Consider the following 115343-nt stretch of genomic DNA (forward strand, 5'->3'; position numbering starts at 1 on the left):
GTTTTCAACGTAATCTTTTCTTTAAAAAATAAATACGTGCCAATAAAGGCAAATATCGGTTGCATCGTTACTAGTACTGTTGAACTGGCAACGGACGTATAGTTCAATGATTCGAACCACAATATAAAGTGGAAAGCCAAAAATATACCGGCAATTGACGAAAATAACCAATCTCTCTTTGATAGCTCTTTCAATTCATGGCGATAGTACATTAAAAACCAAGGCATCATTATTAGCACTGAAAATAACATGCGATAAAATGCGATAACCCCTGAATCAGCATTTGCCAGTTTTACGAAAATCGCGGAAAGAGAAACTGAAATTACACCAATAAAGATTGGAATATATGGATGAATAGATGGTTTATCCAGTTCATTCCCCTACTTTCTATTAAATTATATTTTCCATAAGCACTTATTTTACTCCTTTCATTTTTAGAAAACTATAAAAAATAGAGGATTTTTCACTTGTGAGTTCGAATCTCGATATATACATAAAAGGAGATGGACTTCATGGGATGGTTAACCGGAGATCAATTTATACTAGATGTATTGTTAAAATTATTAATTGCGGCAACCCTTAGTTTAATTATAGGGATAGAAAGAGAATTAAAAAAGAAGCCGGTTGGGTTAAAAACGAGCATGGTTATCGCGACATTTAGTTGCTTATTAACGATTATTTCAATCGAAACTGCGTATTCAACACCCGCGCGTCCAGATATTAATATCACGATGGACCCTTTACGTTTAGCTGCACAAATTGTTAGCGGAATCGGATTTTTAGGTGCTGGTGTTATTTTGCGAAAAGGAAATGATAGTATTACAGGTCTTACTACTGCCGCGATGATTTGGGGGGCGGCTGCGATCGGTATAGCTGTCGGAGCTGGTTTTTACATTCAGGCTTTTATTACCGTTGTCATCGTAGTAATCGGAATCGAAGTAATAGCACCACTTCTAATGAGATTTGGTCCTAAACGATTGCGAATGCGCGAAGTGAAACTTGTTGTTATTATCAATCAAGCCGAGCATATTCAAGATTTAATTGACTATATGAAAATGCATGGAATGTTTATCGAAAATATTTGCATTCGCGATATACTTGCAACTGAAAAGCCTCTACATGAAATTGATATGCGCTTTTCAACAGTAGAAGCAAATCATACTCTTGCAATTTATAATAGGCTTCGTAAATTACCATTTATAAAAAACATCCACATAGAATACTTAGATTAACGGAGGCGGATTAGCCATGGGAGAACTATTTAGCTTATTAAAAGGTGGGAATCGACCTTCCTTATTAGCTGCATTTGTAAACACTTTTTTAGGTGTCATTAAGGGCGTGGCATTTTTCTTCACCGGAAATGTTGCAATGTTTGCAGAAATGATGCATTCATTCGGTGATGCAGCGAACCAGTTTTTCGTATTTATTGGTTCGGCTTTATCAAAAAAGGCACCGACACAGCGATTTCCAAACGGTTACGGACGGATTGTTAACCTAGTTTGTCTAGGGGCTGTATTAATCGTTGCGATACTTTCATACGAAACAATTAAAGAAGGATGGCATCACTTCCTACATCCAGCGACTGAATCATCAGGTATTTGGATTGCACTAGGGGTACTTGTTATTGGTACAACTTTAGAATTTACCGTTTTGCATAAAGCAGCAAAAGAAGTATTGCATGAGGTTGGCGTTGAAACAAAAGGTATCGCTATCATACAATCAGTAAAATATTTGAACCGTGCAAAACCTGCCACAAAACTTGTTTGGATGGAAGATTTAGTTGCAACATCAGGTAATATACTCGCATTTTTTGCAATCATTATTGCTTATTTCACAGAGTTCTATCGTATTGAAGGTTTAGTGTCAATGATTATCGGTCTGATGATGTTTTACGTGGTTGGTCGTGTGTTTTTAGACAATGCACGAGGCGCAATCGGAGAAACAGATGAGGAAATGCTTGTACACATCGGGAACTTGGTAATGGAAGATCCAAATATTAAAGATATCGCTCGCTTAGAAGTAATTAAAGAGGGTGAGTTTTTACACGTTGAGCTCATAGCCGAAACAGATCCAAAGTTATCCCTCGCCTATTTGGATGACGTACGAGATCATTTAACAGATTTACTATTAAATCAAAAAGGCGTAACAAAAGTGACAATGGCTTTTGACGAAGACGACGGTGAGCGCAGATGGCAACACACTGCAATGAAACTGAATAACAAAAAGGTATGATAGAAATTTGAAGGGAGCACTGTCCAAAAGCAAACACTTTTGGACAGTTTTTTTATAGAGACATTTCTAAAATTTTTCGTACGTCCTCTTCTTGAAGCTTGTTAAAATTACCAAATGAACCATTGACCATGCAGTGCTCAACAATTTCATTAAAGTATGTTGCATCAATTTTATAATCCGCTAAGCGATTTGGTGCACCAATTGAAGTCCAAAATGCGGATAATGCGTCGATTCCTTCAAATGCCGCTTCTTCATCTGTTTTACCAGTTGCGTCAATTCCAAATACATTCACCGCAATTTTTGCAAAGCGTGCTGGATTGACATGTACATTATGCTTCATCCAGTGCGGGAAAAGAATTGCTAAACCGCCTGCATGTGCAATGTCATAGTAAGCCGAAACTGCATGTTCGATATTATGCGTTGCCCAGTCCCCACGCGAACCTAATGATAAAAATCCATTTAAGCCGAGCGTACCCGCAAGCATTAACGTTTCACGGTAGTCATAGTTAGTAGGATCTTTTAACGCTTTTGGTGCAACCTCGATTAATGTACGTAAAATCCCTTCGCACATCTCATCCGTAATTGGCGTGTTTGATGCGTTGTTGAAGTATTGCTCGAAAATATGTGACATCGTGTCAACAACACCATTTACCGTTTGATCTTTAGGGACAGAAAATGTATAAGCAGGGTCTAAAATCGAAAATTTGGGGAAGCATGCCGGACTGCCCCAACTGAATTTTTCCTTCGTTTCTAAATTTGTAATAACCGATCCTGAGTTCATTTCAGACGCAGTTGCTGCTAGAGTTAATACAGTTGCAAGCGGTAATGCTTCTGTAGGCAAAACCTTTTTCAATACGATATCCCAAGCATCTTCCTCTACCTTGGCCCCTGCTACGATAAGTTTTGAACAGTCGATTACAGAACCACCACCAACAGCTAGTACAATATCAATATTATTTTCTTTACAAATGGCTATCCCTTTACGTGCCGTTTCAACTCGCGGATTTGGTTCAACGCCAGCCAGCTCAAATACATTCATATTCAAGTCACTTAAAATCTTCATGATGTCATCATACACACCGTTCGATTTAATGCTTCCTCCACCATATACGATTAAAATATTTTGACCATACTGCGGTAGCTCTTTACGTAAATCTTCAACACTGCCCCTACCAAAATGAATTTTTACTGGATTATGAAATGAAAATTTGTTCATGAAAATCCTCCTGTCGTTTATCCCGCATAAATAAAGCAAAGCATAAATAAAGCAAAGTGGACAATCCACTATCTCTATCTCAAAAGTCCGATTGGTAAAAATTAATGCTCGGCGGGGATGAGGACCCCCCCCCGAGCAAAATTTCACTTTATAAAAAGCCTCACCCCTACGAAAGAAGTGAGACTAGATTATTACCTATACCCAACCACGGAAGCGTGATGCTTCTGCTGTGCGGCGTACACCTACCATGTAAGCTGCTAAGCGCATGTTGATGTTACGGTTTTGAGCCGTTGTGTAAACATTGTCAAAAGCCGTTATCATTTTTGCATATAATTTTTCACGTACTTCTTCTTCTGTCCAGTAGTAGCCCATGTTATTTTGTACCCACTCGAAGTAAGATACTGTAACACCACCTGCTGATGCTAACACGTCTGGTACTAAAAGAATGCCACGCTCTGTTAAAATTTTTGTTGCTTCTGCCGTTGTCGGACCGTTTGCCGCTTCAACAACGATGTTTGCTTTAATGTTATGTGCATTTTCTGCCGTAATTTGGTTTTCAATTGCAGCTGGAACTAAAATATCACAGTCTAATTCTAATAGCTCTTTATTAGAAATCGTATTTTCAAATAATGTTGTCACCGTTCCGAATGAATCGCGACGATCTAATAGATAGTCAATATCTAAACCATTCGGATCATGTAGTGCACCGTGTGCATCTGAAATACCAATAATTTTTGCACCTAAATCGCTCATAAATTTAGCTAAGAAGCTACCCGCGTTACCGAAACCTTGAATAACAACACGCGCACCTTTAATTTCAATACCACGCTTTTTTGCAGCTTCTTCAATTACAATAGTAACACCTTCTGCAGTTGCACGATCGCGACCTTGTGAACCACCAAGTACAATTGGCTTACCAGTAATAAAACCTGGTGAGTTAAACTCGTCCATGCGGCTATATTCATCCATCATCCACGCCATAATTTGTGCATTTGTATATACGTCTGGTGCTGGAATGTCTTTTGTTGGCCCTACTACTTGGCTAATTGCACGTACATAACCACGGCTTAAACGCTCAATTTCGCCCATGGACATTTCACGTGGGTCACAAATTACCCCACCTTTACCACCACCATAAGGAAGGTCAACAATACCGCACTTTAATGTCATCCACATAGAAAGCGCTTTCACTTCCTCTTCACTAACCATCGGATGGAAGCGTACCCCACCTTTTGTAGGACCTACTGCATCATTGTGCTGTGCGCGGTAACCAGTAAAAACTTTTGTTGTACCGTCGTCCATTTTCACTGGAATGCGTACTGTTAACATACGAAGTGGTTCTTTTAATAATTCGTACATTCCTTCATCATAACCTAGTTTATTTAATGCCTCATGAATTACTTCTTGAGTTGATGTAAACAAGTTTAAATTTTCAGCCATTGTTTTTCGCCTCTTTAAAATTTAATGTAATAGTGTCTTTCCGCCAACATTGTAACATACTTCAATATAAGTTTGTTAAATAATTTGTCACACTTCGAATAATTTTCTGAATTCTGTCGTGATTTAATGAAAAAAATACTTTTTCGATAAGTTAATATACAATATTGCTAGTTTTTATTACAAAAAAGAAAATTGAAGTGGTTGGTATATAACTCGATTTTTTTGAAAAATGCGAAAAAGAATATTAATATTTCACCTAATCAAATTGTAGCTCGCTCGTAAGCCAAAAAAGTGTTAGACCGATTGTATCTTGGTCAATCATTTTCTTTTTTGTCCCTGCCTCTTGCTCTACTATGCAAAAAAAGATGTCCAAGAATTACTTCTCGGACATCTTCTAATTGTCATTACTGACCTGATTGCTCAATCCAATCTTTTAGTTTGTCTTTTAAAATTTTAAAGCCGTCTGCATCGACTTCATCCACACGATCTTGTAATGAACGTCTTGGATGCGACTCTTTTTTTCGATAATAGGGTACTTCTTGTAACTCACGAATCGATAAACTAATTTTCTTTTGTTCTTGGTCTACTTCAAGCACCTTAACTTCAATGTCTTCCCCTACCGATAGAAAGTCATTCACATCTTTTACAAATCCGTAAGTAATTTCTGATATATGGACAAGACCTTGTGTCTGTTCATCTAAAGCAACAAAAGCTCCGTATGGTTGAATCCCTGTTACTTTACCGATTAGTACGTCACCTACTTCAATTTTTTTTACCATACTTTGTTCCTACCTTCTTTTTTCATCAATACGTATATGTCATGTTAAATTATAACATATGATACTATGCGTAACAAAGAATCGACTTAATATAGTATTTCCTGTATATAGAGTACAAAATTAACGTCTTAAGACAAAAAGATTGATCTATTCCCCTTTTAAAACTATTGCATTTCACAAAATATTTTGCTTTAAACTAGAAATAATATTTTGTAAAATGAGTACTTGCATATTAATAAGGAGGGGTTTCTTTTGTCATCTAGAGATCAATTCACATCTAAGATTGGTTTTATCTTGGCTGCTGCAGGTAGTGCTATCGGTTTGGGAGCGATTTGGAAGTTTCCATACATGGCAGGCACAAATAGTGGTAGTGTTTTTATTTTATTATTTGTTTTATGTACAGTTATTATAGGTTTACCTATATTAATAGCCGAATTTATGATTGGGCGTCGAGGTCAAAAGGATCCGATTACTTCATTAAAAGAACAAGCACCGGGTAAACCTTGGTATATGATTGGTTGGATTGGCCTTGTCGCATGTGGATTAATTTTATCATTCTATAGTGTAGTAGGCGGCTGGATTTTAAGCTATATGGGTCGCGCATTGACATTTTCATTAACAAATAATGCTGTTGATTTTGGTGCACTGTTTTCAGATATTATCGCTAATCCTTGGGAAGTGTTACTCGCACAAGCGGCGTTTATGCTTCTAACTTTATTAATCGTACAAGCAGGTATTAAAAAGGGCATTGAAACGGCTAGTAAGTGGATGATGCCGCTGTTATTTATTTTCTTTATTTTATTATTTGTTCGTTCAATTACATTAGACGGCGCGATTGAAGGTGTGAAATTCATGTTCATTCCTAATTGGTCGTATTTAAATGGAGAAACGTTAATTTTGGCATTAGGTCAAGCGTTCTTCTCATTAAGTATTGGCGTTGCGGCGATGATTACGTATTCTTCGTATTTATCTCGTAAAGAAAAAATCGTTACCTCTGCAGTAAATGTTGCGACAATGAATATCGCCATTTCGTTACTTGCAGGTTTAGTTATTTTCCCGGCTGTATTTGCACTTGGCTTCTCGCCTACAGAAGGACCTGGTTTAGTATTCATCATGATTCCAGCCGTATTCGAGCAATTACCTTTTGGTAGTGGGTTATTATTAGTGTTCTTCATATTATTATTATTCGCAACTGTAACGTCTGCGATTGCTATGCTTGAAGTTGTTGTATCAATTGGAATTCGCGAAAAAACACATTCTCGCAAAAAAGCAACTTGGATTTTTGCAGCAATCATTTTCATCGTAGGAATTCCTAGTGCCTTATCATTTGGACTTCTATCAGATATTTCAATTTTAAACCGTTCGATTTTCGATTTCGTAGATTATGTTACAAGTGCTATTTTAATGCCGATTGGTGCATTATTAACGTCGATTTTCGCGGGTTATCATTATTCGAAGAAAATTTCGCGTGAAGAAATGCAAACTTTACCGGTTGTCTATAATATTTGGTACTTTATTGTTCGTTATTTAGCACCGTTATCCATCATTGCAATTTTCGTAAATAAAGTGTTCTTTAGTTAAGTAAGAAAAGCGGTAAAGCGCCCTTCCAGCCCCGAGTGGGCAAAACGCCACGTCCATGTGGCATGCCCCCAATGACTCACATCGTGTGAGCCTCAGACTTTGGAGAGCCCTCCTGCAAAAGTAAACGCTCCACCACTTTTGCAGGAGGGCTCGAGATGGCCGAGGGGCTGGCGCTTTAGCCTAGACATCGTTACAACGGAAATATTTATACTTTCTTATAAGAATCAAAAGGATTATCCAAAAATTATTTATCGGATAATCCTTTAATAATTTTCATTTTTCTACATAGTATTGGATTTCATTAATCTTCCTGCATATTATAATTTGAATAATCGAATTTCAGGAAGGATGTGAACCACATGAAGCTTTCACTTCATGAACAATTAAAACTTTTACGTATGGAGAAAAAATTAACAATTGAAGAGCTTTCAATGAAAACGCAGCTAGGTATCGAAAAATTAACTGCCTACGAAACAGGTGAACAAATCCCTTCAAAGCAATCATTATTCGTGTTATCTACAATATTAGATGTACCCGTTTCGAATTTAGTCGACGGATTAAAATAAAAAAACGAGCAGCCCATTGGTTTGGGTTGCTCGTTTTTGTTAGATAATACATTTTGCTATAAATTTTTCTGCGATAAGTTTATATGAAATCGCGACACAGTCTTCAAATGGGATCCATTGTTCGTAAGAGTATTCATAAACAGTTTGAATCACTTTTGCTAGTTCAGATGGGTCGTCAATTCCTTGCAAGGCAGCTACAACATCAGCAGTTTCAGTTTCATAGCTTTCTGAGCCTAAATTAAACGGATCCCAGTCCAGTAATAGTTGTACACACTTCTGGTTCATCTCTGTATTTTCCATTTTATTCACCTAACTACTCTCTTTCTATTAGTTAGTATGATAACATAGGTTCGAACATATCAAAAAGAAAAGAGGATTATTAAATGTCATTTTTTAATGAAATTCATGAACGCCGAAATTCTAGCTCCATTAAATGGGATAAAATGTGCGAGGTTTATAACTTAGAAAATACATCGGAGCTTCTACCAATGTGGATAGCTGACATGGATTTTCCTGCACCAATAGTAGTAAGTGAAGCCATAACTGAACGTTTAAAACATCCCATTTTTGGTTATACGTACGAAAACTGTGAGGTCAAAGATGCCATGATGCAATGGTATCAAACACGTCACAACTGGACAATCGATCCAGATACAATCCTATTCCAATCAGGGGTTGTACCTGCAATTGCTACTATTGTTGAGACATTTACGAAAAAAGGTGACAAAATCGGAATGGCGACACCGGCCTATCCTCCATTTTTCAATATTCCAAATGCACAACAACGAGAAATCATTACATGTGAGCTAACGGAACAAGATGGACAATATTTTTTAGACTTTGAAAAACTCGAACAAATCTTCCAATCTGATATCAAGATGTACATTTTATGTAATCCGCACAATCCAATCGGTATTGTATGGAGTCGTGAACAATTAGAGGAGCTTGTTGCACTTTGCATTAAATATGATGTGTATTTATTGGCAGACGAAATTCACGCAGATATTTTAATTAAGAAAAGTTATACACCGACACTAACTGTTAAAAATGCAGATAAAGCAAAAATTATTTCATGTATCGCGCCGACAAAAACATTTAACATCGCGGGTATTCATGCAGCGATGATGATTGCACCAAACAAAGAATTATTCGAAGCATTAAAATCTCATACAGAAGCTCATGGACAAATGGGCTTAAATGTTTTTGCATGTACAACAGTTAAGGCCGTTTATACAAAAGGTGCACCTTGGTTAGATGAGCTACTTCCCTATTTAAAAAATAATATGGACTATGTTGTTTCTGAACTAAATGCAATTCCAGGTATTCGTGTTTCAATTCCTGATGCAACATACTTAATGTGGATTGATTACCGTGGAACTGGTCTTGAAGAAAATGAAATAATGCATCTCCTTCTACATAAAGGCTTAGTTGCTCTTGACCCAGGAACAAAATATGGTAAAGCAGGACAAGGTTTTTTACGTATGAATGTCGCATGCCCATTTGATTTAGTGAAGCAAGGTGTGGAAGGTATTAAAAAAGCTTTACAATAGCAATGAAAAAAGCGTCCCAATTTAGCTTTGGGACGCTTTTTGAATATTGCTTTTGCAGTTATTTTCTTGCATTTTCTTTCGCCATGCGCTCATCACGCTCTTGTAACGCGCGCATTTCTAGATGTTGTGCCTTTTCAGCTTGACGAGCAGAAATTCGACGGAATAAATAAAATGTTGCAAAAACAATAATAATTAAAATCAAAAATTCAATTGCAGCTGGTAAATAAAGTGATTTATCTTCCGGGAAATATAAGAAGCCACCAGAGAAATTAATTAAAAATTGATTCACCCGCGAAACACATCCTTTAAAAATTAGTCAATTACTGTGATTGACTCAATTTTAACATCTTCTTTTGGTTTATCGTGCATATTTCGGTCAACGTTCGTAATTTTGTCAACAACTTCCATACCTTCAACTACTTGACCGAATACAGTGTGCTTACCATCTAACCATGGTGTACCACCGTTTTTCTTATAAAATTCTACTTCTTCTTTAGACCAGCCACGAACTTCCATTTGCTTTAACATTGAAACTTCAACTTGTGGAGCTTGTACAATAAAGAATTGAGAACCGTTTGTGCCAGGACCAGCGTTTGCCATAGATAGTGCACCACGGATGTTTAATAACTCTGGAACACACTCGTCTTCGAAAGTACCACCCCAAATTGATTCGCCGCCCATACCTGTACCAGTTGGGTCACCACCTTGGATCATGAATTTAGGAATAACACGGTGGAAAATAATGCCGTTATAGTAACCCGATTTTGCATGACCTAAAAAGTTTTCAACTGTTTTTGGTGCTTGCTCTGGGAATAATTTAATTTTGATTGAACCCATAGTTGTGTTCATTTCTACCATTACTTCACCAGGATTTAATTCTTTTGATAATTGTGGAAACATATTTGTCTCTCCTTTAAATAAATTATGAATGCTTGGGTATAGATAAATTAGGAATGTTTACATGAAAAATCAATGACAGTACATCCATTTAAATTCTCCCATTGCTACCAAGTTTCAGTTTACCACAAGTTATGCAATTTCTGCTATTAACTTGCGAAGCACTTTCTTCGGAACTCGAAATAAGTTATACTGAAATTTATTTAATAAATTTACGGAAGAATGTGATTTATTTGCAAAATATGAAACATAATTTCATCATCATTTTAATTGCCAATTTTATCGTAGCAGCTTCAGCTACAATGATTATGCCCTTTTTATCACTATATATTGATACGTTAGGTAATTTTTCTGATAGCTATGTACAAACTTGGGCAGGTTTAATTTTTGCAGCAACCTTTATTAGCGCACTGTTAATGTCACCCATTTGGGGAAGAATCGCCGATAAATATGGCTACAAGCCGATTATGATAATTAACTGCTTCGGCATTGCTGCAAGTATTTTCTTAATGGGTTACGTACAAAACGTCGAACAATTTTTCATCTTGAGGCTCGCAATGGGGATCGTAACAGGCTTTATTCCTACTTCAATGGCGTTTATTAGTAAGCACACACGTAAAGAAGTCGCTGGTAAAACTCTTGGAACACTACAGATGGGAAGTGTTGGTGGGACATTATTTGGTCCTGTCATTGGTGGTATAATGGCCGATTCATTTGGTTTTAAATATACATTTATTATTACTGCAATCTCAATTACGATTGCTGCAATCATTATTATCATTGGTATTCATGAACCTACGATTATTCGTAAAATGAAAAATTCCATCTATTCACGCAAAAATGTCATTTGGGCGATTTTTCATCACCGCCTCATTTTAAATGTCATGCTCGTTACAACACTTATTCAAATCGGGAACTTTAGTATTCAGCCTCTGCTTTCGCTTTATGTCTCTGAACTTTCTCGCACACAGGAAGTTGCGATGCTTGCAGGCGTTACATTTAGCGCTGCAGGGCTTGGGAATATATTATTTGCACGCTTTTGGGGAAAACTGAGCGACCATCATGGATACGAAAAAGTATTGTCTTTTTTACTTATCCTTGCAGTTGTATTTATTATTCCACAGGCGTTCGTTACAGAGCTTTGGCAGCTTATTTTATTACGCTTCATGTTTGGTATTGTGTCTGGTGGGCTAATTCCAATTACAACCGCGCTCATTCGTCGTGAAGCACCTATTGAAGTGCAGGGTGAAATTATGGGTTATAACCAAAGTTTCCGTTTCCTTGGCAATATTTTAGGACCAGTACTTGGTGGGATTGTTGCAAGCTTTGGTGGTATACATTCGGTATTTTACACAACAGGCTTATTATTTTTAATTGCTTTTACAGTCATGTATTTCTTACGAAAACTTCCAAAACAATATATGGACGAACTTTTAAAAAACCACACTTAAATGTATGTCCCTTTTATGGTACTCTTTTGTAGATACATTTAACTTGCTTCAGCAATTCTTTTTGTATCGAAAGTGAACGGCAGGTACAGAAGAATGCTAAATATGCAATTCTATTCAGTGGGGGTTCAAACCCCGGCAGAATCAAGTTAATGTCCCGGCGGATGTCACAGATTTTTTAGGGGAGTTTTTCGAGCTCGCTCGAAAAAAATCTGGACGCAATTACGCCGGGGCGTAATTGATTAGGGGGCTAATTTATGAAACAAGTTTTTGGCTACATGCTTATCTTATGTAGCATCCCTTTACTACTTTTACTCGGAAGCGAAGTATGGAAAGAACTCGCAAAAGCACAACAGCACGAACAACTTATCGAAAAATCGATGGAGCTTCCTGAAAATACTGTTCCGACATTACCAATCACATTGTACGATGAGAACAATGAAATTTTTAGTGAAGAATATACAGAATGGTCTCAGCCACTAAAGCTTGATGATATTCCTGAAGTGGTGAAGGATATTTTTATTTTAAGTGAAGATGAAAGCTTTTATGATCATATCGGCTTTGATGTCAGCGCGATTGCACGTGCATTTATTGCCAATAGCAATGAGCAGTCGATTCAGCAAGGTGGGTCTACCATTACACAACAGCTCGTCCGTATGCGGTATTTATCAGTCGACAAAACATATGAACGTAAACTAATGGAGCTATTTTACTCGTATGAGCTTGAAAAAGTTTATTCAAAAGAAGAAATTTTAGAAATGTACTTAAATGAAATGTATTTTAGCAATCAGGTGTATGGTATTGGAGCAGCGGCAACCTATTATTTTGACCGCCCGCTCGAAAAACTAACGATAGCGGAAATGGCGTTTATTGCCGCGATTCCGAATAACCCATCCTTGTACGATCCAATACAAAACTTTGACAATACGAAAGCCCGTCAAGAACGCTTACTTGATAAATTAACTGAACATCAAATATTAACCTTACAAGAAGCAGCTATGCATAAGCAACAGCCAATTGAACTCACTGTTAAAACAAAAATTCAACATTATCCAAGTTATAGCACTTATGTTTTACAAGAGTTGAAATGGCTCATCGGAGAGCAAACAGGCTATAATAAACAAATTGCTTCTACAACAGACAAAATGGAAAAAGAATTTTTACAGCTAGAGCTGCAAAAGAAAATTGACACTCTATTACAGCAAGGTATCCACATCTATACTGCGCTTCAGCCAGATAAACAGAAGCAAGATGAAGCAGCAATTAACGATATTTTATCTCACTCAGAACTACAAGCGAGTGCGACAGTTATCAATAATGAAACGCGTGAAATCGTCAGCATTTTCGGTGGCAAGAATTATCAAAAGTATGATTTACATCGGGCATTCCAATCCCCTCGTCAACCAGGTTCTGCCTTTAAACCAATTAGCGTGTTTGCTCCGTATTTCGAATCAACAACCGCTACAAAAAATTCCATTGTTAGTGGCGCACCATATTGTGTAGGTGATTTCTGTCCTGAAAACTACGGAGGGATTTGGTATGGCAATGTAACTATTGCGAAGGCATTCCAAGACAGTATTAATACAGCAGCATTAAGGCTTTACAATACAATTGGTGTGGATACCGCCTTCTCATATATCGATCGTTTCCAATTCCGCTCGATTATCGATAAGGATCGTACATATGCGTCAGCTTTAGGAGGGTTAACTTACGGTGTTACCTCACTTGAGTTAGCCGATGCGTATTCCAGCTTTATTGACGGCTTTTATGTACCTGCACACAGTATTCGTAAAGTAACGAATTTACAGGGGGAAACAATCTATAGTTGGCCAAGTGAACGTGAGGAAGTTTGGTCGGCAAGCACTGTCAATACGATGCGGGATTTATTACAAAAAGTAGTCACAAACGGTACGGGAAAAGGATTATACAGCTATTCAGGCTATCTCGGTGCAAAAACAGGTACAACTAATCAGTTTAAAGATTATTGGGTTGCAGGCTTAACAAATGATTATACGACAGCCGTTTGGATCGGTTATGATACACCACGCTCGATGGAAGCAATTGAAAAGCAAAAGATTCATTTCTCAATTTTTAATGCCATAACCAATTAGAACATTTTATGTTTCCCTATCCACATAAAAAAGCTTGTTTGTCTTGAATAAACTTAAGACAAACAAGCTTTTTACATTATACAAACGGGAAACTAGCTAGTATACCATTATACAATTTCACAATCGCGTAAACAATTAACGCTAATAATAAACACCACGATAACACTTCAAAGAATATAAGCCCAATTACACCAACAAACGACATGTATTGGCTCATTTTATAGACGTAATAAATGAAATAACAGAACGTCGTCGTTAAAAATATAGCAATTAATAGTATCCAAGATTGAGTTCCAATAACCGATGCAAACGCACCGAAAAAGAAAATCACATAGCCACCGCGTGCTGCATGAATAGTTTGACCTTCTTTATCCTTCGAAAAAAATAACATGCCAAGTTCATGAATTGTTTCACCGATCAACTTTAATGCCGAAAAAACCATAAAAAATAGTAATGCAAATACAATTAATAACACAAAACGTAACTCTAAATCCGATAAAAACTCACGCATCCCATTGTATACACCGATAGATTGAAATAACTGAAGCGATTCAGATACTCCAAAAATACCAAATGTAAAACTAAATAAAATGATTGTGAATAGTGGTAAGTAACCATATAAATATGGATTTTTCATAAATTAATTCCCTCAAAGCTCGTAATATTTCTTTATTTATCATAGCTAACAATGGTGGAGTGAGCAAGAATGTTCTTATGTTATACGTATGGCCTTACCAATTACGGTGTCTGCGATATGGTGGATAAGGTTGGTACGGTTGATACGGATACGGATATGGATACGGCGGATAGTAATAGTATGGTGGCTGGTAACGGTTAAATGAACCTCCTAAAAAACTCCCTAAAAATCCTCCTAGAAATGGTGCGCCAAATGGGAAAAATCCGCCGCCGAAGCCACCATATGGATAACGATTCACCAATTGTATTGCCTCCTCTCCTTCCTACTAACATATTCCACCGTATTTCTTGCTATTAGTTACTCGCCTATAATTCGTTCCATTTGGGTCAGAGTTTCATATAATAACGTTGAATTGACCGGGCATAATTTAACACAAAAAACTTTTTGTTAGCAACATTATTTTTCTTTTCAAAAGAACCGTTGTTTAGAGTGCAAATGTTGTTGCTATTGGAAGTACATGCTTAAAATATTTTTTTCTAAATACTTTTGTATTAATACAACTTAAATTTTATATGTACCTAAACGACACTTGGGGACTATTATCAACATTACAATTTACTATTATAGGAATTTATTGATATATTTATAAAAAACATTATTTAAACGAGGATCACTATGGGGCAATTAACATTTGATGAGCTACAAAACTACCTAGCATTAAAATACAAAGAAGGACGCACTTCTTCTGCATTATTTATGAAATTAGTAGAAGAAATTGGTGAAGTTGCAGAAGTACTAAACCAGTTAGAAGGTCGAAAGAAAATCGACTTAGATGCTTCTTTAGAAAAAGAGTTAGTTGATGTTATACATTACGCAATAGCTATTGCAAGTGTAAATAATATTGATTTAACAAAGGCAATTATCGAAAAAGATAGGGAAGCTGCAATTAAATATAATCAATCTCCGAATTTGGAGGAGTTTTTAGTATCACAAAAGTAAAATAACCGCGCCATCTTAAATAATCACCTATACATACCATTTACACTAAACATTCCTAAATGAAAGTTTCGGGCAATAGAAGAGCCAGTAAACATTGTTTTATCAGCGTTTACTGGCTTTTTCAATTTCAGTTTCAATCTATACTATTTGATATAGCCTTGTAATAGGAAATATTATTCGTTATCGCGTAACTCTACTAACGTAGCAAGTGTACGAACCATAACGCCCGTACCTCCTTTAGGACCTAATACATGTGGTGCATCAGCATCTGATGTCCCCGCAATATCTAAGTGAATCCATGGTGTATTTTCTGCAAATTCACCAACGAAGCCACCACCGAAAATCATATGTCCATCGCGCCCTGGGGAGTTATTTAAGTCGGCTACATCCGATTTACGAATACGTTTTTTGTCGCTTTCAGTTAAAGGTAAGCGCCATACGAATTCCCCTGTTTCAATGGCAGCACCCATAAACTCTTCGAAAAATTCTTCATCATTTGTTAGTGCACCTGTTTTATCTTTACCTAGCGCAACAATTACCCCACCTGTTAATGTAGCGACATCAATTAAATAGTCCGCGCCTTGTTGTTTTGCATAAGTTGTAGCATCGGCTAATACTAAACGACCTTCAGCATCTGTGTTTAATACTTCTACTGTTTTACCATTGTACATTGTAATGACATCATCTGGTTTAAACGCTTCACCTGAAACCATATTGTCCGTTGAACCAATGACTGCGACAACGTTTTGTTTTGGACGTGTTTCACCGATAATACGCATTGCTCCTAGTACAGCGGCAGCGCCACCCATGTCACCCTTCATACCAACCATACCTTCGCGCGGTTTTAATGAGTAGCCACCTGTATCATACGTTACTCCTTTACCAACAAAGCCAATTACATCTTCCCATTTTTGTTTCCCTTGGTATTTGATCGTAATTAAGCGTGGCTCTTCAACCGAACCTTTATTAACTGCTAAAATACCGCCCATACCAAGCTCTTCAATTTGTGCTTTATTTAACACTTCGATTTCTAAATCATATTGGTTAGCAAGCTCTGTTGCGTAATTTGCTAAATCCGTTGCAGTTAGTAAGTTTGGTGGTAAGTTAATTAGTGTACGTGCTTCATTTACCGCATCGGCATAAATTTTACCAACTTCAAAGTTTGCGACCACATCGTCCATCGCCGCTTCTGTTACGAATTGGATTTGGTCGAAGTATACATCTACTTCGTTTGAAGATGTTTTATAGTTTTGTACAGAATAGAAGCCTAAATTTAGACCTTCACCTGCTAAATAAGCAACTTCTGCTTCTTCTAGTGAATCAGTTGTAAATGACTCTACCCAAAGTGCTACATTACCAATTTTCGCTGCTTTTAACTCTTTCCCAACTGCAGCAAAGACTTCACGTAATTCATTTGCTGTTAGGTTTTTGCGCTCGCCTAAACCAACGAAGTATATACGCTTTAATGAAGCCTGTGAACCTGCATAAGGTAGCTTCGTAATTTTTTTAGCATCGGTAATAATTTCACCGGCACGTAACCAAGCATCGACTGTTTCACCGTAAAATTCACTAAATGCTGGCCAATTTTTCATTTGCTCGCGGTGTTTTTGTACTCCGATAATTAATGTTTCAGAAGTAAGGGTATCTAATGTTTGTGCTGTAGTTTCAATATTCATAACAAAACGCCTCCTAATGTATAGCTCCATTATATACAAAAAAGTTAATTCGGGGAACGAAATAACTTAAGTTTTCAGATTTTTAATGGGTCGGAAAGTATATATTTTTCAGTGTAATCCGCATAATAAAACACAATACACGCTATTTTCACTCGAGTTATCTTTTTCAAAGGAAAACTAAATCTATATTTTTCACCGATTCAATGCTCTGACACAAATATTCGTATGTAAAGAAATGTTACCTTTAATGCTATAATATTAGCAATTACAAGAAAGTGGGTGGGAATAATGGAGCTGTTACAAAATACGCCATTATGGCTAGGTGTCTGCGCGATTCTTTTTGCACAAATATTAAAAATTCCCATTAACTTTATTATGACAAAGAAAATAGATTGGAGCTTACTTACTTCTACAGGGGGGATGCCAAGTTCACATTCTGCAGCTGTAACAAGCATCGCATCTGCCATAGGAATTGAAACAGGCTTTGGCTCCCCTACATTTGCGGTAGCGGCGATGCTTGCTGGTATTGTTATGTACGATGCTAGTCACGTACGCTTTCAAGCAGGTCAACATGCTGCTGTTCTAAATGAATTGCGCCACGACTTACAATTATTTTTCAGAGAGATCAAACGTTGGCCAGAAATGAATGAACAGGAAAAAATTCAAGACTTAAAAACATTATTAGGCCACAAAAAAAGCGAGGTACTTATCGGTGGACTTTCGGGAATAGTACTGTCATTTACATGGTATGCACTTATGATGTAAAGTAAAAAACACGCCTACACTATAATTGTAAGCGTGTTTTTTCATCTAAATTCAATTACGCCTTGGCTTAATTGTGTCTGGATTCGGCTTTGCGCTCGCGGAAAGTCGAATCCATGACATCCACCGGAGGCTTTTACTTCTTACAGCGGGTGTTTGAACACCTGCTGTAAGAGGTTAAAACATTCGATAGCCAGCTTTTCGAAGCGCAATCATGACAAAGCCCGCTACAATCGCACCACCAAAACCACCAGTTAAAATTAATATATCTACTAAATGCAACGCTTGAGCTTTATCGACTAAAGCTGGAAAAGCTGTTCCCGGCTTGAAAATATAATCTAAAAAGCTCACCTCATCAATAATAAATACAACAACAATCGGATAAAGTACGGCCATTAACCACGTCATGCGTAATAACATGTTTAATAAAAATCCAATTCCGAAAAACATGACAAAAAATAACACAACCGAAATAATTAATTGTACTAACGAAACGTCATTCATGTTATGTATACCCCCAATAATCTCTCATAATTTTACATGATTGGGGTTATGCTTTCAATTGTACATCCAAAATAATGAAATTAAGAACGAAATTGTCAAAATTCATTCATATTGTACGTGATTTTTATCATTTTGTAAGGGTTATTTCTTGAAATATAAATGATATTCATTATAGCCAAAATCATCGCCTGGGTTAATGTCCTCTATAATGGGGTGCATATGGCGCGCAACATGCTCCTGTGCCATTTCTTTTAACATCACTGACGATAATTCATGCATGACAATATCACTTGGTGACATCCAGCAGGCTTCTTGAATTTCTCGCTCTTGTAATATAAATGGTGCCAATTCATCGACCAGTCGACAATAAAAAATCGCCATATTATCACTAATATCATTTAATATCACACCTGAGCGAAAACCAACTAAACCAACAACTTTACACATAACACCTGTTTCTTCTAATACTTCACGCATCGCTGCTTTCGTTACCGTTTCAGCTCCTTGAACAAAACCCGCTGGCAATGACCAAATCCCCTTAAGTCCCCCATAAGTCTTTTTTACAAGCAGCCACTCACCGTTTGCATTTTCAACAATGGATGCTACCCCTAACCAAACTTTCCCACGATCCTTTTTTACCATTATTAATCCCCCGTATATGATAAAACATGCAAAGCGTTACCTTCACATATCTTTTTCCAATAATTTTCGCTACATCAATTTACAATATTATGCTCATATAAATAATCATAAGCAATATCAATGAATAAGAATTCTCCGTTTGCTAGTGCCATTGAATAGGTGCGCGTTAATTCACCTGTTTCAATATCACTATAAACAGACGACAAATCACCTTTATGGTCCTTCGCCAATTTAATAATATTTAATAGAAAATACGGTCGCCAACTCCAATTTTTCCCTTGTGCTGCTTCTTGAATTTCCCACTTGCCTTCCTTCCAGCGAATATTCGGGCTCGTCTGGAATCCATTATTATCACAAATATAAATTCGGAATGCACAATTTTGGAGAGCATTTGCTAGTTGTATCAGCTTATTTTGTTGCGAGCCTGATGGGTTCACTTGCTCAACGATAGTACAAATCATTTTTTCTAAACGCTTCATTTCCTCATATTTATGAAGGAGTTGTTTTTTTTCCGTTGAAATAAACTGCTCACATTCGCTACGGAAACGTTCTTTTAGCGAATCACGTGAGTTAAATTGTTTGTCTGGTAATTGTAAATAAGGACCTTTAAAAAAACGTGCACCATTTTTCCACCCGTGCTGTAATTGGTACACCGTTTCGATATGTTCGATGAGTAACAATGTGCCCATTTTCACCGCAAGTGCGCGGATTGTCGCAAATGCATGGTTTTGTGAGCCCCATAAATTATAATTCAACTGCCCGACATTTATTTTTAGGACAGCCGGTTCTACCATTAGTAAGTTTTCTAACTGTGTTTGTGAGCCGACATCTGAAAGTGCAATTTTCACACCATATGTTTTGATATAACGAATTAAATGGTGTAACTGATCAATTTCACCTGTATATTTATGCTCAGTCATAACAAGCGTAATTTGAGGTAAGTTTTGCTCATCTATAAGCTCCTTCAACATCGTAAAATAGCTTTCACCGTAATCTAACACTAATAAATTCGGATTACATGGAATATAAAGCCCGACATCTGAAATCAAGTGTGCAACGGATTGAAGGGACTTACGTACAAATAACTGTTCAATTTCGGCACGTATATCTGCTGGCACGTCTTGTTCGTATGTAATTTGCTCAATATTAATTATGCCACTTTCACTATCTACTTGCCCGATAACCTCATACGCAACGACGCGATGACCATCAGCACTATATATTGGTTCATATAAGATTTCAATTTGATCAAGCTTATCTAACATTTCTAAAACACTCAATGTAAAAGCCTCCTTCACTCGTAAGGTGTACCACTATCATAATTCAAAAATTTAGATAATACAAAGAGATACGTTAAATTATAGTAATATACTAAGGAAAGTTTGAAATATTCGTACAAAAAAGCCTTTTGCAATTTTTTTGCAATGCTAAAGGCTTTCATTTATTTATGATGGATTGTAAATCACAGAGTGGATTGTGCATATTGCTGATTCAATTGTACCCAGACCAACTTAATGAAGTGCTATTGCCATATTATACTTACGAAAGACTTCTCTGAATCCTTAAACAAGAATTAGAACATTTATCATCCTTGAAAGAAGCATCCTAAGATAGGGAGGATTATGACGTGAATATTACAAAGGAAAAGATAGAGAATCATCAAATTTGGATTTATGTTTTTTCATTAATTTTCGGAGGAATAATAGGTCTATCAGATGAAACTTTAGGAACTAGCTTAGATTGGACTATTTCACCTTTCATAGCTATTCTCATGTATGGAATGTTTGCTCAAATTCCATTTTTAAAACTACGTGAGGCAATTTCAAATCTCAAATTTATGGGTGCATTACTATTGGGGAATTTTATTGCAGTCCCCATTATCGTTTGGTTCTTAATAACAATATTTCCTCAACCTTCACCAATATTATTAGGAGTTTGTTTGGTCTTACTAACTCCATGTATTGACTACGTAATAGTCTTTACTCAGCTTGGGAAGGGAAACGAGAAATTAATGTTAGCTTCGACACCTATTTTGTTTGTAGTACAAATGATATTACTTCCATTCTATCTATGGCTATTTATAGGTGAAGAGATGGTAGAAGTTGTTCATTTAGAGCCATTCTTAGAGGCTTTTTTATTACTAATAGTCGCACCTCTAATATTGGCTGTCATTACTCAATTATGGGCTAAAAAGAAAACAATAGGTGAGAAGGTACTAGATATTACTACGTGGCTGCCCGTTCCGTTTATGGCTTTAGTATTAATTGTAGTAGTGGCTTCGCAAATTGGTAAGGTATACAGTGATTTCGAGATAATCGTGCGTGTAATTCCGATTTATATCTTGTTTTTAATCATTACACCATTTGTATCTCATTTTATTGCGCATGCGTTCAATTTAGATAAAGGGGCAGGAAGAGCATTAATCTTTAGTACAGGAACAAGGAACTCCCTAGTAGTTCTACCTTTAGCATTAGCTTTACCTGAGCCTATGGCAACGTTAGCGTCAGCTGTAATCGTTACACAAACCATTGTGGAATTATTAGGGGAATTAATCTATATCAAGGTAATTCCTAAACTAATACTTAAGGATTCTGATAATTAAAGAAAAGGACTTGCATTTATGATAGAATCCCATATTTGCAAGTTTTTTCGTTATAGGTACTACAGGCTCGTTAAACGCGTCTAAAAAGTGCTAAGTTTGTTGTTATAAGATTATTCAAAGTAGGAACTGATTAGACACACTCACCTATCCCTTTGGTAACAGTCAACCCCACCGCCCCTAGCTTGCTCAAATTTATTCTATAGCTACTCCTTGTCCATCGCCATTTTTCCGATAGCTGTTCGTTTTTTCTTTAAACCATACAAAAAAGCCTCCTTGACTCGTTTTGCTTTCGCAACATACAAATCAAAAAGGCTCGGTATCTACACCCCAAAATACATATAATTGGGATTGTGTACGCATCCATTCTTACCGTTATTTAAAAACCTCGGTTAACATTTACCAAAAACTGAATCACTCACAACTTTGCGGTTCAGCTGGACGTGCAGCGGCTTTAAAGCTCGTGCCACAGCCACATGAAGCTAATGCGTTCGGATTATCGATGGTAAATCCACCGCCCATAAGTGATTGTTTAAAATCAATTTTTGTACCTTGTAAAATGCCGGCATCATCCTTAGAAACTAAAATGCGAATGCCGAACTGATTATCTGTAAAATCATCTTCGTTTACATCATTATCAAAAGCCATCCCATATGATAAACCACTACAACCGCCGCCTTTTACTGCGACACGTAAGCTTGCATGTTCCTCTTCGTTATGAGCCATCATTTCTTTGACTTGAAATGAGGCTGCTTCTGTTAAAATTACTACCTGTTTTTCAATCGCCATTCCAGTCACCTTCCTTTATACAGTTATCATATCAATTGTATTTCCCTTCTGACAACAAAACTGCCTGTTAGAAAAACATATTTTTCGCAATTAGCAGGAAATGATGTGTTTTCTATGAGGATTATCTTGAAAAATTATTACGTTTTCATCCTCAAAAAGAAAATAAGACTATATAAAACAAGCAATTAAAGGGAACATTGTACTAATATCTTCATAATATTTCTAATAATTAGTTACTACTTTAATGAAATTATTGATATAATATACTTAATATTTTAGCAGAGAGGTATGATCACATGGAAATTTCTCCATTTTATGAAAAAAGTATAGAATGTATGCACTGCAAAAAAAGCTTCACGTCATTAAAAGTTCGTACAAAATCAATAAAAATTGAACATACCGAATCCGACTTTCAACCTATCTATGCAGATCAGCATGTAAACGCTTTATACTATAATGTATTTGTATGCCAACACTGTGGGTTTTCATTTACCGAAGATTTCAATAAATATTTTGCACCTGGTGTAAAAGAGCATTTAAATACGCAAATTTGCGAGAAATGGATTCCTCATAGCTTCAAAACTGAGCGTACGGTATTTGATGCAATTCAAGCTTTCAAACTAGCTTTTTTATGTGCAACGATTAAAAAAGAAAAATATGTTATTACCTCGGGCTTAGCACTGCGGTTAGCATGGCTGTACCGTTCATTAAATAATTATAACCAAGAGATACGTTTCTTAAAAATTGCGCGTGACCACTATATGGAAAGCTTTTCTAATGGTGACTATTCAAGTACGCAAATGTCTGATGTACGCGTAATGTATATGGTTGCGGAATTATCACGACGTTTAGAAGACTATGAAAACGCAACACGCTTCTTCTCACGCGTTATTGAGAACCAACGTGTTGGTGGTGAGGCCAAATTAGTAGATATGGCAAAAGAACAATGGGAACTTGTGCGCGCTGCCCGTGAACAAGTTGCACATTAAAAGGCAGGAGAGCTATTCTCCTGCCTTTCCCCGTTATATTAGAATACTTGCTCTACTTCAATAATGCCTGGCACTTCTTCTAATAAAGCACGTTCGATACCAGCTTTTAACGTGATTGTAGAACTTGGACAGCTACCGCATGCACCTAGTAAACGTAATTTTACGATACCATCTTCAATGTCTACTAATTCACAGTCACCGCCATCACGTAATAGGAATGGACGTAATTTATCTAAAACTTCTTGTACTTGTTGATATTGTTCTGTTTCTGTCATTTTGCTCGACTCCCTTCACTAAAGTTATTATAATGTGAAGAAGTAAAAAAATCCATTAATGAATAACGAAAGGTTTGAAAATCTATGTCTACTAAAAAACCAATTATTGAAATTTACGGTGCAGATATTATGTGCGCAAGCTGCGTCAATGCACCATCATCTAAGGATACATACGAATGGCTACAAGCCGCAATAACGCGCAAATATCCAAACCAAGTATTTTCAATCCGCTATATCGATATCGAAGGTGTAATTGAGAATGAACGCGATCAAGATTACGCCAATCGTATTCAAGAAGATGAATTTTTCTACCCACTTGTTTTGATTAATGATGAAGTTGTTGGTGAAGGCTACGTACAAATTAAGCCAGTATTCACTGCACTTGAAAACGCAGGCTTTGTTCCTGTAGAAGAATAAAAAAATGTCCAGCGCAAGAAATCCTTGGCTGGACATTTTTTTAATTTTCGTTTTGTCTTTTATAGTACCAAAGTAAACCAGATTTCATAAGGCGTGCAATACGACCTGTTACGGTTGTATCTGCTAAGTGGACGAAACCTTGTTTTTTACCTAAAGAACCCATGAAGCCCTTCATTTTGATTTCAGATAGTTTTTCAGGTAATTCTTCACCTTTCCAACGCATTTTTAGCACTTTTGCAATACGCTCTGCTTGCTCTTCTGCTAATTGTGCTGTTGGAGGTAAGTGTGAAGAAGCCGAATCCCCTACTACATAAACATCTTCGTCACCAATGACATGATAATGATCTGTGATAATTGGACGGTTAAATTTATCTTTTTCTACATCTAATTCACGAACGATTTTTACCGGTTGAACTCCAGCAGTCCATACTATAACATCTGCTTCGATAATTTCTTCATGATTGTGTAAACGACCTTCTTCAACACATGTAATATTCGAATTTGCGATTACTTCCACGTTGTTTTTCTCGAACCAACTTTTAATGTACTCACTTAACTTCTCTGGGAAGTCACGTAAAATACGTTGAGAACGGTCAAATAATTTAATTTTTAAATCCGCGCGACTTTCACGTAATTCACTCGCAAGTTCAATACCCGAAAGACCTGCACCGATAATGGCTACCGTTGCACCTGGTGCTAAACCACATACTTTTTCGAATGTAGAACGAGCCTTTGCAATCGTTTGAATGCTGTATGTGAATTCATCTGCACCTGGAACACCGTGATATTTATCAACACAGCCTAAACCTATTACAAGTTGATCGTAATCTACTTCTTGCCCATCTTCTAAGTAAACTTTTTTGTCTTCTCGATCGATTCGAACAATTTCACCATAAACGCGTTTTAATCGATCATGTTCAGGAAAATCAACACGAATTTCTTTATCTGTTGATGTACCTGCTGCAAGTGCGTAGAATTCCGTTTTTAAGCTGTGGAATGGTGTACGGTCTACTAGTATAATTTCTACATCTGCCGGTAAGCTCGGTAATAGACGTAGTAAAATACGCATATTCCCATAACCGCCACCTAATAAAACTAATTTTTGCATAGCATTTTCCCTCATATCTCTAATTAATCAATTGAACTTCCTATGTTTCGAAGAGGTCCTACCTTCACTTAGTAATATGTTCACTATTTACAAAATGAAGAGCTCCATTGTTCACAAACTTTCCATATTCATTATAACCGTTTGTGATAACATTCACAATATATTATAATAGGTTTTGTGAAAAAATTCACATAAAGAAATCTGATTAATTTTATAGTAACCTATGCAAGTACGTAGCATTTGACGCCAATAAAAAAACAAAGTAGCATGTGAAAGTAGCGGGGTGACAAGATGTTTAACATGGTTGAGTTTTGTATTACGAATTTAGCAAACGGTGCACAAAAAACATATGAGGAGCTTGAAAAAGATCCTGAAATTGATGTGCTTGAATACGGCTGCATGAGCTATTGTACAAAATGTGCGCGAGGCTTTTATGCGGTAGTAAATGGTGAAGTGGTGGAAGCAGATACGCCAGAAGAATTGACAAAGGCGATTTATCAATATATTGAAGAAAATCCGATGTGGTAAACTTCCACATCGGATTTTTTATTTAATCAGTTCTAATAAATTTTCAACGCAATACGTTGGCAATTGTGCTTGTTGTTTGACGATAGCTGTTGGTGTTACACCTGTATTCACATGAATTGTATCACAGCCAAAATTAATGCCACATAAAATGTCCGTGTCATAATTATCACCAACCATGACCATCTGACACTTATCAAAGCCGTGATCATCCGCCATAATTTGTAACATCAAAGGTGAGGGCTTACCAACAAAAATCGGTGTCACCCCAGCAACATTCGCAATTAATTGAACAAACGAACCATTGCCTGGTACAAAACTATCTTCATTTGGAAATTTAATATCGCCATTTGTTCCGACTAATACCGCACCATTTTGCACATATACACTTGCCTTAGCAAGCTTTTCATACGTCATTTGGCGGTCAATTCCCATTACTAAAATTTCCGCTTGCTCTTCAGTAATGATGAGCCCTTCTTGAAGAAGTGCTGTACGAATCCCCTGCTCTCCAATAACATTGACACGCTTATCCTTACTCATTTTTGCTACATACTTTGCTGTAGCAAGCGAGCTCGAATAAATATGCTCAAGCGGTGCAGTAATGCCTATTCCATGTAGCATTTGCTGTAAGGTTTCACGTGTTTTTGATGAGTTATTCGTTAAATAAAACGGCTCAATTCCTTGCGCTTGTAATTGATGTACAAACTGAATAGCCGAATCAATCCCAGCTTTACCGCGATAAATCGTGCCATCTAAATCAAAACAATACGCTTTATAGTGCATATTATTTATCCTCTGGTAAAAATGCAGATACTGGTCCTAACTCATTTGTTAAATAATCTTGTACTTTGCCTGAGTATTGTTTCATTGTCGGTAGGTTTTTTGTTAATACAGCTAAAATTTCGTCATTATCTACTGCAATAAATTCGCGCACGATCATTTTACGTAAGCCAACGATTTCTTTTAACGGTGCATCCATTTCTGTTGTGATGACTTTTTCATCGACGAAAATATCAATAATATCTTCATAGCTACCAGGGTCACGCATAATGAAGCCATCGATTACTAAGTTCCCTACATCCATCATTGCTTCCATAACGTTATGACCAATACGTTGTAAGGCTAATTTATGAATATCGTCGGCTAACCAGTTGTCTGTGCCTTCAAAAATGGCAATCAATTCGTCTAAATGTGCTAAGTTGTTAGTAATTTTATTTCTATCTACGAAATACATAGATAAAGCCTCCATTCAATTAATAAAAGTTGATAGTGTTTTCTAATATATAGTACCATATTCTTTAGATATGGAAGGGGTACAAAACAAAATGGAACGATTTTTCTTATATGATGATGTAGAAGATACAAAAACGCGCTTTGTGAGTTTCGCAGGAAAAACACAGCGCTACGATTTAGCTATTTTACAAAGTAGCCGATTCTTTGGCAAAGTACTTGTACTAGACATTCAATTTGGCCGCTTTGCTATTATCGGCGCAGATGATGTCGAAGAACCAGGATACTTAGAACACGCCTACAACCGTACTGAAGTAGAAACAGAGGATTTACGTGATTACTTAAGAGAGTTATTAAGCTGAACAAAAGCGCTAAATCGCCTGTTTAGCCCTGAGAGTCATTGGAGGATCCGACGCAAAAGTAAACGCTCCACCACTTTTGCAGGAGGGATCTAATGATGCGAGGGACTTGCGCTTTAGCCTAGACGGAAGGCGAATTTTTGTAAAAGCTATCCACAATGCAATAAATTATAGTAACAAAGAAAAAACGAGGAGGCATATTGCATGCTTCCTCGTTTTTATGTTATTGGATATGTTATTCAACCGTTGTTTCTTCTACTGGCGCTTCCTCTGTAGCTTCCACTGCTACAATTTCTGGTGCGCGACCTGTTTTTTGTACGATAAAATACGCACAGCCAAAATTACAATACTCATATAAATAATCTTGCACCGTGCTAATTTTCGTATCAAATGTAGATTTTTGATTTTTGTCGTCAAAAAATCCTTTTAAACGTAGCTGACCATAACCCCAGTCCCCTACGATATAATCGTACTTCGATAAAATATCAGAATACCGTGCTGTAAACGCTTCTTCTTGGAAGCCCTCTCGCACATCTTCAATAATTTCATACGTATAACCTTCTACAATAATCAAATTAGACACCACCTATCATACGTTCCATGTTATATAACATTTCAGCTGAAAGCAATATCGACCGTTAAATTTCTAGTTGATGTTTTGTAGCAGCATTTACTTGTTCATCAGCATGGTAGCTACTACGTACGAGTGGTCCAGCTTCACAATGACTAAAACCTTTTTCCATCGCAATTTTACGAAGCTTGCCAAATTCTAACGGTGAATAATATTTCTTCACTGGTAAATGCTTTTTCGTTGGCTGTAAGTATTGGCCAATTGTCATAATGTCGACGTTATTTGCACGTAAGTCGTCCATTACTTCATAAATTTCTTCCAGTGTTTCACCTAAACCAATCATCAATGAAGATTTCGTTGGGATTGATGGTTCCATTTCCTTCGCACGTCGTAAAAACTCTAGTGAACGATCATATGTCGCTTTTGCACGTACACGCGGTGTCAAGCTACGTACCGTTTCAATATTGTGGTTTAAAATATCAGGCTTTGCATCCATTAACATGCGTAAATTTTCTTCACGCCCCCCTAAGTCAGACGGTAAAACTTCAATAGATGTTAATGGGCTTTTACGACGAATCGCGCGCACTGTTTCAGCAAGTACTTCTGCGCCACCATCTTTTAGGTCATCACGGGCTACCATTGTAATTACAACATGCTTTAAGTTCATTAATTGTACTGAATCTGCTACACGTTCTGGCTCTGCTAGATCAAGCTCATTCGGAAGGCCCGTTTTTACCGCACAAAAGCGACATGCACGTGTACATACCGAACCTAAAATCATCATCGTTGCGGTACGGCGTTCTCCCCAGCATTCGTGAATATTGGGACAGCGAGCTTCTTCACAGACAGTGTGTAAATTTTTTTCACGCATTAGCTTCTTTAACGCTTTATACTCATCATTTGTATTTAGCTTAATTTTTAGCCACTCGGGTTTGCGTAAACGCTCCTCTGTTGGACTAGTTGGTTTACAAGATGTCATTGTTTTCTTCCTTTCACTCAACTACTACTAAGATACTGCTGTTGTCAATGTACCATAGATAGCGTTTGCCAACAACTAACTATTGTTATTATTTTGACTAGTTAAAATCGAGCTTAATCATACGGAATTGGTACTTCGATTGATGGTTGAGTACCTTCTCCTGCACTGTAAATATGTGGAACAGTACCTTGGACTAAGCCAATTGCTATTGGGATTTTTTGTTCAACCGAAGCAGAATGACTCGCAAATGGAATAATAATTTTCACGTTTACTTCAATCAATAAATTTACTTCGACAATTGCGTTGTTAATACCAAACTCCCTTATACTTGATTGAACATCGCTATGTACATTACCAATAATATGAAAACGAATCGGGATTTTTGGACCGAGGTTACCGATGATAGGAATATTTAGTGCCTGACCAAGTGGCACAAAAAATACGATACCATCACCTGCCTCCATTTTTCCGACATCGTATTCGACATTTTCTAAATTTGGCAAATGTGATAAATCCCCACTTTCTGCCTGCTCTAAATATTCTTTTACTAATGTTTGTGTTTCCGCGCGCACTTGATTAATAATCTCGGTATTAAATTTTGTCGTAATCATATCCTGTGATTGCGTAGGTAAATTGACAATAATCTCATTGACATCCAGCACACTAGAGGTACGTGAGTTAATCGCCTTACTCACAACATATGAAGCCACTTTATTCGTTTGTACTTCAGCATACTCTTTATAGATTGGCATCAAACGCCCATTAATAGTATAAATACTGATTACAACCGAGAGCACTAAACTAACTAAAATAAGCGTTATTATATTTTTACTATTGCGCTTTTTTGTCCTAAAACGCATCCCTGTTCTTTTACGAAAACGCAAAAAAATCCTCCTTCTCACAAAATATGAGAAAGAGGAATAGGTTATTCGACTGGGACAACATAGTCCACTTCGATTTTTTCAATATGTAATACTGGATGGTCACTCAGACAAATTTCGTATGTAGCATCTAATAGCTTATCGTCTTCTTCAAAAATACGTACCCATGGACGTGTTACATCGACTATATTTTGTTTCGAAATAATGCCTCGTCGTCCATCACTTAATAACACAATTGAACCATTTGCATAATGAACTACGCTACGTAAAAAGGCATCTACTACGCGTGCATCAAACAACTTCGCTCGCCCTTCCATAATGATGGCAATCGCATCTATCGGTAGCATTTTTTTACGGTATACACGGTTTGATGTTAAAGCATCAAATACATCTGCAACTGCAATCACCTTTGCAAAAGGATGAATTTCAAAATCAACTATACCTCGTGGATAACCACTACCATCAATTCGCTCATGATGCTGGAACGCACAATGCGCAACAAGTAATGACACTGAATGCAAATTGCGTAATATGTCAAAGCCAAAACGTGCATGTTGCTTCATTTCTTCATATTCTTCATCCGTTAATTTACCGGGCTTCATTAATATTTCAGATGGAATTAAGAGCTTCCCAACATCATGTAACAATGCACCAATACCGATTAGCCGAACATCTTCATAAGAATAGCCTAACTCTTTGGCAATCGCTATGGAATACATCGTTACTTGAAACGAGTGCTGGTAAATATATTCATCATATAAATACGCATCTGTTAAAACCATTAATACTTCGCTACTATTCATGATCGAATTCAATATATCATCCACAATTAAGCCTAGTACTTTTGACTGTTGATCTAATACATAAGAAGCTTGGGATGCTTTTGCTCGTTTCACTTCCGTAAAAGCTTTTGTCATATTCTTTACTGCTTCGATTCTTTTGGTAGGAGACACCGTTTCTTCGATTTCTATCCCTGTCGAAATCATATCATCAATATATAAATATTGAATTCTCAACTCACGTAATCGCTCAACAATTCGGTTAGTTACGATAACGTCTTTATGTAATAGTGGGTGTCCCGCCTCATTCCAGATAGTTCTACCGACTACCATACCTTCCTTCAAAACATTGATCGAGATTAATCGCATTTCTTATTTGTTCTCCATTCTAAAATTACGTATATTATATAATTATAAATATTCGGTGAAAAGGTATATTTATTATTCAGGCAAATTCCTTCACACAATATTCTATAAATATATCACGTAAAAATTGCGGTAAAAAATACTCTTTCTTTGCATACTTAAAACTTGGGAAGAAGAAACCAAATGTAAATAAATCCAATGTTGCTAAACGGTATTCTTGCTCTGCTTTAACAGGTACACCATTAATGAATAGTTCGCGTTCATGATTCATCGTTATTCCGTAATTCAGCATTTTACCGAAAATAACACCTCTAAAACCAAGTCCCTTCAGTTCAAGTCGTGGCCAATCCTTATTTTCTGATTGAACAAAAATTTCCTTTAACTCCGCACCTGTAATATGCACTACACATACATTTATCGGATGAGGTAAAATTTTGTGAATATCATATTTGGAAACATAGCCCTTTTTTAATGATTCAACGAATATACCTGCATTAAACATGACACAATCTGCATTTGTATATTCATACATACACTCAGCAAATAAATCCGATAACTGCGAACGATGGAACCATTCTTTATTATAGAATTTTGCTGCATAAAATACAGGTTGCTCTAACATTTGCTTGGCCTGCTGCTGTATATCTAGTAACCATTCCGTTTCATCTGATGCTTCGGGTAATAATGCATTTTCATAGAGATGATCTGATTTTTCCTCTAATTTTTTTGTCACATGATTAAATTCCAATTCTAAATGACCCGTAAATTGCCCAAATTTCCCGCCACCTGTTAGCAGTACACCGTTTTCAATACGTCCATTCTCAAATACATGATGTGTATGCGAACCAAATATAACATCAATAATAGGACATTCTTGCGCAAGTAGCTCGTCTTCCGTAATGCCTAAATGTGATAGGCAAATAATCATATCTACCTCATTTTTTAAAGCGTATGCCCATTTAATTATTTCAGCTCGAGGCGTAGTCACTTCCCAGCCAAGTTCCTTATAAAATACTTCAAACGGTGCTGTCGCAGCTAAAACCGCGATTTTCGTTCCATATTGTGTTGTCAAAATCGTATATGGCTTCATCCACTGTGGATTATTCTGTTGAGCTGAAAACAAATTGCCAATAACAACCTCAAATTGGGCATCGTCATAAAGATGATACAGCTCATCATGTGCCAACGTTATGCCTTCATTATTGCCTAATGTTACGACATCATAGTGGGCATCATTCAACATTTTTATGTTGCCTTGCCCAAGAGTGGCCTCTGTATACAAATTCGAGCGATCTAGATGATCTCCTAAATCGACTAAAAAGCTCGTCTCTCCTTGTTCTGCGAGCATTTTTCGTGTTGCTTCAATAAAATACTGACTACGTTTCCAATACGTAAAATGACTATGTAAATCATTTGTATGGAAAAAATGAATTTTTTCTCGCAAAACTGCCACCTCATTCGATTTTTTATTTACAACAAAAGATGTTTAATCACCAAATAAGCCTAGCTGTTTTGGCGCTAAATTTTCAAATTCGAGTTGCAAAATTTGTTGCATCCGTTTGGCATTTTTCGCAGCATGACCACCAGAATTGTTATTAAACAGTACAAACACTTGCTTTGCCTGCTTATTTAAAAAGTGTACTTGTTCACTTAGTTGCTGTAGTTCTTGTTCATTATAATCATATAAAAAACGCACTTTACGCCAGTTTTCTCCATGTCCAATATTACGCCAACCATGTACATTGCGTCCATGAATCCGAACAAGTACTTTTTCATGCGTAGCAATTGGCACAAAAGGTACTGAACCAGTACCAGATTGTGGTTCATCACAAACGCAATGTATATAATCATTGTTCTTTAGAAAAGCCAATGTTTTGTCTTTCATTTGTTCGCTATACCAAGTTTGGTTACGAAATTCAATTGCCACTGGGTAACTGGCTAACTGCTGCTTGATATATTGAATATAATTAACATTTTTTGTCTGGCAATCAAACCACGGCGGAAATTGTACGAGTACCATCGCGAGCTTTCCATGCTTTTGGAAAGTATCTGCACACATACGAAACGCATTGAACATATCATTACGTGTTTCAAATGGCAATTCATCTCGTAAATGCCCCGTCATACCTTGATATGCCTTTACTACGAACTGAAATGTATCCGGTGTATCTTTACACCACTTCTCTACATTTTCAACAGAGGGAATCGCATAAAACGATGTATCCAATTCCACTACCGGAAAATGTCCGCTATAATCAAATAATTTATCTTTTGCAGCTGTCACTGAACTATAAACGTCGGGGTGATCGCCCCAACCTGTTAATCCGATTGCAATCATCCCGTTCACCTCTTATCTTGATTGTACTACAACTTTTATTCTCTTTACGAATTCATTGCAAAACATATAAATTCCAATCATACTAGTAGATAAAAGGAGAATGATTTTATGCATATTTTACAAACATTAAGCGAATTTGAACAATTTAAAGTTGGTGCAAAGCCGGTTATTTTCGAGTTTACAGCAAATTGGTGTCCGGATTGCCGATTTATCGATCCATTTATGCCCGAAGTGGTAGAAAAATATTCAGACTTTCATTTTGTCAAAGTAGACCGCGATCAATTTATTGACCTTTGCATTGAGCTAAATGTCATTGGGATTCCAAGCTTCGTTGCTTATGAAAATGATACAGAGCTTGGTCGCTTCGTAAGCAAAGACCGTAAATCACAAGAAGAAATTGAAAGTTTTATCACAGGGTTAAAGTAAAAAACATTACTCACGCTTAAATGGTACGAGTCGATGTCCTTACTTATAGGGGTTACATTACTTTCCTATCAAAAAAATGCTTCAAACGCTTAATGTGCGTTTGAAGCATTTTTCATTATTTAATGATACCCTCATGCTCTTCGTTTTTCGAAAGTTTGCCGCTCTTCTTTTGTCCTAATGCCCAAAAGATAATTACAACCGCTACTACTAATACAGCAGCTGGTACGCCTAATGTTATTGGCCAAAATAAATTTTCCACAAAAAACCGCTCCTTTTATGTACTTAATATATACTATCCATTATTCCATCTAATTCAGATATTGTAAATGATTCCCTTTGATTTATTGTTACTTTTCCTTTTTTTCATCGTCATTTCTTCACGATTTCAACATAATTGTTCTCGAACTTATAAAAAAACACTTGCTGCATAAAACAGCAAGTGTTTGAAAAATTGAATTATCCGATAGAACCTTCCATTTCGAACTTGATCAGACGGTTCATTTCTACTGCATATTCCATTGGTAATTCTTTCGTGAATGGCTCGATGAAGCCCATTACAATCATTTCTGTCGCTTCTTCTTCAGAAATACCACGAGACATTAAGTAGAATAATTGCTCTTCAGATACTTTTGAAACTTTTGCTTCGTGCTCTAAAGATACATTATCGTTTAAAATTTCGTTATATGGAATTGTGTCTGAAGTAGACTGGTTATCCATAATTAAAGTGTCACATTCGATGTTTGCACGTGCACCTGTTGCGTTTTTACCGAATTTCACTTGACCTAAGTAAGTTACTTTACCGCCTTGTTTCGCAATCGACTTCGAAACGATTGTAGAAGATGTATTCGGTGCTAAGTGAATCATTTTCGCACCCGCATGTTGATGTTGACCTTTACCAGCTAAAGCGATTGATAAAGTCATACCACGTGCGCCTTCTCCTTTAAGAATACAAGCTGGGTATTTCATTGTTAATTTAGAACCGATGTTGCCGTCGATCCATTCCATTGTACCGTTTTCTTCAACTACAGTACGCTTTGTAACTAGGTTGTACACGTTGTTTGCCCAGTTTTGGATTGTTGTGTAACGGCAATATGCATTTTTCTTAACAATGATTTCTACTACAGCTGAGTGTAGAGAGTTTGTTGTGTAAACTGGTGCTGTACAGCCTTCTACGTAGTGTACAGAAGCATCTTCGTCTACGATAATAAGCGTACGCTCGAATTGCCCCATGTTTTCCGAGTTAATACGGAAGTATGCTTGCAACGGCGTATCTAATTTAACACCTTTTGGCATGTAGATGAATGAACCACCAGACCAAACCGCTGAGTTTAATGCTGCGAATTTGTTGTCAGTGTATGGGATTACTGTACCCCAGTGCTTTTTGAAGATTTCTTCGTTTTCTTTTAACGCTGAGTCAGTATCTTTAAATACAATCCCCATATCTTCTAAATCTTGCTTCATGTTGTGGTAAACTACTTCAGATTCGTACTGAGCAGATACACCTGCAAGATATTTTTGCTCTGCTTCAGGAATACCTAATTTATCAAAAGTTGTTTTGATTTCTTCAGGTACTTCATCCCAAGAACGTTGTGTTGCTTCAGATGGCTTTACGTAGTACGTAATTTCATCGAAGTTTAAAGCTGAAAGGTCGCCACCCCATTGAGGCATTGGCATTTCATAGAATTTGTTTAGAGCTTTTAAGCGGTAGTCAAGCATCCACTGTGGCTCTTCTTTCATATTGGAAATTTCACGAACGATTTCTTCTGTTAATCCACGCTCAGAACGGAAAATCGATACGTCCTTGTCATGGAAGCCATATTTGTAATCGCCGATTTCAGGCATTTTTTTAGCCATGTTGTCTCCTCCGTTCATCAATTGAGAAGTGGGGCTGTCCAAAAATTACTTTTCGGGCATTCCCCTTCACATACATTATTTCATTTCGTTGTTTACGCCTTTTTCCATTGCTTTCCAAGCCAATGTTGCGCATTTAATACGAGCTGGAAATTTCGCAACACCTTGCAGTGCCTCTACATCACCAAGATCGTATTTTTCGTCGTCAAAGTCTTCACCTAACATCATTTTCGAAAAAATCTCCGCTAGTTCTAAAGCTTCGTCTAGTTTTTTACCTTTAACGATTTGTGTCATCATAGATGCAGAAGACATTGAAATCGAACAGCCTTCACCGTCAAATTTCGCGTCTTCTACGATGCCATCGTTTAGCTTTAATGTTAAATGGATACGGTCACCACAAGTCGGGTTGTTCATATCAATTGTTACTGTATTTTCATCTAAAGACCCTTTATTACGAGGGTTTTTATAGTGATCCATAATTACGGAACGGTATAGTTGATCTAAGTTATTAAAAGACATCGCCAAAATACTCCTTCGCTGAGCGCAATCCAGCTACTAATGCGTCAATATCTGCTTCGTCATTATACATGTAGAAGCTTGCGCGCGCAGTTGCTGTTACTTGAAGCCATTTCATTAATGGTTGAGCACAGTGGTGTCCGGCACGAACAGCAATTCCACTCATATCTAAAACCGTTGCGACATCATGTGGATGCACATCGTCTAAATTGAATGTTACAAGTCCGCAACGTTGCATCGGGTCACGTGGTCCGAAAATCGTTAAGCCTTCAATCGATGACAAGTTGTCCATCGCATAGCCCGCTAAATGGTGCTCATGTGCTGCGATATTGTCTAAGCCGATTTCTTCTAAAAAGTCGATAGCTGCACCTAAACCAATTGCACCTGCAATGATTGGTGTACCGCCTTCAAACTTCCACGGTAACTCTTTCCATGTTGATTCTTGTAAACCTACAAAATCAATCATTTCTCCACCGAATTCTACCGGTTCCATGTTTTCAAGAAGCGCTTTTTTACCATATAGTACACCAATTCCAGTAGGAGCACACATTTTATGCCCAGAAAGAGCCGCAAAATCTACATCTAAATCTTGAACATCGATTTTCATGTGTGGTGCTGCTTGTGCGCAGTCCGCTACCATGATTGCACCATTTTCATGGGCAATTTTTGCGATTTCTTTGATTGGATTTATTGTACCTAATACGTTTGAAACATACATCACAGATACGATTTTCGTTTTTGGCGTAATTGTCGCACGTACCTTTTCTAATGAAAGTGTACCATCTGCTTCAAGATCAATGTATTTCAGTACAGCGCCTTTTTCCTTTGCAAGCTGTTGCCATGGAATAATGTTCGAGTGATGTTCCATGTACGTAATGACAATTTCATCACCTTCCACAATATTTTGACGGCCATAGCCTGAAGCTACTGTATTTAATGCAGTTGTTGTACCACGCGTAAAAATGATTTCTTGCGTAGAGCTAGCATTAATAAACTTACGAACTTTTTCACGTGCACCTTCATAGGAATCTGTTGCACGGTTCCCAAGTGTATGCACACCACGGTGAACATTGGAATTATCTAGATTATAGTAATTTGATAACGCTTCAATTACTTGAATTGGCTTTTGAGATGTTGCTGCACTATCTAAATAAACTAACGGATGTCCATTGATTTCCTGATTTAGAATCGGAAAATAGCTTTTAATCTCTTTTGGTATCATTATCGAACTTTCCTTTCGATAACCTCCGTCAGCTGTTTTTTAACACCTTCGATTGGAAGGTTCGTAACAACTGGCGCAAGGAATCCATGAATTACAAGGCGCTCTGCTTCTGCTTTTGAGATACCACGGCTCATTAAATAGTACAGTTGAGTTGGGTCAACACGTCCAACAGATGCTGCGTGTCCTGCTGTTACATCGTCTTCATCAATTAAAAGAATTGGGTTGGCGTCACCACGCGCTTGTTCAGAAAGCATTAATACACGAGACTCTTGCTCTGCATTTGCTTTTGTACCGCCATGCATGATATGACCAATACCATTAAAGATAGATTGTGCGGCGTCTTTCATAACACCGTGTTTTAATATTTGACCGTCTGAATTTTTACCCCATTGACGGATTAATGTTGTAAAGTTTAATTTTTGATTGCCGCTACCTACTGTTACCATCTTGAAGTCTGAAGTAGAGTTATCGCCAATTAAGTTTGTTGTATTTTCATAAATTGTATCTGAGTTTGTCATTAAGCCTAATGCCCAGTCAATTTTTGCATCGCGAAGCGCGTGACCACGACGATTAACGTATGCAGTAAAGCCTTGAGCTAAGTTATCTACTGCACCGAATGTAACTTGCGCATTATCTTTTGCAATTACTTCCGTTACAACATTCACTTGACCCTTTGCTTCTTCAAATGTAGAAATATATGTTTCTACATAAGTTACTGCTGAAGATTCTTCTGCTACCACTAATACGTGGTTGAATAAAGAAGCTTCTGGGTTGTCGTTTAAGAAAACAACTTGTAGTGGTGCTTCAATTACTACGTTACGAGGAACATACACGAAAATACCACCGTTTACTAATGCTGCATGATAAGCCGTTAATTTATGCTCGTCCACTTTTACAGCAGTTGTCATGAAATACTTTTCTACTAAATCGGCATGATCGCGAATAGCAGTTTGAATATCCGTGAAAATAACACCTTTATTCGTAAGTTCTTCTGAAACTTTTATAAATGCTGGTGTATTGTTGCGTTGAATATATAAGTTTTCTTGCGTATCAGCATCAATGATTGCTTTTACTTCTGCAGGCACTTCGTCTAAAGAGGCGAATGGTGTGCTTTCTACAGTGTGTGCAGGGCAATCAATGAAGTTCCACTTTGAAATATTTGTTCTGTCTGGCTTTGGTAATTCAAGTGAAGCCGCTTTTTCAATAGCAGCCACACGGAAATCAGCAAATGCTGCTGGCTCATTATTTGTTGTTGAGAACGAGCGTACTTCTTCTGCTGATAACGCTAATTTTGTTACAACCGTCATCTTCGTCGTCCTCCTTAATTATACTTCTTCTGTTACCGCGTCCGTATTTTCGATACCTAGCTCTTGTTTAATCCATTCGTAACCTTCTGCTTCTAAACGTTGAGCTAATTCAGCGCCACCAGATTTCACAACTTTACCTTGCATCATTACGTGAACATGGTCTGGTGTGATGTAGTTAAGTAGACGTTGATAGTGCGTGATCATTAAGCAGCCGAAACCTTCGCCGCGCATTTCGTTAATCCCTTTAGATACTACTTTTAATGCGTCGATATCTAAACCAGAGTCGATTTCATCTAAAATACCAAACATTGGTTTAATCATCATCATTTGTAAAATTTCGTTACGTTTTTTCTCACCACCAGAGAAGCCTTCGTTTAAGTAACGTTGAGCCATTTCTTCTGGCATTTCTAAGAATTCCATTGTTTTGTCTAATTCACGGATGAATTTCATTAATGAAATTTCATCACCTTCTTCACGACGTGCGTTAATAGCAGAACGTAAGAAGTCAGCGTTTGTAACACCAGCGATTTCAGATGGGTATTGCATCGCTAAGAATAAACCAGCTTTTGCACGCTCATCTACTTCCATTTCTAATACGTTTTCGCCATCGATTAAAACTTCACCTTGCGTTACTTCATATTTAGGGTGACCCATAATTGCTGAAGCTAACGTTGATTTACCAGTACCGTTAGGACCCATGATCGCGTGTACTTCATTTGTGTTAATTGTTAGGTTTAAACCTTTTAAAATCTCTTTTCCGTCGATTTCAACGTGAAGATCTTTAATTTCTAAAGTTGTCATTAAATTACCTCCAAATGTTCATTTGCATGACACATGCATGCTAAATTAATTTCATAGACAATCTTACCCGAAATGAATGTTGGTTGCAAATAGTTTAGAATGATTTTAATTAAAAAATCTTTATTTCTTTTTATCAACACTTTTATTTAAGTTGTTTCTACTATTAAAATAGTAGTACTTTAAAAATTTTCATTTTCAATAGTGAACTTATAATTGAGAATCAATTTCACTTATTTAATTGAATTCATTAAATTGTCATTGACTGCAATAACTAAATGATCATGTCCGAAAGGCTAGAAACAACCTTTTCATAAATTAGCAAATAGTCTTTCCTAGTTGTAGTAATGTTTTTGAAATTATTGATTAAATATTTATGCTATTACTTAAACATTGGGAAGAAGTATTAAACGAGGGTTTATGAATGTTAAAGGATATTAACAATGATTGCAGAATTAATAATAAGGTCGATAACTTGGTGAAGGTCTAATTAATAACTAAGTAACAGGGGGAATACTAATGAATTTCGGAAATGAGTATTTGAAAGTTGTCCTAGATAGATTTAAAAGTGTTAAAGAGCTTGGAGATAAGACAATAAATCAATTGTCAGAAAACAATATCCATTGGTACTTAAATGAAGAATCGAATAGTATAGCAGTTATTATAAAACATTTAAGTGGAAATATGATATCTAGGTGGTCTGATTTTTTAACTTCAGATGGAGAAAAACCTTATAGGAATAGGGATCAAGAATTTGAGAACACTATATTATCAAAGCAAGAATTAATTGTAATTTGGGAAAAAGGTTGGAATATACTTTTTAAAACATTAAGTGATCTAGGAGAACAGGATTTATTAAAGAATATTTACATTCGTAGCGAAAGCCATACGGTAATTGATGCAATAGAAAGACAAATGGCTCATTACGCTTATCATGTAGGGCAGATTGTATATATTGGAAAGCAATTAAAGGATAAGGATTGGAAAAGTCTTAGTATCCCAAAAGGTCAATCAGAAGAATTCTTAGAATATATGCAGAATAAACATAAGGAATAATAGTCTTATTTCTAAACCGAGCAAAATAGGGGTACTCCATATAAAAGAGTCCCCTTTTAAATATAAATTTTTTTACTCTACACTAAAATTAATATTTCTTCGCTTGCTCTTGCAAATAATAATGAACGCTCGCTGCAACGGCGCGACCTTCTTTAATCGCCCAGACAACTAAGCTTTGACCACGACGTGCATCGCCTGCTGCAAATACACTGGGTACACTCGTCTCGTAATCTTTAATAGAAGCGCGAATTCGGTTGTTTGTTAATTCCACTCCAAAATGCTTAGGCGTTTCTTTCTCAGCGCCTTCAAAACCAATGGCTACGAATACATGCTGTGCCGGCCATACTTTTTCTGTGCCCGGTAACTCTTTGAAGTAATGAAAACCATCTTCACCTAAGATTTTTTCCATTTGAATTGTGTGGAGCTCTTTAACGTTGCCATGCGCATCCTTTACAATTTTAGTCGTTTGAATGCAGTACTCGCGTGGATCGCGACCGAATTTTGCATTAGCCTCAGCATATGCGTAATCTAATGTGTAAATATTCGGGTCTTTTGGCCACATTGTATCCTCTGTACGTGTTGTGGCTTGTTGCGGATGTTTACCAAACTGGTACACCGAACGGCAATTTTGACGAAGTGCTGTTGCTACGCAGTCTGCACCCGTATCTCCACCACCAATGACAATCACATCTTTGCCTTCCACATTTAAAGCTTTTTTATCTTCAAAATTAGAATCTAGTAAACTTTTTGTCACATCAGTTAAATATTCCATTGCTAAATGAATATTACCCGCGTCGCTACCTTCCATATGCAGTGTACGTTGCTTTTGTGCACCGGTACATAAAATAACCGCGTCATACTGTTGTTGTAATTGTTCTTTTGTAATATCGTTACCGACTTCTGTATTAGCGATGAATTGAATACCTTCTAATGATAATAAATTCACCCGGCGTTCAACGGCTTCTTTTTCAAGCTTCATGTTGGGAATCCCATACATTAATAAGCCACCAAAGCGGTCTGAACGTTCGAAAACTGTAACAGAATGCCCCATTTGGTTTAACTGATCTGCCGCCGCCAAACCTGCTGGACCCGAACCAACAACCGCTATTTTGTAACCTGAGCGAATTTGTGGTATGCGTGGTGTTACCCATCCATTTTCAAATCCTTTGTCAATAATCGTACGTTCAATGGATTTAATCGCAACAGCTGGGTCAGTAATCGCTAGCGTACAAGAACCTTCACATGGCGCTGGACATACGCGCCCTGTAAATTCTGGAAAGTTATTCGTCATATGCAGACGCTTCAATGCTTCTTTCCATTGCCCTTTGTATACTAAATCATTCCACTCTGGGATGACGTTGTTAATCGGACAACCTGCTGCCGTACCACGAATTTCAATCCCCATATGGCAAAATGGAGTGCCACAATCCATGCAGCGTGCACCTTGTGTTTTTAATTTTTCGTCTGTAAGCTTGCTCGTATATTCATTCCAGCTCGAAATACGCTCTAGTGGTACGTTTTCCTGAACCTTCTCACGCTTAAATTCCATAAATCCTGTTGATTTCCCCATGCTAGAACCCCTCCTATAATTTCGAACTCACAAGCTTTTTCTGACTTCCTGTTACCTCCACAAACGCTTGCATTGCCGCATTATCATCTGTTAACCCATTTAATTTATGACGCTCAATTTTTTCGATGATTGCCTTATAGTCTGTCGGTACTACCTTGACAAACTTCGGTACAAATTCTGTCCACTTCGCTAAAACATCAAGTGCATATGAGCTTTCTGTTTCTTCTAAGTGTTTAATAATTAACTGGCGTACTTGCTCAATTTCATGTGCTTCTTTTAACTTTTCAAATTGAATCATTTCCATATTGCATTGCGCTTTAAATTGGGCTTCGTCGCTCGGTAAAATGTAGCCAATACCACCTGACATCCCAGCACCGAAGTTTTGACCAACATCGCCTAGTACAACGATTTTTCCGCCTGTCATATATTCACAGCCATGGTCGCCAATACCCTCTACAACAATCTTTGCACCAGAGTTACGAACACCAAAGCGATGCCCTGCTCGACCATTAATAAACGCTTGCCCGCTCGTTGCACCATATAAGCAAACATTCCCTGCAATGACGTTTTTCTCAAAATCCCCTTTGATCGGTGCAATCGCAACAACTTTACCACCCGATAAGCCTTTACCGAAGTAGTCATTGACGTCACCAATAACACGCATTGCCATACCTCGTGGAGTAAAGGCCCCAAAGCTCTGTCCTGCATGCCCTGTAAACGTAAGTTGAATTGTATTATCCGGTAAACCAACTTCACCGTATTTACGTGAAATTTCACTACCTACAATTGTACCCATTACACGATCTGTATTTTTAATTGGATAGTTTAGCTGTACTACCTCTTTATTTGCAATCGCCTGCTCAACTTTTGGCAATAGCTCACGCACATCAAAGCTTTCTGAGATTTGATGATCTTGCTCTTGCTGCTTCGTACGTGTACCTTGCATTTGGTGTAGCAGTGCCGATAAATCAAGCTGACTTGCTTTCCAATGCTGTTTTGTACGCGCTGAAATCTGTAAGACATCTGTACGGCCCACCATTTCTTCCACTGTACGGAACCCTAAAATACTCATGTATTCACGCATTTCTTCTGCCACAAAACGCATATAACTAACTACATGATCCGCATTGCCCATAAATTTCGCTCGTAGCGCAGGGTTTTGTGTGGCTACCCCTACTGGACACGTATCTAAATGACACGCACGCATCATCACACAACCTAAAACAATTAGTGGCGCTGTTGCAAAACCGAATTCCTCTGCTCCTAGTAACGCTGCCATTACCACATCTTTACCCGTCATTAACTTACCGTCTGTTTCTAATACAACGCGATCACGTAAGCCGTTTAACATTAACGTTTGATGTGCCTCTGCTAAACCAAGCTCCCATGGTAAACCTGTATGTTTAATGGACGTTTTCGGAGATGCACCTGTACCACCGTCATAACCTGAAATCACGATAACGTCTGCTGCACCTTTTGCAACGCCCGCCGCGATTGTCCCAACTCCCGCTTTAGCTACAAGTTTTACTGAAATACGTGCATAGCGATTGGCATTTTTTAAGTCATGGATTAGTTCTGCCATATCTTCAATTGAATAAATATCATGGTGTGGTGGCGGTGAAATTAAGCCGACACCTGGTGTTGAGCCACGAACCTCAGCAACCCATGGATATACTTTATTGCCCGGTAATTGACCACCTTCACCTGGTTTTGCTCCCTGTGCCATTTTGATTTGTAATTCATCTGCATTTACTAAATAATGAGATTTTACACCGAAACGACCTGACGCAATTTGTTTTATACTTGAACGACGGTTATCGCCATTAGAATCTAGTTCATAACGTGCCGGATCTTCTCCGCCTTCTCCTGAATTTGAGCGTGCTCCTAATTTATTCATTGCGATGGCTAATGTTTCATGCGCCTCTTTTGACAACGAACCGAACGACATCGCACCTGATTTAAAGCGTTTAACGATTGAGTCTACAGATTCTACTTCTTCCATCGATAAACGACGTTCTGCCTTTTTGAAATCAAATAAATTGCGTAAAAAACCGATGCGCTCCTCATTTGCCATTTCCGCAAACATACGGTATAGACCGTAATCATTTTTACGTGTTGCCCATTGTAATGTGTGAATTGTTTTTGGATTGAATGCATGGTGCTCACCATCAGCACGCCACTGGAATTCTGAACCTGACTGTAATTCGGCAGTCATTGAATTTAACGCTGCCTCGTGGCGACGTTTTGCCTCTTCTCCGATTGTTTGTAAATCGATACCATCAATTTGAGAAGCAGTTCCTGTAAAGTATTCGTCGATTACCGCATTTGAAATACCCACCGCTTCGAACACTTGCGCTCCACGGTATGACTGTACTGTTGAAATACCCATTTTTGACATGACTTTTACGACGCCTTCAGCAGCACCTTTACGATATTTTTGAACTGCTTTTTCAAAAGGTAATGCTAAATGCTTTTCTTCAATCGCCTGCGCAATCGTTGCATAGGCCAAATAAGGGTGAATTGCATCGACACCAAAGCCAATTAGTGCGGCGAAGTGATGTACTTCACGAACTTCCGCGCTATTAACGACTAAACTTGCTTTCGTACGCAATCCGATACGCACTAAATATTGGTGTATCGTACTTGCTGCAAGTAGTACCGGAATTGTTAATTGCTTTGCATCCTCTACAAAATCGTTTAAAACGATGATTGTTCTTCCGCCAAAAATTGCTGCTTCTGCTTCTACTTTAATACGGTTCAATTCATTCTCTAAAGATTCTGTATATTTTATTGAGATTTCAGCTACTTCAAAGTCACTATCACCATTGTTCATTAACTTTTCGTACTCAGCCGTTGTTAATACCGGCGTTTCTAATATAATACGTCGTGCGTTTTGTGCTGTTGGATGAAGTAAATCGCCTTCCGCACCTAGCATTGTCATAGTAGATGTAACAACATGCTCCCGAATGGAATCGATTGGTGGGTTTGTTACTTGTGCGAATAATTGCTTAAAGTAATTAAATAAAGACTGCGGGCGTTCTGATAATACCGCAAGTGGCGAGTCATTCCCCATTGAGCCGAGTGGATCCTTACCATCCTTTGCAAGTGGTACGATATATTTTTGCACATCTTCATATGTGTAGCCTTGAATTTTTTGACGTAATGTAATGTCGTTTACTTGAACTTGTTTCTCTTCTGTCACTTCAAGCTTTAACATATTATCTTGTAACCACTGTGCGTAAGGCCCTGCTGTTGCCATTTCTACTTTCAGCTCTTCATCCGAAATAATTTTCCCTTGCTCTAAATCGATTAACAGCATGCGGCCTGGACTTAAACGATCTTTATATAAAATATCTTCCTCTGCATAATCTACAACGCCTGTTTCAGAAGAAAAAATAACGTGATCATCTTTTGTAACGTAAAGTCTACCTGGACGTAAGCCGTTACGATCTAAAATCGCACCAATTTGCTTACCATCTGTGAAGCAAATTGCTGTTGGACCATCCCATGGCTCCATTAAACTTGCATGATATTGATAAAATGCTTTACGGTCTTTCTCAATACGTGGATTTTCTGTCCAAGGCTCTGGAATCATCATCATCGCCGTCTCTGCTGGTGTACGACCTGCTAATACGAAAAATTCAAATGCGTTATCAAGCATCGATGAATCTGAACCTGTTGTATCAATGATTGGTAGTAGCTTTTCTAAATCATCCCCAAACGCTTCCGAAACAAATTGTTGTTCACGGGCACGCATCCAGTTAATGTTCCCACGCAATGTGTTAATCTCCCCGTTATGAATAATGTAGCGGTTTGGGTGTGCACGTTTCCAAGATGGGAATGTGTTCGTTGAATACCGTGAGTGTACTAGTGCTAATGCCGATACGAAGCTTTCATCTTGTAAATCGATGTAGAAGTCACTTACTTCCTCTGGAGCTAGTAAACCTTTAAATACCATCGTCTGGCTTGAAAGACTTGGTACATACAATTCAAATTCTTGCTTGTCAGCCCAGTGCTCTAACTGCTTACGGATTAAATACAGCTTACGCTCAAAGCTTTTTGCATCACTTGTTTTGGATCGAATAAAAACTTGACGAATAATTGGTGCACTTGATTTTGCAATCTCACTTAAATTTTCTTTATTTGTTGGAACTGTTCGCCAGCCAATTAAGTCCTGCCCTTCTTGTACGATTAGTTCATTCATTTTTTGCTCAATTTGTTGGCGTTCGCTGTCATTTTCCGTGAAGAAAACTTGCCCAACGCCGTACTCACCTTTCTCAGGTAAATTTAGTTCCGGACAGTTGATTTTGAAGAAAGCATCTGGTATTTGAACCATTAGACCTGCACCATCGCCTGTTTTACCGTCTCCCCCACGTCCAGCACGGTGTTCTAAGCGACATAACATTTCTAAACCATTTTTCACGATTTGATGTGAAGGTTTTCCCTTCATATTTGCGTACATCCCGATGCCACATGCGTCATGTTCAAACTGTGGATTATATAAACCTTGTGCTTGTGGTAACTGGTGAAAACTCATATTTAATTCCCCCTCATTCTTTCAATAACGTATTTACATTTTAAAGTTTTCGAAATAATATAAACAATATATAGTTTGGATAGAAACAATCTACTTTTTAGATGAATGGAGTGGGATTTATGGAATTACGACAATTACGTTACTTTGTCGAGGTAGCAGAACGTGAACATATATCCGAAGCTGCTGAGTATTTACACGTTGCACAGTCTGCAATTAGCCGACAAATTGCCAATTTAGAAGAAGAGCTCGGAGCACCACTTTTTGAACGTGTCGGACGTAACGTCAAACTGACACCGATTGGTAAAACTTTTTTAGAGCACAGCATTACCGCCCTGAAGGCAATTGATTTTGCTGCCAAGCAAGTTGAAGAGTATTTAGACCCAGCAAAAGGGACAATTAAAGTTGGCTTTCCTACAAGTTTAGCTAGCTATGTTTTACCAACCATCATTTCTGCATTTAAGAAAGAGTACCCAGATATTTCATTCCATTTACGCCAAGGTTCCTATAAATATTTGATTGAAGCCGTAAAAAATCGCGAACTTAATTTAGCATTACTTGGTCCATTACCGCCAAAAGATGAGGCGATTAATACAACCGTTCTTTTTAGTGAAAGCATTCACGCTTTAATACCCGCGACACATCCATTAGCAAAACAAGACTCAATTCATTTAATTGATTTAAAAAATGACAACTTTGTATTGTTCCCAGAAGGATATATTTTACAAAAAGTTGCCGTTGACGCTTGTCGTTCAGCTGGCTTCGTTCCAAAGATTACATCTGAGGGTGAAGATATGGATGCATTGAAAGGTTTAGTTGCTGCAGGAATCGGTGTGACACTACTACCGGAAAGCTCACTTTACGATTCGACACCGCGTATGACGGTGAAGATGCCAATTGCAAGTCCTACAATCCGTAGAACGGTCGGCATCATCGCGCCAACAACACGGGACCTCGCTCCATCAGAACAAGTATTTGTGGATTTTGTATCTAAATTCTATTCACGTCTGTCGAGGTTTCAATAATGAAAAAAACCATTCTCCAGAACAAACTGGAAAATGGTTTTTTTAAATACAATTATTTTGTTACTTCCCGTCAACTGGAACTACTGAGCCGCCCCATTCTTCTACGATGAAGTCTTGAATTTCTTTAGAGTGTAATGCTTCAACTAATGCTTTAATTTCTTTTGAATCTTCGTCACCAGATTGAACAGCAATGATGTTCACGTATGGTGAATCACCAGACTCGATGGCGATTGCGTCTTCTAATGGGTTAATACCGTTGTCGATTGCGAAGTTTGAGTTAATTAATACCGCGTCACCTTCTTCGTTATCGTACATTTGGAATAACATTTCTGGAGCTGTATCATAATCAAATACTAAATTTTTTGGGTTTTCTACAACGTCTTTAAGCTCTGCTTTAGTTTTATCGATACCATCAGCTAACTTGATTAAACCTTGTGCTTCAAGTAATGAAAGCATACGGCCATGGTCAGCTACAGAGTTTGATAATAGAATTGTTGCGCCTTCAGGAAGCTCTTCTAAAGATGCATATTTTTTAGAGTAAATACCGATTGGCTCAATGTGAATACCACCAGCATTTGCGAAGTCATAGTTAAATTCTGCTTTTTGACCTTCAAAATACGGAATATGTTGGAAGTAGTTGGCATCTAAATCACCAGATTCTAAGTCTTGGTTTGGTAATACATAATCTTGATAAGGTTCGATTTGTAATTCGATACCTTGTTTTTCTAAAATTGGTTGAACTTGTTCTAAAATTGCGGCGTGAGGTGTGTTTGAAGCACCTACCACTAATGTTGTTGGCTCTGCTGTTGTATCGCTGCCTGTTGTTGATTTTTCGTCTGTCCCACATGCTGCTAGAGCAAGGATTGAAGCACCTAATGCTACTGAAGATAATAATTTTTTCATCATTTTTTCCTCTATTCTATATTTTTCTCACCTAAACTTTTCGAACATTTTTTATATTCTGGATATTCACTATACAGAGGCACCTCTTAATCATTTACGCCTCGGCGTAGATGCGTCCAGATTTTTTCGAGTTTGCTCGAAAAATTCCTCTAAAAATCTGTGACATCCGCCGGGGGCTTAACTTGAGTCATCAAGTTAAGAGATGCTTGTTCGATAAGTATTGGCTATATAATTACGGCGTAATTGCCACTAACTATCGTTTATCAATTTTTGTTGTAATGCTATCACCAATAATTTGAATAATAAATACAATGATTAAAATAATAATGGTCGCCATAAATGTAACGTCTGTACGATTACGAGAGAAACCATCAAGGAAGGCTAAGTTTCCAAGACCACCTGCACCGATAATACCAGCCATCGCTGTATACCCTACAAGTGCTACCGCTGTTACTGTAATCCCAGAAATAAGCGCCGGTAAGCTTTCTGGAATTAATACTTTCCAAATGATTGTTGACGTTTTCGCACCCATTGAACGAGCCGCTTCGATAACACCTTTATCAATTTCACGTAGCGCAATTAATACCATGCGCGCATAAAACGGTGCGGCCCCAATAATTAAAGCCGGTAATGCTGCATTAGCACCACGAATTGTTCCAAGTAAAAACTTCGTGAAAGGAATTAATAAAATGATTAGCACGATAAACGGTATCGAACGGAAAATATTAACGATAGATCCCGTTAAAAAGTGGACGATTTTATTAGCCCATAGTTGATTGTCGCTTGTTAAAAATAAAACAATCCCGATTAAAATACCCAATACGAATGTCACTGCCGTTGCGACTGTTGTCATATACAATGTTTCGTATGTGGCTTCGAGCATTTTGTCCCAATTCACATTTGGAAATAATTGATTAATCATGCTCAATCACCTCCATTTGTATTTCATGCTGTTTTAAAAATTGGAGTGCCTTTTGTATTTGCTGCTTGTCGCCATCAATGTGGACAAACAATGTACCAAGTGAACCGCCCGTTGTCGTTGAAATTTTGCCATGCACAATATTAATGACAACATCGAATTGCTTAATAATTTGGGAGATGACCGGTTGCTCTGTTGTAGCTCCAGCAAATGTCAATTTCACAATTTTTCCTGATGGATAGTTCGTTAAAATTTGCTCTAGCGATGCTTGTGTTTCTTGCGTTTCACCAGCAGCCTTCGATACGAAGTTTTTCGTAATCGGTGCTTGAGGAAGTTGGAACACTTGTAATACATCCCCTTGTTCTACAACTTTACCAGCTTCCATAACTGCGACACGGTTACAAATTTTACGGATAACGTGCATTTCGTGCGTAATCAGAACAATTGTTAGCCCGATTTGTTTGTTAATGTCTAGCAGTAATTGTAAAATCGAATCCGTTGTTTCTGGGTCTAGTGCAGAAGTTGCTTCATCACAAAGTAATACTTCTGGATTGTTTGCTAATGCGCGGGCAATGCCGACACGCTGCTTTTGACCACCCGATAATTGTGACGGATACGCTTTACCGCGCCCCTTTAAACCAACTAGTTCGATTAATTCCTCTACGCGCTGTGCACGCTTGGCATTCGGTACACCTGCAATTTCAAGTGGGAACGCAATGTTTTCCTCAACCGTACGTGACCAAAGTAAATTAAAGTGTTGGAAAATCATGCTGATCTTTTGGCGAGCTGAACGTAACTCATTACCTGACGCTTTCGCAATATCTTGTCCATTGACAATAACCGAGCCAGTTGTTGGCTTTTCTAAACCGTTTAATAAGCGAATCATCGTACTTTTACCGGCCCCACTATATCCAATAATTCCGAAAATTTCACCTTTATTAATCGACAAGTTTACATCATTGACGGCGGTTAGATCGCCGTTTTTTGTTTTATAAACTTTCGTTATGTTTTGTATATCAATCATCGCTTGAACTCCTTTAACTTGAAATAACCTGTTCGTTATGTTCAATAATCGCTTTTTTACTTATTCGCCTCTTAGAACAAACAAAAAACCTTTCTACCACGACAAGTAGAAAGGTTTCGCAAATTTATACGTTGAACCGTTCTCTCATCTTTCAAAGATAATCTTTGTGTGACTTGGCACCTTTGCAATAATTGCTGGTTGCCGGGCTTCATAGGGCACTTCCCTCCACCTCTCTTTATAAGAGTAACGCTATTAAGTTTGTTTTGTATGAATGTTACTTTATCATGCTAATAATTGTTCGTCAATTACTTTTTTAATATTTCATACAAAAATGGTACGGATTGAAAAGCATAAATTTTTTCCTGTAATTGTCCATTATTAGAAACAAGTAAGCAAGGAACACTTTCAATTTTCAGATCTTGTGCGAGGTTCTCTAAATAATTGATATTTGCCATTCCAATCGGTAAATCTGGTAGTAATTCCTCAATTACATTTAAAATTCTTTTGGCCACATCACATGTCCCACACATAGGGGTATAGATAAAAAGTGCACTTTTTTCATGTTGTTGTACACTTTGCTCCCATTGGCTTCTTGTCCATTGTTCCATCGTAATGTCATTCCTATCTTACTAAAAATTTTGCCTGTTGTAATAAATCGCGTAATATAACGGTTGGTGTTTTTTCAACTTCATTATACTGTTGCGGAATAATAAATTGTTGCGCTTCTGGATACACCCGATTCATGAGCTTTCGTAATTTTTCTCCATTTTTATCTGCGTCAAAAAATGTCACAATATCATCTTGCTCGTAAGCTTCTAATAAATCAATTAAATCGACTTCACTGATTGTGCCATTCGTACAAAGAATTGTCACATTCTCTGCTAAAATTGGCTCGATTCTCAACTTATCTGCACGTCCTTCTACTATGATACATTTTCCCATGAAAGCACCTCCCATAGTTTAATAACCAAAAAACGCCAAAACCTAAACATACTAGGTTTCGACGTTAAATATTATTGCTCGATTAATTCAGCGTATGCATCTGCATCCATTAATTCTTCAACTTCAGCTTCATTAGAAAGCTCAACTGTAATCATCCAAGCTGTACCGTATGGAGATTCGTTAACGAATTCTGGGTTATCTGATAATTCTTCATTTACTGCAACAACTGTACCTGACACTGGTGCGTAAAGTTCAGAAACTGTTTTTACTGATTCCACACTACCGAATGGTTGATCTTTAGCAATTTCGTCTCCTACTTCTGGTAGCTCAACGAATACGATGTCGCCTAATTCAGATTGTGCGAAGTCTGTAATACCGATTGTTGCTTTGTTTCCTTCAACTTTAATCCACTCGTGCTCTTTTGTATAACTTAATTCTTTTGGTGTGCTCATGAGAAAACCTCCAAGTAATATGTAGTATATTCAAGTTCATTTTGCCATATTTCGTTCGGAAATTCAATGATATTCAACGGTTATTTCCAAGTTTCCAAGAAGTCAGACTCCTTAAATCCTAATGTTAATTTTTTTCCATCTGTTACGAGTGGACGTTTAATTAACATGCCATCTGATGCTAATAGTGCTAATTGCTCGTCTTCAGACATTGTTGGTAATTTGTCTTTCAACTCTAACTCACGGTACTTCATGCCTGATGTGTTAAAAAATTTCTTTAAGGGAAGACCACTTGCTTCATAATATGCCTTTAACTGTTCTTTAGAAGGCGTTTGTTCAACGATGTGAATATTTTCATAGGCAATACCGTTTTCATCTAACCATTTTTGTGCTTTTTTACAGGTTGTACATTTTGGATAGTTAATAAATTGAATTGTCATTTTTCCGCTCCCTTAGTATAGTTCAATTTTTTCTATTGTAATCGAAATATAATAACAAATCGAGCGAAATCCGATTAATAGTAAGATTACTTTTATTCGAACTTGAAGCAAACCTACTCCTTAAAAATGGATTTTAGTCATTAAATGTGGTTGGTTTTTCTAATAAGCTTCTGTATAACTTTGGTGAGCTATCGCATGTCTGCGATAAAGCCATGTGATACGTTTAAGTGCTTAAAAGGCTATGCCAGTAAACACGAAGATAAAACAGAATTTTCTAAAAATGTAAAATGAGTCATTTTTTGAATCATACTTTAGTTTTTACAAAAATTTGAAAACAATTAACATTCTATTAACTATCCAACCTTAAACTAGACAAAACTAGAAAAGGCGGTAGGAAAATGAGTAAATACTTTACATCAAAAACAATGTTCGCTTTAGCGTTGGCTGGAACATTGATTGCGGCACCGAGCTTAACAACGGAAGCAGCTGTACAAAATTATCAATTATCAGTCGATGCTCATTATGATTCAGGCGTTCAAAATCCTGATGGTGGGACGACTGAAATTATTGCCTATAACAAACACAATCATTCGATGTATTTAATTAACGGTGATACAAAATTAGTAGAAAAAATCTCTCTGAATTATTCTTCAGCAAATGCAATGAACTTAGTACCCGATTTTTCTGTAGACATTGCTGAATTAATTAAAACTATCGATCCTGATTTCGTTTACGGGGGGCTACCGAGTATTGCCATTTCCCCTAATGAAAACGTTGTAGTTGCTGCAGTCCAATCCGATGATTATACAAAAGATGGTTATGCCGTATTTTTAACTGGTGAAGGAGAGCTATTAAGTATCGTAAAAATAGGGGTACAACCTGATAACATTACATTCTCACCAGATGGAAAAAAAGTATTAACTGCTAACGAAGGGGAACCTCGTAACGGTTATGGAAAAGGAATTGAAGACCCACAAGGTACCGTATCTGTAATTGATGTATCAAATGGTTTTACGGGTTTGACAACTAAAAATATTACATTTGAAGCATTTGATCGTGCTGAAAAACGTGCCGAGTTAGTAAAAGACCAAGTAATTATAAAGAAAGATGCCAAACCATCTGAAGATTTAGAGCCTGAATATGTAGTCGTAAGTGAAGATAGCAAATATGCTTACGTTTCACTCCAAGAAAACAATGCCATCGCAAAAATAGACTTAACAACAAACGAAGTAATTTCAGTAAATGGGTTAGGATTTAAAGACCATCAAGAAAAAGGAAATGAATTGGATCTACTTAAAAATAAGGACGTAAAACTTCAGAATGAGAATGTCTTTGGCATTTATATGCCAGATGGGATTTCAACGTATAGCGCGAACGGTAAAAATTATATTGTCACTGCGAATGAGGGAGACAGTCGTGAATGGGGAGAAGAAGACACACCTTCATTCCATTTAAATGAAAACGAAAAAGAAGTAGATGGCAACGAAATCGTATATTATGATACGACGCAATATGACGGCTTTGATGATGGAAAAGACTATATTTTTGGTGGACGCTCTTTCTCAATCATTGATGCCGATACAATGGAAATCGTATTTGATAGCGGAAGTGATTTTGAAAAAATAACGGCCGAGCTTTACCCTAAATACTTCAATACGACGAATGATGAAGTAAAGATTGATAACCGTAGCGGTAAAAAAGGGCCTGAGCCTGAAGATGTTAAAGTTGGTAAAATCGGTGACGAAGTATTCGCATTCATTGGTTTAGAGCGTATCGGTGGGATTATGATGTACAACATTACAGATCCAACAAAGGTTAAATTTGTCGACTATATGAATACGCGTGACTTTAGCGAAGCTATAAAAGGTGACGTTTCTCCAGAGGGATTAGCATTTGTGACGAGTGAAAAACCTCAATTATTAGTTGGGCATGAGGTTAGCGGAACTGTAACAGTGTTAGATATCCTGGCAAAAGATAAAAATCTAAAATTCAACGACATTGAAAATCATATTGCAAAAAATGAAATTATCGAAGTAACACAAGCCGGATTATTAACTGGGGTTAACGAAACGACATTCGCACCTAACAAACCATTCACAAAAACTCAAGCTGCAACTGTATTAAATCGATTAGCTGGAAATACAAATACGAATGGGATTGAATGGGCAATTGAAAACAATTTAATTCCAGGTGTAACGGATCAAATATTTGCTTCAAACAAAGAAATTACTCGAGAAGAATTTGCCTATGCAGTTTATAACTATCTTGTTTTATCTGGTGAAACATTCGAGGAGGTAACAGCAGAAAAATATAATGACGATGCCAAGCTTAGCACAGAGGCAAAACAAGCAATCTATGCACTTCAATCAAAGGGAATCATGATTGGCTCAGATAAAAACTTCAATCCAAACAAAACTTTAACTCGTGCACAAGCCGCAATCGTCTTCAGCCGAATGTTAAACTAATCGATTTTTTATCACTTTCGTAAAGTAGAAAAATAGCCTTCCATTTGAATTTTATCTATAGTAAAACGAGATGCGGCGTCCCACATCTCGTTTTTATTTGATTTTACCGATTAAACGACAAACTTTTCAGCTTCGATTAACTTCACTGAAGCTTGGCGTTTTTTCAGAATTAAGTTGTATGGGTTGTTACGTGTTAACTTACGTAGCGCTGAAAGGATCATACGTGCATTGTCACCTTCAACTGATGCGATTAATGTTTCTTTTGCTTCTTTTTCGATTTCTGCAAATGCTTCTTGGCAGAAAATTTGTGTGTAGAGAATTTTTTGTGCTGCTTTTTCTTCACCGTCACGTGCAATTGCTTTTTGCGTACGAATAACAGCTGATTCCATTGCGTATAGTTGATTTGCAATGTTAGCGATGTTTACAAGAACTTCTTGCTCTGCATCTAATTTTGCTCCGAAGCGCTGAGCTGCTGCACCTGCTGCAAGTACCGCAATTTTTTTCGCGTTTTTCACTAAATATTTTTCTTGCTCTAATGCTTCATTGCCGATTTCTTCAGGCATTAACATTAATAGCTCGTTTTGTAGCTCTTGTGCTACTTGTAATAACGGTAACTCACCTTTTAATGCTTTTTTCATGAATGTACCTGGCACGATCATACGGTTGATTTCGTTTGTACCTTCGAAAATACGGTTGATACGAGAGTCGCGGTAAATGCGCTCTACTTCGTACTCTGCCATGAAGCCGTAGCCACCGTGTAATTGCACTGCCTCGTCTGCTACATAATCTAATGTTTCAGAGCCGAATACTTTTGCGATTGAACATTCGATTGCATATTCTGCGATAGCACCTGCGATTGCTTTACCGTCTTTTTGCTCTGCTTCAGATAACTGACTTAAACGGTCCTCGAAGTAACCAACTGTGCGATAGTTTAATGACTCAGACGCATAAATTTGAGATGCCATCGTTGCGAGTTTTTCTTTCGTTAAGTTGAAATCTGATAATTTTGTTTTGAATTGTTGACGTTGGTTTGTGTACGCTACTGCAAGTTCAAATGCACGTTTTGAAGCTCCTACTGTACCTACTCCTAATTTATAACGTCCGATATTTAAGATGTTGAATGCGATTACGTGACCACGACCGATTTCACCTAATACGTTTTCTACTGGCACCACAGCATCTTCTAAAATTAATGTACGTGTAGAAGATGATTTAATACCCATTTTCTTCTCTTCTGGACCAACAGAAACCCCTTGGTATGTGCGTTCTACGATAAAAGCAGTAAATTTATCGCCATCGATTTTTGCGTATACTACAAATACGTCTGCAAAGCCTGCATTTGTAATCCATTGTTTTTCACCATTTAAAATGTAGTGAGTGCCTGCTTCATTTAACTTTGCCGTCGTTTTCGCACCTAATGCGTCTGAGCCTGAACCTGGCTCTGTTAACGCGTAAGCAGCGATTAACTCACCTGATGCCAACTTCGGTAAGTATTGTGTTTTTTGCTCATGGTTACCGAATAATACGATTGGTAAAGAACCAATACCAACATGTGCACCGTGCGTAATAGAGAAACCACCCGCTGGCGACATTTTTTCACCAATTAATGCTGAAGAAATTTTGTCTAAGCCTAAACCTTCGTACTCTTCAGGTATATCAGCAGCTAATAAACCTAAATCTCCTGCCTTTTTTAATAAACGTACAGAGTGCTCAAACTCGTGATGCTCCAAGTTTTCAATTACTGGCACAATTTCATTTTGCACATACTCTTGTGTTGTTTGTGCAATCATTTTTTGCTCGTCAGTGAAGTCCTCTGGTGTAATTACACGCTCGATTTCTACGTCTTCGATTAAGAAGCCGCCACCTTTAATAATGTTTGTTGTTTGTTCCATTATGAATTCCTCCTTATTTCCCACTGTGAAATTTTTTTCCGTTCCATATTCCACTTACAGTACTTCAAATACGCCCGCTGCGCCCATACCTCCGCCGATACACATTGTTACGACACCGTATTTACCACCGCGGCGTTTTAGTTCGTTAATTAGCTTGATTGAAAGTATAGCACCTGTAGCCCCTAGTGGATGCCCAAGAGCAATCGCGCCACCGTTTACGTTTACTTTATCAATATCGATGCCTAGCTCACGCACAACTTGAATTGACTGTGAGGCGAATGCTTCGTTAATTTCCCATAAATCAACCTGATCTTGTGTAATACCCGCGATTTCTAACGCTTTTGGTACTGCTACAATTGGACCAATTCCCATTACTTCCGGTGGCACCCCTCCAACCGCAAAACCTAAGAATTTCGCAAGCGGCTTCATGCCTTGCTTTTCTGCTTCTTCACGGTCCATGACAAGTACTGCTGCCGCGCCGTCAGATGTTTGCGAAGCATTACCAGCTGTTACCGAACCTTTGACGTTGAAAGCTGGGCGTAACTTAGCTAAGCCTTCAATTGATGTTCCTGGACGAACGCCCTCATCTGTATCGAAAACGATTTTCTTTTCTTTTAATTGATTATTTTCATCAACAAAGTATTCAACAACTTCTACTGGTACGATTTCATCTCTGAATTTACCTTCTTTTATTGCCTTTTCGGCTAACTCATGAGAGCGTACCGCGAAAGCATCTTGATCTGCACGACTAACGTTATAACGATTTGCTACTTCTTCTGCTGTGTGGCCCATGCCAATATAATACTGTGGTGCTTCTTCAGCTAATTTCGGATTTAAACGCACTGTGTTACCTGTCATTGGAATCATACTCATTGATTCTGTACCACCTGCAACGATCGCTTTTGCGTGGCCAAGCATAATGCGCTCTGCTGCGTAAGCAATTGTTTGTAAGCCCGATGAACAGAAGCGGTTTACTGTTAGTGCTGGTGTTGTATCTGGAAGGCCAGCTAGCGCACCAACTAAGCGTGCTACATTCATACCTTGCTCTGCTTCTGGCATCGCACATCCCATAATTAAATCATCAACCGGACCTTCATAACCCGCACGTTTTAACGTTTCTTTTACTACTACTGCACCAAAATCATCTGGACGAGTGTTCGCAAGTGTTCCTTTTTTTGCTCGACCGATTGGTGTTCGTGCACCTGCAACGATAACGGCTTCACGCATAATGATGTTTCCCCCTTGTAATGGGCTAGCAAGGATTCACTTGCTAGCAAAGTATTTTCATGAACGTTCAATTAGTTACGTAACGGCTTTCCTTTTACTAACATGTGCTGCATACGCATTTGTGATTTTTGGTCTGCTACTAGCTCTAGGAACGCTTGCTTTTCTAAGTTTAATAGGTAATCTTCAGACACTTCTGTTCCGTATGGTACTTTACCGCCCGCGATTACGTATGCAAGCTTTTTCGCGATTTTTAAGTCGTGCTCTGTAATGTAGCCTGAATCGAACATGCCTTGTGCCCCTAATAATAATGTCGCATAGCCCGGTGCACCCACTACTTTTACAGTGCTTTTCACTGGTGGTGTGTAGCCTGCATCTGCAAGTGCTAATGCTGCTTGTTTTGCGTCATAAATTAAGTGATCCGGATTCACTGAAATTCCGTCTGCGAAGTTTAAGAAGTTATTTTCACGTGCCTCTTCACCAGATGTTGAAACTTTCGCCAGCGCAATTGTTTCAAATACTTTATTGGCAATATTTTGATAGTCTACTTCTACACCATTTGGTAAGCCTTTAATGAATTTTTCATAAAGTCCAATATTACCGCCACCACCTGGGATTAAACCTACACCAACTTCAACCAGCCCCATATACGTTTCAGCAGATGCTTGAATATGTGTAGCCGGTAAACATACTTCCGCTCCACCACCTAAGGCCATTTGGAAAGGTGCTGCAACTACTGGTTTTGTCGAATATTTAATACGACGCATTGCTTGCTGGAATGACTTAATCACGAAATCAAGCTCGAAAATATTATCGTCTTGTGCTTCCATTAAAATCATTGCAAGATTGGCTCCTACACAGAAATTTTTGCCTTGGTTTCCGATGACAAGCCCTTTGAAGTTTTTCTCAACTTCATCAATCGCAAAGTTAATCATTTGTACGATATCTAAGCCAATTGCATTTGATTTTGAGTGAAATTCAAGTAAGGCAATACCGTCACCTAAGTCGATTAAACTTGCACCTGAATTTGACTTGATGACACCATGCTTTTTCTTATAGCGTTTTAAGTCGATTGCTTTTTCGTTTACTGGTACTTTTACGTATTCAGTACCGTTATAGTAAGCTAAATCGCCGTCGATTTCTGAATAGAATGTTGTGAAGCCTTTATCAAGTAACCCTGTAACAAATGCTGGAATCTCACTACCTTCTTCTTTCATTTTTTCGACTGATTTTTCTACGCCTATTGCATCCCACATCTCGAATGGACCTTGTGCCCAGCCGAAGCCCCATTTCATTGCGTTATCAATTGCTACGATGTCGTCTGCAATTTCACCTGTAAGCTGTGCTGAATAAAGTAATGTTGGTGCGAATGAGTTCCATAATAATTCGCCTACACGGTCATTTGCGTAAATTAACGTTTTTAATTTGCCGCCTGGACCTTTTGCTTGCTTCGCCATTTCAAGTGATGGTGCAACGAGCTTTTTCGTTGGCTCATATTCAAATGTTGATAAATTTAGCTCCAAAATAGTTTTGCCCTCTTTTTTGAAGAAACCTTGACCTGACTTTGCACCTAACCAACCGTTTGTAATCATTTTGTTTAAGATTAGTGACTCTTCAAATACTTGCTGTTCCGCGCCAGTTGTGTGGTCATATACGTTTTTCGCAACGTGAGCGAATGTATCAAGACCGACAACATCTAGCGTACGGAATGTTGCCGATTTTGGACGGCCAATAATTGGACCTGTTACCGAATCTACCTCGCCCACTGAGTAGTTACGTGCAATCATTTCATTCATTGTGACGATTAAACCGTAAGTACCGATACGGTTAGCGATAAAGTTTGGTGTGTCTTTAGCAATTACGACCCCTTTACCAAGTACGTCTTCTCCAAATGCTTGCATGAACGACACTACTTCTGGCTTTGTCGTTTTTGATGGAATGACTTCTAGTAGTTTTAAATAGCGTGGCGGGTTGAAGAAATGTGTGCCAAGAAAATGTGCTTGGAAATCCTCTGAACGCCCTTCCGCCATCGCGTTTATGCTTACCCCTGATGTATTTGATGAAATGATTGTGCCTTGTTTACGAACTGCATCAATCTTTTCGAATAACCCTTTTTTAATGTCTAATTTTTCTACGATAACTTCGATAATCCAATCGACATCTTTTAATTTATCTAAATCATCGTCAAAGTTACCTGGTGTAATTAAGGCTAGATTTTTTTTCGTAGAAAGTGGCGCTGGCTTTTGCTTTAGTAATTTTTGCATAGCCGAATTAACGAAACGATTTTTTACTGCTTTCGAATCAAGCGTTAAACCCTTAGCCTCTTCTTCTTTCGTAAGCCCGTTTGGCGCGATATCTAATAATAATGTAGGAATACCGATGTTTGCTAAATGTGCTGCAATACCTGAACCCATAACCCCTGAACCTAAAACCGCTACTTTTTGAATGTTGTAAGACACGAGCACTTCCCCCTTCTCCCTTGAATGAACAGTCATTCATTTTGAAATGAAAAAAAAACTTCAAACAGCTTTTCTGTTCTTAGTGTAGATTATTTTGACAATTTGCGCAATAATTTTCTTGAAATTTTTAGAAAAATCTATTTCGCTCAAAATAGATTCGAATAATATTTTTCTATTTAAAATATCGTCGAATTGCAATTTACGATTAAACCAATAATTTGAAAAATTACAGTTCTATTTTTATTCATTGTTAAAGTTTAATTACTTTTCGTAATCGTCTTATTTCGTGTACAATGAGCTTAAAGGAGCGTGAAACAAATGCAAGAAATTACAACAATTGAACAATTCACAGAACTAACAGGGACAGACAAAGCCATCATCATTAAGTTCTTCGCTGGCTGGTGCCCAGACTGTACGCGTATGGATATGTTTATCGATCCAATTATTGAAGAATACAACCAATATGACTGGTACTCAATTAACCGTGATAACTTCCCAGATTTAGCTGAGAAATATCAAGTCATGGGGATTCCATCATTATTAATCTTCAAAAACGGTGAAAAATTAGCTCACTTACATAGCGCTAATGCAAAGTCACCTGCACAAGTTGAAGAGTTCTTAAACGCACAAGCGTAATTTGAAACGGACGAAGCATCTATTGGCTTCGTTCGTTTTTACTTCCTAATAGTATTTGTGTTCATTCAAATTCCATATTACAATGGTCTACATGCAAATTTGTAAGATGAAAGGAACAACAATGACTTCAGATCAACGAAAAAAATTAGCGCTTCTTATGCTCAATATGTTTATTGCAGTAGGAAGCTTTGGGATAATTATTCCGATTATCCCTGCCTATTTAAAAGAACTTGGCCAAGGTGGGACGGCTGCAGGGCTAATTATTGCGATTTTTGCATTCGCTCAGTTTTTAGTATCACCTATTGGTGGGAAATGGACCGACAAATATGGTCGCCGCCCGCTCATTAATATCGGACTTTTAACATTAGCAATCTCGATGTTTATCTTTTATTTTGCTGATTCAGTTGCGTTACTGTATGTATCACGCGCGATTGGTGGGATTGGCTGTGCGTTTTTAATTCCGGCAATTTATGCATATGTAGCCGATATTACAACAATGGACCAGCGTGCAAAGGGAAATAGCTTTATTTCTGCTGCGATGTCTTTGGGTATTGTGATTGGTCCAGGGATCGGTGGTTTTTTAGCTGATTATGGACTGAAAACTCCTTTATTAGTTTCGGCAATTGTAGGACTTTTAGCGTTTGTCGTCTCTTTCTTTACATTAAAGGAAAGCCAATTAGAAAAAGTGGATATCGTGGCGCAACCAGATTCATCTATGGTAAAAGACATTCTTTTGTCTGTGAAAAAACCATTCTTTATTCCATTGATTATTACATTAATTATGAGCTTCGGGTTAATGGCTTATGAAACCGTGCTCGGACTATATGTGGATGACCAATTTGGTGCAACACCTCAGGAAATTGCGTTTATGGTGACGGCTACTGGCTTAGTAGGTGTCATTATGCAGCTGTTTGTTGTCGATTGGATTGTCAAAGTAATGGGCGAATTAAATGTCTTGAAACTATTTTTAATCGTCACAGCAATTGGCTTCTCACTATCGATTATCGCCAATAGCTACAATTTATTTTTTGCGATTTCATTATTAATCTTCTTAGCAACGTCCATTTTACGTCCGGTTTTAACAACTTTGATTTCAAAATTAGCGGGCAATGAACAAGGCTTTGCGATGGGCATGAACAATGCATATATGAGTATTGGTAACATTTTAGGTCCACTGCTTGCAGGTGCATTATATGATATTCAAATTTTGTATCCATTTATTGCAGGGCTTATAATCTTAATAGGAACGATTATTTTCACGTTTATGTGGAAAAAGGTACAAACACCTACAGTTTCTTAAACATGCTTGAATAGCAAATTGTAAATAAACGAAACCTACCCCGAATTTCGAGGTAGGTTTCGTTTTTATTTGGAGTTGTCGATTTCGGGTATATCCTCAAAAGCAATAGGTATTGTATATTCAATGCCTTTTTCATCCTGCAAAATGCGCGGTGCGGTGCGTGTTAGTGTCCAGCTAAAACCGTCGTCTCCTGTAATGAAATATTGATTGCCCTTTGTTTCGACTTGGATATTTGTGTACGTTTTTTCAACTAATTCGCTTGTAGCCGTTTTACCTCTGTAATAAATCGTATCCTCATTAAAGATATAAATTAGTTGATCATTATAGCGATTCATTAAAAACATATCTTTAAAATGCTCTGGCTTTGCTTCTAGCATATCTCGCAATCTTAAATCCTCATAGAGATTCATCGACTTTAGTTCGAAATACTGAGATGTTTGCCGCAAATCCTCTGTATATTTCACGAGTAATACCGTACCATAGCTTTCCGTACTATAAAATTCAAGTGGCTGTACAAATTCAGCATTCGCAAAAATATTAGCATAAATAAGCTCACCATTTTGAATCGTCATTATTTTTGGCTGTGTACCACCCGTTACTACAAACGGTGCGTCATGGAAATCAGTTTGATATAGCGTGTTGCTTTGCTCACCAAGATCACCTGTTATCATTTGATAATTACCTTGCTGATTCAAGTAAATATATGTCAGCTGATTCGTTAAGCTATCTATGATAAAAAATTGATTGCTTTCTCCCGAATTAAAATAAGAAATCCCTTCACTAGCAATCCCTAAATCAAAGCGCTCACCAGAAAACGATTCAAAAACTCGTTGCATGCCTGCTTTTGTTTCAATTTGATATAAGGTGTTGCCATTGATTGTTTGTTGTTCGGCCTTTTCAAGCTTCCTCGGTGTAGTTTTCATAGGTGTCGCAATAGGTGCATCTTGATATGTTAGGGAGATTGATTTTGGGAGCACAATTTCTTCCTCGTAATATAGAAATGCATAAGCATCATTTATAATGAATTTTTGGCTTTCCTTATCTAATACGAGCTTTTCTAAATACGAAGACGTAGTATCTTGTAATTTATCTTGTAATTTTATATAAAGTATTAACTCTTTTTCGTCATCAATTGTTTTGATCACTTCTATGTGATTTGTTAAGTCAAACCCCTTATAACGATTGATGACTTCTTCGTTGCTCATTGTTGCCACTTTTGCCAGCGCTTTTTCATCCTTCATAGCAATGGCAGTATAATAGTTTTCTACTAGCTTGGCTTGTGCATCAGTTAAACTAAACTCTTTAATTTCTATTGCAGAATGCTCTATTTGTGAAGGACTAAAATAAAGTACCGTACCAATCACTAGCATCATTACTACTACAAGTGCTGGTTGTAAAAAAGGAATTGTTTTTTTCGAACGTTTTTTATCGTTCAGTACTTTTTGTACAAAGTTCTCGTTCATCATCGGTCCGTTACTAATTGCTTCATCAATGGCCTGTTTCATTTGAGATTTCGTCATCCCACGCACCTCCTTCTAGCGTTTGCTTTAGTTTTTCTCGTCCGCGCCTTAGCCTCGTTTTCACCGTATTGTCTGAACACGATAACATCTCGGCAATTTCATCGATTTTAAGTTCTTTGTAATAATATAAGACGATGATTTCACGATATTTAAGCGGTAAACCGAGTACCGCCTCACCTAATACCCGGTTTTCTGTTAAAACAAGTACTTCCTGCTCCGCTGATTTCGTGCCTTTAAAAATTTGTTGGATTTTTTCAGTGAGAATGGTATTTTTATGGCTCCAACTGCGTAAATAATCATAGCTACGGTTTATTGTCATGCGATATAAATACGTACGGTAACTTGCTTCCCCACGAAATTGTCCCTGCTGCTCAAAAGCTTTTAGTAAGACGTCTTGTACAATATCCTCAGCTGTTTCTTTATTTTTCACATATGTATAAGCAAGGCGTAATAATTCCTCACCATGCGCTCGGATCAACTGCTCTAGCTGCATTTTGTCACCACCTTACAAAAGAATTTACCGTTAGACGGCACACTACTTGAAATAGTTTCAAAAGGGCCAAATATATTTTATTTAGGTATATTATTACTTTATAAAAACTGGGAGGTTGTAGCATGAAAATCCTACTAAATATCACAGGAAAATCACAATATAGTGCAGATATTCGAACTGAATTCCAAAACTCTGCATGCGGACCAACTACAGCACACGTGATTTTAAATTATTTATGTCAAAATGACGAAAAGGTGCTACCACATGATATTAATGAATTGTATAAACTACTTGGCGGTACAAAAATCGGATTATTTAAGTGGCGTCTAATCCGCAATTTGCGCAAGCTGCTTGGTGATGATTGGTGTGTAGAGGAGTGTACAATAACGCAAGCAATTGAGCAGTTACGTGAAGGCAATCCTGTAGCGATGCGCTTTGATGTTTATTTTTCGTGGAAGTTTTTACCAAAAAATAAGCCACTTTATAAATACCATTGGGTACCACTCATTGGCTACGAAATTAAAAATGGTGAATTGTTCTTATCAATCCATGATAATGGTGGTCGCAATCGCGATAGCCAAGTGCGCTCCTTTAAATATGATGATAATCGTAAAGTATTAAACTTTGTTAAAATTGAACCTATAAAGCGTTAGCCCGAGCTAGCGCTTTTTATATTTTCCAAAATAAATATTATTCCCTCCGATTAAATATAATCCCACTGATTGAAATTTCACTTTATAAGAAATATAGTATCTGATACTAATATCCTTAAAATTGTATAACCACTCTATTTTTGGCAATACTTTGTACTAGGAAGAGAGTGCTTATCTTAAGTTAAGGTAAGTACATGTTCTTTTCCACCTAATAATCATTCAATAGAGAAAAAGTGCGAGGAATTTTCTATGAAATCTAAAGGTAAAATTAGTATTCTTCATATTGTTTTTTTATCGATGACGGTGATTGGCTTGAAAAATCACGTAACAATCATTCCCTCTTTATTAAGTGGAGCTGAGCGCGATTCATGGATGTCAATCATTTTATCAGCTCTTATCACCGTTCCCTGGCTTTATGTATTTTTTCTACTTCAAAAACAGCTACATTCGGATTCCGTTCGTACTCGTTTGCTTACAAATTACCCTAAATTCGGAAACGTAGTGATTTATGTAATTGTTTTTTATTTATTGGTAATGGCTGCATTTACAATGCGTGAAACTTTACAATGGGTGTCGACAACCTTCTTAATTGAAACACCTGTTCTCCTACTATTTTTCCTTTTTTCAGTTGTTTGCCTTTTATTAGCCACGTCGTCCGTGTTAAGTATTACGATGGCGAATATTATCGTCCTATTTGGTGTCGTTGTATTGGGCTTTTTCGTTGCGTTTGTCAACTTACAAGTAAAAGACCATTCATTACTGCGTCCATTTTTCGAGCATGGCTATTCCCCCATCATAAAAACGGTCGTATATCCTGCTTCCGGCTTTTTTGAAATTCTTTTGCTTTTGTTTATTCAACAGCATTTTACGAAAAAATTAAAATTTACGCACCTACTCATTATTCTTTTCATTCTCGTTGGCTTAACGCTTGGTCCACTAATAGGTGCAATTACAGAATTCGGTCCTACAGAAGCTGCTAGACAACGTTATCCTGCCTTTGAAGAATGGAGAATTGCTAAAATTGGTAACTATGTATCGCATTTAGACTTCTTCTCTATTTATCAATGGTTAACAGGTACGTTTATACGCGTCGGCTTTTTATTATATATCGCCATTGAGCTATTAGGGATGACAGGGAAGAAAAAAAAAATTTGGGAAATCGTTGCACCAGCATTTATTTTTTTAACATTGCCGCTATTTTTGATAAATGACAGTATATTTATCGAGATTAAAGGGAAGTATTTTTTAATAAGTACAGCTTTGTTCTTTTTCATATTAGCGTTTTTATTGCTGTTTCTTTTACGAAAGAGAACAAACAGTAAGGTGGAAAGCGATGCATCAAATTGATACGATTTCGTTAAAAGAGCACTTTAAACATTGTGAGGATGTTCATTTTCAAACGTATTCCTTTCAAACAAGCAAAGTAACACTTATTACATGCGATGCGATGATTGACAAATATTCACTAAATGAAATTATTGTACCTAGACTTCAGTCGATTTGTAGTGACTCCGATAAACCGTTAACTGAAAATATGCTTTCCCAAAATTTATACCTTCCTGATTTACAACAAATCACAGATTTAAACGATGCCACAACGAATGTATTTGGTGGCTTTGTCCTTATTTATGTGGAAAAGCTTCAAATACTATTATCAAGTAATATTGAAAAAAAGCCTAATCGAAGTCCAGAAGAAACGAAATTAGAGGTACAAATAAAAGGGCCTCGAGACAATTTTATTGAAGATTTATCAATTAATATTGCACTGATTCGCAAGCGACTACCTACTGATTCTCTTGCCGTTGAAAAGCTATCCATTGGGGAACGCTCGAAAACGAAGCTTGCCGTTCTTTATTTTCACGATATAGCAGATTTAACGATACTAAAAGAACTAAAGCAGGATTTGGAGTCTGTTTGTACTGATATTCTTATAAGCAGTGAATCACTTATGGAACGTTTTAATAAACGGTCCTATTTTTTACCGCTAAACCATACGACTGGTCGACCGGATTTTGCTGTAATGGCATTATCAGCAGGACGCTTTGTTATTCTCGTTGATGGCATTTCATATGCGGTAATTACTCCCGTCAATTTGTTTTTGCTATTAAAATCAGGTGAAGATTTTGATCACCCAGCGGTTACAAGCTCAATAGAGCGAATTTTACGAATTTTTAGTATTATTATCGCATTATTTTTACCTGCATTTTGGCTTGCTTTAACGACATTTCATCAAGAACAATTACCATTCCCGTTACTTGCGACAATCGTTCAAGCAAATACTGGGTTACCGCTTCCAACGGCGTTGGAAATGCTCGGTATGTTATTCATGTTTGAGCTATTTCGAGAAGCCGGATTACGTTTGCCAAGTACCCTCGGTGGGACAATTAGCGTCGTTGGAGGACTTATTATCGGAGATGCTGCAATACGTTCAGGAATAACAAGCCCTGCAATGATTGTCGTTATTGCCATTTCAACAATTGCAGGATTTACTCTTGTAAATCAATCGCTCGTTACTACGGTAAGTATTATGCGCATTTTGAATATTCTTATGACCTCTGTATTTGGCTTATTTGGCTTATTTTTATCGCTTTATTTGTTCGTGCTTTATTTAGCCAACTTGCGCGTGTATGGCGTTCCTTACCTTTACTTTACAGCTGATCTTTCTTGGTCGAATTTGAAAGTAACGCTATTCCGTCCTCCTATGTCATCCTATAAAAAAAGGACAGCAACAAAAAATCTTCAAGATAAAACGAGGGAGAAAGAGTGATGAAAAAGCTTCTATTTCTCCCACTCCTTCTTTTACTTGCAGGCTGCTGGGATACAAATCAACCGGAGCGAATGTATTATCTTTTCGGTCTCGGAATTGATTTTAAAGATGATGAATATATCATGTATGCCCAAATTATTGATTTTACGAATATCGCCAAATCAGATCAACCAAATCCTGACGCGAGTCAAGCAGAAGTCGGTGTAGCAAGAGGGCGAAATTTTAATGAGGTTTTTTTCAACTTATATAAGACTATGGATGAAAGACTTTTTTTAGGACAACTTGAATATATTGTATTTTCCGAGGAAGCTTTAAAACAAGAAAAAGGAAAGGCAACTGTTAATGCCTTTGTTCGCTATAGGGAATTGCGCTATACGACCTGGACATATGTTACGGATGCCCCTCTAGAAGAAATTATGTTAACAACACCGATTATTAATAAAGCCATTACATTATCAAAGGTAGGAGATCCAACCAACTCGCTGTCACAATCATCGTTTATTCAACCGATAAATTTCCGTGAACTTTTGATTAATACTGATGAACCGAGCCATTCGGCGATTATTCCTTTCATCGAACTAAGTGACAGCTGGTCAACAGATAAAGGTCAAGATAGCGTATACTCTATTAAATCTGTTGCCTTAATTACCTATAAGGACGGTTATATGGGGCAATTAAAAGGCGACGATGTAAAAGGACTCCAATGGATGAACGAAAAAACCACGCGTGGTCAAGTAACAATTAAAATAGATGGTTTTTCAGAACCTTATATAACAAATGTCATAGAATCCGTTAAACCAACTATTCGTCCAATCATCAACGAAGATTCGATACACTTTGAATTGGAGGTAAAATGTGTTGTTAAAGCGATAGAATCTGAGAATCAGGAAATAATGGATCAAGTAAAAGATAAAATTGAAGAGACGATAAAAAAAGAAATTGAAGCGACCTATAAAGCAGCGTTAGAAATGGGCGTGGATGTTTTTCGTCTATCCGAAGTAGTGTATCGAAAACACAATAAGTCTTGGAAAAAATTCCATGTAGATGGGACTGTACCGTTAAATGAAAATTCCATTCGCTCGATTGACGTTGAAGTTGTAAAAATGAATGGTGAACGTATCATTTCAAATGAAAAGTAAAACGCCTACGGGGTTAGGATAAGAATAATAATGAACGTAAAAACATACACCGTTTCTTCGCAAAGAGACGGTGTATGTTTTTTTGTATCACTATTTATTTTATCGACCGCGCATGTTTTGCAATTAAACGATAGCCCTTTTGTTCTACAGAATTAAATAGCGATGGTGTGTATGCATCTAAACGTAACTCATCAAGCTCTGCATCAATTGGCGCTGCGCAGTTAATTGTTGCTAATTGGTGTGATAAGCGAAGCATGTCTTCATTTTCACTAATTTTAATTCGTTGCCCCGGCTTTAATGTCGATAATGCTGCTAATACCCCGTCAATGGAGCCGTGGTTTTGAATCAATTGTAAAGCGGTTTTCGGACCAATACCTTTAACACCTGGGTATCCGTCACTTGTATCACCCATAAATGCTTTTACGTCGGCAAATTGCTTTGGTGCAATGCCATATTCATCAACAAAGCGTGCCTCCGTGTAGACATCATATTCTGTGTAGCCCTTTTTCGTGAACGCAATTGTAGTAGTTGGATTTAACAGCTGCAATAAATCACGGTCACCACTAATAACAGTAATTTGTGCAGCATCCTTCCATTTTTCTATCATAGACCCAATTAAATCATCGGCTTCTAAACCCTTTGTTCCGAAATTTTTCCAGCCAATCATTTGTGATACATCCTTTGCCATATCAAATTGTGGCAGCATTTCTTCTGGAGGAGCTGGGCGATTTGCTTTGTAGCCATCGAACAATTCATTGCGAAATGTGTGGGCGCCCATATCCCAACAAACTGCTAAATGCGTTGGTTTCATTATATTTTGTGCTGTTAATACATGGCGTGCAAAGCCCTGTACGCCGTTCGACGGTGTGCCATCATCTAAACGAATAAATTGATTCATCGCAGCTGACGCGAAAAACGAACGGAATAGAAGTGCCATACCATCAACGATTAATAAATGTGGTTTTGTCATAAATATTCTTCCTCTCAAACTTCTAGACATTTATTATAGCAAAACCACAAGATCAATTGCACCTTTACGCAACTGCGTCGAGATTTCTAACACCTACTTAATAAGGTAAAACGCTGATAGACACACTTACCTTGATGGCAATAAGAATTCGATAATACGATTGACATCATGACTGAAAATTCGGTCTTCGGTCATACTTGGAGCAAGTTCTCGAATTTGCTCCCACTTTTCGCGTAGCTTTGGTGACATCTGCTCCACCCCACGATATTCTACAGCTTGAGCAGCACAAAATGCTTCAATCGCCAATACATTGCGGACATTTCCGATAATCATACGCGCATGTCGTGAACCCGTAGTCCCCATACTAACATGATCCTCCTGATTTGCTGAAGATGGAATCGAATCAACCGATGCTGGATGTGCAAGTGTTTTATTTTCTGATACTAAGCTTGCCGCGCTATATTGTAATATCATCGCCCCTGATTCTAAACCAGGTTTGGCACTTAAAAATGCTGGTAATCCTTCGTTTAACTGTGGATTCACTAAACGTTCAATGCGACGCTCCGAAACATTTGCAAGTTCGGCAACTCCAATTTTTAAAAAATCCATCGCAAAGGCTATCGGTTGTCCGTGGAAGTTCCCACCTGAAATAATGAGTTCGCCATCCTCAAAAATCAATGGATTATCCGTTGCTGCGTTCATTTCAAGCTCTAGCTTTTCTTTGACATAATTTAATACTTGCCAGCTCGCTCCATGAATTTGAGGAATGCAGCGCAGTGAATATGGATCTTGTACACGTTTTTCCCCTTGATGTGTAATAAGTTCACTGCCTTCGAGCCAGTCACGCATACGCGCTGCAACGTCCATCTGCTCATGCATTCCACGTGCCTCGTGAACAGCTGGGTGGAAGGCATCAATAATACCGTACAATGCTTCCATCGTCATCGCTGCAATCCATTCACTTGCGTACGCTAATTTTTCGGCTTCAATATAGTTAACAATCCCTTGTGCAGTCATTGCTTGTGTTCCATTAATGAGCGCTAAGCCTTCCTTTGCTTGTAGCTCGATTTTCGGAAGATTTAGCTGGTCAAATAATTCACTCGATGGTCGACGTTCCCCTTGAACAAACACTTCACCCTCGCTAATTAATGCCAATACTAAATGCGAAAGCGGTGCTAAATCACCCGATGCTCCAAGCGAACCTTGCTGTGGAATGACAGGAATAATATCTTCATTAATCATATAGCATAGTCGCTCAAGCACCTCTAAACGAATACCTGAAAATCCTTTTAACAACGCATTCAAACGTAACACCATCATTGCTTTTGCAACTAAAATCGGGAACGGCTCGCCGAAACCACAAGCGTGTGAACGAATTAAATTCACCTGCAATTTACTGACTTCTTGTTCGGCGATTTTTACATCGCTAAATTTCCCAAACCCTGTATTAATGCCATACACCGTTTTATCTTGCTGTACAATTCGTTCAACTGCTTCACGGCTTTTTGCTACTTTATGTTTTGCATCATCTGCAATCGCTACTTTTTGTTTACTATATAAAATACTTGCCATTTGTTCCATCGACAAATTCTGGCCGTTTAATTGAATCATATTACCCCACCCTTTGTGAATTTTCTAAATCAATAGTTTCCTTGAATTTATTATTCTACAAAAAATAGTTTATTTCCACTTATTTTTTAACAAAAATCAAATTTTCTCTCTAAAAATCATTTTTTACGTGGTTTATTACGGTATTTTCAATTTAACCTGTTTATATGCTAATAAACTATTTCACTAGTAATTTAGTATTCTATTATAGTAAAGTGTTTTATACCACACAAAAAAAGAGACCCTAAATCGAATCTCTTAAAAATTTTTTATTTTGTTCGTTTCATATCTCGAATTGCTTGGATTGATAAGCGTACGAGTAATATTGCACATAAAAATAAACCTAGGTAAGCAGCCGTATTTAGATAAACAGCATAGGCGGTATGAATAAACTGCGAAATTGCTAGCAATGCTACCGAGATAATGCCAAATGTAATGCCAACGAGCAACAACACGAAACGTGAAAATAGCTGTGTAACAAACATCGCATTCGTTTTATCCGAGAAAATATCATGATGCAAAATGATTTTGCCGCTTTCTGCTTTTTTTATCATTTGATCAATACGACGAGGAATTTTTCGTAAATTGGGTAAAAGTAGCGCCAGCTCTTCTTCGATAAATTGCTTCGTTTCTTTTGGTTGCTTAAATGGTTTTGCCAAACTCGCTTTTAAATAGTTATTTGAAAAATCTTTAATTTCTCTAAAAATTTCAAAGCGTGGGTCAATAGTTGATAATGTCCCGTCTAGTGTGACAATTGCGCGTAAAGCTATACTAACTGCCGGATAGAAATGTAGACCAAAATCACGTGCGACCGAGAAAATAGAATATATCAGTTCGTCCGTTTCAACGCGTGACACATAACTAATTCTAAGTAAAATTTGGCTAATGGCCTGTTCCATTTCTTGACGATTCACCGATTCACCATTTTCTACTAGTAGGTTGATACCGTCAACAACAAGCGCTGCATCCGCCTGGTGAATTCCAACTAAAAAATACTTAAGGCCATCTTGTTGCTGTATTGCTAAGCGACCCACCGCACCGTAATCCAACATTGCCACCCGACCCGTATCTTCTTCAATATAAATATTGCCTGGATGTGGATCGGCATGAAATATACCAGAAACAAGTGCCTGTTCTAAAAAGGCATATAGAAGCGTTTGAGCAAAATCATGGCGATTTACACAGTTATCATTAAATAATGCATTTGCCACAGTAACGGATTGCCCTTTAATATACTCCATTACAAGCACATTTTTTTTGCTATAGCGCGTAAAAACTTGGGGCACTTTTACGTTGATTTCACCTTTTTGCACAATGAGCGCCATTTGCTCCATATTGCGCGCCTCAATATTAAAATCGATTTCCTCACTAAGCGCTAAACTAAACCCTTTTGCTAAATCATAGAAACCTAAGTTTTCAGCCCACCCGGATTTACTCGAAATCCAACTTGCAAATTCCATTAAAATCGATAAATCCTCATGCATAATATGCTTTACTTCAGGACGTAGCAATTTAACGACAACCGGCTCATTTGCTTCTTTCAAAACCGCCTTATGCACTTGTCCAATAGAGGCTGAAGCTAATGGCGTTTTGCTAAAGTAGGAAAATACTTGGTCTACATCTTGACCGTAATTTTCTTGTAAAATTTGTTCAACTTGCTGTTCAGTTAATGGCTTTACATGCTGCTGAAGCTTTTCTAATTCTTCTATAAAAATAGGTGATAGAAGCTCTTTTCTTGTAGATAGTACTTGACCAAATTTGATAAATACCCCACCACATTGTTCAAGTGTGTCACGCAAAGCCTTCGCTAACTCACGCTCATCTTCACGAGAACGCGCATATTTTACCGTACGCGTTACACCATTTTTCACAGCTATACCGACTACTTCGCGTAAACGTTTTTGACGCTTCCAATATATTAACAGTGTTTTGAAATAAGAACGTCTACCAACAGGTGTACCATTTTCATTTAACTCGATCGGGTCAAATAATTCGAAAAACAAGTACAACAGCATCGAAATAAGCAACATACTACCAAGCCACAGCAGCGTCGCACTATTTACTACATTCTCCACAATGCCGTAATCAAAATAATCCGTGCCACGCAAATACGTATACCAAAATACAAATGTTGTAAAAACAACACTTATAACGACTGATAGTACACGTTTTACTAAACTAACTTGCGAGCCGATTAATCGTCCACTGATAAAAAAGATTACAAAGCTAGCGCCTACTAATTGAATGACCGCTGAAATAATATTCAACAAGCTCGCCCCCTTAGTTCATCGTAATATGTACTTGAATGTCTACATTCCCTTTTAACGCCTTACTAATCATACAAGTTTCTTCTGCTTTATATGCATAGCGCTCTGCTAGTTTTCGTACACGCTCTGATTGGTCATTTAGCGTTATCGTGACATAATGATGAATTTCTTGATAGGTAAAGACACCGTTTGTCACATCAACTATTCCTTCTGATCTTAATGCCAATTCTGCATCAATTTGACCACGTTCATACATAGCCGCTAACGTGATGATATAGCACGTTGCTGCCGCGCCGAGCAACATTTCATCAGGGTTTGTACCGATTCCTGGACCATCCATTTCTGGTGGAATTGAAATCTGCGTTTGTAGGCGGTTTGCTGATAAGCTACCTACTGAATTTCTTCCCTGTGGCCAATCAATTTGTAAAGTAAATATATGCTTTGTCATTATAAGTTCACTCATTTCATTTTTCTTTTACTATAACATTTTTTAATAAATGAATGCTTTCAATGACTATAAACAAAGAAAAAACGCAAAATCCCTATTACTAGAAATTGCGTTTTGTTTAATTTACCAAACATTCTCTTTATATTTTTTGTAATAATTCACCTGACGCATGAACATATAGAACTTGCGCTTTAGGTGCTTGTCTTGCTTGTAGAATAAAGGGTTCACCATTTTATTTTCTTTTAATAAACGGGCGATATCCGCTTGAACAGCTGGATCAGCTACGAATTTCTTCAGTACGATTTTTGGCACGACCGAAAATAATACATCGCCTTTTAAATACGTGCACGGCTTCTCTTTATTGTAAATTAAATCATCAACAAAATAACGCGCCATATTATGTCCCATTGCCGTTACATAATAACTCGAACGCCCTTGACGGATATTTACTTCAAATACTTTGAACTTACCGTCGCGCTCATCATATTTTAAATCGAAGTTTCCAAAGCCGCGGTAATTCAATGCTTCTAAAAAGCCGCTTAGCTTCGTCATTAGATTTTCATTGTAGCGAGAAATCAGTGCTGTATAATTCCCAATGGCTGTTTTTGTATGCTCTTGTAGTACAACTTGCGCAAATGATACTAGCTGAGTTTCGCCTTTTGAGCTTACATAAACAACTGAATCCCACATCGCTGTATCTTCACCAGGAATGTAATCTTGAATGATTAATGTGTCAGCATAACCACTGTTTTTAATCATTTTCACAACATTGTTTAGCTCCGTGATGTTTTCAACTTTAAAAACTTTTTCTTGTCCTTCAAACGGATGTCGGCTATATTCAATCCCATTACTTGGCTTAATAATTACCGGATAGAGCATATCTTTTGTGAACTCATCGTCTGTTTTACAATTATAAAAAACAGTCGTCGGAAAATCGAGGCCGTGCTGCTCACATAGTTTATAAAAGTTTTCTTTAAATTGAACTTCATTCATTAACTCTTCATCAATGTAGTTAAATACAAAGTAATCTTTTAAAATATTGCGATTTTCAATAATGAGTCGTACATATAAGTCGTTTGTCCCGATTAAAATTAATTTTTCAGCTGCTTCTTCATATTTTTTGGCAACACTTATTAAAATTTTTGCAAATTGTGTTGGGTCACCTAGTTTTTTATCGTACTCTATGGCACGAGGTATCGTACTTAAATTTGTGAATGGCAGTACACCCTTTCCTACTAACACGGGCTGGATTTTATATTCTTCATGGAATGATATCGCCATGTTGTATGCATTAATATCTGTACCTACGATAATCGGTAAAAATGGTTGTTGGCTCATAACGTTTAGTTCCTCTCAACATTGTTCATGTAAGGTTATATTTTTCACTTATTTATCATACACCACTCGTTCCAATTATGCTGTATTTTGCAAACTTAATTTTGAGCATTCCTATCGTTTTTTTTGTGAAACTTTCATTAATTAAATACGTACAAATAAATAAGAGGTGATAGTGATGAACGAGCAACTACAATTATTTTTCTACAATGTCGAAAAAATCCGCCTTTATTTTGGTTCGGAAGCTGCTCCATTTGAAAAAGAATTAGCGCTTAAATTAACTGTGCGTAATATTCCTTTTTACTATGAAGACTATGAAAAGGTTGTACAGCAAATTAAGGCCAATACGAAATGGTATAGTAGTGCACGGGCTGGCCAAAAAATCTATCATAATTACTATGTACATTTCGCTAAAGCTCCTGAACAAGTCGTACACACATTACATATGTATAAACAGTTAACAAAGCAATTTAAACGAAATGAGCAAACGTACTTAGCAGCAATGTACATGAAGCATGACGCCGACATTCAAAAATTACAAACTCTCACTAACGAATTAGCACGGCAGCCCAGTTTAACCTATTCCGCACTTAAGCTTTCGACAACAGCTTTGCTTTCGACACGTGAAAATAATGTTGCAACTCTCGTACAAACATATGAACTCTATTACAAGGCTCTCATTTCATTAGGTTATGAGCATAAAGATACTACGAAAAATAGTGCAGTGCTATTAACTTTAGGGACGGGCATATTTTGTGATGAAACAAGTCAACACTTACAGCAAATTTCTCATTTTATTCGCAAATCCGATGTAAAGATTGAACGTTGTCATTACAATACAATTGCGCTATTGGCGTTAGCAAAATTTAAAGTAGTTCAATTCCCTGCTCTCTATGCAATTCACGACGAAATTTGCCGTGAGTTAAACATTAAAAAATACGACTGTAACTCGTTACTCTTAGCCGCGCAAATTTATACGTCCAATGAAGCCATCGGTGACTTACCAGAATCGGCACTCGATTTTAATGACATGCTGCACATTGATCCTGTAGTTGCAGGAGAATGTGGCTCTGACAACGGCGGTGGTGGAGATTAACGTTAGAATAACTGATACTTTCCTATTCCATATATCAAAATTAAAGGCATGCCAGTAATCCTAGCATGCCCCATTTTACTTAATCATAAAATTCTTCGATTCACATTGCTCAAACTTACCAATTGTACTTTCCGTCCTACCTTTTGAGCGTTGCCATATAAGTCGAGCTTAAATAGATAGTTATGTTTAACTTTGCTTAAATTTTGTAATAAATTTTGTATCGCGCATTACTTGCCGTAAATCATCTAAAATTGACATATTGTCCCCTCCAAAATCGACTAACTGGAAATCTCCCTTTCTATATATAACAGTCATTTTCGAACAATTTGTACTTTATTTCCCAAGAAATAATGCCATTCGACAAATAATTAGCGGAAATTTCGATAAAAAAATTCACACTGCTTATTAGGGCAATGTGAATTTTCATATAACTTATTTATTTTTACGCTCGTTTGCGTATTCTGCTGCTGCCGTAAATACAATATCCGAAGAAGAGTTTAGTGCTGTTTCACAAGAATCTTGGATTACACCGATAATAAAGCCAATCGCAACCACTTGCATGGCGATATCATCTGAAATACCTAATATGCTACATGCTAATGGGATTAATAGCAATGAACCGCCAGCTACGCCAGAAGCACCTGCTGCCGAAACAGCGGATAATACCATTAAAACAACAGCCGTAAAGAAATCTATTTCAGTCCCTAATGTATGGGCTGCTGCCATCGTTAAAATTGAAATTGTGATTGCTGCGCCAGCCATATTTATCGTTGCCCCTAGAGGAATCGATACTGCATACGTGTCTTTATTAAGCTTCAATTTTTCAGCCAATGCCATATTTACTGGAATATTTGCTGCCGAGCTTCGCGTGAAAAATGCAGTAATACCACTCTCTTTTAATGAAGTTAACACTAATGGATAAGGATTCCGACGTGCCACGACAAATACGATGAGCGGGTTCACGACTAATGCTACAAAAAACATTGTAGCAACTAATATTACAATTAAACGACCATATTCTGCTAATGCAGAAATACCCGTTGTTGAAATTGCTTCAAATACAACACCCATGATACCAATTGGTGCTAAACTAATTACCCATTGAACAATTTTCGTTATAGCATCGGATAGGTTTGTAATCATCGCTTTCGTGGAGTCATTTGCTCCTTTTAAAGCAATACCTAATACAACGGCCCAGGCTAAAATGCCAAGATAATTCGCATTTAACAATGCACTAACCGGGTTCGTAACGATGTTAAATAGTAACGTTTCTAACACTTCTAAAATGCCGCTTGGTGGTGTGACATCTTGTGCAGCCGTTTTTAATGTTAATGTTGTCGGGAAAATATAGCTTACAACTACCGCCACAAAGCCTGCCAAGAACGTTGCTACTGCATATAGAAGTAAAACCGTTTTCATATTGGTAGCCTTGCCTTTTACATGTGAAGCAATCGCATTAATAACTAACACAAATACAAGTACGGGTGCTACTGCCTTTAAAGCTGAAATAAACAAAGTACCAAGAATCGTAATGCCGCTTACGGTTTCTGGAATTGTTAATGCTAAAACAACACCGATGACAATACCGATAATAATGCGGTTTACTAAATTAATACTATTCCATTTGTTGAACAAATTCATCATGATTTCCTCCGCAATTCTAAGTTGTTACAAGCTTCTAGTCTGAAGCGAAGCAGTTGAAACTTAATATTAGAATGAAAACAAGTTTCATACCGATTTGAAGTTTCACGTTTATTACACTTCTGTTTTCTATTTTTGCTATATAACAATAATAGCTTGTGTTCTCTATTAACACAACTGTATTTTCAAGGAGGACAAAAATATCAATAACAACACTCTCTTTAAATCCCCTCAAAATAAGGGTTTTACGCAACCAACTACCTCTAAATACGAATAAAAATTTATTTAATTCGTCCTAAATTCCTCAATACACGTACAATAAAACATTCGAACGATGTTATGTTCGTGTTACTTTAAAGAAAATGGATGCTAACACTTGTTGGAATAACATCCCAAAAACAACTGGCATCGCTACTTTAGAGGGAAAATATGTCGTTGCAATAACAACGCCTACCGCAATATTACGCATCCCACCATTAAAAATAAATGTCGCTTGATCAGCCTTTGATTTTAAAAACAGCTTTCCAAGTGCTAGTGCCAGAATATAACCTGACACCGCAACGAATAACACAGTCCCAATAACAAGTGCTAGCTCAGCATTTATATTTTTTACATATGGTGCAATGGCGCTACTATTAATCATAATAATGCCAAACAAACATAGTTTTGAAATCAATGCAAACGGCTGATTATAACGCTTTTGCAGCTCCCCTTTGGTCCATTCATTGATAAACATTCCGACAAACGACGGCAGAACAATCATCAAAATTAAATCAATAATGAGCGCTGCTGTCTCTATATGAATTGTCTCACCAACAACGATGTGTAAAAGTAACGGCATTAATATTGGAGCTAGTAACGTATCTATTAAGATAATCGCCAAACATAAGGGTAAATTTCCCTTACTAATTGTTACCCAAATTACACTTGTAACACCTGTTGGAACTGCTACTGATAATATAAAACCAATCGTTAATAAATAATCATCGAAAATAAGCTCAGCTATTGTGTACGCCCATAATGGCATTAAAATATGTAAAAATGCTATGACAAATAAAATCGTTTTTGGGTACATTTTAAATACTTTAATGTCACGAAATTTCAAACTCAAACTACTAATAAACGTCATAACTGCAAATAATATTGGAACTAAAAATAAAAAATTACTACCTATTTGTTCAAGTATCACGCCAATCACTAAACTTAGAGGCGTTAATATCGGCATATAGCGTTGAATAAATTGATTAAGTTGTTGAACCATGACTTTTCCCTCGTTTCTTACCACTTTCGTCTCCATGTCATTTCAAGGACATCGAATACAATATTATCTTACCTCCACTTAAAAATATCACTTTTTCATTATCTATTTTAGATTTATTTATACTAGAAAGAGGCAGTCCCTACTCTTTTCTCTTCATCCTTCCTTGAGAATCCAACTTTATTACTACCCAAAAAACGTCTATCCCCTCACTAACCCCGATTATAACTCAACCAATAAACTAATATTTTTCCAATTTAATTACTTTCATTTTATTTTTTAACTCAATTTTAACCTTCTTCTTTTACCTTAATAACTAATAGGAAAATAAATAGGAGTGTGTTAAAATGCAACAAAATACTACCATGCCAATGGATTTTAGCTCGTCTATTCTAAATTGATTACATTTCATGTCAACTCTCTACAAGATTTGTTCAGTAAATTTTCCGATTTTTTAATCAATAATGATGAACAGCACATGCGTCGCTATTATGAAAATTTGAAGCAGCACTATCATCAAAATGAATGGTTTAGTCATATCTATTTACCAGTTTTTCATGCATTTCGTGTAATGGATAACTATGAAATGGTTCCCCACCCCTATTACCAACTAAATGAAATACAATTAGCGTCATTGATGTCACAATATTTATGTAAGACACACGGAAAACCTCAACTAATCACTGACTTACAACGATTTAATAAAACAGGAGCATTATTTTCAACTCAATAAAGGAGCTGTTGCCAATGATTACCGAAACGAACTTATTACATCCACTACTGCTACGAAAATACGTTGAACATTTCGAACGCACAATGTTAGTACAGCCGATAGAGCATATTTTATCTGAACAACAGGCACTAGAATTACTTGTGCAGCTTCAACAAAAAACAAAAAATAATCCATGGCTTTTTCAGCCAGTTGGTATTACAAATTTTCAACAGCAGTATGCGATTGTTTATGAAGACTTTTTGGGACAATCATTACAACAGTATCAACAGCAGCACCAGCTATCATTACATGAAATTATTCAAATTGCACTGGAGCTGACAAACGCATGTATTAGCTTTCATCAACAAGGTGAAACGATTGAGTATTTTTCACCTCGTTTGATTGCGATTCAGCCTAAACGCCATAAAATTAAATTAGTTGCACCAATGACTGCAAAACGAGCTGTTACTAATATGCACGCTCACAATATACAAGAAGCCGTTTATAATGCACCAGAACAAACGGGTCGAGTTGTTGCAGAAATCGACGAACGTACAGACCTTTACATTTTAGGTACGATACTTTTTGAGCTCATTACAAAAAAGCCACTATTTCAAGCAGACAATATTGGCGATGCGCTCTTTTTTGTATTAACGAAAACCCCCGACGAACATTTACTTGAAGAGCATTGTCAGCTAAAAATATTACAAGACATCACGTTAAAGCTATTGCGAAAAGATAAAGTAGAGCGTTACCAATCGGCAATAGGCCTACGTCATGATTTACATAAGGCAATGGATTTACTAATACAGCATCAATTCAATGCATATTTTGCTCTTGGCGAACAAGATTTGCCTCTACTACCGATGTTTTCATCAAAATTATATGGCCGAGAAAGCGAGCAAATCGTTTTACAACAGGCCTATAACAAGGCAAAAGCCGGCAACAAGGAAATCGTTTTTATTAAAGGGATTTCAGGAATTGGAAAATCATTCCTCGCTAAATCTTTAATGAAGCAAATTATTAATGATCACAACTATTTTTTAGAAAGTAAATTTGAACAATTACAAGAACAGCACTCATTTCAGCCAATTGTCGAACCTTTACGTAAATTACTACAACAAATTTATTTAGAGGGTGAACAGTCCATTGAAAGCTTTCAAATAAAAATGCACGAAATGGAATTAATACTTACTGACAGTTTAATTCTACTCATCCCTGAGCTTGAATGGTTTATTAATGAAGAGTTTCGCATCGTGCAAGAAAGCAAGCAGTATACACTTCAATTAAACGCAATTATTTTTGCTTCAATCGAAAAAATACTGCATATTTTTGCGCTCCTAAAAAAAACACTTGTCATCTTTATTGATGATATGCAATGGGCTGAAACCGAGGTAATTCAAATTTTAGAACAAATCTACAACCAGTATGAAGGTGGTCATTTACTAATAATTATTGCGAGTCGTGACGAAATCTGCCATGCAAACAATGAACTACTACTATGGCAAAAAGAATTATCTGCTTTTAGTGCTATTCAAGTTCATTTACTTTCCCAAAACCATATTTTTTCAATCGTTAGTGATGCTTTAAAATCTCAATGTGAAACCGCCCATATCGTAGCACAACGTATTTTCCAAATGACTCAAGGAAACCCCCTTTTCGTCCACGAAGTATTAAGGATTTTTATTAAAGACAAAACGGTTTTCTATCATTTAGAAAAAGGGCTCTGGGAATATGATGTAGAAAAACTTTACCAAAATATAGGAAACACAGACTTATTTAGCTTTATAGAAAGTCGCATGAATATGCTTTCGGAAGCGTCATTATCTTTGTTACAAATTGCGTCTTGCTTCGGACATAATTTTGACTTCGAACTTTTATTAAAATTAGTAAATGCACCTTACTATGAAATACTATCTAATTTAGAAGAGTTGATTTCAAATGGCTTTATTCAAGCACTTGATACACTCTTGGATTTTAAACATGAATCGATTATTGAAAATAGCCAGCAGTTAAATGCGATGAAGTTTCAATTTGTGCATGACCGTATTCAACAAGCTGCCTATGAAATGCTGCCTCATGATGTGCGTTTAAAAACGCATTTTTCTATAAGTCAGTTATTACAACGTGAAGATGTTCGTGAAAATCAATTGCAAGCTCTTGTTCGTCAGCTAAATCAATGTATGGAGTTACTTTCTGCTACAGAACATCAGCAATTAGCTCTTTGGAACTACGAACTTGGCATTAAAGCGAAAAATGCTGGTCTTTATAGTAATGCGCGTCTATATTTCAATCAAAGTTTACGATTTTTACCAGAGGAAAAATGGATTTCAATGCGCGAAGAAACGATTCAAATCTATATGGACATTGGAGAATGTGAATATTTAGTAGGAAATTATGAGCAGTCGAAAAATTATATTTTTGAGGCGTTATCTCATGCGAAATCAAAACTTGAAAAATTAAAAATTTATCGTTTAATGTCGCTCATTTTTATTGAAGAAGAAAATTCAGAGCTCGTTCTAAATGCAGGATTACAAGCAATGGAACTGTGTAATCTTAACATTAAGATTGAACCAAAAACTTGGGAAGTTGCAAAAGAATTTATTCTTGTAAAAATGGCGCTACGTAACAAAACTAATGAACAGCTACTGAACCTGAAGCCGATTGAGAACGAAGAAATCGATGTTGTCATCCAAATTATGATTAACATCGTAAGTAACTCATTCCGTATTAGTCAAAACTTAACAGGTTTAATTTTACTACGCTTGATGCGATTACAATTGCAATACGGTGCACCAACTGAGAGTGCCATTGTCTTTATTAATTATTCTTTATTACTCATTTCAGGTTCAAATGACGTTAAAGAAGCATTACGTTATGGCAAATTGGCGGTATCAATGGCGGAAGAAACTGAAAATACATATATTAAATCTCGTGTCTATTTTATATATAGTATTTTCTTAAATCATTGGGAAAATGATTTTGAGACGAGTATACGATATATGAGAAATGTTCAACAAAATATGGAACAACTAGGTCTATATTACAACGTTACTGCTATGTCATGTTTTTTATGCAGTGCAAAGTTGCTTGATGGACGTTCCTTAGAGGAAATTTCTGAGGAATTAAGCTTGCAACAAAATCTTTATGGAAAATACCCGAGTGTTTTAGCGGTTGATTTTTTAGAAGAATTTAAGTATTGGGTTCGTGTTCTAAAATCACCTAGTGCGGAGCTTATTTGGAATTCACATATTACTTTAAAAAATGATGAAGCTGTATTGGTAATGCATTACACGCTGCGCCTTCGTATGGCTTATTTATTTAAAAATGAAACGCAAATTAAATCGTTGCTTCAAGATTTAGCAAAACAAAGTGAAGAAGTCTATTCATTACCAACAACACCGATTTATCATTTTTTCCGTACACTTTGTTATTTTGACTTTTTACAAGGTCGTCAATCACATAGTTTTTCGAAAAATGTATTTCGTAAAGAAATCGCGGCTAGCTTGCGCCATTTTAAACATTGGTCAAAACATGCACCGCACCAATATGAGCATATTTATATGACTTTAGTAGCCGAAGAGTATGCCTATAAAAAGCAATACAAAAAAGCAACTCAAGCTTACAATGAAGCACTTCAGCTTGCAGAAATATATCAGTTTTGCCATGATGCAGCAGTCATTCATGAACGAATGGCTTTACTTTATATGAATCAACTAGAAACCACGAAGGCAACTTATCATATTACTCAAGGTATCGAAAAACTTCGAGAATGGGGAGCAACAACGATAGCAAATAATTGGGAACAGGACTATTCAGATTATATTACAACACGTGTAGTCAAATCATTGCCCATCCTTTCCTACGATATGATTAATTTATTTGATGCAACGCATTTGTTGGCAAATGAAGATTTTAATATAGAACAATTATTGCAACAAATGTTAAAAACGATGTTAAAACAGGCAAATGCCACTTCTGGATACTTTGTTCGCTATATAAACCAGCAATATTCTATTTTAGCAAACGCGACAAGCAATCAACAGCCCATCCCTATTTCATTACCTGCACAACTTACAGAGCCTTCGATGAAAATTATATTCGATTATGTTCTGCAACTTGGGGAAGTTTTTGTGATCGGTAACTTAGAGAAAGACCCTTCCTATAAACATATGAAGCGCTCAACAAAATCTGTATTATGTATGCCAATCAAATACAAAGGGAAAATTCAGGCCTTTTTATATTTAGAAAATCAATTATTAGTTAATGCCTTTAGCAATGTACAGTTGGAATTATTACGCCTTATTGCTACACAAATGGCCGTCTCACTAGAAAATCTGGAAATTTACAATGAGCTTGAAAATCGTGTAAAAGAACGAACAGCAACACTCGATCAAATGAACGTTTCACTAAAGGAAGTCAATGAACGCCTAGCGATCAATGAGCAAGAACGTAAGAAATTATTACAAAGTATTTCGCATGAATTGCGTTCTCCATTAACATCAACATTAGGTTATATCGAATCCATTTTGGACGGGGTTGTCAACGAAAAGGAACAGCAAATGTACTATTTACGACGTAGCCATGACCGTTTAATTTCACTTAATCGGCTAATTCAAGATTTATTTGAGCTAGCAAAATTAGAAGCCGGGCGCATGGACTTTACTTTTAATACGCTAACAGTGCAGGAATTTTTCGAGCACTTTGCATATCGTTTTGAATCGAATGTATTAGAGGCGAATTTAGCTTACTCCGCTTCAGGAAATTTAGAGCCAAACTCCTACGTAAATGTGGATTTACTAAGAGTGGAACAAGTGATTTCAAACTTAGTTTCAAACGCCATAAAATATACGGAAAAAGGACGTGTCGCGCTCAAAATGTCGATAGAAGAAGAGGAGCTCGTTTGTATAATTGAAGATAGTGGTATCGGGATTCCTGAACATGAATTACCATTTATTTTCGATAGTTATTTCCGCGCTTCTAATTCAAATATATTGAATTCGCACGGCATCGGCCTTGCTATTTGCAAGGAAATCATTTCACAGCATAATGGAAAAATCTATGCGGATAGTAATGACATGGGTTCGCGCTTTTACTTTACAATGCCAATACAGCATTAATTTTTGAATTGCTTACAATCTCCTATGCCTTTGAATAGGAAATCATGCATATTCTATGTTATTTTTATGATATGGCATTTAAGGAGGCGTTTGTTGTGTCACTTTCTAAAAGTGGTTACTTAACATTATTTGTCGGCATTATTTTATTAGTTGTTTCGATTTTTTTCACAAGTGGTTGGGGTTTAACAGCTTGGATGATCTTATTTATCGTTAGCCTTATCCTTTGTACAGTGGGAATCATTATGCTAATCATTCAATTAATGCGCCAAATAAAAGAAGACAAAGCACGAAAACTACAATAAAAATAGGAGCAGATAAAAAAATTAGATTTTTATCTGCCTCCTTTTTATAAACGTTCCAGCCATTCTTGCATTTTCTTTTTTGTGTATTCTTGTTCATAATCGTACCACGGATTTATAATTCCTAAGCTGTTCGCTGTTTCTTGAAATGCACGAAACGGTTTACGACCATTTAATGCTTGAAATAATTTTTCTTCGAGTTCTCCTTCATACTGATTCGAAAAATCAACCATTACTTCATACATTTCACGCGACTCTTTATATGGTACTAGCTCCAAATTTTCATCGTCTTCCCAATCATTGTTCAACATTTCTAACACATCGACCTCTTTTGTCATACGATTGTAGACAAATCGAAAATCCTGTGCCCCGTTTAAAAATGCGTCTGCTAAATGCTCTAATAATTTCATCATCATCACCCATTATAGTTTACAAAAAATATAGCTCGACTTGTCGAATAGATTTATACGACAAAAACAATCAATTCTAGTGGACTGATTTCCACAATGAGCGCTAAAGCCTACCCTAAAAACCTGTTCTTTCCACTATCATCAGCACGGAAGTTTTATCTCTGAGTGGCTTCTCGGACAATATTTTTACTTGTCTTCTTTTATTGAAATAATTTTTACCGCGTCTTCATAGTGGATACGTACCGTTTTTCGTGCAAGTATCGATGATCGTGCCTTTACCGGAACAACTTTTTTCTCGCCATTATGTTCGATTTCTACTAAAAAACATTTCGCACCACACTGCATAATAACCACTCTCCTTCCATCATTATAATTTCCTAAAATAGTTTACGCGAATAATATACAAAAATGATCGAATGTAAAAACAGCTAATGGTACACTGATACTAAACTAACAACTGTCAATTGAGGTGAATACGAATGAATAAACGAAAACGTGCGCTTTGGGGCTTTATTATTGGCGATGCATATGGTGTGCCGATGGAATTTATGGAGCGTGATACATTTAAAGTAGATGATATGATTGGTTACGGTTGCTGGGATGTACCAGCAGGAACGTGGTCAGACGATAGCGCGATGACACTTATTACAATCGAACATCTAATACATGATACATCTATTGCAGATTTAAAACAGGCCTTTTGTGATTGGGCATTTCGTGGCTACTGGACTCATAATGATGAACCTTCATTTGATGTTGGTTTAACGATTTCAGAAGTTCTAAATCGTTGGGAGAAAAACGGGCCTTTTGAACAGGCGAAAACCGATGAAAAAAGCAATGGAAATGGGGCATTAATGCGTATTTTACCAATTGCTTTATATAGTTATAAGCGTAGTATCGAGGAACGCTATGTGAAAGATTATGCTACGTTAACACATGGCCATATTCGTTCGACGCTTTGTTGTATGCATTATACATATGTAGTACATCATTTAATGGATGGTATGACGGTTGCACAAAGCCTTGAGAATGCAAACAAGCAATTACTCCCCTTATTAAATTATTATCCAAATGAAAAACCACATTTTGAGCGTATTTTTTCAATCAATGAGTTAACACGCGATGATATTAATAGTAACGGCTATGTCATCCACACACTCGAAGCAGTATATTGGAGTATGCTCAATAGTTCAAGTTACTATGATACTATTTTCAATGCCGTTCACCTAGGAAGTGATACCGATACGGTTGCTGCGATTGCTGGTGGAATTGCTGGCATCTACTATGACGAGTTAAATGTACCTGAGGATTGGATGGAGTTAATTCCAAAACGCGATGAAATTAACAAATTGTTAGATCGGTTTGTAAAAGTAATTTTTTAAATATAAAGTGAAAGTAAATCGTGGCAAAGTTGCAATATTTCAAAATTAAAACAGTCCCCCAAATTTTTTCGGGGGACTACTTCTTTTATGTTGTGGCAATCATACCATCATCTTCATCTTCAATTTCACCAACGATTTCGGTTAAAATATCTTCCATTGTTACTAAGCCAATTGTGACACCTTTTTCATTTGTTACAATTGCCATATGATTACGCGTTTGCTGCATTTTTTTGAGTACGTCTTTAATCGCTTTATACTCTTTATAACGCGGGATTTCACGAATGAATGTTTCAATTGTTCCTTCACGCCCTGCAGCAATATCCGTTAACATTTCCTTCGTATTAATAAATCCAACGAAGGCTGCTGTATTATTACTACGGTCAATAACTGGATAACGCGTATATTCATATTCATCAATTACCGCAAGCGTCTGTTCAAGCGTAAATGATTTTTCTAGCGTAATCATTTCACTGCGTGGAATCATGACTTCTTTAAGCTTACGTGAGTCAAATTCAAAAATATTTTCTAAATACGCAAGCTCGGTTTGGTTAATTTCTCCACCCTCATAGCTTTGCGTCACAATCATTTTTAATTCTTCCTCTGAATACACCGTATCATGTCCAGCCGGTTTTACGCCAAAGCCTTTTAAAAGTAAACGTGCCGAACCATTTAATACCGAAATAAATGGTGCCGTCACTTTACCGAACCAATATAGTGGTGGTGCAAGCAGTAGCGTCATTTTTTCCGCATATTGAATTGCTAATGTTTTTGGCATTAACTCACCAAGTACTACGTGTAAAAACGTTACAACTGATAATGCAATAACATATGATAATGCAGTCGCGACCGCTGCTGGAACATTGAAGTGTTCAAATACTGGGTGCAGCATTTTTTCAACGGTTGGCTCACCAAGCGCACCAAGAATTAATGCCGTAATCGTAATGCCAAGCTGACAAGCCGATAAATAATAATCTAGGTTTTCTGTTACTTTTTTAGCGGTAATTGCTTTTTTATTCCCCTCTGATATTAGCTGATCGATACGTGACATACGTACCTTTAAAATCGAAAACTCCGCTCCTACGAAAAACGCAGTTAACGCGATGAAAAGGGCTACTAATAGTAAATTAATAATGATTATACTGTCCAATTAACTCCCCCACTTTGAGGGACTCACCTCCGAGAAAACTATTGTTTAAATTCGTATTGTTTTAAAATGACTTCTTTAATTTGTAAGTGATCCATATCGCCAATTACCCAAGCATGGTCATCATATTTGAGTGTATCCCCTATTTGTAGGTCCTCTCCGTTTTTCACAGTATCGATATTCATATGCTGAATCCAGCCACCGATTGTATCAATATCTTCACTATTCTCGAATTCAAAGCCGAAGCGGTCCTCTAGCTCTACAAGTAATACACGTGCACTAATTGTATATTCATTTATACCAGTTTTTCGAATTTCGTCTACTTCATCTTCATCGAATTCATCCCGAATTTCACCAACGATTTCTTCTAACACATCCTCCATTGTAAGAACGCCTGCAGTTCCACCAAATTCATCTAACACTACCGTCATATGCATTTTTACTTGCTGCATTTTAAGCAGGGCATCTTGAATTGGCGTTGCTTCCATTACATATGGGATGTTACGCAAGAATTGCTCTAACGTAAATTCACGTTTTGAAACGATATAGCTTAATAATTTATTGGCATTGACTACACCGATAATATTATCTTTGTCATTGTTTTCTACGATTGGATAACGCGTGTAGTTATGTTCATCTAAAATCGCGATAATTTGCTCGGCATTCATGTTTTTATCAAGTGTCACAAGGTCCGTACGTGGTACCATAATATCCTTGGCCATACGCTCATCAAACGAGAATACATTTTCTAAATAGGCAAGTTCTTGCTGGTCAATTTGGCCACCTTGGAAGCTTTGCGCCATAATAATTTTCAACTCTTCTTCGGAGTATGCTTGATCTTCACTTGCTGATTTTACGCCAACTACTTTTAATAATAAGCGTGACGTACCATTTAATGCTTGAATGAATGGATACATTACCTTACCAAAATAGTAAAGTGGTGGTGCTAATAATAACGTCAATTTTTCTGAAAACTGAATCGCTAACGTTTTCGGAGCCATTTCCCCGATAACAACGTGTAGGTAGCTGACAATTGCTAGTGCAATAACGTAAGACATTGCCGAAGCTACGACATCCGACACATTAAAATAATCGAATACCGGTAATAACAATTGCTTTATGTAAGGCTTAGTAAATGCCCCTAAACCAATCGCAGTTATTGTAATACCTAATTGACAGGCAGATAAATAGTAATCTAAATCACTTACAACCTTTTTGGCGATGACCGCCTTTTTGTTACCTTTTGTAATCAACTGGTCAATGCGTGATTTACGGATTTTTACGACCGCAAATTCTGCCGCCACGAAAAATCCTGTTAACCCTAAAAAGATGATTAATAAAATAATGTTTACAATGGTGTTTATGTCCAATTACTTCCCTCGTCTAGAGGGATTCACCTCCAAAATTTTAGATAGTTACTACATATTCCCCTTTACCAATACGATTCATTCTCTTAAAGTGCGAAAAATATGTAAAAAATTCATAAGCTCCTATAAAGTATTACGTGATACTTATTAAAAAGTTTCAATATTTATAATAGATTACTAAAACTGAAACGTTACGGTTTTTTAGTGAGTATATAGTGTTGTTGCTTTCGATGCAAATCTGAGCATAAAAAAAGGAACTGTCCAAAAAGTTTTAACTTTTTGGACAGTTCAAATCTCGTGTAGTAATCATCCGCTTTAGGCGGTGCTTCTGCGGTGGTCAGAATAGGAACGAATGCTAAAATCGTCACATCGTGTGACAACGCATTCATGACCAGCTTCGTGCTGGCCTCCATCCTCGGCGCAAAGGGAAATGTCCTAGAAATACTTCTAGGACATTTCCCTTTGATACCAATACTAATCCACTTCTGTTGAGGATTTAATAATATTTCCGTTATACAATTGAACTTTTTCATAATCCTTTTTATCCACTTGTAATACGAATGTATGAGGCACACCTTCTGAATCACAATTTTCGCCTTTGGTATCAAGTAGTTGAACCGCTAAATAATTGTTATAGTCATAGGCGCCGTCTACCGCAATACCACAGCTATCTGAATATGTGACAATAAAAATAGCCATATATTTTTCAGTATCAATATCAAAGCCCTGTACATTAAAACGCGCCTTTAATTCCTCTAACTGTCCTGCCGTTTCTGCATAAGCTATATGTGGTACAAGCGATTCATAAACCGATGCAATTTTTTCTTCATATTTTACAATTTCAAATGGTACAGATTGATTTTCAGTAAACAACGGACCTCTGTCCTCTTTACCACCACAACCTGCTAATAATAACATCGCTAGTAATAATACATACTTTTTCATATAAATATTCCCTTCTGTTTGCTAACTCTATCCTCTGTGATTTTAGTCAATTTCCAATCGTTTATCAAATTTCTACTTATACATATTAAAATTTCCCTTTTCACTTAGCCACAAAGTCGAACATCTTAACAAAATGGATTGTAATTAATGCGCCTCTATACATATCTGACCTTATGAAGATTGTGTTAGACTTGGGAATTACAAGGCTATCCTTCGAGCGTTAGAATATTAAGAAAATTTTATATTTTTAAATACTTTTTTGAGATTTTTTGGTATTATATTTTTATTCAAATGACAGAGAGGTTAATATGGATGCCTTTAAATTATAGTAGTTATCAAGAAATCGATCCGTTTTATATGACTTTATTTGATCGTCTTTGGGAGCAATATTCTCCGGAGTTACCCCCACTTCCTACCGATATTCAAAATGAAAACAATACAAAAGCCGCGGTGTTCAATATATGGGTTAACTACTATCAGGTAAAAGAATACTTATTCATTAAATTTGAGAAAAATTTTTTACATGCATATGATGAACATTTTGCAAACCGCTTGAAAATTTCCACGCCAGACCAATTACAAACAATATTACAATCTTATCGCACCAAACACCATCATGCATTTTTATATTGCTATTTTCTAGTTTTACATGCATTTAATGAATTGACCATTTTTGTAAATCAACACGAAGAAATCAACCCTCCAATGCTGAAGAAATATAATTACTATTATTTAACCGATACAGATTATGAACCACACGACGAGGTATTTCGAATTATGAAGATTCTAACTTTCGAATTTCTACAAGTACATTTAACTGTACAAAAATGCGAAAGAATGCATTTTTTTGCTTACAACGATATACAACCGTATTTAAAAGGATGTTAGTAGGTTCTATTGCCTAATAGCAACTTTTTTATTGTAGAACTGTATAAATTACTTAATCATTAATAAGTTCCACTCTATCCCCAATTTCTTTTATGTTTAAAAAAGAAAAAAACAGCGAACACCCAATTTCGGGTGTTCGCATTATTCATTATTTCAATACTTTTCGTAAGTAATCAATTTCTATGTCTCTCACTTCATGCCCACTATCAACGAGTTTAAACGTTGTATTTGGGAAATGTTGTTCAAGTTGCTTACTTAATTTCATCGTATCTCCTGGAATCGCCAGTGTATCCATTGAACCAGCAGTGATATAAATTTGAACATTGCTTCCACCTTCAAACGTATAACCTAAATTAGCTGGATGCATTAGCACGATACAATCAGCAATTTCTGGCGCCTTTTCTAGAATACCTAAAATAAAGTTTGCCCCATTCGAATAGCCTAAAAATGTTATCTTCTCTGTATTCGTTGGTTTAATATGGTGCCAAGTCGTAAGGAATTCTTCAACACGCTCATTGAAATCAGTGCGTATGAGCTTTCCATTCTCTAAAGGGGAAAAAAAGCGTCTGCTTTCTCTTGAACCGACATTACCAATTAATGATAAGATATTAGCATTTGGCTCAATATCCCCTGCGATTTGTAATAGGCTAAATTCGTTGCCTCCCGTTCCATGAAAAAGTACAATCCATTCATTTAACGGACCATCTATGCTAAAATAATCCACAATTACATCTCTCCCTATATTATTTTTAAGGATGTGCGACAATTGACAAGTCCAATTATTCACCACGTTTCTGTCATTAACCGCGACAGTAAACAATCATTTGAGTTTTATCATAAATTACTTGGCATGGATTTTCTATTAAAAACTGTCAATCAAGACGATATGGAAATGTATCATTTGTTTTTCGGTGATACAACAGGGCGCCCTGGTACCGAATTTAGCGTATTTGAAATGAAAAATGGTCCGCAAAAAACTTATGGTACCAACGCATTAGAGCGTACAATTTTTGCGGTGCCAAGTGAAGAATCATTAATATTTTGGGAAGCTCGCCTAAATACGCACGGCGTGTTTAACTGCGAAATCGAAGAATATAATGGTAGCAAAATTTTACGTTTTGAAGATCATGACGGTGTGCTACTCGGACTTACCCCTGTCACGATGCGTGAAGATGAGCAATACTATCCCTATATAACTGCGGATATCCCAGTAGAGCATGCTATTTTTGGTATTCATTCGGTGCATTGCAGAGTGCGTTTTGCCAAGGCGACAGCCGTATCATTCGAAGAAATATTCGGCTTAAAACAAATTACAACGTTTGAAGAAAATGGCTATCACGTTACAGTGTTAGGCACAGATAATGTACTATTCGAACAACAGTTGCATTTGTATGAGGACCGTACTCGAAACTTAGAGCAAATGGGCATCGGTGCAATTCAACATATTGCACTCAATGCAAAAGATAATCATACTTTATTGGAAATTGAAGAATCAATTTTAGAAAAAAACTTTCACTATTCGGGTATTAAAAATCGTGAATTCTTTCAATCGCTTTATTACCGCGAACCAAATAATTTATTAATCGAAGTAGCAACAGAACAAACAAATTTCAAAAAGGCTGTAATGAAAACGGATCAATTAGATGATATCGAACTATACTTACCACCATTTTTAGAACAGCGCCGTAGTTTTATTGAAAGCACAATTCGTTAACGACTAAGAAAAAGGAGATTCCCTAAAATCGCGGGAAATCTCCTTTTTGTAATGTATGCAAAAAAATGTTCTGTAGCTTATTCGTATCAAGTACCGCATCAATCATCGCCTGCATATAACCGTCACGCTCTAATTTCACAAAATCCCAATTATAGCCCTTACTTTTCGCATACGCATGAATGAATAAGCGAATTGCGCGGCCATTTCCTTCACGAAACGGGTGAATGATGTTAAGCTCTGATTTGTAATATGCCAGACGTTGAGCTGCTATTTCGACAGTGGGCCAATCCCCTTCTTGCTCCAGCTCCGTGAAAAGTTTCTCACACATTGATAATATATATTGCATTTGGCAAAATCGCGTATCCCCTTTTATGAGTTGAACTTTACGAATTTCACCAGCAAATTGATAAATATCTTGAAATAAATAATGGTGCAGCGTCATCAGTGACGCTAAGTTAAAACTATCAATCGTATATTTACCGCACTCAATTTCTAAGCTACGCACGGTAAATGCAAATTGCTCGGCAAGTTCTAAATCATCGTAATTATCAATGCCCAGTAAATTTTGCTCGAGTAAATACGACTCATCTTCACCAAAATTATACTTTTTCACTATTCACCACTTCTTTAATCATTTCTGCTGTTAGTGATTTTCCTTCGTTAACAATTTCAATTGCTTGCAATGCGACTTCTTTATTGATTGGAAAATTTTCAAGCGTTAAGTTTTTTTCTACGCGCTTATAGGCGTCGCATTCCAAATGAATTTTAGACAAAAGAACCCCTCCACAAACTTGCTTTATCTTTTAATTATAAAGCTTTTTTACTGTGAAGTAAATTTTGATACAGCCTATAATCAAGCTCGAATGGTTGTGCTGCTTTGGGTTTGAAGTTTACTAGCTATAGAAATCGTATGAAAAAATCCTTCCGTCGTTTCACTGCACTTATCAAATTTTTATGCTCATTTCATTAAATTTGTTACTAATCTAGAAACTTTTAAGACGTTAATACGTATAACAATAAAACAAGTAAAAAAGGGGTTATTATTATGCTAAAAAAGATTCTTCAAAACCTTCTTGGGTCAAATAAAGGCTACCGCCACTATTCTTCTTCAAGTAGCCGTCGTCGCTATTCACATAAAGATAACTATCGCGGTCATCATTATTACAAACGTAAAAAACGTAGCTCACGTAGTTTCTTTAGTAGCTGGTCATGATTTTTTATTTTCTAGAAAATAAGTATCGAAAGCGTACAGAGCATTATATTCAACAATACACAGATTATGAGCTTATCACTATACTAGGCGAGGGATCGTACGGCGTTGCGTATTTATTACAACATCGTAAGTCAAAAGAGCAGGTCGTGTTAAAACGTCTAAAAGCTAATCAATTAAAACCTACATCCAAGCAACGATTTATTCAAGAAATGGCCCTGTTGCAAGAGCTCCAGCATCTGCCCGTTCCGAAATTCATTGCGAGTGGATTTATTGGAGATGCACCCTATTATTTAATGAGCTTTGTCGACGGCTATACATTTGAAAAGGCAATTTTCGAACAGCAACAAACCTATTCCATCGATGACACGATTTCAATAACAAAAGATCTTTTGTATTTTGTACAACAACTACACGAAAAAAACATTGTCCACCGTGATCTCCGCATTCCCAATGTTCTTGTAGCTGACGATGGATTACACATCATTGATTTTGGCTTAGCGACAAACATCGATGCATATTTCAATTTGCACGGCGAAAAAAACCCAAAAAAAGCTCCACATCCATTGAGCGATTTATATGCGGTTGGACACTTTATGTTGTTTTTATTGTATTCAATCTATGAACCACAAGCTAAAAAAAGTACAACTTGGCAGCAAGAGCTCCAGCTTCCCGTCGCGCTTCAACATTATATTGAGCGCTTATTGACTATCAAAACGCCATTTCAAAATGCCTCAGAAGCGCTACAGGCACTCCAACAATTAAGGGTCTATTCGGAACATTGATTTCCAGATAGACCTTTTCTTCTAAACTTCCTAATACACCAAAAATCAACCTTAAATTTAAGACTATAAAGAAAATTTAAATAAATAATTTTATTATATTGACAGTCATTTTTATCCGTGATATATTTATTACGAATTCAAGATAAATGAATTCAAATTAATAATAGAAATTCTTCCCAATCAAAACGGGAATTTTATTTTAACTAATATCTCAAATTCGAGATAATTTCAGGAGGAAAATGAACATGACAAACTGGACAATCGATCAATCACACTCAACGGTAGGCTTTGAAGTAAAACACATGATGGTATCAAAAGTGAAAGGCCAATTCGACAGTTATACTGCAAATCTTGACGTAGCCAATCCAGCGGACTTATCCGATGCAACAATTAACTTTACACTTGACGTTGCAAGCATCAACACAAAAAGCTCAGACCGCGACAACCACTTAAAATCAGCAGATTTCTTTGATGCAGACGCTTTCCCAAGCATGACGTTCACTTCTACAAATGTTAAAAAAGATGGTACTGACTTCAAAGTAACAGGCGATTTAACAATTAAAGACATTACTAAGCCAGTAACATTCGATGTTGAATTTGGTGGCAAAGGTACAAATCCATGGGGTGTAGAAGTATACGGCTTCGAGGCTTCGGCAAAAATCAACCGTGAAGATTTCGGCTTAACTTGGAACCAAGCACTTGAAACAGGCGGTGTACTAGTAGGAAAAGATATTAAAATTAATGTGGAATTAGAAGTAAACCCAGCACAGTAATTATTCCATATGCTCTGCAAATCAATGTTATGATTGGAAAAACAATTCACGCCGAAAAAGCATCTCCACCGAAATTTTACGGAGATGCTTTTTTCTTATACACTTGCCGCCGCTGTATTTTGGTCAGCTTTTACACAATCAATCGCTACAACTAATGCAATAACAATCATTTCCCATGCCTCATCTAATACTTGAATTTGATATGTGTCGCCCCATGTCATCCATTCTTTTGATACGCGGCCAATCACTTGACCATCCTTCACAACATCAAAATCCATATCCCATAAGTTTCCATCCACTTCAATTCCAGCACCATCGACCAAATATTTCGCCTTAAAAAATGTAAATTCCTTTTTAATTGTAAATATCTGACGTCCCTCTACTTCTACATAAAACGTTGGCAACCAACTAAAAGTCTTTTTCGTTATCAGTGCCTTTTCATTGTGCTGTAAGTCACTAATCGTAAACGTTTTCGGAATTTGTAGAAAACTACCTTCGATTTTATACACCTCTTGCTGTAAATCATCAAACACATTAAAACGTCCGCGCATGCTCATGATTTTTTGCTTTAAATAAAATGATTTCATCGATCTCCGCTCCTTTTCGAAAGGCTTTTTCTGTAATACGAAATTGAAGTAGGAAAGATTCAAATAAATAATGTCTCATGCATAAAGTAAGGACAAAAAAAAAGCCGCTATATGCTTACAATCTAAAACAAACAGCGGTTTGCTTGTTAAATATATTGTACAGCCGACTCTAACGCAAAATGCATCACTTTTGGTGCAGTTGAATCACATAAAATATATGGTTTGGTAACTTCATTATTCATTTCGCCCGAGTTATTATGAGGCCCCCTTTTTAATCTCCCACATCATATTACGATATTATTACAAAATAACATTTTCTTTTAATATTATTGAAAAGTAAGTGAAATATTTCTTTGTTATGATTAATCTCGTTAGTTCAGTTCGAGCTAAAAAAACTTACATCTACGAGGTTTAACATATATCATGAAAAAATTTTTTAAAACAATTGCAGCATTTTCTTTAGGTACATCACTATTATTTACATCTATGTCTGGCGCTTCGGCAGCTACATATACTGTAAAAAGTGGCGATACATTAGCTAAAATCGCTAAACAATACGGTACGACTTACTCATCGATTATGAGTTCAAATAGCTTAAAATCAACAAACATCAACGTTGGACAAAAACTACAAATTGGTTCTAATACTGCTACTTCGGCTTCAGTAAACAGCTCTAAAGTAATTTCTGTAGCCAAACAACAATTAGGCACACGCTATGTTTTTGGGGGTTCATCACCATCTGGTTTTGACTGCTCAGGTTTCGTATCTTATGTATTTTCAAAATCAGGTAAATCAGTGGGACGCCAAACTGCCGCAAGCTTATATAATAACGCAACAAAGGTATCCACTCCTAAAGTTGGGGACTTAGTGTTCTTTAGTAACACGTATAAAAGAGGCATTTCACATGTAGGTATTTACATGGGTAACGGTAAAATGATTAACGCAAGTGGGTCTAAAGTAAACATCACATCTATCCAAGATGGCTATTGGAAATCGAAGTTTACAGCCTATGGTCGCATTTAATTTCATACAAGCAAAACTCCCTGTTTGTTTACAAACTAAACAAATAGGGAGTTTTTAAGTTTTGTGTTGATCAATAATTCATCTTACGCAAACACTGCTTTATATAGCTTTCATATCAAGGCAGCCTAGCTATTTGGTCATAGGCTGCCTTCATTTTATGGATTACTTTGCTGAATTAATTGCATCAATTAGCGTCTTAAAAATTGCTGGATCTTCTACATCTTCATCCGTGATTTCATTTAAAATTTCAAAATCATCAGCATCTACAAGTAAAATACTCGCTCCGTCTTTTATGAATTCATCTGCTTCTACTTCACCTTCGTAATACTGATATGTCGCAAGCACTACATTGGCACCCGCTTCCTCATCAAAAAACGTATATAGCGCATCTGCATTGCCATACACTTCTTCGATTGCATCCGTTAACCCTTCTGAACCCACGTTCCACTTCACTTCATTATTAATCGTTGCCGCTACTAATGATTCTACAAACTCATCTACTGTATTTGTCATTACATCGCCTCCATATTTGCCAATTGCTTGGCGGTAGTGTAGCTACTGTATCACAGTTAGTACTCTTTGAAAACTCCCATTAACACGCATACCACCGCTTATGACCGATGAACTTTATACAGTTTAACAATTCGATTTAATTGCTCTGCTAGTTGTGTTAACTGCTCGGTAGAAACGGCAATATTTTGCATAGATGCACTTGATTCCGTTAATGTGCTCGTTGTTTCTTCCACAGCGGCTGTCGTTTCTTCACTAATCGCAGCAATTTCTTGAACTGTTGCATTAATTTCCTGACTTTCACCGTTCATTTGTACTAAACCTTGCATCATTTCAGCAATCGCCTCGGATATCGTCGCTACTGCCTGTTCAATTTCATTAAAGGTTTGCGAAGTTGTTACTAATTGGCTTACGCCGAGTTCTACTTGTGTATAGCCGTTTTGTAACGAATCACTTACATTTGTGGAATCGCGCTGTATCGTTGAAACAATGGACGTAATTTCTGAAACGGACTGCTCTACTTGAACCGCAAGCTTGCGTACCTCTTCTGCCACTACAGCAAAACCTTTGCCATGTTCCCCAGCACGTGCCGCCTCAATCGAAGCGTTTAATGCCAGCAAATTCGTTTGATTTGCTACCTCTTCAATAATGGATACGAACGTTGTAATTTTATTTGCTTGAATGTCTAATGCCGCCATTTTTGTTACCGCATCATTCATGACCATTTGCAATTCATTCATTTGCGCTGATGAGGCATACATCAGTTGTGCACCTTTTTCAGATAGCGCACGTACCGATTGTGACGAGTTTTGTAAGATGGTACTTTGCTGTGCGGTTTCTTGTAAACGGTTTGAAAAATCATTTACCGTTTCCGAAACTTCTGTAATGGCGAAAGTTTGACGCTCTGCTCCGGAAGAAATATCTTCCATCACTTGCGTTATTGCTTGTGAGCTAGACGACGCAATTGACACATCTTCTTTTAATTGGATACTCTGAGCAGAAACAGTTTCTGAGGCAAGCGAAACTTCTTTAATCGTACTATGAAGCTGCTGTTGCATATCTTTCATATCTTGCATCATCATACCCATCTCATCTTGGCGATTTGTTAATTCGATTGTTTGTGTTAAATTACCATCTCGCAAAAGCTGCAGCGATTTTGCCGTTTTTACAATTGGCGCTGTTAACGATTTGCTATAAACCATTGCAATAACAATGGCTGCGAAGAACGCAAGCACTAATACAATGATGCCCGTTGTAAACATACCCGATTGGATGGATTGCATTGCCGAAACATCTTGCTTCAGCAGCATGACGCCAATCACTTCTTTTCCTGTTGGGTCTAAAAATGGCAAGTAGCTTTCGATTACTTGTGCATCTTCTATAAATACACGTGTAGCGTCACCGTTTAACAATTCCTTTAAAGAGACGTCCTCGCTTTTGGCAAGCAAAGTTTCTAGCTCTTCTGGATTTAAAAATTGAAGCTGCACAAGTGGCAATAATTCCTGAATAAGCTTAATAAATTGATCATTTACCCCAACTTGAACCGTACCAATAATTGTTCCGTTCACTTCAATCGGAGCGAAAGCACGAATCGCTAGTCCACTTTTCCCATACTCTAGCCCACTAATTACGTTGCCATTTAAGGTTTCCTGAATTGCAGAAGTTTTGGACTTATCATCACCAAATTGCTCCAAATTATGGCCGCGCACATGAACCATTCCTTGTGCATCTCCTATTTCTAGTACGGCTAGCTGCTGCTCATGCTGAAGTTTGGTAAACAGCGCATTCATGCTTTCATTTATAGAAGCGCGGTTCGTTGATTGCAAAATAGCCGCCACTTCTGGATTTTTCGCAAGTGATGTAGCGATCGCCTGCAGTTGCGCCTTTTCTGTTTCGACTTGGGTATTCACAATATGTTCCATTTGCTTTTGATCTTCATTTTGAATCGACTCAAAGCTTGATGTTGTTGCAAAATAATTGACTACCACAGTTACGAGAACCGGTAAAATACATACTGCTAATAATAGAAAAGTTAACCTCGTTCTCATCGTTTTCTTGCGCACAATTTCACCTCTATGTAATTTATCGCATTATTATTTTTTGACAATTTTATCACAATTTTGTCACAACAAATATCATAACAGGAATTGTAGGAAATTTAAATTGTACAGTGTAAAAAAATGGGGAATAATTTGGTTGGTGTTGAGATGGAATTTTTAGTGCGGGGCTGAATTCAGTTTCGGTAGTTCGTTTTCCACGACCACAGCTACAAAAAGAGGGTGTCGGAATTTCAGATGCAAACCTGATTTATCGAACACCACCCGATTTTGTGTTTCTGAAATAAATTCGACCTTCAAAAAAGTTTTCTTCTGTAAACTGACCACTTCAAAAATTGATATTTTGGTACTTTTAAAGATATCAATTTCCACTATACTAAACGTATTAATCTTTAGGAGGTTTTTACTCATGGTTCAATTTGGTACAGATCGTGTAAAACGAGGGATGGCAGAAATGCAAAAAGGTGGCGTTATTATGGATGTTGTCAACGCCGAGCAAGCAAAAATCGCTGAAGCAGCTGGAGCAGTAGCAGTTATGGCGTTAGAGCGTGTTCCTTCAGATATTCGTAAAGCTGGCGGCGTTGCACGTATGGCGGATTTAAAAATTGTTGAAGAAGTAATGGCTGCCGTTTCAATTCCAGTAATGGCGAAAGCACGTATCGGTCATATTACAGAAGCGCGTGTATTAGAATCAATGGGTGTGGATTATATCGATGAATCTGAGGTATTAACACCGGCAGATGAAGAATTCCATTTACTAAAAAGTGACTATACAGTTCCATTCGTATGTGGCTGCCGTGATTTAGGTGAGGCTGCTCGTCGTATCGGCGAAGGGGCATCCATGCTACGTACAAAGGGTGAGCCTGGTACAGGAAATATTGTCGAGGCCGTTCGTCATATGCGTAAAGTAAATGCGCAAGTACGTCGTGTTGTCGGCATGAACATAGATGAGCTAATGACAGAAGCAAAGCTGTTAGGTGCACCTTTTGAATTATTGTTAGAAATTAAGCGCTTAGGTCGGTTACCAGTTGTTAACTTTGCAGCTGGAGGTGTAGCAACGCCTGCGGATGCCGCGTTAATGATGGAGCTAGGTGCTGACGGTGTTTTCGTAGGTTCTGGTATTTTTAAATCGGAAAATCCTGAAAAATTTGCACGCGCAATTGTGGAAGCAACAACACACTATCGAGATTATGAATTAATCGCTCGCGTGTCTAAAGATTTAGGTTCACCAATGACTGGCATTGAAATTTCAAAATTAGCTGCTGCGGATCGGATGCAGGAACGTGGCTGGTAATCAAAAAAAGATTGGCGTCCTCGCTTTACAGGGAGCAGTTCGTGAGCATGTAAACGCCATTGAAACAGTCGGTGCACAGGCAGTTGTTGTTAAGCATGTTGAGGATTTGGTTAACATTGACGGCTTAATCTTACCTGGTGGTGAAAGTACAACAATGCGAAAACTAATCGATCACTATCAATTTCTTGAACCATTACGTGCTTTTGGACAAAGCGGTAGGCCCATTTTCGGCACTTGTGCGGGTTTGATTTTATTAGCTGGTGAAGTTGTCGGCTATGAAGCGCCCCATATAGGATTGATGAGTAGTGTAGTGGAGCGCAATTCTTTTGGGCGTCAAAAGGATAGCTTTGAAGTCAAGCTCCATGCGAAAGGTATCGGCGAAGATGTAGCTGCTGTCTTTATCCGTGCCCCGCATATCGTTTCAGTTGGTGAAAATGTAGAGGTACTCGCAGAATATGATGGTCGTATTGTACTCGCTCGCGATGGACAATACTTGGGCTGTTCTTTCCATCCAGAGTTAACAGAGGATGTACGAGTAATGAAGTATTTTTTAACGATGGTTGAACAGAGTGGAGAAAAATACTGCAAGTCTGATCAACTTTGAAAGACTTAAATAGTAGAAAAGGTCTGTCCGGAATTTTTTTTGGGGCAGACCTTTTACTGAGTCTGATCAAAAAGCAAACACTTTTTTGGACAGTTCCTCTATTATTACCTATTCAATGAACAATCGGTTGAACATCAGAAAGTATATGGGTTGCAATACTTTAAATTCCCAAGAAGTTTATCTTTATTCAGTTGCCAATCCCAATACTGCCTCTTCAATTCTAGCTATAAAGCTATTACAAACCTCTATTTTATTCACATCTCATTTGCTATTCTAAAAATAACAAGTAATAATTTTAATAATAAGCATTCGAGGGAGTGGGATTTTTGGAGAAAAAGTTTAAATTACAAAATGTGTTAAAAGTTCAAGTTTTACATGCGCCGGAAAACTTTACGATTACTACAACTTCAAATGAACAAACATACGATCGAATCCTCTATTTTGTTTACAATCTAGAGGAAATGGTAAAGGGATTACGAGCGGTCATTGCGGCAAAATCACTTGCACCAGATGGCTACTTGTTTTTCATTTATCCGAAAAAAGGGAATAAGCAATACGCAACTTATATTGGCCGAGATGAAATTTTCCCCGCACTGCAGGTGGATGACGACAAATATGCTCTACAAAGTGCCATCAAATTTACGAGTCTGCAATCACTCGATGATACGTTTTCAATACTTGGTATGAAGCATGAGCCGGTCAAGCAAAAAAAGACTGCTTCTAGCCAGCGTGTTGGCGATTACGAGGGATATATTCCTGAAATTACGAGCTTATTAAATGATTATCCAAAGGCTTTATCACTTTATGAAAGTTTAACACCTGGCTACAAAAAGGATTGGGCACGCTATGTATTTAGTGCGAAGAAGGCTGAAACACAGTCCCATCGAAAGGAAGAAATGATTCAGATTTTAGAAGCTGGGTTTAAAACGAAAGATTTGTTTAAAAAAAGCAATATGTAGATACTCTGATAATCGCAGCTCGCACAGTAATTTGATAGACAGTTTTCCCCCAAATGGAAACGGACACGCCTGTATGTCTTTTTTTATTATACGAACAAAGCATTGCAAAACCGCATCGCAAAAAACAAGGATATCAAATATTTTCCGATAGTAAAGTATAACCTTTGAAAAACTCCATTTAGATCATAGCGGACAATTATTTCCACCAAGTAATGACGCCCAGCACCCAAATACATCGCTTTTTCCGTCAAGACAACGTATAATGAAAAATCAGAAGAAGAATTCCATTTTTCCTCTAGTCAAAAGAAGAGGTGCTATTACTTGAAAACGTTTGAAAAAGAATTACCTGAACAATACGAAGCATTAAAGAAGCAAGCCAATTATACATCTAGCTGGCGCGAGCGTTTAGCCGCGGTTGAAACATTATCAGCTTATCGACATGAAAAAGTGATCGATTTATTAAATAACCGAATGAAAAATGATACGGTTTACACGGTGCAAACAGCAGCTTACAATGCTCTTGTATCGTTTGGTGAAAACGTGGAAAAACCTAAACCTGCACGTTTTGATATTATTAAAGGGACAGATAAAATTTTCCTACGTGTGAAAAAAAGCTTACCAAAAGATCATACGATTGCAGATTTTGCTGAGAAACTAAAACGTATGCGCTTAGATGTATTTGATGCATATGAAGGCGACAAAGGTGAGCAATTTATGACTTGGCTAGAGGAACGTTGGGCTAAGCTGTAATTATTCTTTTCATAATTTTTATGGATAACCATTCTCTCCGATAATTGGGGAGGGTGGTTTTTCTGCGATGCACTAGGTAACACACTAGGATTCATTTTTGCATGCTTCATTCATATAGAAGAGGTTCTTTTGTTCATTCGCTATTTTAAAGGAGATACATAGGATGGGAAAATTAAAAGATTGGAAAACTGGTGCTGATGGTCAAAAGTTTGTTGCCTCCTTTAGCGGTGGTAAAGATAGTACACTCGCTTTATACGAGGCCATGAAAACCGGGCAAGCAGTAGGTTTAATTATTGTACTTGAGGAAGATGGGACACGCTCTCGCTCACATGGTATGACCGTAGACTTTATAAAAGCACAAGCCGAGTCTATTGACTTGCCTATTCATTTTGCAGCAGCAAGCTGGGCAAACTACGAAGCGACGTTTATTGAGATGCTCAATAAAATGAAGAATTTAGGAGCAGATGCACTTGTTACAGGCGATCTTGATATGCCTGAGCACGGCTGCTGGCATGAAAAAGTCGCAAACATCGCAAACTTAAAACTCGGAATGCCATTATGGCAAGCTGACCATTCAGAAGTTGTTGAACGCTTCATTAATTTAGGTTTTAAAACGATCGTGACTACTGTTAACCTAACATTAGGTATGCGAGAAGATGATTTAGGGAAAGTATTAACACATGAGTATGTGCAGGAGCTAAAATCTCGAGGCATAGATCCTTGTGGTGAAGGTGGCGAGTTTCATACAACCGTAATTGATGGGCCCATTTTTAGACAGCCCATTACTTTTCAACCGTGCAAAATTATTCGGGAAGACAACTATGCGTTTTTACCGCTCATATTAATTTGAACATTTGATTGAGTAATAGCTCTTTGCAAGCTATAAAATTGCGGGCACATTAATTGAATAAAAAAATTTTAGCGTTATCCAATTCCATAGCAACACGATAAAATGGTTCACCATTGAAACAATTTCGACTATGGCAAAAATTTAGTTACAAACGGTGGAGTGAAAAATGAAAAAATTTACAATTGATATTCTTATTATAATGATTGGGGCATTCCTCTTTGCACTTGCTATCAACTTATTCGTTATTCCACACGATTTAGGTGAAGGCGGCGTAACAGGTGTAACGATTATTCTTTATTATGTAATGGGATGGTCTCCTGGTCTTGTCAGCTTTGTAATCAATGCCGCCCTATTAATTATGGGCTATCGATTCCTCAATAGGCAAACTACAATTTATACAATTATCGCAGTAACCTTCAATTCAATTTTCTTACATTTAACAGAATCTTGGTCAATTCAATCAGATGAAATTATGATTAATGCTATTTTTGGTGGGGTTTTTGTTGGTGTTGGGATTGGATTAATAATCCGCGTCGGTGGTACAACTGCTGGCACGACCATTTTAGCGAGAATAGCGAATAAATTCCTTGGCTGGAATATTAGCTACGCGCTACTTTTTTTCGATCTAATCGTTGCCTTTTCATCTTATTTCATTATCGGCGCAGAAGCACTCATGCTTACGATTATGATGCTTTACATTGGAACAAAGGTTATGGAATTCGTGATTGAAGGGGTAAATCCTCAAAAAGCGGTGACAATCATTTCAAAAAATCCGAATGCCATCGCGGATCAAGTAAGCTTTAAAATGAATCGTGGAGTAACTGTCCTATCTGGGCACGGCTATTATACGAAGGAACAAAAGGAAATTTTATATATCGTTATTAGCAGACAAGAAGTCATTAAGCTAAAAAATATTGTAAAAGCGGTAGATAAGGATGCCTTTATTACAATCCATGATGTACGAGATGTATTTGGAAAAGGCTTTATCGAGCTATCAAAGTCTTAATAAGAACAGGCTTTAACAATTGTAAGCGGTCAAATACACATAACACCGTTCATAAAGTCTGAACGGTGTTGATGTTATTTCCTCTGAACTACTTCCCCGATATTTAATACTTACTAAGAAGGAAAAACGCTCACTTGAGAAACATTTACAAGGGTGTTGCCAAGAATTTTATTGGCGATTTAGAAGAACGTTTAAGGAAATATCAAAATAATTATTGGTTAACAGTGGATTATTATATTAAAAAGTAAAATCCTTTAAAAATTGCTCATCATATTCAACGCTTAGAATGATTGACCATTCATATTAATAGCCTCCTTCATTACAGCAATCTAGGACTTATACGTATGCTATATCATGCAAGTACTTTGGTTTACCTATACTTCATTATCGTTCTAAGATTCCTGCACCGGATACACAAGATTTAATCAATAACCGTCGTTGGTGTCGCCTCTTTCACAATTATTAAGCTATCATAAGATTCATTTGGTATCATTTTAATCGTATAAAACATCTTCGTGAACTTATACCACGAACGGAAATCATCGCCTATATTCGCCATCTTCTGTTCAGTCGAGAGAATAGTTGCTAACTCTTTTGATGCACTAGCTTTTTTAAAATCTACGTAAAATACATTTTCCTCTACATCACTAAAGGCATCTACTAAATCATCATGATGCTCCAGTGTATAGTTTTCACGTTCACCTGAACTACCGTTTAACGCCTGGAATGTATTATCGATAAAATCCGTTCCAATCGCAAAATATGCATCTCCGTAAATTTCATCTAAATAATCTCCCATTGCTTTGTAGCCTGCTAATGATGCGGAAGTTTTTTCAATATGCCCATTATGTGCAGAAATCAGCACTTTATCGTGCCCGCGCCCCGCTTCAAATTCAACAATCCATTGCAGGTTTTCTGCCAAATATTGATCTCGTAAAGTGGCATACTCGCTATCATTTAAAAACAGCTGAGTACGTTGCTTCATGATTTGTGCATATTGTGAAGCAATAGCAAATGTTTCTTCCGATGAGCGTGTAATATATGCTGTGCTATTTGATTGCAAATCTAAAATAATTGAATCCATTGTTGCATCCAACTCTTTCAGTTGGCTGTTTGTTAATTCACGCATTGTCTCATTGGAAACATGCTCCAGCTGCGTTGTATATTCTTTTACCACATCGCTGTTTACTTCTTTATAATAATCTAGCAACCCTTTTTTACTGTAGTCATAGCGTTGCATATCGTTGCCGTAAAAATAAACCTTCTCATTCTCATCTACCGTCCTATTATAATCATGCATCCATTGCACCAGCTCTATCATCTGCTCTGTTCGGTAAATTTGATAATCAAGGGTATTTACAGCCTCTTCTGCTGTACCGTTACCCGTTAATATAAACTGATTAATTTGCTGAGCACCACCAAAGTCACCCTCTAATACAAAGACATGAACATTCTCATTCACAACTAATGCTTGAAATAGATCCTTTTTCAATTCTTGAAATTCAATATTACCGTGTGTTGCTTCTCCAAAGCCAATGACTTTAACGTCATTTGGAATATCAATATTTTCTATTTCCGATGTATATTGAGCTACATCTTCTACCGCTTCCCCACTTCCACACCCTGCTAGGAAAACAGAAAGGGCAATCGATGTCGTTACAAACCAAGTTTTTTTCAATAAATTCATATAACATCCTCCTCACAAAAATCAATTACGCCTCGGCGTAATTGCGTTCAGATTTTTTTCGAGCCTGCTCGAAAAGCTCCCCTTAAAAATCTGTGACATCCGCCGGGGCTTTAACTTGATTCAGCCTGGGTTTAACCCCCAACTAAATAAAAATTGCATATCTGGCATTCATCTCCCATTTATACAAATAGGGACTTCTGCTGAAACAAGTTAAACAGCTTTTCGCTGGAAGTACAAATAGCCTCCAATGAAAAACAACATAAAACTACCACCTACAACCGTAACTAATTGATCCCATGGTACAAAAAATACTTCCCCTGTGCTTCCACCTATATTCATCATAAAAAAAGGTTGCACCCACGGATAGTAAGGGCCAAATTGTTCAGAATTCGCAACTATTATAGCTGGCAAGGTAAAAATTACATTTACTGCAAACGGAGCAGCAAAGCTTTTAAACATCACTGACATCCACAATTGCAATGCAACTAATGGAAATGTCGCTACCCATCCTCCAAAAATGCTTTTCCAAACGATTTCCATTGGGAAAGGATCTGTATAACCTTTTATCATACCTACTGCATATATAGAAATTAAATATAATAATTGCATCGCCAAGATTAGCAGCATGATTAATACATACTTCGCGACAAATACTCTTCCCCTTGTAACAGGCAATGCTAAAAGTTGTTTCCAACCACCAGCTTGGTGCTCATATCTACAAATGAGGCTTGCAAAGATCCCTGAAATAAGTGGTAGAAACAATAATGAATATGTTAAATTCATTGAAAGTAATGCAATATACCATTTATTCACATCGAAATCATCCTCGAAACCGACCGATAATCCTATAATTAGACCGATCATCGGACCCGTTAGAATAAGCGGTATCATTTTAGACTTCCTTAATTTGTACCATTCAGAATGTAGTATAGCTCGCATTATTTCACATCCCTTCTCGTGAAATCGATCATTCCAACGATATATAATAGAATACCTACACCTATACCTAGTGCAACATTGATAATTGGTTCATTCCATTCATTCATTAATGTTGGCCACTTCCAAATCATCCAATCTGGCAATTTATATGCTGAAAATGCAAATATCACACCAAAGACCCCGGTAGTAATAGGTATGGCTTGATTTTGACTAACAGTCGCAATCCAAAGCTGCAATGCTAATACTGGTAATGACGCTAAAAATGGATAATAACTAGACTGGACTAGCTCCATATAAGGAATATTCGCTCCCAAATCTAAAAACAATCCGTAAGCAAATGTTAAAAATAACAGTAGCGAAGAAGAAACAAACAATAATATGGTTAGCACTGTAAATTTTGATAAATACACTGTCATTTTTGATACAGGCAAAGCAATTAATTGCTTCCATGCATTTGTTTCATTTTCAATACTCGCCATGAAAGATGTTAATATGGCAATCCCTAAAATAAGCGCAAGTGGGGTAAAAGAATGTACATTCCCTAAATAATAGCCCCAATCATCTTCACTTTGTTGTAACAAATAGTCTTTTCTTAATCCGTAATTGACCGTTTGTAGCGCCACTACACCAAAAGGTCCTAAAGCTGTTAATAACCATAATCCCTTTCGTTTAATTTTTAAGAAGTCAGATGACAATAGATTGCCTATCATATCGCTTGCACTCCCGCCGTCATTTGAAGGAATATATCTTCCAATGATTGTTTTTCTTCTTCTACGCGATAAACAGAAAAGCCGTCCTGCACAAGAATTTGAACGATTTGCGCTACTTTTTCATCGGAGCATTCATCTAATACAATTTGCCCTTCTTTGCATTCTGCTTTAATGCCATTCGCCACTAACGAACGCCACGCTTGCTCACTATTATTCACCTTGAATATAACTTTTGGCTGTGCATGCATACGCATTGCTTCAATTGAATCTTGAAAAATCATTTTCCCTTTCGAAACAATGCCAACTGTTGTCGCCATTTGATCAATTTCAGACAACAAATGACTCGAAATAACAACCGTCATCCCATATTCAGAAGGAAGGCGTTTTATTAAATTTCGAATTTCAATAATCCCAGATGGATCAAGTCCATTTGTTGGTTCATCTAATATTAATAATTCTGGATTGTGTAAAAGAGAAGCGGCAATGCCTAGACGCTGCTTCATACCAAGCGAGAATCCTTTAACTTTTTTATTGGCTGCCTCTGTTAAACGAACAATTTCTAACACTTCATCGATGCGCGATTTTGGCACACCTAATATTTTTCGTAGAGCTTCTAAATTTTCGTAAGCTGTTAAATGTGGGTAATAGGATGGGTTTTCAACCAACGAACCAATTTTCGATAATATTTTGATTCGATCCTTCGTTACATCCTTTTGGAAAATTTTAATTTTTCCAGATGTTGGTTTCATTAATCCTAAAAGCATACGAATTGTCGTTGTTTTCCCTGCACCATTTGGGCCTAAAAATCCGTAAATTTCCCCTTTACGAATTTTTAAATCTAACCCTGATACAGCCCGCTCTTTACCAAACTGTTTTGATAAATTTTCTGTTTGTACGATATATTCCATTTCCCTCACCTCTTTATTTAGCATAAAGTACTAAGTTTAAAAGTAGGTATGTACGAAGTTTAAATTTTGTTTAAATTGCTTCAGCAGTATCAATTAAAAGCCCCCAGCGTAATTAATAAAAAGAAGCCGTCCGAAAAATCATTCGGACAGCTTCTTACGTCGTATAATTTTAATCATTGTGCCGGACTCACTTGATGTGATATCCCAATCTAGCTCCATACCCTTCACCATAATATCCACTATAGATAAACCAATCCCTGCGCCTTTTGCATTGGATTCATTGTTCATTCCTTTTCCGCAATCCGAAATGACGAATGCATCATAGTACTTCGTTGATTCTGTTTTAACACCAATATATCGCCCACTACTTGCATGACGTAATACATTTTGAAAGAAATTATCAAATATACGACCTAACCAAAGCGAATCAACTAGCCAGTTATTATCCTCGAATGAATGTAACTCTACGTCTATTTCAAAACCTTCTTTTTCAAAAACAGGATACCACGTAGTCATGTGCTCTCGTGCAAATCGAATAACATTAGTTTCCTTTGGTTCAAATTTATATTTACTAGCCATGAGTAACGTATACGACATTAAATTTTCCATTAATCCGTCAATATTAACAATCGACGTTTCCAAAGCTTTCACAGCATATTTGCCTTCATCTGATAATTTCTCTTTACTAATGGAATAAGTTTGTGCCCGTACTTTCGTCAAAGGCGTACGTAAATCATGAGAAAGATTAGCAATTAATTCCCTCCGTAATTGTTCTTCCTTTTGCTCACGGTTTTTACTTTCCCTAAGCTCACACACCATGCGATTAAAGCTTTGTTCAAGTTGCCCAATCTCATCCTTCTTTTTCACATCCATCCCAATAGGTAACCCGTCTACATCACGAATTTCCATCGCTTCCTGAAGCTTTAATAAACGTTTACGAATTCCTCTAAAAAATAAAAAGGATACACTGATAAAAAATATAATGATACAAATAACACCTAAAAATACAATGGTCCCATATTGCTGATAAACATTTCTAATCGGTGGATTCAATACCGATCTAGGAATTTCAAAAACAATAAAACCATTCGTTTCATCATCTCCTAGATATGCAATAACGGTAAAAGGATCCCCGTCATATCGCTCTTTTATAAACTTAGTCGTAAATGCAGGTGTCCATTGTGCTGGAAGCTGCTCTTTCACATTGACTTCTGTTAGTAATGTCCCCTTCTCACTTACCCAAAACATGGCGGCTTCGGGGTATTTTTGCTGCCAGTCTTCAAATAATTGTTCGATTACTTCTATTTTAATAGCTTTTATTTTATTTGCTTCAGCATGCCATTGTTCCTCAATCACATTTTCATTGTAGTCTTCGCCATATTGAATATTATTATTACTTTCCTCTTTTTGAGCAATCCCCATTACAAATAAAGCAGGAATAAAGTACGCTATTTGAACAATAGACATTGCCAGTAAAATAATAAGCATATACTTCGCTAATAATGATCGGAAAATTCTCATAGTTTTACCCTATAGCCAATGCCGCGAATTGTTTCAATAATCAGTGGCTTAGCTGGATTTAATTCTATTTTTTCTCTTAAATATCTTATATGGACCATTAATGTTTTATCACCTTCTATGTAAGCCTCTTCCCAAACCCCTTCATATAGCTGTTCCTTTGTTAGTATTTGATTTAAATGACGAATAAAATATTGAAATAAATAAAACTGCTTGCTTGTTAATTGAATTTCTTCATTAGCAATACTGTCCATTATTCGCATCTCTTTTGTATGTATTTTTAAGTGCTGAAGGTCTATTATATCGTCATTCTTTTGATATCTCCTTAGTAATACTTCTACACGCGCTACTAGTTCATCCGGATGGAAAGGCTTTGTTAAATAATCATCCGCAAAGTTTAGCCCCTCAATTTTGTCCTCCACTGCTGTGCGTGCGGAAAGCATTATAATAGGTAATTCATTATTTTCCCTCTTGATTCTTTTCCCGATCGAAAAGCCATCTAAGCCAGGTAGCATAACATCCAAAATGACAACATCGGCAGAACCTATGTAATGCTCAATACCCTCACCAGACTCTAGCCATCGCACCTCAAATCCTCTTTCCGTTAACTCCTTCGTCACCCATTGCCCGATTTCTTTTTCATCCTCTATGTATAAAATACGAAACAACTGCTACCATCTCCTATATTCAATTCATTTGGAAATATCCATTTTGAATTATTATACATTTAAGTAAAAAAGCACTCAATCTATAATACTTTATTTAATATTTATTTAGGCAGGCATGTTTTTAATAATCAAAAAAACTACGTTCAAAGCCCGATAATTTGAGCTATAACGTAGCTTATCTATTTTGTTAAATAACTTTGGCTAGTGCACAAACAATACTTTTTTGGTCTCGCTCAGCTCCTCAGCATAAAGATTAAATACCTTATTTTTCCGCTCATCATCTAATACGCTATCAAATTCATCGAGCACAATATAGCCTGATGAAGTGGCTAAGTTTTGCAGTAACGCGAGTGCAAATAGAAGTGAGCTTAGTGATTCCTCCCCACCTGATACACCTAGTAACACCTTTAACTACGAACCTCCAAGACCACGAAATGAAGCAATCCATTTATGTTTAACGAGCTTAGATTACTTAGACCGACTAGTGCTTCTAGCTGGTCTTTAAATTAATGTGAGAAGAATTTTTCCTAGTTAACTTGTAAACTAAGCCTATATAAATCCAATCATATATAAGTATGGCAACAGAAATCATCGTAATTAAGCTTGCTTTGAAATACATATAGAAAGCAATAGAAATACATAAGGTACCTAGCATTTTAAAAATAGCGATTGCTAAAGATTGCCCCTTCAAACTCCCTCTCCATAATAGCAAAGAAATAAACAGACCCGACATCATTAAGTTTTGCGAAAAAGCAACGTACTTCCCTTCAAAATCATTTATCTCATGTGTGATCATTAGTATTATGTAAAAACTAATGCCTAGTGTTATAAAGAAAGAGGAATAAAAAAGCTTCCATGAAAGGTATTTTTTAAATTCCTTTCGCCCATAAGTTAAATATTGCATTAGTATAACAATATCCAAGGCAAACCAAATCATCGTAATTTTCTGTTGTATATCATTGATTGGGTAAATGAATGCGAAAATGAATTCCCATGAAATATTTGCACAAATTGCAACCATTGGCATGCCATATGCCTTATCTCGAAATCCCTGCATTATTATGAGTATGTACGTCATAATCCAAAATAGCGCCATCCCCAATTGCAACACGAATAACCAATTAATTTGGTCCGCCAAATACACCATCCTTCTGATTAATAAAACCGCGCTCGTCTCTGTCACTATATGAAGAGGTGGGTATTCCCTATTCAAATTTTTGTTAATTGCTTTCATGGGAGGCTGTACTTCAGGGATGGGATGGATCTTGTACCTATGATCAAATCGAAATAAATTACGGCTAAACTCTTATTCAATGAGTTCAGCCGTAATCTTGCCTTCTCTTTTCACCTAATACAAGAAGTATTAAGAACGCATATAGAGAAGATCTATGTTATATCATATTGGGGATATGATTTATAACTAAATTAAACGATGGCACTTTTTAACTCGTAAACAACTTCGCCATCACACATTGTAAATACTACTTCTGTTTCTAAAATATCTTTTGACTGAATTTCAAATAAATTTTTATTCATTACAATAATGTCGGCTAGTTTTCCTTCTTCTAAAGTTCCTAAATTCTCTTCACGGAAGCATCCATAAGCCGGTTCATATGTGTATGCTTTTAATGTTTCAGACATCGACAATTTTTCATTCGTATTCCAATCATTCACTAGCGTACTATCTTTTCTCGTGACAGCATGGTAAATTTCTTTCATTGGTGAAATATGGACTACAGGAAAGTCGCTTCCTAAAGCTACAATCGCTCCAGCGTTTAAAAATGATTTACTTAAATACGTATTTTTAAAACGCTCCTCACCGAGTCTTTCTATATAAATTTTTTGCTCTAAAGCGGCTAAATGATATGGTTGAATCGATGCAATAATATTTAGCTCTTTAAAACGTAATATATCTTCATCACGAATCGATTCAATATGCTCGATTGTATGTCGCGTGTTTTGGCTTCCGTTTAACTTTCTCGCTTTTTCAAACGCGTCTAATGAAAACTTTACAGCTCCGTCACCGATTGCGTGTAAACGTACGCTAAATCCTTCTTTATCTGCCTCTATAATCCACTCTTCTAGTTGTTGTAATGGATACGTCGTATCACCGCGATGGGCAACATCTGCATAATCTTCTAACATGTATGCAGTATGACCCGTTATAACACCGTCAATAAACTGCTTCAAGCCATTCATTTTAATTTTGGGATGATTATATTTTTCCTTAAATATTTTCGCTTGATCTAAACAGTCATCCATTTTAGGTTGTAAATGAACTCTCGCTTTTAATTGTTTCTTTTCCTCTAATTCATAGAGCAAATCAAAGTCATCTAAAAATTCAGAAAAAGGTGCATACATATCATTTAACGATGTAATACCGTGGCGTGCTGTATAGTCAAAAAAGTTGTTGAGCATTGCAATTTTATCTTCTTTACTAAAATTGTAAGCTAATTTTTGTACTAAACTTTGCGCCTTTTCCATTAAAATCCCTGTAATTTCTCCATTCGCATCTTTCATAATTTCACCGAATTCAGGATTAGGCGTGTCCTTCGTAATTTCCGCTAATTCCAGCGCTTTACTGTTAACCCAACAATAGTGACATTCTAAATGATTTAATATAATCGGATGGTCTGGGAAATGTACATCTAATAATTCTTTCGTTGGTAATGCTGCATCATTCCAACCGCCATTGTCCCAACCAAATCCAATAATCCACTCTTTATGTTGATGTTGGTCCCAGTCTCTTTTAATAACTTGAATGACATCTTCAGCTGATTTAGTTTCACTCAAATCGATACTTTGCAATTGTAATGCGCCTGGAAAAAGATGCAGATGAAAGTCATGAAATCCTGCCATTACTAATTGGTCATCAAAATTGTATACGGTTACATCTTCATTTAAAATCGGCTTTAATTCTTCAATAGATGGTGCAATCTTAATAATTTTATTTCCTTCAACTAAAATAGCCCCTGGTACTGGTCTATCAGTTGTTCCTGTAAATACTTGATTACTAATTAAAACTTGTTGCATGTTTAGCCCTCCTCAGCAAATTCTAAATTAATTTTATTTATCCCTTTAAATTTCACTAAATAAATTAAGTAGCATACACCGATAGCACCCCAT

General features: G+C 37.0%; 112 protein-coding genes, 1 pseudogene and 1 riboswitch (2 of these 114 cut by a window edge). Of the genes and pseudogenes, 41 read left to right on the top strand and 72 right to left on the bottom strand.

Annotated elements, in window-relative coordinates; all coding sequences use genetic code 11:
• Positions 1-371, bottom strand: partial view of a DMT family transporter gene (locus O7776_RS15205; RefSeq protein ID WP_274310524.1) — the 5' end (the start) only. Its footprint begins 520 nt before the window's first position; the window shows 371 of its 891 coding nt (coding positions 1-371); its start codon is at positions 369-371; the stop codon falls past the left edge of the window.
• Positions 372-512: 141 nt separating this feature from the next.
• Between O7776_RS15205 and O7776_RS15210 the strand changes: the two genes are divergently transcribed.
• Together O7776_RS15210 and O7776_RS15215 are read left to right on the top strand one after the other, a co-directional pair.
• Positions 513-1232: an MgtC/SapB family protein gene (locus O7776_RS15210; protein ID WP_274307814.1), complete on the top strand. Its 720-nt coding sequence runs from the start codon at positions 513-515 to the stop codon at positions 1230-1232.
• Between the two features lie 16 nt (positions 1233-1248).
• The gene (locus O7776_RS15215) at positions 1249-2232 is read left to right on the top strand and encodes a cation diffusion facilitator family transporter (protein ID WP_274307815.1); all 984 of its coding nucleotides are present in this window, start codon (positions 1249-1251) and stop codon (positions 2230-2232) included.
• Positions 2233-2284: 52 nt separating this feature from the next.
• Here the strand turns inward: O7776_RS15215 and O7776_RS15220 are convergent, their stop codons facing one another.
• The 3 genes from O7776_RS15220 to yugI all read right to left on the bottom strand — a co-directional run bounded on the left by O7776_RS15220 (position 2285) and on the right by yugI (position 5667).
• Positions 2285-3448, bottom strand: coding sequence for an iron-containing alcohol dehydrogenase (locus O7776_RS15220; protein ID WP_274307816.1), 1164 nt, complete (start codon positions 3446-3448; stop codon positions 2285-2287).
• A gap of 195 nt (positions 3449-3643) precedes the next feature.
• Complete coding sequence (locus O7776_RS15225) at positions 3644-4888, bottom strand: Glu/Leu/Phe/Val family dehydrogenase (RefSeq protein ID WP_274307817.1); 1245 nt, start codon at positions 4886-4888, stop codon at positions 3644-3646.
• A gap of 404 nt (positions 4889-5292) precedes the next feature.
• Positions 5293-5667 carry a S1 domain-containing post-transcriptional regulator GSP13 gene (gene yugI, locus O7776_RS15230; protein WP_274307818.1) on the bottom strand — a complete coding sequence of 125 codons (375 nt, stop codon included), beginning with the start codon at positions 5665-5667 and terminating at the stop codon, positions 5293-5295.
• A gap of 252 nt (positions 5668-5919) precedes the next feature.
• On the opposite strand from yugI, the gene O7776_RS15235 reads away from it, so the two are divergent.
• Both O7776_RS15235 and O7776_RS15240 read left to right on the top strand, forming a co-directional pair.
• Positions 5920-7248 (top strand): sodium-dependent transporter, encoded by a 1329-nt coding sequence (locus O7776_RS15235; RefSeq protein ID WP_274307819.1) that lies wholly within the window; start codon positions 5920-5922, stop codon positions 7246-7248.
• 359 nt (positions 7249-7607) lie between these two features.
• Positions 7608-7814 carry a helix-turn-helix domain-containing protein gene (locus tag O7776_RS15240; protein ID WP_274307820.1) on the top strand — a complete coding sequence of 69 codons (207 nt, stop codon included), beginning with the start codon at positions 7608-7610 and terminating at the stop codon, positions 7812-7814.
• 39 nt (positions 7815-7853) lie between these two features.
• Here the strand turns inward: O7776_RS15240 and O7776_RS15245 are convergent, their stop codons facing one another.
• A complete protein-coding gene (locus tag O7776_RS15245) occupies positions 7854-8114 on the bottom strand; it encodes a DUF1871 family protein (RefSeq protein ID WP_241370203.1) in 261 nt (86 codons plus the stop codon).
• A gap of 83 nt (positions 8115-8197) precedes the next feature.
• On the opposite strand from O7776_RS15245, the gene O7776_RS15250 reads away from it, so the two are divergent.
• Positions 8198-9364, top strand: a complete 1167-nt coding sequence (locus tag O7776_RS15250) for a MalY/PatB family protein (protein ID WP_274307821.1) — start codon at positions 8198-8200, stop codon at positions 9362-9364.
• Between the two features lie 58 nt (positions 9365-9422).
• On the opposite strand, the gene O7776_RS15255 is transcribed toward O7776_RS15250, so the two are convergent.
• Both O7776_RS15255 and O7776_RS15260 read right to left on the bottom strand, forming a co-directional pair.
• Positions 9423-9653, bottom strand: coding sequence for a hypothetical protein (locus tag O7776_RS15255; protein WP_274307822.1), 231 nt, complete (start codon positions 9651-9653; stop codon positions 9423-9425).
• Positions 9654-9676: 23 nt separating this feature from the next.
• Positions 9677-10264 carry a peptidylprolyl isomerase gene (locus tag O7776_RS15260; RefSeq protein WP_274307823.1) on the bottom strand — a complete coding sequence of 196 codons (588 nt, stop codon included), beginning with the start codon at positions 10262-10264 and terminating at the stop codon, positions 9677-9679.
• Between the two features lie 230 nt (positions 10265-10494).
• Between O7776_RS15260 and O7776_RS15265 the strand changes: the two genes are divergently transcribed.
• Complete coding sequence (locus tag O7776_RS15265; protein ID WP_274307824.1) at positions 10495-11712, top strand: MFS transporter; 1218 nt, start codon at positions 10495-10497, stop codon at positions 11710-11712.
• A 254-nt stretch (positions 11713-11966) separates the two neighbouring features.
• Entirely contained in the window at positions 11967-13820 is a 1854-nt protein-coding gene (locus O7776_RS15270; protein WP_274307825.1) for a transglycosylase domain-containing protein, read from the top strand.
• 76 nt (positions 13821-13896) lie between these two features.
• Here O7776_RS15270 and O7776_RS15275 read toward each other — a convergent pair whose 3' ends face one another.
• Positions 13897-14457, bottom strand: coding sequence for a YufK family protein (locus O7776_RS15275; RefSeq protein ID WP_274307826.1), 561 nt, complete (start codon positions 14455-14457; stop codon positions 13897-13899).
• A gap of 94 nt (positions 14458-14551) precedes the next feature.
• On the bottom strand, positions 14552-14758 hold the full coding sequence (locus O7776_RS15280; protein WP_274307827.1) for a uroporphyrin-III methyltransferase: 207 nt from the start codon (positions 14756-14758) through the stop codon (positions 14552-14554).
• A 374-nt stretch (positions 14759-15132) separates the two neighbouring features.
• Here O7776_RS15280 and O7776_RS15285 point away from each other — a divergent pair, with 374 nt between their 5' ends.
• Positions 15133-15456, top strand: coding sequence for a MazG nucleotide pyrophosphohydrolase domain-containing protein (locus O7776_RS15285; RefSeq protein WP_274307828.1), 324 nt, complete (start codon positions 15133-15135; stop codon positions 15454-15456).
• Positions 15457-15629: 173 nt separating this feature from the next.
• Here O7776_RS15285 and O7776_RS15290 read toward each other — a convergent pair whose 3' ends face one another.
• Complete coding sequence (locus O7776_RS15290) at positions 15630-17132, bottom strand: leucyl aminopeptidase (RefSeq protein ID WP_274307829.1); 1503 nt, start codon at positions 17130-17132, stop codon at positions 15630-15632.
• Positions 17133-17420: 288 nt separating this feature from the next.
• On the opposite strand from O7776_RS15290, the gene O7776_RS15295 reads away from it, so the two are divergent.
• Positions 17421-17897: a divergent PAP2 family protein gene (locus O7776_RS15295; RefSeq protein WP_274307830.1), complete on the top strand. Its 477-nt coding sequence runs from the start codon at positions 17421-17423 to the stop codon at positions 17895-17897.
• 174 nt (positions 17898-18071) lie between these two features.
• Here the strand turns inward: O7776_RS15295 and O7776_RS15300 are convergent, their stop codons facing one another.
• The 3 genes from O7776_RS15300 to O7776_RS15310 all read right to left on the bottom strand — a co-directional run bounded on the left by O7776_RS15300 (position 18072) and on the right by O7776_RS15310 (position 20320).
• Positions 18072-18398, bottom strand: a complete 327-nt coding sequence (locus O7776_RS15300; protein WP_241370194.1) for a YuiB family protein — start codon at positions 18396-18398, stop codon at positions 18072-18074.
• Between the two features lie 141 nt (positions 18399-18539).
• Positions 18540-19040: an NUDIX domain-containing protein gene (locus tag O7776_RS15305; RefSeq protein WP_274307831.1), complete on the bottom strand. Its 501-nt coding sequence runs from the start codon at positions 19038-19040 to the stop codon at positions 18540-18542.
• 74 nt (positions 19041-19114) lie between these two features.
• On the bottom strand, positions 19115-20320 hold the full coding sequence (locus O7776_RS15310; protein WP_274307832.1) for an EAL-associated domain-containing protein: 1206 nt from the start codon (positions 20318-20320) through the stop codon (positions 19115-19117).
• A 347-nt stretch (positions 20321-20667) separates the two neighbouring features.
• Between O7776_RS15310 and O7776_RS15315 the strand changes: the two genes are divergently transcribed.
• Positions 20668-21642 (top strand): arsenic resistance protein, encoded by a 975-nt coding sequence (locus O7776_RS15315; RefSeq protein ID WP_274307833.1) that lies wholly within the window; start codon positions 20668-20670, stop codon positions 21640-21642.
• Between the two features lie 411 nt (positions 21643-22053).
• Here the strand turns inward: O7776_RS15315 and O7776_RS15320 are convergent, their stop codons facing one another.
• Complete coding sequence (locus O7776_RS15320; protein WP_241370189.1) at positions 22054-22428, bottom strand: HesB/IscA family protein; 375 nt, start codon at positions 22426-22428, stop codon at positions 22054-22056.
• A gap of 296 nt (positions 22429-22724) precedes the next feature.
• On the opposite strand from O7776_RS15320, the gene O7776_RS15325 reads away from it, so the two are divergent.
• Entirely contained in the window at positions 22725-23417 is a 693-nt protein-coding gene (locus O7776_RS15325) for a DUF2225 domain-containing protein (RefSeq protein ID WP_274307834.1), read from the top strand.
• A 38-nt stretch (positions 23418-23455) separates the two neighbouring features.
• Here the strand turns inward: O7776_RS15325 and O7776_RS15330 are convergent, their stop codons facing one another.
• A complete protein-coding gene (locus O7776_RS15330) occupies positions 23456-23692 on the bottom strand; it encodes a NifU family protein (RefSeq protein ID WP_408641623.1) in 237 nt (78 codons plus the stop codon).
• Positions 23693-23776: 84 nt separating this feature from the next.
• On the opposite strand from O7776_RS15330, the gene O7776_RS15335 reads away from it, so the two are divergent.
• On the top strand, positions 23777-24109 hold the full coding sequence (locus O7776_RS15335) for a YuzD family protein (protein ID WP_274307835.1): 333 nt from the start codon (positions 23777-23779) through the stop codon (positions 24107-24109).
• Between the two features lie 40 nt (positions 24110-24149).
• Here O7776_RS15335 and O7776_RS15340 read toward each other — a convergent pair whose 3' ends face one another.
• The gene (locus tag O7776_RS15340) at positions 24150-25217 is read right to left on the bottom strand and encodes an NAD(P)/FAD-dependent oxidoreductase (protein ID WP_274307836.1); all 1068 of its coding nucleotides are present in this window, start codon (positions 25215-25217) and stop codon (positions 24150-24152) included.
• Positions 25218-25508: 291 nt separating this feature from the next.
• Between O7776_RS15340 and O7776_RS15345 the strand changes: the two genes are divergently transcribed.
• The gene (locus O7776_RS15345) at positions 25509-25745 is read left to right on the top strand and encodes a YuzB family protein (protein WP_274307837.1); all 237 of its coding nucleotides are present in this window, start codon (positions 25509-25511) and stop codon (positions 25743-25745) included.
• An 18-nt stretch (positions 25746-25763) separates the two neighbouring features.
• Here the strand turns inward: O7776_RS15345 and O7776_RS15350 are convergent, their stop codons facing one another.
• A complete protein-coding gene (locus tag O7776_RS15350) occupies positions 25764-26525 on the bottom strand; it encodes a TIGR01457 family HAD-type hydrolase (protein ID WP_274307838.1) in 762 nt (253 codons plus the stop codon).
• Between the two features lies 1 nt (position 26526).
• Positions 26527-26976 carry a DUF86 domain-containing protein gene (locus O7776_RS15355; RefSeq protein ID WP_274307839.1) on the bottom strand — a complete coding sequence of 150 codons (450 nt, stop codon included), beginning with the start codon at positions 26974-26976 and terminating at the stop codon, positions 26527-26529.
• Between the two features lie 91 nt (positions 26977-27067).
• Here O7776_RS15355 and O7776_RS15360 point away from each other — a divergent pair, with 91 nt between their 5' ends.
• Positions 27068-27334, top strand: a complete 267-nt coding sequence (locus O7776_RS15360) for a DUF3055 domain-containing protein (protein ID WP_241370182.1) — start codon at positions 27068-27070, stop codon at positions 27332-27334.
• Between the two features lie 232 nt (positions 27335-27566).
• Here O7776_RS15360 and O7776_RS15365 read toward each other — a convergent pair whose 3' ends face one another.
• The 6 genes from O7776_RS15365 to O7776_RS15390 all read right to left on the bottom strand — a co-directional run bounded on the left by O7776_RS15365 (position 27567) and on the right by O7776_RS15390 (position 33245).
• Complete coding sequence (locus tag O7776_RS15365; protein ID WP_274307840.1) at positions 27567-27905, bottom strand: YutD family protein; 339 nt, start codon at positions 27903-27905, stop codon at positions 27567-27569.
• A 64-nt stretch (positions 27906-27969) separates the two neighbouring features.
• Positions 27970-28881: a lipoyl synthase gene (lipA, locus tag O7776_RS15370; RefSeq protein WP_274307841.1), complete on the bottom strand. Its 912-nt coding sequence runs from the start codon at positions 28879-28881 to the stop codon at positions 27970-27972.
• 113 nt (positions 28882-28994) lie between these two features.
• Positions 28995-29741 carry a sporulation protein YunB gene (gene yunB / locus O7776_RS15375; RefSeq protein ID WP_274310525.1) on the bottom strand — a complete coding sequence of 249 codons (747 nt, stop codon included), beginning with the start codon at positions 29739-29741 and terminating at the stop codon, positions 28995-28997.
• Between the two features lie 65 nt (positions 29742-29806).
• Positions 29807-30910 (bottom strand): HD-GYP domain-containing protein, encoded by a 1104-nt coding sequence (locus tag O7776_RS15380; RefSeq protein WP_274307842.1) that lies wholly within the window; start codon positions 30908-30910, stop codon positions 29807-29809.
• Between the two features lie 76 nt (positions 30911-30986).
• On the bottom strand, positions 30987-32360 hold the full coding sequence (locus O7776_RS15385; RefSeq protein WP_274307843.1) for a bifunctional metallophosphatase/5'-nucleotidase: 1374 nt from the start codon (positions 32358-32360) through the stop codon (positions 30987-30989).
• 33 nt (positions 32361-32393) lie between these two features.
• Positions 32394-33245: a DUF72 domain-containing protein gene (locus O7776_RS15390; protein ID WP_274307844.1), complete on the bottom strand. Its 852-nt coding sequence runs from the start codon at positions 33243-33245 to the stop codon at positions 32394-32396.
• A 108-nt stretch (positions 33246-33353) separates the two neighbouring features.
• Here O7776_RS15390 and O7776_RS15395 point away from each other — a divergent pair, with 108 nt between their 5' ends.
• Positions 33354-33671 carry a thioredoxin family protein gene (locus O7776_RS15395; protein WP_274307845.1) on the top strand — a complete coding sequence of 106 codons (318 nt, stop codon included), beginning with the start codon at positions 33354-33356 and terminating at the stop codon, positions 33669-33671.
• A 115-nt stretch (positions 33672-33786) separates the two neighbouring features.
• Here the strand turns inward: O7776_RS15395 and O7776_RS15400 are convergent, their stop codons facing one another.
• From O7776_RS15400 to sufC, 6 genes are all read right to left on the bottom strand, one after another.
• Positions 33787-33930, bottom strand: coding sequence for a hypothetical protein (locus O7776_RS15400; RefSeq protein ID WP_274307846.1), 144 nt, complete (start codon positions 33928-33930; stop codon positions 33787-33789).
• Positions 33931-34127: 197 nt separating this feature from the next.
• The gene (sufB, locus tag O7776_RS15405) at positions 34128-35525 is read right to left on the bottom strand and encodes a Fe-S cluster assembly protein SufB (protein ID WP_274307848.1); all 1398 of its coding nucleotides are present in this window, start codon (positions 35523-35525) and stop codon (positions 34128-34130) included.
• A 75-nt stretch (positions 35526-35600) separates the two neighbouring features.
• Positions 35601-36041: a Fe-S cluster assembly sulfur transfer protein SufU gene (gene sufU, locus O7776_RS15410; RefSeq protein ID WP_241370173.1), complete on the bottom strand. Its 441-nt coding sequence runs from the start codon at positions 36039-36041 to the stop codon at positions 35601-35603.
• Complete coding sequence (locus tag O7776_RS15415; protein WP_274307849.1) at positions 36031-37260, bottom strand: cysteine desulfurase; 1230 nt, start codon at positions 37258-37260, stop codon at positions 36031-36033. Before O7776_RS15415 ends, sufU begins: the two co-directional genes overlap by 11 nt.
• A complete protein-coding gene (gene sufD, locus O7776_RS15420; RefSeq protein ID WP_274307850.1) occupies positions 37260-38567 on the bottom strand; it encodes a Fe-S cluster assembly protein SufD in 1308 nt (435 codons plus the stop codon). Before sufD ends, O7776_RS15415 begins: the two co-directional genes overlap by 1 nt.
• A gap of 18 nt (positions 38568-38585) precedes the next feature.
• The gene (gene sufC / locus O7776_RS15425) at positions 38586-39368 is read right to left on the bottom strand and encodes a Fe-S cluster assembly ATPase SufC (RefSeq protein ID WP_274307851.1); all 783 of its coding nucleotides are present in this window, start codon (positions 39366-39368) and stop codon (positions 38586-38588) included.
• Between the two features lie 516 nt (positions 39369-39884).
• Between sufC and O7776_RS15430 the strand changes: the two genes are divergently transcribed.
• Positions 39885-40421, top strand: a complete 537-nt coding sequence (locus O7776_RS15430; RefSeq protein WP_274307852.1) for a DUF1572 domain-containing protein — start codon at positions 39885-39887, stop codon at positions 40419-40421.
• Positions 40422-40509: 88 nt separating this feature from the next.
• Here O7776_RS15430 and gltD read toward each other — a convergent pair whose 3' ends face one another.
• Positions 40510-41991, bottom strand: coding sequence for a glutamate synthase small subunit (gene gltD / locus O7776_RS15435; RefSeq protein WP_274307853.1), 1482 nt, complete (start codon positions 41989-41991; stop codon positions 40510-40512).
• Positions 41992-42004: 13 nt separating this feature from the next.
• On the bottom strand, positions 42005-46528 hold the full coding sequence (gene gltB, locus O7776_RS15440) for a glutamate synthase large subunit (RefSeq protein WP_274307854.1): 4524 nt from the start codon (positions 46526-46528) through the stop codon (positions 42005-42007).
• Positions 46529-46647: 119 nt separating this feature from the next.
• On the opposite strand from gltB, the gene gltC reads away from it, so the two are divergent.
• The gene (gene gltC, locus O7776_RS15445; protein WP_274307855.1) at positions 46648-47550 is read left to right on the top strand and encodes a glutamate biosynthesis transcriptional regulator GltC; all 903 of its coding nucleotides are present in this window, start codon (positions 46648-46650) and stop codon (positions 47548-47550) included.
• Between the two features lie 60 nt (positions 47551-47610).
• Here the strand turns inward: gltC and O7776_RS15450 are convergent, their stop codons facing one another.
• The 7 genes from O7776_RS15450 to O7776_RS15480 all read right to left on the bottom strand — a co-directional run bounded on the left by O7776_RS15450 (position 47611) and on the right by O7776_RS15480 (position 52227).
• A complete protein-coding gene (locus O7776_RS15450; RefSeq protein ID WP_274307856.1) occupies positions 47611-48453 on the bottom strand; it encodes a MetQ/NlpA family ABC transporter substrate-binding protein in 843 nt (280 codons plus the stop codon).
• Positions 48454-48706: 253 nt separating this feature from the next.
• Entirely contained in the window at positions 48707-49375 is a 669-nt protein-coding gene (locus O7776_RS15455) for a methionine ABC transporter permease (protein ID WP_274307857.1), read from the bottom strand.
• Complete coding sequence (locus O7776_RS15460; RefSeq protein WP_274307858.1) at positions 49368-50396, bottom strand: methionine ABC transporter ATP-binding protein; 1029 nt, start codon at positions 50394-50396, stop codon at positions 49368-49370. The genes O7776_RS15455 and O7776_RS15460 overlap by 8 nt, the downstream gene beginning before the upstream one ends.
• Before the next feature lie 141 nt (positions 50397-50537).
• Positions 50538-50640: riboswitch (SAM riboswitch) on the bottom strand.
• A 61-nt stretch (positions 50641-50701) separates the two neighbouring features.
• Complete coding sequence (locus O7776_RS15465) at positions 50702-51004, bottom strand: thioredoxin family protein (protein ID WP_274307859.1); 303 nt, start codon at positions 51002-51004, stop codon at positions 50702-50704.
• 13 nt (positions 51005-51017) lie between these two features.
• Positions 51018-51338, bottom strand: a complete 321-nt coding sequence (locus O7776_RS15470; protein WP_274307860.1) for a toprim domain-containing protein — start codon at positions 51336-51338, stop codon at positions 51018-51020.
• A gap of 71 nt (positions 51339-51409) precedes the next feature.
• Entirely contained in the window at positions 51410-51790 is a 381-nt protein-coding gene (gcvH, locus tag O7776_RS15475; RefSeq protein WP_241370160.1) for a glycine cleavage system protein GcvH, read from the bottom strand.
• A gap of 80 nt (positions 51791-51870) precedes the next feature.
• Positions 51871-52227 carry an arsenate reductase family protein gene (locus O7776_RS15480; protein WP_274307861.1) on the bottom strand — a complete coding sequence of 119 codons (357 nt, stop codon included), beginning with the start codon at positions 52225-52227 and terminating at the stop codon, positions 51871-51873.
• A gap of 398 nt (positions 52228-52625) precedes the next feature.
• Here O7776_RS15480 and O7776_RS15485 point away from each other — a divergent pair, with 398 nt between their 5' ends.
• Positions 52626-54692 carry a choice-of-anchor I family protein gene (locus tag O7776_RS15485; RefSeq protein ID WP_274307862.1) on the top strand — a complete coding sequence of 689 codons (2067 nt, stop codon included), beginning with the start codon at positions 52626-52628 and terminating at the stop codon, positions 54690-54692.
• A gap of 110 nt (positions 54693-54802) precedes the next feature.
• On the opposite strand, the gene O7776_RS15490 is transcribed toward O7776_RS15485, so the two are convergent.
• From O7776_RS15490 to O7776_RS15500, 3 genes are all read right to left on the bottom strand, one after another.
• The gene (locus O7776_RS15490; protein WP_274307863.1) at positions 54803-56584 is read right to left on the bottom strand and encodes an acyl-CoA dehydrogenase FadE; all 1782 of its coding nucleotides are present in this window, start codon (positions 56582-56584) and stop codon (positions 54803-54805) included.
• Between the two features lie 54 nt (positions 56585-56638).
• Positions 56639-57811: an acetyl-CoA C-acetyltransferase gene (locus tag O7776_RS15495; RefSeq protein ID WP_274307864.1), complete on the bottom strand. Its 1173-nt coding sequence runs from the start codon at positions 57809-57811 to the stop codon at positions 56639-56641.
• Positions 57812-57882: 71 nt separating this feature from the next.
• Entirely contained in the window at positions 57883-60267 is a 2385-nt protein-coding gene (locus O7776_RS15500) for a 3-hydroxyacyl-CoA dehydrogenase/enoyl-CoA hydratase family protein (protein ID WP_274307865.1), read from the bottom strand.
• Between the two features lie 318 nt (positions 60268-60585).
• Between O7776_RS15500 and O7776_RS15505 the strand changes: the two genes are divergently transcribed.
• Both O7776_RS15505 and O7776_RS15510 read left to right on the top strand, forming a co-directional pair.
• Positions 60586-60903, top strand: a complete 318-nt coding sequence (locus O7776_RS15505; RefSeq protein WP_274307866.1) for a thioredoxin family protein — start codon at positions 60586-60588, stop codon at positions 60901-60903.
• Between the two features lie 121 nt (positions 60904-61024).
• Positions 61025-62203 carry an MFS transporter gene (locus tag O7776_RS15510; protein ID WP_274307867.1) on the top strand — a complete coding sequence of 393 codons (1179 nt, stop codon included), beginning with the start codon at positions 61025-61027 and terminating at the stop codon, positions 62201-62203.
• A gap of 65 nt (positions 62204-62268) precedes the next feature.
• On the opposite strand, the gene O7776_RS15515 is transcribed toward O7776_RS15510, so the two are convergent.
• Together O7776_RS15515 and O7776_RS15520 are read right to left on the bottom strand one after the other, a co-directional pair.
• The gene (locus O7776_RS15515) at positions 62269-63723 is read right to left on the bottom strand and encodes a hypothetical protein (RefSeq protein ID WP_274307868.1); all 1455 of its coding nucleotides are present in this window, start codon (positions 63721-63723) and stop codon (positions 62269-62271) included.
• Positions 63692-64216, bottom strand: coding sequence for a sigma-70 family RNA polymerase sigma factor (locus O7776_RS15520; RefSeq protein WP_274307869.1), 525 nt, complete (start codon positions 64214-64216; stop codon positions 63692-63694). The genes O7776_RS15515 and O7776_RS15520 overlap by 32 nt, the downstream gene beginning before the upstream one ends.
• A 122-nt stretch (positions 64217-64338) precedes the next feature.
• On the opposite strand from O7776_RS15520, the gene O7776_RS15525 reads away from it, so the two are divergent.
• From O7776_RS15525 to O7776_RS15540, 4 genes are all read left to right on the top strand, one after another.
• The gene (locus O7776_RS15525; RefSeq protein ID WP_274307870.1) at positions 64339-64869 is read left to right on the top strand and encodes a cysteine peptidase family C39 domain-containing protein; all 531 of its coding nucleotides are present in this window, start codon (positions 64339-64341) and stop codon (positions 64867-64869) included.
• 249 nt (positions 64870-65118) lie between these two features.
• A complete protein-coding gene (locus O7776_RS15530) occupies positions 65119-66216 on the top strand; it encodes an endospore germination permease (protein WP_274307871.1) in 1098 nt (365 codons plus the stop codon).
• Entirely contained in the window at positions 66203-67636 is a 1434-nt protein-coding gene (locus O7776_RS15535; RefSeq protein ID WP_274307872.1) for a spore germination protein, read from the top strand. Before O7776_RS15530 ends, O7776_RS15535 begins: the two co-directional genes overlap by 14 nt.
• Entirely contained in the window at positions 67636-68775 is a 1140-nt protein-coding gene (locus O7776_RS15540) for a Ger(x)C family spore germination protein (protein WP_274307873.1), read from the top strand. Before O7776_RS15535 ends, O7776_RS15540 begins: the two co-directional genes overlap by 1 nt.
• Before the next feature lie 94 nt (positions 68776-68869).
• Here O7776_RS15540 and O7776_RS15545 read toward each other — a convergent pair whose 3' ends face one another.
• From O7776_RS15545 to O7776_RS15565, 5 genes are all read right to left on the bottom strand, one after another.
• A complete protein-coding gene (locus O7776_RS15545) occupies positions 68870-69745 on the bottom strand; it encodes a 5'-3' exonuclease (protein WP_274307874.1) in 876 nt (291 codons plus the stop codon).
• Between the two features lie 126 nt (positions 69746-69871).
• A complete protein-coding gene (gene hutH / locus O7776_RS15550; protein WP_274307875.1) occupies positions 69872-71356 on the bottom strand; it encodes a histidine ammonia-lyase in 1485 nt (494 codons plus the stop codon).
• Between the two features lie 266 nt (positions 71357-71622).
• Entirely contained in the window at positions 71623-73620 is a 1998-nt protein-coding gene (locus tag O7776_RS15555; RefSeq protein ID WP_274307876.1) for an ABC1 kinase family protein, read from the bottom strand.
• A gap of 13 nt (positions 73621-73633) precedes the next feature.
• Positions 73634-74068, bottom strand: a complete 435-nt coding sequence (locus tag O7776_RS15560) for an SACOL1771 family peroxiredoxin (protein ID WP_274307877.1) — start codon at positions 74066-74068, stop codon at positions 73634-73636.
• A gap of 123 nt (positions 74069-74191) precedes the next feature.
• Positions 74192-75406 carry a carboxylate--amine ligase gene (locus O7776_RS15565; protein WP_274307878.1) on the bottom strand — a complete coding sequence of 405 codons (1215 nt, stop codon included), beginning with the start codon at positions 75404-75406 and terminating at the stop codon, positions 74192-74194.
• 175 nt (positions 75407-75581) lie between these two features.
• Here O7776_RS15565 and O7776_RS15570 point away from each other — a divergent pair, with 175 nt between their 5' ends.
• The gene (locus O7776_RS15570) at positions 75582-76499 is read left to right on the top strand and encodes a DUF4003 family protein (protein WP_274307879.1); all 918 of its coding nucleotides are present in this window, start codon (positions 75582-75584) and stop codon (positions 76497-76499) included.
• A gap of 432 nt (positions 76500-76931) precedes the next feature.
• On the opposite strand, the gene sstT is transcribed toward O7776_RS15570, so the two are convergent.
• Positions 76932-78143: a serine/threonine transporter SstT gene (sstT, locus tag O7776_RS15575; protein WP_274307880.1), complete on the bottom strand. Its 1212-nt coding sequence runs from the start codon at positions 78141-78143 to the stop codon at positions 76932-76934.
• Positions 78144-78477: 334 nt separating this feature from the next.
• Positions 78478-79401 carry a bile acid:sodium symporter family protein gene (locus O7776_RS15580; RefSeq protein ID WP_274307881.1) on the bottom strand — a complete coding sequence of 308 codons (924 nt, stop codon included), beginning with the start codon at positions 79399-79401 and terminating at the stop codon, positions 78478-78480.
• Positions 79402-79876: 475 nt separating this feature from the next.
• On the opposite strand from O7776_RS15580, the gene O7776_RS15585 reads away from it, so the two are divergent.
• From O7776_RS15585 to O7776_RS15595, 3 genes are all read left to right on the top strand, one after another.
• Positions 79877-80131 (top strand): hypothetical protein, encoded by a 255-nt coding sequence (locus tag O7776_RS15585; protein ID WP_274307882.1) that lies wholly within the window; start codon positions 79877-79879, stop codon positions 80129-80131.
• 14 nt (positions 80132-80145) lie between these two features.
• Complete coding sequence (locus O7776_RS15590; protein ID WP_274307883.1) at positions 80146-85230, top strand: sensor histidine kinase; 5085 nt, start codon at positions 80146-80148, stop codon at positions 85228-85230.
• A 95-nt stretch (positions 85231-85325) separates the two neighbouring features.
• Positions 85326-85532: a hypothetical protein gene (locus O7776_RS15595; RefSeq protein ID WP_274307884.1), complete on the top strand. Its 207-nt coding sequence runs from the start codon at positions 85326-85328 to the stop codon at positions 85530-85532.
• 44 nt (positions 85533-85576) lie between these two features.
• Here O7776_RS15595 and O7776_RS15600 read toward each other — a convergent pair whose 3' ends face one another.
• Together O7776_RS15600 and O7776_RS15605 are read right to left on the bottom strand one after the other, a co-directional pair.
• A complete protein-coding gene (locus O7776_RS15600) occupies positions 85577-85939 on the bottom strand; it encodes a UPF0158 family protein (protein ID WP_274307885.1) in 363 nt (120 codons plus the stop codon).
• 186 nt (positions 85940-86125) lie between these two features.
• Entirely contained in the window at positions 86126-86284 is a 159-nt protein-coding gene (locus O7776_RS15605; RefSeq protein WP_274307886.1) for a hypothetical protein, read from the bottom strand.
• A gap of 134 nt (positions 86285-86418) precedes the next feature.
• Between O7776_RS15605 and O7776_RS15610 the strand changes: the two genes are divergently transcribed.
• Positions 86419-87321 (top strand): ADP-ribosylglycohydrolase family protein, encoded by a 903-nt coding sequence (locus O7776_RS15610; protein WP_274307887.1) that lies wholly within the window; start codon positions 86419-86421, stop codon positions 87319-87321.
• An 85-nt stretch (positions 87322-87406) separates the two neighbouring features.
• Here O7776_RS15610 and O7776_RS15615 read toward each other — a convergent pair whose 3' ends face one another.
• The 3 genes from O7776_RS15615 to O7776_RS15625 form a co-directional block, all read right to left on the bottom strand.
• Positions 87407-88468 (bottom strand): hemolysin family protein, encoded by a 1062-nt coding sequence (locus O7776_RS15615; RefSeq protein ID WP_274307888.1) that lies wholly within the window; start codon positions 88466-88468, stop codon positions 87407-87409.
• Between the two features lie 38 nt (positions 88469-88506).
• Positions 88507-89835, bottom strand: coding sequence for a hemolysin family protein (locus O7776_RS15620; RefSeq protein ID WP_274307889.1), 1329 nt, complete (start codon positions 89833-89835; stop codon positions 88507-88509).
• 471 nt (positions 89836-90306) lie between these two features.
• Positions 90307-90777: a Fe-S oxidoreductase gene (locus tag O7776_RS15625; protein WP_274307890.1), complete on the bottom strand. Its 471-nt coding sequence runs from the start codon at positions 90775-90777 to the stop codon at positions 90307-90309.
• A 312-nt stretch (positions 90778-91089) separates the two neighbouring features.
• Here O7776_RS15625 and O7776_RS15630 point away from each other — a divergent pair, with 312 nt between their 5' ends.
• Positions 91090-91665 carry a hypothetical protein gene (locus tag O7776_RS15630; RefSeq protein ID WP_274307891.1) on the top strand — a complete coding sequence of 192 codons (576 nt, stop codon included), beginning with the start codon at positions 91090-91092 and terminating at the stop codon, positions 91663-91665.
• Positions 91666-91813: 148 nt separating this feature from the next.
• Here the strand turns inward: O7776_RS15630 and O7776_RS15635 are convergent, their stop codons facing one another.
• Positions 91814-92389, bottom strand: coding sequence for an alpha/beta hydrolase (locus O7776_RS15635; protein ID WP_274307892.1), 576 nt, complete (start codon positions 92387-92389; stop codon positions 91814-91816).
• 42 nt (positions 92390-92431) lie between these two features.
• On the opposite strand from O7776_RS15635, the gene O7776_RS15640 reads away from it, so the two are divergent.
• On the top strand, positions 92432-93379 hold the full coding sequence (locus tag O7776_RS15640; RefSeq protein WP_274307893.1) for a VOC family protein: 948 nt from the start codon (positions 92432-92434) through the stop codon (positions 93377-93379).
• Between the two features lie 22 nt (positions 93380-93401).
• Here O7776_RS15640 and O7776_RS15645 read toward each other — a convergent pair whose 3' ends face one another.
• Both O7776_RS15645 and O7776_RS15650 read right to left on the bottom strand, forming a co-directional pair.
• Positions 93402-93992: a Fic/DOC family protein gene (locus O7776_RS15645; RefSeq protein WP_274307894.1), complete on the bottom strand. Its 591-nt coding sequence runs from the start codon at positions 93990-93992 to the stop codon at positions 93402-93404.
• Positions 93979-94152 carry a hypothetical protein gene (locus tag O7776_RS15650; protein WP_274307895.1) on the bottom strand — a complete coding sequence of 58 codons (174 nt, stop codon included), beginning with the start codon at positions 94150-94152 and terminating at the stop codon, positions 93979-93981. The genes O7776_RS15645 and O7776_RS15650 overlap by 14 nt, the downstream gene beginning before the upstream one ends.
• Before the next feature lie 272 nt (positions 94153-94424).
• Between O7776_RS15650 and O7776_RS15655 the strand changes: the two genes are divergently transcribed.
• The 3 genes from O7776_RS15655 (at position 94425) to O7776_RS15665 (ending at position 96147) form a co-directional block, all read left to right on the top strand.
• Complete coding sequence (locus O7776_RS15655) at positions 94425-94592, top strand: hypothetical protein (RefSeq protein WP_241370131.1); 168 nt, start codon at positions 94425-94427, stop codon at positions 94590-94592.
• Entirely contained in the window at positions 94589-95374 is a 786-nt protein-coding gene (locus tag O7776_RS15660; protein WP_274307896.1) for a serine/threonine protein kinase, read from the top strand. Before O7776_RS15655 ends, O7776_RS15660 begins: the two co-directional genes overlap by 4 nt.
• Positions 95375-95619: 245 nt before the next feature.
• Entirely contained in the window at positions 95620-96147 is a 528-nt protein-coding gene (locus O7776_RS15665) for a YceI family protein (protein ID WP_274307897.1), read from the top strand.
• Between the two features lie 95 nt (positions 96148-96242).
• On the opposite strand, the gene O7776_RS15670 is transcribed toward O7776_RS15665, so the two are convergent.
• The gene (locus O7776_RS15670; RefSeq protein WP_274307898.1) at positions 96243-96734 is read right to left on the bottom strand and encodes an LURP-one-related/scramblase family protein; all 492 of its coding nucleotides are present in this window, start codon (positions 96732-96734) and stop codon (positions 96243-96245) included.
• A 423-nt stretch (positions 96735-97157) separates the two neighbouring features.
• Here O7776_RS15670 and O7776_RS15675 point away from each other — a divergent pair, with 423 nt between their 5' ends.
• Positions 97158-97757 carry a C40 family peptidase gene (locus tag O7776_RS15675; RefSeq protein ID WP_274307899.1) on the top strand — a complete coding sequence of 200 codons (600 nt, stop codon included), beginning with the start codon at positions 97158-97160 and terminating at the stop codon, positions 97755-97757.
• A gap of 162 nt (positions 97758-97919) precedes the next feature.
• On the opposite strand, the gene O7776_RS15680 is transcribed toward O7776_RS15675, so the two are convergent.
• Positions 97920-98270, bottom strand: coding sequence for a hypothetical protein (locus O7776_RS15680; RefSeq protein WP_274307900.1), 351 nt, complete (start codon positions 98268-98270; stop codon positions 97920-97922).
• Between the two features lie 98 nt (positions 98271-98368).
• Positions 98369-100330: a methyl-accepting chemotaxis protein gene (locus tag O7776_RS15685; protein WP_274307901.1), complete on the bottom strand. Its 1962-nt coding sequence runs from the start codon at positions 100328-100330 to the stop codon at positions 98369-98371.
• 403 nt (positions 100331-100733) lie between these two features.
• Between O7776_RS15685 and pdxS the strand changes: the two genes are divergently transcribed.
• From pdxS to O7776_RS15715, 6 genes are all read left to right on the top strand, one after another.
• Positions 100734-101618 (top strand): pyridoxal 5'-phosphate synthase lyase subunit PdxS, encoded by an 885-nt coding sequence (pdxS, locus tag O7776_RS15690; RefSeq protein WP_274307902.1) that lies wholly within the window; start codon positions 100734-100736, stop codon positions 101616-101618.
• On the top strand, positions 101608-102222 hold the full coding sequence (gene pdxT / locus O7776_RS15695; protein ID WP_274307903.1) for a pyridoxal 5'-phosphate synthase glutaminase subunit PdxT: 615 nt from the start codon (positions 101608-101610) through the stop codon (positions 102220-102222). The genes pdxS and pdxT overlap by 11 nt, the downstream gene beginning before the upstream one ends.
• 326 nt (positions 102223-102548) lie before the next feature.
• Positions 102549-103181 carry a YdeI/OmpD-associated family protein gene (locus tag O7776_RS15700; protein WP_274307904.1) on the top strand — a complete coding sequence of 211 codons (633 nt, stop codon included), beginning with the start codon at positions 102549-102551 and terminating at the stop codon, positions 103179-103181.
• 321 nt (positions 103182-103502) lie between these two features.
• Complete coding sequence (locus O7776_RS15705; protein WP_274307905.1) at positions 103503-103931, top strand: HEAT repeat domain-containing protein; 429 nt, start codon at positions 103503-103505, stop codon at positions 103929-103931.
• Between the two features lie 163 nt (positions 103932-104094).
• Positions 104095-104781 carry a Dph6-related ATP pyrophosphatase gene (locus O7776_RS15710; RefSeq protein WP_274307906.1) on the top strand — a complete coding sequence of 229 codons (687 nt, stop codon included), beginning with the start codon at positions 104095-104097 and terminating at the stop codon, positions 104779-104781.
• Positions 104782-104947: 166 nt separating this feature from the next.
• A complete protein-coding gene (locus tag O7776_RS15715; RefSeq protein WP_241370117.1) occupies positions 104948-105787 on the top strand; it encodes a YitT family protein in 840 nt (279 codons plus the stop codon).
• A 421-nt stretch (positions 105788-106208) separates the two neighbouring features.
• Here the strand turns inward: O7776_RS15715 and O7776_RS15720 are convergent, their stop codons facing one another.
• The 10 genes and pseudogenes from O7776_RS15720 to O7776_RS15765 form a co-directional block, all read right to left on the bottom strand.
• Entirely contained in the window at positions 106209-107474 is a 1266-nt protein-coding gene (locus O7776_RS15720) for an erythromycin esterase family protein (protein WP_274307907.1), read from the bottom strand.
• A 210-nt stretch (positions 107475-107684) separates the two neighbouring features.
• Entirely contained in the window at positions 107685-108413 is a 729-nt protein-coding gene (locus O7776_RS15725) for an ABC transporter permease (protein ID WP_241370115.1), read from the bottom strand.
• On the bottom strand, positions 108413-109123 hold the full coding sequence (locus O7776_RS15730; protein ID WP_274307908.1) for an ABC transporter permease: 711 nt from the start codon (positions 109121-109123) through the stop codon (positions 108413-108415). Before O7776_RS15730 ends, O7776_RS15725 begins: the two co-directional genes overlap by 1 nt.
• A complete protein-coding gene (locus O7776_RS15735; RefSeq protein ID WP_274307909.1) occupies positions 109120-110031 on the bottom strand; it encodes an ABC transporter ATP-binding protein in 912 nt (303 codons plus the stop codon). The genes O7776_RS15730 and O7776_RS15735 overlap by 4 nt, the downstream gene beginning before the upstream one ends.
• A 138-nt stretch (positions 110032-110169) precedes the next feature.
• Positions 110170-111552, bottom strand: a complete 1383-nt coding sequence (locus tag O7776_RS15740) for a HAMP domain-containing sensor histidine kinase (RefSeq protein WP_274307910.1) — start codon at positions 111550-111552, stop codon at positions 110170-110172.
• A complete protein-coding gene (locus O7776_RS15745) occupies positions 111549-112217 on the bottom strand; it encodes a response regulator transcription factor (RefSeq protein ID WP_241370111.1) in 669 nt (222 codons plus the stop codon). The genes O7776_RS15740 and O7776_RS15745 overlap by 4 nt, the downstream gene beginning before the upstream one ends.
• A gap of 213 nt (positions 112218-112430) precedes the next feature.
• Positions 112431-112613: pseudogene (locus tag O7776_RS15750) on the bottom strand (hypothetical protein); the annotation flags it as partial.
• Positions 112614-112707: 94 nt separating this feature from the next.
• The gene (locus O7776_RS15755; RefSeq protein WP_476661790.1) at positions 112708-113364 is read right to left on the bottom strand and encodes a transmembrane-type terpene cyclase; all 657 of its coding nucleotides are present in this window, start codon (positions 113362-113364) and stop codon (positions 112708-112710) included.
• 278 nt (positions 113365-113642) lie between these two features.
• A complete protein-coding gene (locus O7776_RS15760; RefSeq protein WP_274307912.1) occupies positions 113643-115250 on the bottom strand; it encodes an amidohydrolase in 1608 nt (535 codons plus the stop codon).
• A 2-nt stretch (positions 115251-115252) separates the two neighbouring features.
• On the bottom strand, positions 115253-115343 hold the 3' portion of the coding sequence (locus O7776_RS15765; protein ID WP_274307913.1) for an APC family permease. It continues 1244 nt past the right edge of the window; the window shows 91 of its 1335 coding nt (coding positions 1245-1335); the start codon falls outside the window, past its right edge; it ends in the stop codon at positions 115253-115255.

Origin of the sequence: Solibacillus daqui (assembly GCF_028747805.1) — a bacterium.
GTDB lineage: Bacteria > Bacillota > Bacilli > Bacillales_A > Planococcaceae > Solibacillus > Solibacillus daqui.

What these genes read in the sequence shown, in the direction of transcription:
- O7776_RS15210 (WP_274307814.1), top strand. Translation starts at nt 513, where the DNA reads ATGGGATGGTTAACCGGAGATCAATTTATACTAGATGTATTGTTAAAA.
- O7776_RS15215 (WP_274307815.1), top strand. Translation starts at nt 1,249, where the DNA reads ATGGGAGAACTATTTAGCTTATTAAAAGGTGGGAATCGACCTTCCTTA.
- O7776_RS15220 (WP_274307816.1), bottom strand. Translation starts at nt 3,448, where the DNA reads ATGAACAAATTTTCATTTCATAATCCAGTAAAAATTCATTTTGGTAGG.
- O7776_RS15225 (WP_274307817.1), bottom strand. Translation starts at nt 4,888, where the DNA reads ATGGCTGAAAATTTAAACTTGTTTACATCAACTCAAGAAGTAATTCAT.
- yugI (WP_274307818.1), bottom strand. Translation starts at nt 5,667, where the DNA reads ATGGTAAAAAAAATTGAAGTAGGTGACGTACTAATCGGTAAAGTAACA.
- O7776_RS15240 (WP_274307820.1), top strand. Translation starts at nt 7,608, where the DNA reads ATGAAGCTTTCACTTCATGAACAATTAAAACTTTTACGTATGGAGAAA.
- O7776_RS15245 (WP_241370203.1), bottom strand. Translation starts at nt 8,114, where the DNA reads ATGGAAAATACAGAGATGAACCAGAAGTGTGTACAACTATTACTGGAC.
- O7776_RS15250 (WP_274307821.1), top strand. Translation starts at nt 8,198, where the DNA reads ATGTCATTTTTTAATGAAATTCATGAACGCCGAAATTCTAGCTCCATT.
- O7776_RS15260 (WP_274307823.1), bottom strand. Translation starts at nt 10,264, where the DNA reads ATGTTTCCACAATTATCAAAAGAATTAAATCCTGGTGAAGTAATGGTA.
- O7776_RS15270 (WP_274307825.1), top strand. Translation starts at nt 11,967, where the DNA reads ATGAAACAAGTTTTTGGCTACATGCTTATCTTATGTAGCATCCCTTTA.
- O7776_RS15275 (WP_274307826.1), bottom strand. Translation starts at nt 14,457, where the DNA reads ATGAAAAATCCATATTTATATGGTTACTTACCACTATTCACAATCATT.
- O7776_RS15285 (WP_274307828.1), top strand. Translation starts at nt 15,133, where the DNA reads ATGGGGCAATTAACATTTGATGAGCTACAAAACTACCTAGCATTAAAA.
- O7776_RS15290 (WP_274307829.1), bottom strand. Translation starts at nt 17,132, where the DNA reads ATGAATATTGAAACTACAGCACAAACATTAGATACCCTTACTTCTGAA.
- O7776_RS15295 (WP_274307830.1), top strand. Translation starts at nt 17,421, where the DNA reads ATGGAGCTGTTACAAAATACGCCATTATGGCTAGGTGTCTGCGCGATT.
- O7776_RS15300 (WP_241370194.1), bottom strand. Translation starts at nt 18,398, where the DNA reads ATGAATGACGTTTCGTTAGTACAATTAATTATTTCGGTTGTGTTATTT.
- O7776_RS15305 (WP_274307831.1), bottom strand. Translation starts at nt 19,040, where the DNA reads ATGGTAAAAAAGGATCGTGGGAAAGTTTGGTTAGGGGTAGCATCCATT.
- O7776_RS15320 (WP_241370189.1), bottom strand. Translation starts at nt 22,428, where the DNA reads ATGGCGATTGAAAAACAGGTAGTAATTTTAACAGAAGCAGCCTCATTT.
- O7776_RS15325 (WP_274307834.1), top strand. Translation starts at nt 22,725, where the DNA reads ATGGAAATTTCTCCATTTTATGAAAAAAGTATAGAATGTATGCACTGC.
- O7776_RS15330 (WP_408641623.1), bottom strand. Translation starts at nt 23,692, where the DNA reads ATGACAGAAACAGAACAATATCAACAAGTACAAGAAGTTTTAGATAAA.
- O7776_RS15335 (WP_274307835.1), top strand. Translation starts at nt 23,777, where the DNA reads ATGTCTACTAAAAAACCAATTATTGAAATTTACGGTGCAGATATTATG.
- O7776_RS15340 (WP_274307836.1), bottom strand. Translation starts at nt 25,217, where the DNA reads ATGCAAAAATTAGTTTTATTAGGTGGCGGTTATGGGAATATGCGTATT.
- O7776_RS15345 (WP_274307837.1), top strand. Translation starts at nt 25,509, where the DNA reads ATGTTTAACATGGTTGAGTTTTGTATTACGAATTTAGCAAACGGTGCA.
- O7776_RS15350 (WP_274307838.1), bottom strand. Translation starts at nt 26,525, where the DNA reads ATGCACTATAAAGCGTATTGTTTTGATTTAGATGGCACGATTTATCGC.
- O7776_RS15355 (WP_274307839.1), bottom strand. Translation starts at nt 26,976, where the DNA reads ATGTATTTCGTAGATAGAAATAAAATTACTAACAACTTAGCACATTTA.
- O7776_RS15360 (WP_241370182.1), top strand. Translation starts at nt 27,068, where the DNA reads ATGGAACGATTTTTCTTATATGATGATGTAGAAGATACAAAAACGCGC.
- lipA (WP_274307841.1), bottom strand. Translation starts at nt 28,881, where the DNA reads ATGACATCTTGTAAACCAACTAGTCCAACAGAGGAGCGTTTACGCAAA.
- yunB (WP_274310525.1), bottom strand. Translation starts at nt 29,741, where the DNA reads ATGCGTTTTAGGACAAAAAAGCGCAATAGTAAAAATATAATAACGCTT.
- O7776_RS15380 (WP_274307842.1), bottom strand. Translation starts at nt 30,910, where the DNA reads ATGCGATTAATCTCGATCAATGTTTTGAAGGAAGGTATGGTAGTCGGT.
- O7776_RS15390 (WP_274307844.1), bottom strand. Translation starts at nt 33,245, where the DNA reads ATGATTGCAATCGGATTAACAGGTTGGGGCGATCACCCCGACGTTTAT.
- O7776_RS15395 (WP_274307845.1), top strand. Translation starts at nt 33,354, where the DNA reads ATGCATATTTTACAAACATTAAGCGAATTTGAACAATTTAAAGTTGGT.
- sufB (WP_274307848.1), bottom strand. Translation starts at nt 35,525, where the DNA reads ATGGCTAAAAAAATGCCTGAAATCGGCGATTACAAATATGGCTTCCAT.
- sufU (WP_241370173.1), bottom strand. Translation starts at nt 36,041, where the DNA reads ATGTCTTTTAATAACTTAGATCAACTATACCGTTCCGTAATTATGGAT.
- O7776_RS15415 (WP_274307849.1), bottom strand. Translation starts at nt 37,260, where the DNA reads ATGATACCAAAAGAGATTAAAAGCTATTTTCCGATTCTAAATCAGGAA.
- sufD (WP_274307850.1), bottom strand. Translation starts at nt 38,567, where the DNA reads ATGACGGTTGTAACAAAATTAGCGTTATCAGCAGAAGAAGTACGCTCG.
- sufC (WP_274307851.1), bottom strand. Translation starts at nt 39,368, where the DNA reads ATGACAACTTTAGAAATTAAAGATCTTCACGTTGAAATCGACGGAAAA.
- O7776_RS15430 (WP_274307852.1), top strand. Translation starts at nt 39,885, where the DNA reads ATGAATTTCGGAAATGAGTATTTGAAAGTTGTCCTAGATAGATTTAAA.
- gltD (WP_274307853.1), bottom strand. Translation starts at nt 41,991, where the DNA reads ATGGGGAAATCAACAGGATTTATGGAATTTAAGCGTGAGAAGGTTCAG.
- gltB (WP_274307854.1), bottom strand. Translation starts at nt 46,528, where the DNA reads ATGAGTTTTCACCAGTTACCACAAGCACAAGGTTTATATAATCCACAG.
- gltC (WP_274307855.1), top strand. Translation starts at nt 46,648, where the DNA reads ATGGAATTACGACAATTACGTTACTTTGTCGAGGTAGCAGAACGTGAA.
- O7776_RS15450 (WP_274307856.1), bottom strand. Translation starts at nt 48,453, where the DNA reads ATGAAAAAATTATTATCTTCAGTAGCATTAGGTGCTTCAATCCTTGCT.
- O7776_RS15455 (WP_274307857.1), bottom strand. Translation starts at nt 49,375, where the DNA reads ATGATTAATCAATTATTTCCAAATGTGAATTGGGACAAAATGCTCGAA.
- O7776_RS15460 (WP_274307858.1), bottom strand. Translation starts at nt 50,396, where the DNA reads ATGATTGATATACAAAACATAACGAAAGTTTATAAAACAAAAAACGGC.
- O7776_RS15465 (WP_274307859.1), bottom strand. Translation starts at nt 51,004, where the DNA reads ATGGAACAATGGACAAGAAGCCAATGGGAGCAAAGTGTACAACAACAT.
- O7776_RS15470 (WP_274307860.1), bottom strand. Translation starts at nt 51,338, where the DNA reads ATGGGAAAATGTATCATAGTAGAAGGACGTGCAGATAAGTTGAGAATC.
- gcvH (WP_241370160.1), bottom strand. Translation starts at nt 51,790, where the DNA reads ATGAGCACACCAAAAGAATTAAGTTATACAAAAGAGCACGAGTGGATT.
- O7776_RS15480 (WP_274307861.1), bottom strand. Translation starts at nt 52,227, where the DNA reads ATGACAATTCAATTTATTAACTATCCAAAATGTACAACCTGTAAAAAA.
- O7776_RS15485 (WP_274307862.1), top strand. Translation starts at nt 52,626, where the DNA reads ATGAGTAAATACTTTACATCAAAAACAATGTTCGCTTTAGCGTTGGCT.
- O7776_RS15490 (WP_274307863.1), bottom strand. Translation starts at nt 56,584, where the DNA reads ATGGAACAAACAACAAACATTATTAAAGGTGGCGGCTTCTTAATCGAA.
- O7776_RS15495 (WP_274307864.1), bottom strand. Translation starts at nt 57,811, where the DNA reads ATGCGTGAAGCCGTTATCGTTGCAGGTGCACGAACACCAATCGGTCGA.
- O7776_RS15505 (WP_274307866.1), top strand. Translation starts at nt 60,586, where the DNA reads ATGCAAGAAATTACAACAATTGAACAATTCACAGAACTAACAGGGACA.
- O7776_RS15510 (WP_274307867.1), top strand. Translation starts at nt 61,025, where the DNA reads ATGACTTCAGATCAACGAAAAAAATTAGCGCTTCTTATGCTCAATATG.
- O7776_RS15515 (WP_274307868.1), bottom strand. Translation starts at nt 63,723, where the DNA reads ATGACGAAATCTCAAATGAAACAGGCCATTGATGAAGCAATTAGTAAC.
- O7776_RS15520 (WP_274307869.1), bottom strand. Translation starts at nt 64,216, where the DNA reads ATGCAGCTAGAGCAGTTGATCCGAGCGCATGGTGAGGAATTATTACGC.
- O7776_RS15525 (WP_274307870.1), top strand. Translation starts at nt 64,339, where the DNA reads ATGAAAATCCTACTAAATATCACAGGAAAATCACAATATAGTGCAGAT.
- O7776_RS15530 (WP_274307871.1), top strand. Translation starts at nt 65,119, where the DNA reads ATGAAATCTAAAGGTAAAATTAGTATTCTTCATATTGTTTTTTTATCG.
- O7776_RS15535 (WP_274307872.1), top strand. Translation starts at nt 66,203, where the DNA reads ATGCATCAAATTGATACGATTTCGTTAAAAGAGCACTTTAAACATTGT.
- O7776_RS15540 (WP_274307873.1), top strand. Translation starts at nt 67,636, where the DNA reads ATGAAAAAGCTTCTATTTCTCCCACTCCTTCTTTTACTTGCAGGCTGC.
- O7776_RS15545 (WP_274307874.1), bottom strand. Translation starts at nt 69,745, where the DNA reads ATGACAAAACCACATTTATTAATCGTTGATGGTATGGCACTTCTATTC.
- hutH (WP_274307875.1), bottom strand. Translation starts at nt 71,356, where the DNA reads ATGATTCAATTAAACGGCCAGAATTTGTCGATGGAACAAATGGCAAGT.
- O7776_RS15560 (WP_274307877.1), bottom strand. Translation starts at nt 74,068, where the DNA reads ATGACAAAGCATATATTTACTTTACAAATTGATTGGCCACAGGGAAGA.
- O7776_RS15565 (WP_274307878.1), bottom strand. Translation starts at nt 75,406, where the DNA reads ATGAGCCAACAACCATTTTTACCGATTATCGTAGGTACAGATATTAAT.
- O7776_RS15570 (WP_274307879.1), top strand. Translation starts at nt 75,582, where the DNA reads ATGAACGAGCAACTACAATTATTTTTCTACAATGTCGAAAAAATCCGC.
- sstT (WP_274307880.1), bottom strand. Translation starts at nt 78,143, where the DNA reads ATGATGAATTTGTTCAACAAATGGAATAGTATTAATTTAGTAAACCGC.
- O7776_RS15580 (WP_274307881.1), bottom strand. Translation starts at nt 79,401, where the DNA reads ATGGTTCAACAACTTAATCAATTTATTCAACGCTATATGCCGATATTA.
- O7776_RS15585 (WP_274307882.1), top strand. Translation starts at nt 79,877, where the DNA reads ATGCGTCGCTATTATGAAAATTTGAAGCAGCACTATCATCAAAATGAA.
- O7776_RS15590 (WP_274307883.1), top strand. Translation starts at nt 80,146, where the DNA reads ATGATTACCGAAACGAACTTATTACATCCACTACTGCTACGAAAATAC.
- O7776_RS15600 (WP_274307885.1), bottom strand. Translation starts at nt 85,939, where the DNA reads ATGAAATTATTAGAGCATTTAGCAGACGCATTTTTAAACGGGGCACAG.
- O7776_RS15605 (WP_274307886.1), bottom strand. Translation starts at nt 86,284, where the DNA reads ATGCAGTGTGGTGCGAAATGTTTTTTAGTAGAAATCGAACATAATGGC.
- O7776_RS15610 (WP_274307887.1), top strand. Translation starts at nt 86,419, where the DNA reads ATGAATAAACGAAAACGTGCGCTTTGGGGCTTTATTATTGGCGATGCA.
- O7776_RS15625 (WP_274307890.1), bottom strand. Translation starts at nt 90,777, where the DNA reads ATGAAAAAGTATGTATTATTACTAGCGATGTTATTATTAGCAGGTTGT.
- O7776_RS15630 (WP_274307891.1), top strand. Translation starts at nt 91,090, where the DNA reads ATGCCTTTAAATTATAGTAGTTATCAAGAAATCGATCCGTTTTATATG.
- O7776_RS15655 (WP_241370131.1), top strand. Translation starts at nt 94,425, where the DNA reads ATGCTAAAAAAGATTCTTCAAAACCTTCTTGGGTCAAATAAAGGCTAC.
- O7776_RS15660 (WP_274307896.1), top strand. Translation starts at nt 94,589, where the DNA reads ATGATTTTTTATTTTCTAGAAAATAAGTATCGAAAGCGTACAGAGCAT.
- O7776_RS15665 (WP_274307897.1), top strand. Translation starts at nt 95,620, where the DNA reads ATGACAAACTGGACAATCGATCAATCACACTCAACGGTAGGCTTTGAA.
- O7776_RS15670 (WP_274307898.1), bottom strand. Translation starts at nt 96,734, where the DNA reads ATGAAATCATTTTATTTAAAGCAAAAAATCATGAGCATGCGCGGACGT.
- O7776_RS15675 (WP_274307899.1), top strand. Translation starts at nt 97,158, where the DNA reads ATGAAAAAATTTTTTAAAACAATTGCAGCATTTTCTTTAGGTACATCA.
- O7776_RS15680 (WP_274307900.1), bottom strand. Translation starts at nt 98,270, where the DNA reads ATGACAAATACAGTAGATGAGTTTGTAGAATCATTAGTAGCGGCAACG.
- pdxS (WP_274307902.1), top strand. Translation starts at nt 100,734, where the DNA reads ATGGTTCAATTTGGTACAGATCGTGTAAAACGAGGGATGGCAGAAATG.
- O7776_RS15710 (WP_274307906.1), top strand. Translation starts at nt 104,095, where the DNA reads ATGGGAAAATTAAAAGATTGGAAAACTGGTGCTGATGGTCAAAAGTTT.
- O7776_RS15715 (WP_241370117.1), top strand. Translation starts at nt 104,948, where the DNA reads ATGAAAAAATTTACAATTGATATTCTTATTATAATGATTGGGGCATTC.
- O7776_RS15720 (WP_274307907.1), bottom strand. Translation starts at nt 107,474, where the DNA reads ATGAATTTATTGAAAAAAACTTGGTTTGTAACGACATCGATTGCCCTT.
- O7776_RS15725 (WP_241370115.1), bottom strand. Translation starts at nt 108,413, where the DNA reads ATGCGAGCTATACTACATTCTGAATGGTACAAATTAAGGAAGTCTAAA.
- O7776_RS15730 (WP_274307908.1), bottom strand. Translation starts at nt 109,123, where the DNA reads ATGATAGGCAATCTATTGTCATCTGACTTCTTAAAAATTAAACGAAAG.
- O7776_RS15735 (WP_274307909.1), bottom strand. Translation starts at nt 110,031, where the DNA reads ATGGAATATATCGTACAAACAGAAAATTTATCAAAACAGTTTGGTAAA.
- O7776_RS15740 (WP_274307910.1), bottom strand. Translation starts at nt 111,552, where the DNA reads ATGAGAATTTTCCGATCATTATTAGCGAAGTATATGCTTATTATTTTA.
- O7776_RS15755 (WP_476661790.1), bottom strand. Translation starts at nt 113,364, where the DNA reads ATGGTGTATTTGGCGGACCAAATTAATTGGTTATTCGTGTTGCAATTG.
- O7776_RS15760 (WP_274307912.1), bottom strand. Translation starts at nt 115,250, where the DNA reads ATGCAACAAGTTTTAATTAGTAATCAAGTATTTACAGGAACAACTGAT.